The 115,343-nt window shown below is 72.0% G+C and carries 51 protein-coding genes, 2 tRNA genes and 2 pseudogenes (2 of these 55 only partly in view); 19 read left to right on the plus strand and 36 right to left on the minus strand.

Going from position 1 to position 115,343, the window contains the following annotated elements; all coding sequences use genetic code 11:
- The 5 genes from VA596_RS31695 to VA596_RS31715 form a co-directional block, all read right to left on the minus strand.
- Positions 1 to 45,526 carry the 5' portion of a type I polyketide synthase gene (locus tag VA596_RS31695; protein ID WP_323331875.1) on the minus strand. The gene continues 1,928 nt to the left of window position 1, outside the view, so the window shows 45,526 of its 47,454 coding nt (coding positions 1-45,526); it begins with the start codon at positions 45,524 to 45,526; its stop codon lies off the left edge, out of view.
- Positions 45,527 to 45,569: 43 nt separating this feature from the next.
- The gene (locus tag VA596_RS31700) at positions 45,570 to 54,452 is read right to left on the minus strand and encodes a type I polyketide synthase (RefSeq protein ID WP_458364024.1); all 8,883 of its coding nucleotides are present in this window, start codon (positions 54,450 to 54,452) and stop codon (positions 45,570 to 45,572) included.
- A gap of 76 nt (positions 54,453 to 54,528) precedes the next feature.
- Positions 54,529 to 62,628 carry a type I polyketide synthase gene (locus tag VA596_RS31705; RefSeq protein WP_323331877.1) on the minus strand — a complete coding sequence of 2,700 codons (8,100 nt, stop codon included), beginning with the start codon at positions 62,626 to 62,628 and terminating at the stop codon, positions 54,529 to 54,531.
- A 196-nt stretch (positions 62,629 to 62,824) separates the two neighbouring features.
- Entirely contained in the window at positions 62,825 to 63,481 is a 657-nt protein-coding gene (locus VA596_RS31710; protein ID WP_323331878.1) for a response regulator transcription factor, read from the minus strand.
- Positions 63,445 to 64,782, minus strand: coding sequence for a sensor histidine kinase (locus VA596_RS31715; protein WP_323331879.1), 1,338 nt, complete (start codon positions 64,780 to 64,782; stop codon positions 63,445 to 63,447). Before VA596_RS31715 ends, VA596_RS31710 begins: the two co-directional genes overlap by 37 nt.
- 184 nt (positions 64,783 to 64,966) lie before the next feature.
- Here VA596_RS31715 and VA596_RS31720 point away from each other — a divergent pair, with 184 nt between their 5' ends.
- Together VA596_RS31720 and VA596_RS31725 are read left to right on the plus strand one after the other, a co-directional pair.
- Positions 64,967 to 65,638, plus strand: a complete 672-nt coding sequence (locus tag VA596_RS31720; RefSeq protein ID WP_323331880.1) for a VC0807 family protein — start codon at positions 64,967 to 64,969, stop codon at positions 65,636 to 65,638.
- A gap of 57 nt (positions 65,639 to 65,695) precedes the next feature.
- The gene (locus tag VA596_RS31725) at positions 65,696 to 66,901 is read left to right on the plus strand and encodes a macrolide family glycosyltransferase (RefSeq protein ID WP_323331881.1); all 1,206 of its coding nucleotides are present in this window, start codon (positions 65,696 to 65,698) and stop codon (positions 66,899 to 66,901) included.
- An 86-nt stretch (positions 66,902 to 66,987) separates the two neighbouring features.
- Here VA596_RS31725 and VA596_RS31730 read toward each other — a convergent pair whose 3' ends face one another.
- Positions 66,988 to 69,717, minus strand: a complete 2,730-nt coding sequence (locus tag VA596_RS31730) for a helix-turn-helix transcriptional regulator (RefSeq protein WP_323331882.1) — start codon at positions 69,715 to 69,717, stop codon at positions 66,988 to 66,990.
- Entirely contained in the window at positions 69,714 to 70,013 is a 300-nt protein-coding gene (locus VA596_RS31735; protein ID WP_323331883.1) for a hypothetical protein, read from the minus strand. The genes VA596_RS31730 and VA596_RS31735 overlap by 4 nt, the downstream gene beginning before the upstream one ends.
- A 351-nt stretch (positions 70,014 to 70,364) precedes the next feature.
- Between VA596_RS31735 and VA596_RS31740 the strand changes: the two genes are divergently transcribed.
- Entirely contained in the window at positions 70,365 to 71,342 is a 978-nt protein-coding gene (locus VA596_RS31740; RefSeq protein WP_323331884.1) for a LuxR C-terminal-related transcriptional regulator, read from the plus strand.
- Positions 71,343 to 71,406: 64 nt separating this feature from the next.
- Here VA596_RS31740 and VA596_RS31745 read toward each other — a convergent pair whose 3' ends face one another.
- A complete protein-coding gene (locus VA596_RS31745; RefSeq protein ID WP_323331885.1) occupies positions 71,407 to 72,363 on the minus strand; it encodes an SDR family NAD(P)-dependent oxidoreductase in 957 nt (318 codons plus the stop codon).
- A 62-nt stretch (positions 72,364 to 72,425) separates the two neighbouring features.
- Here VA596_RS31745 and VA596_RS31750 point away from each other — a divergent pair, with 62 nt between their 5' ends.
- The 7 genes from VA596_RS31750 to VA596_RS31780 all read left to right on the plus strand — a co-directional run bounded on the left by VA596_RS31750 (position 72,426) and on the right by VA596_RS31780 (position 76,842).
- On the plus strand, positions 72,426 to 72,974 hold the full coding sequence (locus VA596_RS31750; RefSeq protein WP_323331886.1) for a TetR/AcrR family transcriptional regulator: 549 nt from the start codon (positions 72,426 to 72,428) through the stop codon (positions 72,972 to 72,974).
- Between the two features lie 189 nt (positions 72,975 to 73,163).
- A complete protein-coding gene (locus VA596_RS31755; protein ID WP_323331887.1) occupies positions 73,164 to 73,313 on the plus strand; it encodes a hypothetical protein in 150 nt (49 codons plus the stop codon).
- 300 nt (positions 73,314 to 73,613) lie between these two features.
- Entirely contained in the window at positions 73,614 to 73,823 is a 210-nt protein-coding gene (locus VA596_RS31760) for a hypothetical protein (RefSeq protein WP_323331888.1), read from the plus strand.
- A 347-nt stretch (positions 73,824 to 74,170) separates the two neighbouring features.
- Positions 74,171 to 74,344 (plus strand): hypothetical protein, encoded by a 174-nt coding sequence (locus VA596_RS31765; RefSeq protein ID WP_323331889.1) that lies wholly within the window; start codon positions 74,171 to 74,173, stop codon positions 74,342 to 74,344.
- 232 nt (positions 74,345 to 74,576) lie between these two features.
- Positions 74,577 to 75,212 carry a vWA domain-containing protein gene (locus tag VA596_RS31770; RefSeq protein WP_323331890.1) on the plus strand — a complete coding sequence of 212 codons (636 nt, stop codon included), beginning with the start codon at positions 74,577 to 74,579 and terminating at the stop codon, positions 75,210 to 75,212.
- Positions 75,209 to 76,189, plus strand: a complete 981-nt coding sequence (locus VA596_RS31775; protein WP_323331891.1) for a hypothetical protein — start codon at positions 75,209 to 75,211, stop codon at positions 76,187 to 76,189. Before VA596_RS31770 ends, VA596_RS31775 begins: the two co-directional genes overlap by 4 nt.
- On the plus strand, positions 76,186 to 76,842 hold the full coding sequence (locus tag VA596_RS31780) for a hypothetical protein (RefSeq protein ID WP_323331892.1): 657 nt from the start codon (positions 76,186 to 76,188) through the stop codon (positions 76,840 to 76,842). Before VA596_RS31775 ends, VA596_RS31780 begins: the two co-directional genes overlap by 4 nt.
- Before the next feature lie 12 nt (positions 76,843 to 76,854).
- On the opposite strand, the gene VA596_RS31785 is transcribed toward VA596_RS31780, so the two are convergent.
- Complete coding sequence (locus VA596_RS31785; RefSeq protein WP_410171944.1) at positions 76,855 to 77,556, minus strand: hypothetical protein; 702 nt, start codon at positions 77,554 to 77,556, stop codon at positions 76,855 to 76,857.
- Positions 77,557 to 77,699: 143 nt separating this feature from the next.
- Between VA596_RS31785 and VA596_RS31790 the strand changes: the two genes are divergently transcribed.
- Positions 77,700 to 78,407: a hypothetical protein gene (locus VA596_RS31790; protein ID WP_323331894.1), complete on the plus strand. Its 708-nt coding sequence runs from the start codon at positions 77,700 to 77,702 to the stop codon at positions 78,405 to 78,407.
- On the opposite strand, the gene VA596_RS31795 is transcribed toward VA596_RS31790, so the two are convergent.
- The 6 genes from VA596_RS31795 to VA596_RS31820 all read right to left on the minus strand — a co-directional run bounded on the left by VA596_RS31795 (position 78,352) and on the right by VA596_RS31820 (position 88,220).
- Positions 78,352 to 80,637 carry a hypothetical protein gene (locus VA596_RS31795; RefSeq protein WP_323331895.1) on the minus strand — a complete coding sequence of 762 codons (2,286 nt, stop codon included), beginning with the start codon at positions 80,635 to 80,637 and terminating at the stop codon, positions 78,352 to 78,354. The two genes, VA596_RS31790 and VA596_RS31795, sit on opposite strands and share 56 nt — an antisense overlap.
- Positions 80,634 to 81,698 (minus strand): PLL family lectin, encoded by a 1,065-nt coding sequence (locus VA596_RS31800; protein ID WP_323331896.1) that lies wholly within the window; start codon positions 81,696 to 81,698, stop codon positions 80,634 to 80,636. The genes VA596_RS31795 and VA596_RS31800 overlap by 4 nt, the downstream gene beginning before the upstream one ends.
- Positions 81,699 to 81,811: 113 nt before the next feature.
- Positions 81,812 to 82,981, minus strand: a complete 1,170-nt coding sequence (locus VA596_RS31805) for a hypothetical protein (RefSeq protein ID WP_323331897.1) — start codon at positions 82,979 to 82,981, stop codon at positions 81,812 to 81,814.
- 146 nt (positions 82,982 to 83,127) lie between these two features.
- A complete protein-coding gene (locus tag VA596_RS31810) occupies positions 83,128 to 84,627 on the minus strand; it encodes a hypothetical protein (RefSeq protein WP_323331898.1) in 1,500 nt (499 codons plus the stop codon).
- 2 nt (positions 84,628 to 84,629) lie between these two features.
- Complete coding sequence (locus VA596_RS31815; protein ID WP_323331899.1) at positions 84,630 to 87,389, minus strand: hypothetical protein; 2,760 nt, start codon at positions 87,387 to 87,389, stop codon at positions 84,630 to 84,632.
- 657 nt (positions 87,390 to 88,046) lie between these two features.
- Positions 88,047 to 88,220 carry a hypothetical protein gene (locus tag VA596_RS31820; protein WP_323331900.1) on the minus strand — a complete coding sequence of 58 codons (174 nt, stop codon included), beginning with the start codon at positions 88,218 to 88,220 and terminating at the stop codon, positions 88,047 to 88,049.
- Between the two features lie 561 nt (positions 88,221 to 88,781).
- Here VA596_RS31820 and VA596_RS31830 point away from each other — a divergent pair.
- Positions 88,782 to 89,246, plus strand: coding sequence for an SRPBCC family protein (locus VA596_RS31830; RefSeq protein ID WP_323331901.1), 465 nt, complete (start codon positions 88,782 to 88,784; stop codon positions 89,244 to 89,246).
- A gap of 33 nt (positions 89,247 to 89,279) precedes the next feature.
- Positions 89,280 to 90,104 carry a MerR family transcriptional regulator gene (locus VA596_RS31835; RefSeq protein WP_323331902.1) on the plus strand — a complete coding sequence of 275 codons (825 nt, stop codon included), beginning with the start codon at positions 89,280 to 89,282 and terminating at the stop codon, positions 90,102 to 90,104.
- Here the strand turns inward: VA596_RS31835 and VA596_RS31840 are convergent.
- From VA596_RS31840 to VA596_RS31870, 7 genes are read right to left on the minus strand one after another with little or no spacing between them, the layout of a single operon-like run.
- Complete coding sequence (locus tag VA596_RS31840; RefSeq protein WP_323331903.1) at positions 90,088 to 91,617, minus strand: FAD-dependent oxidoreductase; 1,530 nt, start codon at positions 91,615 to 91,617, stop codon at positions 90,088 to 90,090. The genes VA596_RS31835 and VA596_RS31840 overlap by 17 nt on opposite strands.
- A complete protein-coding gene (locus VA596_RS31845; protein ID WP_323331904.1) occupies positions 91,614 to 92,321 on the minus strand; it encodes a class I SAM-dependent methyltransferase in 708 nt (235 codons plus the stop codon). The genes VA596_RS31840 and VA596_RS31845 overlap by 4 nt, the downstream gene beginning before the upstream one ends.
- On the minus strand, positions 92,318 to 92,635 hold the full coding sequence (locus VA596_RS31850) for a lycopene cyclase domain-containing protein (protein ID WP_410171942.1): 318 nt from the start codon (positions 92,633 to 92,635) through the stop codon (positions 92,318 to 92,320). The genes VA596_RS31845 and VA596_RS31850 overlap by 4 nt, the downstream gene beginning before the upstream one ends.
- Positions 92,635 to 92,982, minus strand: coding sequence for a lycopene cyclase domain-containing protein (locus VA596_RS31855; protein ID WP_323331905.1), 348 nt, complete (start codon positions 92,980 to 92,982; stop codon positions 92,635 to 92,637). The genes VA596_RS31850 and VA596_RS31855 overlap by 1 nt, the downstream gene beginning before the upstream one ends.
- Position 92,983: 1 nt before the next feature.
- A complete protein-coding gene (locus tag VA596_RS31860) occupies positions 92,984 to 93,931 on the minus strand; it encodes a phytoene/squalene synthase family protein (RefSeq protein WP_323331906.1) in 948 nt (315 codons plus the stop codon).
- Positions 93,928 to 95,439, minus strand: a complete 1,512-nt coding sequence (gene crtI / locus VA596_RS31865; protein WP_323331907.1) for a phytoene desaturase family protein — start codon at positions 95,437 to 95,439, stop codon at positions 93,928 to 93,930. Before crtI ends, VA596_RS31860 begins: the two co-directional genes overlap by 4 nt.
- On the minus strand, positions 95,436 to 96,515 hold the full coding sequence (locus tag VA596_RS31870; RefSeq protein ID WP_323331908.1) for a polyprenyl synthetase family protein: 1,080 nt from the start codon (positions 96,513 to 96,515) through the stop codon (positions 95,436 to 95,438). The genes crtI and VA596_RS31870 overlap by 4 nt, the downstream gene beginning before the upstream one ends.
- Positions 96,516 to 96,654: 139 nt before the next feature.
- On the opposite strand from VA596_RS31870, the gene VA596_RS31875 reads away from it, so the two are divergent.
- A complete protein-coding gene (locus tag VA596_RS31875) occupies positions 96,655 to 97,695 on the plus strand; it encodes a DUF5914 domain-containing protein (RefSeq protein ID WP_323331909.1) in 1,041 nt (346 codons plus the stop codon).
- A 98-nt stretch (positions 97,696 to 97,793) separates the two neighbouring features.
- Here the strand turns inward: VA596_RS31875 and VA596_RS31880 are convergent, their stop codons facing one another.
- On the minus strand, positions 97,794 to 97,958 hold the full coding sequence (locus VA596_RS31880) for a hypothetical protein (RefSeq protein ID WP_323331910.1): 165 nt from the start codon (positions 97,956 to 97,958) through the stop codon (positions 97,794 to 97,796).
- 107 nt (positions 97,959 to 98,065) lie between these two features.
- Between VA596_RS31880 and VA596_RS50725 the strand changes: the two are divergent.
- Positions 98,066 to 98,248 (plus strand): annotated as a pseudogene (locus tag VA596_RS50725) (hypothetical protein); the annotation flags it as partial.
- A gap of 469 nt (positions 98,249 to 98,717) precedes the next feature.
- The gene (locus VA596_RS31890) at positions 98,718 to 99,167 is read left to right on the plus strand and encodes a HEAT repeat domain-containing protein (protein WP_323331912.1); all 450 of its coding nucleotides are present in this window, start codon (positions 98,718 to 98,720) and stop codon (positions 99,165 to 99,167) included.
- Between the two features lie 404 nt (positions 99,168 to 99,571).
- Here VA596_RS31890 and VA596_RS31895 read toward each other — a convergent pair whose 3' ends face one another.
- Complete coding sequence (locus tag VA596_RS31895) at positions 99,572 to 99,856, minus strand: hypothetical protein (protein ID WP_323331913.1); 285 nt, start codon at positions 99,854 to 99,856, stop codon at positions 99,572 to 99,574.
- A 75-nt stretch (positions 99,857 to 99,931) separates the two neighbouring features.
- Complete coding sequence (locus tag VA596_RS31900) at positions 99,932 to 100,564, minus strand: SIMPL domain-containing protein (RefSeq protein WP_323331914.1); 633 nt, start codon at positions 100,562 to 100,564, stop codon at positions 99,932 to 99,934.
- Positions 100,565 to 100,957: 393 nt separating this feature from the next.
- On the opposite strand from VA596_RS31900, the gene VA596_RS31905 reads away from it, so the two are divergent.
- Entirely contained in the window at positions 100,958 to 101,320 is a 363-nt protein-coding gene (locus VA596_RS31905; protein WP_323331915.1) for a VOC family protein, read from the plus strand.
- Positions 101,321 to 101,467: 147 nt separating this feature from the next.
- Here the strand turns inward: VA596_RS31905 and VA596_RS31910 are convergent, their stop codons facing one another.
- The 3 genes and pseudogenes from VA596_RS31910 to VA596_RS31920 form a co-directional block, all read right to left on the minus strand.
- Positions 101,468 to 101,917, minus strand: coding sequence for an SRPBCC family protein (locus tag VA596_RS31910; RefSeq protein WP_323331916.1), 450 nt, complete (start codon positions 101,915 to 101,917; stop codon positions 101,468 to 101,470).
- A 67-nt stretch (positions 101,918 to 101,984) separates the two neighbouring features.
- A pseudogene (locus VA596_RS31915) lies at positions 101,985 to 102,195 on the minus strand (DUF2945 domain-containing protein).
- Between the two features lie 113 nt (positions 102,196 to 102,308).
- Positions 102,309 to 103,442 (minus strand): DUF3140 domain-containing protein, encoded by a 1,134-nt coding sequence (locus tag VA596_RS31920; RefSeq protein ID WP_323331917.1) that lies wholly within the window; start codon positions 103,440 to 103,442, stop codon positions 102,309 to 102,311.
- A gap of 78 nt (positions 103,443 to 103,520) precedes the next feature.
- On the opposite strand from VA596_RS31920, the gene VA596_RS31925 reads away from it, so the two are divergent.
- The gene (locus tag VA596_RS31925) at positions 103,521 to 103,763 is read left to right on the plus strand and encodes a hypothetical protein (protein ID WP_323331918.1); all 243 of its coding nucleotides are present in this window, start codon (positions 103,521 to 103,523) and stop codon (positions 103,761 to 103,763) included.
- Between the two features lie 174 nt (positions 103,764 to 103,937).
- Here VA596_RS31925 and VA596_RS31930 read toward each other — a convergent pair.
- The 4 genes from VA596_RS31930 to gltX all read right to left on the minus strand — a co-directional run bounded on the left by VA596_RS31930 (position 103,938) and on the right by gltX (position 106,648).
- Positions 103,938 to 104,010, minus strand: a tRNA-Glu gene (locus VA596_RS31930).
- Between the two features lie 101 nt (positions 104,011 to 104,111).
- Positions 104,112 to 104,183 (minus strand) — tRNA-Gln (locus VA596_RS31935).
- Positions 104,184 to 104,232: 49 nt separating this feature from the next.
- Positions 104,233 to 104,967 (minus strand): HAD family hydrolase, encoded by a 735-nt coding sequence (locus VA596_RS31940; protein ID WP_323331981.1) that lies wholly within the window; start codon positions 104,965 to 104,967, stop codon positions 104,233 to 104,235.
- 202 nt (positions 104,968 to 105,169) lie between these two features.
- A complete protein-coding gene (gene gltX / locus VA596_RS31945; RefSeq protein WP_323331919.1) occupies positions 105,170 to 106,648 on the minus strand; it encodes a glutamate--tRNA ligase in 1,479 nt (492 codons plus the stop codon).
- Between the two features lie 96 nt (positions 106,649 to 106,744).
- Here gltX and VA596_RS31950 point away from each other — a divergent pair, with 96 nt between their 5' ends.
- Positions 106,745 to 107,995 (plus strand): FAD-dependent oxidoreductase, encoded by a 1,251-nt coding sequence (locus VA596_RS31950; RefSeq protein WP_323331920.1) that lies wholly within the window; start codon positions 106,745 to 106,747, stop codon positions 107,993 to 107,995.
- Here the strand turns inward: VA596_RS31950 and VA596_RS31955 are convergent.
- The 4 genes from VA596_RS31955 to VA596_RS31970 form a co-directional block, all read right to left on the minus strand.
- Complete coding sequence (locus tag VA596_RS31955; RefSeq protein WP_323331921.1) at positions 107,992 to 108,762, minus strand: fumarylacetoacetate hydrolase family protein; 771 nt, start codon at positions 108,760 to 108,762, stop codon at positions 107,992 to 107,994. The genes VA596_RS31950 and VA596_RS31955 overlap by 4 nt on opposite strands.
- A 31-nt stretch (positions 108,763 to 108,793) precedes the next feature.
- Positions 108,794 to 110,398 carry a citramalate synthase gene (gene cimA / locus VA596_RS31960; protein ID WP_323331922.1) on the minus strand — a complete coding sequence of 535 codons (1,605 nt, stop codon included), beginning with the start codon at positions 110,396 to 110,398 and terminating at the stop codon, positions 108,794 to 108,796.
- 1,148 nt (positions 110,399 to 111,546) lie between these two features.
- Positions 111,547 to 112,584: a 3-isopropylmalate dehydrogenase gene (locus VA596_RS31965; RefSeq protein WP_323331923.1), complete on the minus strand. Its 1,038-nt coding sequence runs from the start codon at positions 112,582 to 112,584 to the stop codon at positions 111,547 to 111,549.
- 228 nt (positions 112,585 to 112,812) lie between these two features.
- On the minus strand, positions 112,813 to 115,343 hold the 3' portion of the coding sequence (locus VA596_RS31970; protein WP_323331924.1) for a S8 family peptidase. The gene runs 847 nt beyond the window's last position; only the last 2,531 of its 3,378 coding nucleotides appear in the window; its start codon lies off the right edge, out of view — the gene reads right to left on this strand; the stop codon is at positions 112,813 to 112,815.

Raw genomic sequence — 115,343 nt, forward strand, 5'->3', positions numbered from 1 at the left:
AGCCGGACAGCACCGGCAGGAGCGTGCCGAGCGACTCACGGTCGACGCCCGCCGGGAGCGTCCCGGCCAGCTCGTCGACGTCCTCGCGCTCGACGGCCGCCCAGAACCGGTCCTCGGCGGCGTCCCGCGGCGCGGGGGCGGCCACCGGCTCCGGCCAGTAGCGCTCGCGCTGGAACGGGTACGTCGGCAGCGCGACCACCCGGCCCGGCGTGAACAGCGCCGCCCAGTCCACGGCGACCCCGTGCACGTGGGCCGCGGCCACCGCGGTGAGCAGGGCCTCCGGCTCGGGACGCCCGCGCCGCAGGGCCGGCACCACCACGGGTGTGCCGCCGTCGACCGCGGCGCAGTCCTGCGCCATCGCCGTCAGCACGCCGTCCGGGCCGAGTTCGACCACAGTGGACACCCCGGCGGCGAACACCGCGCGGATGCCGTCGGCGAACCGGACCGCCGCGCGGACGTGGCGCACCCAGTAGTCCGCCGTGCGGAACTCGTCCGCCGTGACCGGCGCACCGGTCAAAGTGGACACCAGCGGAACCGTCGGCTCGTGGTAGTCCAGCCGCTGCGCGATCGCGGCGAACTCGGCCAGCATCGGCTCCATCCGCGGCGAGTGGAACGCGTGGCTGACGGTCAGCCGCTTCGTCTTGCGCCCCAGCGCGGCGAGCCGCGCCGCGACCTCGGCCACCGGTTCCTCGTCGCCGGCGATGACCACCGCGGCCGGGCCGTTGACCGCCGCGATCCCGACGACGTCCTCGAAGCCCGCCAGCAGCGGCAGGACCTCTTCCTCGGACGCCTGGACCGCGACCATCGCACCGCCCGAGGGCAGCTCCTGCATCAGCCGGCCGCGCGCGGCGACCAGCTCGACGGCGTCGGCCAGGGTGAGCACCCCGGCGACGTGCGCCGCGGCCAGCTCGCCGATCGAGTGGCCGACCAGGACGTCCGGCCGGACGTCCCAGCTTTCCAGCAGCCGGAAGAGCGCCACCTCCAGGGCGAACAGCGCGGGCTGGGTGTACACCGTGCGGTCGAGCAGGTCGTTCTCGGTGAACATGACCGTCCGCAGTGGAGTGTCCAACCGGGAGTCGAACGCGGCGCAGATCTCGTCGAGCGCCGCCGCGAACACCGGATGGGTCTCGTACAGCTCGCGGCCCATGCCGGCCCGCTGGCTGCCCTGTCCGGAGAAAGCGAACGCCAGGCCACCGGCCCGGGCCGTCCCGCTCGTGACGCCCGCCGCCGGAGCACCGGACGCGACCGCGTCCAGCCCGGCGAGCAGCTCGTCGCGATCGCTCGCGAGCACCACGGCGCGGTGCTCGAAGACGGACCGGGTGGTGGCCAGCGCGTAGGCCAGCTCCGCCGGTTCGCCGTCGTGGTCCCGCAGCCGGGACGCCTGCGCGGCGAGCGCGGCGGCGTCGTGGCCGGAGAGCACGACCGGCACCACGGCCGGACCCTGCACCTCAGGCAGGGCAACGGATTCCGGAGCCTGCTCGATGACGACGTGCGCGTTGGTGCCGCTGACGCCGAACGAGGAGACGCCGGCCCGGCGCGCACGGCCGGTCTCCGGCCACGCGCGCGGCTCGGTCAGCAGCTCGATCGCCCCCGCCGTCCAGTCCACCTGGGACGATGGCGCGTCGACGTGCAGCGTCTTCGGGAGCTGCCCGTGCTGCATGGCCAGCACCATCTTCATCACGCCCGCCACGCCGGCCGCGGCCTGCGTGTGCCCGATGTTGGACTTCAGCGAGCCCAGCAGCAACGGCGTCTCCCGGTCCTGGCCGTAGGTCGCCAGCAGCGCCTGCGCCTCGATCGGGTCGCCGAGCTTCGTGCCGGTGCCGTGCGCCTCGACCGCGTCGACGTCCGAAGTGGACAGACCGGCGGCGGACAGGGCCTGGCGGATCACCCGCTGCTGCGAGGGACCGTTCGGCGCGGTCAGTCCGTTGGACGCGCCGTCCTGGTTGACCGCGCTGCCGCGGACCACCGCGAGCACCGGGTGGCCGTTGCTGCGGGCGTCGGAAAGCCGTTCCAGCAGGAGCATTCCGGCGCCTTCACCCCAGCCGGTGCCGTCGGCGGCCTCGGCGAAGGACTTGCAGCGGCCGTTCATCGCGAGCCCGCGCTGGCGCGAGAACTCGACGAACACCCCCGGCGTCGACGTGACGATCACGCCGCCCGCAAGTGCCAGCGAACACTCACCGGCCCGCAGCGCCTGCGCCGCGAGGTGCAGGGCCACCAGCGAAGACGAGCACGCCGTGTCGACCGTGACGGCCGGGCCTTCGAGCCCGAAGGTGTAGGACAGCCGGCCGGAGACGACGCTCGCCGCGGTGCCGGTGGCCAGGTAGCCCTCGGCCTCCTCGGTGCCGGCGAGCAGCGTGCCGTAGTCCTGGCCGCTGGTGCCGGCGAACACGCCGGTCCGGCTGCCGCGCACCGACTGCGGGTCGATCCCGGCCCGCTCGAACGCCTCCCAGGTGATCTCGAGGAGCAGGCGCTGCTGCGGGTCCATGGCCAGTGCTTCCCGCGGGCTGATCCCGAAGAACGCCGGGTCGAACTCGCCCGCACCGGCCAGGAAACCGCCTTCGCGGATGTAACACGTGCCGCTGTGGTCGGGGTCCGGGTTGTAGAGCGCGTCCAGGTCCCAGCCGCGGTCCGCCGGGAACGGCGTGATCGCGTCCGTGCCCTCCGACACCAGCCGCCACAGGTCTTCCGGCGTCGTGACGCCACCCGGGAAGCGGCAGCTCATCGCCACGATGGCGATCGGGTCGTCGTCGATCGCGGTCGGTGCGATGACGTCGTCCGCTTCGTCGCCGCGCAGGTGCGCGGCGAGCACGGCCGGGGTCGGGTAGTCGAACACCAGCGTCGAGGGCAAGTTCTGCCCGGTCGCCGCGCTGACCCGCTTGGCCAGCTCGACCGCGGTCAGCGAGTCGAAGCCCAGCTCGCGGAACGGCAGGTCCGGTTCGACCTCGGCGGCCGAACGGTAGCCGAGCACGGCCGCCACTTCGGCGCGCACGAGGTCGAGCAGGGCCCGGGTGTCGCGCCGCTTCTTCTTGTCTATTGTGGACACTTCGGCCCGGCGGCGCGGGACGGTGACCAGACCGCGCAGCATCGGCGGCACTTCACCGGTCAGACTTGCCCGCAGGGCAGGCAGATCCAGCTTGATCGGCACGAGCACGGCATCCCTTGTGGACACTGCCGTGTCGAACAGCGCCATGCCGTCCGCGACGGACAGGGCCCCGATCCCGGCTTCGGTCATCCGCCGCAGGTCCGCGGCGGTGAGCCGGGCCGCCATGCTGCCGGCGCCGGACCACATGCCCCACGCCAGCGAGGTCCCCGGCAGCCCCGCGCTCCGGCGGCGCTGCATCAGCGCGTCGAGGAACACGTTCGCCGCCGCGTAACTCGCCTGCCCGGCCCCGCCGAGCACCCCGGCAGCCGAGGAGAAGACGACGAACGCCGTCAGCTCCCGGTCGGCGGTCAGCTCGTGCAGGTGCCAAGCCGCGTCGACCTTGGGCCGCAGCACGGTGGCGACCCGCTCCGGCGTCAGTGACGCCAGCATTCCGTCGTCGAGCACGCCCGCGGTGTGCACCACGGCGGTGAGGTCGGCGATCCCGTCGAGCAGGGCCGCCGCGGCTTCGCGGTCGGCGACGTCGCAGGCCACGACGTCCACCTCGGCACCCGCGGCGACCAGCTCTTCGGCCAGCTCGGCCGCACCCGGCGCGTCGGGCCCGCGGCGGCTGGTCAGCACCAGCTTGCGCACGCCCTGGGTCGTGACCAGGTGTTTCGCCAGCTCGGCGCCCAGCGCGCCGGTGCCGCCGGTGACCAGGACCGTGCCCTCGCCGATCTTCTTCGCTTCGGCGGGGACGGCCGCCCGCACCAGCCGCGGCGCGAACAGCTTCCCGTCGCGGGCGACGACCTGCGGTTCCCCGGTGGCGACGGCCGCGGCCACCGCGTCGGTGTCGTCGGTGTCGACCAGGACGAACCGGCCGGGCTGCTCGGACTGCGCCGAACGCACCAGGCCCCAGACCGCGGCACCCGCCAGGTCTTCCCCGGCGTCCGGTCCCGCCGCACCCTGCGTCACTACGACCAGCTTTTCGCCGGTCTGCAGCTTCGCGAGCACGTCGGCGACGATCCGGTGGACGTCCTCCGGGGACTCCCCGGCGGGCACCCGGTAGACCTCCTTGGCCTCACCGATCGGGCCCGCTTGGACGGGCACCCAGTCGATCCGGAACAGCGAGTCGACGGTCTTGACGGACTCCGCCGGCCGCAGCGTCACCGCGTCGGCAGTTACCACGGCCACGCCGTCGGCGTCGACCGCGTGCAGCGCGACGGTGTCGTCACCCAGGTCCGTCAGGCGAACCCGCAGGTCACGGGCACCCGAGGCGTGCAGCGCGAACCCGGACAGCGCGACCGGCGAGAGCCCGCCGAAAGCCGCGTCGAGCAGCGCCGGGTGCAGGCCGAACCGTCCGGGCTCGACACCTTCCGGCAACGACACCTCGACGACGTCCTCGTCCGTCCACTCGGGAACCTTCGGCGGCACGACCGCGAGCACACCCTCGGCGTGCCGGACCCACGGGCCACCGTCTTCCGGTCGCGAGTGGACGGTCACGTCCCGGCGGCCGGAGCCGTCCGGCTCGCCGACCCACACCTGCAGCTGGAGCGCCCCGCGCTCGGGGAGCACGAGCGGCGCGTCGACGGACAGTCGTTCGACCAGCCCGCAGCCCGCCTCGTCCGCGGCCCGTGAGACCAGCTCGGCGAAGACCGAGCCCGGCGCCGCGCCGCCCAGGAGCTGCGCGGACAGGCGCCCGGTGAGCAGGAACCCGTCACCGTCGGCCCGGGCCACCGCCGCCCGCAGCAGCGGGTGCCGGGTGGCGCCGAGGCCGGCCGCCGTGACATCGCCGCCCGTGCCCGTCTGCAGCCAGAAGCGCTGACGCTGGAACGGGTAGGTCGGCAGGTCGACCCGGCGCCGGGCGGCGGTGCCGAACACCGCGGCCCAGTCCGGTTCGACGCCGTGGACGTGCGCGCCGAGCACCGCGGTCAGCAGCGCCTCGGGCTCGGCGCGGCCGGCCCGCAGCGCCGGGACGAACTCGCCGTCGGCGCTCGCCTGGGCCAGCGCCGACAGCACGCCGTCCGGGCCCAGCTCCACGAAGACCGAGACGCCGCTCGCGGCGAGCGTCCGGACGCCGTCGGCGAACCGCACCGCCTCACGTACGTGCCGCACCCAGTAGTCCGCGGTGAACCGCGTCACCGGCTCGCCGGTGACGTTCGAGACGATCGGGACCGTCGGCGCCGCATAGGACAGCGTCTCCGCCACCGCCCGGAACTCGGCCAGCATCGGGTCCATCAGCGGCGAGTGGAACGCGTGGCTCACCGTGAGCCGCTTGGTCTTGCGGTCCTTGAACTGCTCGGCGACCGCGAGGACGGCGTCCTCGTCACCGGAGATGACCGTCGAGTCCGGGCTGTTCAGCGCGGCGATGCTCACCGCGGCCGACAGGTGGGGCGTGATTTCGTCCTCGGTGGCCTGGATGGCCACCATCGCGCCACCCTCGGGCAGCGCCTGCATCAACCGGCCCCGCGCGGCGACCAGCGTCACCGCGTCGGCCAGGGAAAGCACCTCGGCGACGTGCGCCGCGGCCAGCTCGCCGATCGAGTGCCCGGCCAGGAAGTCCGGCTGGAAACCGAAGTGCTCGAAGAGCCGGAACAGCGCCACTTCCAAGGCGAACAGGGCCGCCTGGGTGTAGGCGGTGCGGTCCAGCGGCTCGCCGTCCTCGAACAGCACCGTCCGCAAGGGACGGTCGAGGTGCGCGTCGAACTCGGCGCAGACCGCGTCCAGCGCGTCGGCGAAGACCGGGAAGGCGTCGTACAGCTCACGGCCCATGCCGGTCCGCTGGCTGCCCTGGCCGGTGAAGAGGAAGGCCAGCTGCCCGCGGTCACGGGCGACCCCGCTCAGTACGCCGGGTGCCGTGCCGTCCTCGGCCAGCGCGGTCAGCGCCGTCCGCAGGCCGTCAGGATCGGTGGCCAGCAGGGCCGCGCGGTGGTCGAGCGCGGACCGGGTCGTGGCCAGGGCGTACCCGAAGGCGTCCAGGTCCGGTGCGTCCGAGGCGGCCAGCGAAGCCGCCTGGGCCCGCAGCGCGGCGGCCGTCCGTCCGGAAAGGACGATCGGCACCGGCAGCGGCGACTCGACCACGTCGGCCGGTTCCTCGGCGGGGACGGCCTCGATGATCGCGTGCGCGTTGGTGCCGGAGACCCCGAACGCGGACACACCGGCCCGGCGCGGCGCACCGGTCTCGGGCCACGGGCGGGCCGCGGTGAGCAGCTCGACCGCGCCGGCCGTCCAGTCGACCTGCGTCGACGGCTCGTCGACGTGCAGGCTGGCCGGCAGCACCCCGTGCCGCATGGCCTGGACCATCTTGATCACGCCCGCGACACCGGCCGCGGACTGCGTGTGCCCGATGTTCGACTTCAGCGAACCGAGCCACAACGGCTCGGACCGGTCACGACCGTAGGTCGCCAGCAGCGCCTGCGCCTCGATCGGGTCGCCGAGCCGGGTGCCCGTGCCGTGCGCCTCGACCACGTCGACGTCCGATGTGGACAGACCGGCGTTGGCCAGCGCCTGGCGGATCACCTTCTGCTGCGCGGGACCGTTGGGGGCGCTGAGGCCGTTGGACGCGCCGTCGGAGTTCACCGCGGAGCCCCGCACGATCGCGAGGACCTGGTGACCGTTGCGCTGAGCGTCGGACAGCCGCTCCAGCAGGAGCAGGCCGACCCCCTCCGACCAGCCGGTGCCGTCCGCCGCCTCGGCGAAGGGCTTGCACCGGCCGTCCGCGGCCAGGCCGCGCTGCCGGGCGAACTCGACGAACCCGCCCGGGTCGGCCATCACGGCCACACCACCGGTGAGCGCCATCGAGCACTCGCCGGACCGCAGGGCCTGCGCCGCCCAGTGGAGCGCGACCAGGGACGACGAGCACGCGGTGTCGAGTGTGACCGCCGAGCCCTCGAGCCCGTAGGAGTAGGCCAGCCGTCCGGAAAGGACACTGCCGACGTTGCCGGTCAGCATGTGGCCCTCGACGCCGTCGGGCAGCTCACCGGCGCCCGCGCCGTACCCGGAGGCCGCCGCGCCGAGGAAGACCCCGGTGCGGGTGCCGCGCAGGGTCGCCACGTCGATGCCGGCGCGCTCGAAGACCTCCCACGACGTCTCCAGCAGCAGGCGCTGCTGGGGGTCCATCGCCAGGGCTTCGCGCGGACTGATGCCGAACAGGCCCGGGTCGAACTCGCCGGCGTCGTGGACGAAACCGCCTTCCTTGGTGTAGGTCGTGCCCGCGTGCTCCGGGTCCGGGTGGTACAGCGAGTCGAGGTCCCAGCCGCGGTCGGCCGGGAACGGCCCGATCGCGTCGTCACCGGCCGCGACCAGCCGCCAGAGGTCCTCGGGCGAGCGGACGCCGCCGGGGAACCGGCAGCCCATCGCGACGATCGCGATCGGCTCGTCGGACCCGGTGGTGACGACCGCGGTGGTGGTCGTTTCCGGCTCGGCGCCGAGCAGCTCGCCCAGCAGGAACGTGGTCAGGTCCAGGGGGGTCGGGTAGTCGAACACCAGGGTCGCGGGCAGCTTGAGCCCGGTGGCCGTGACCAGCCGGGTGCGCACCTCGACCGCGGTCACCGAGTCGAAGCCCAGCTCGCGGAACGCCCGGGCGGGCGGGACGGCGTCGGTGCCGGTGTGGCCCAGCACCGCGGCCGCCTCTGCGCGTACCAGGTCGAGCAGGACGCGCTTGCGTTCGGCCGCGGGGAGTTCGGCGAGGCGTCCGGCCAGTCCACTGTGGACTACTGCTGTCTCTTGGACGTCCAAAGCGGACACTTCGGGCAGGTCGGCGATCAGCGGACGCGCTCGCAGCGCCGTGAACGCGGGCGCGAACTTCGCCCAGTCCACGTCGGCGACCGCGAGGAACGTCTCGTCCGCGTCGAGGGCCTGCTGCAGTACCGAGATCGCCAGCTCCGGCGCCATCGGCCGCAGCCCGCGCCGGCGCATCTGCTCGCCGGCCTCGCCTTCGGCCATACCGCCCTCGGCCCACGCGCCCCACGCCACCGAAGTGGCCTTGGCACCGCGGGCGCGGCGCTGTTCGGCGAAGGCGTCGAGGAAGGCGTTGGCCGCGGCGTACGCGCCCTGGCCACCGCCGCCCCAGACCCCGGCGTTGGAGGAGAAGAGCACGAACGCGTCCAGCTCGGTGTCCGCGAGCGCCCGGTCCAGGTTGACCGCACCCGCGACCTTCGCGGCCGCGTTGACCGCGAGGTCTCCGGCGCCGGTCTCGGCCAGCGGCGGCGAGACCCCGACCCCGGCGGCGTGCAGCACCGCGGTGAACCGGTGCTCGGCGGTGAGGCGTCGCACCGCCTCGAAGTCGGCGACGTCACACGGGTCGACGGTGACCCGGGCGCCAAGGTTGGTCAGCTCCTCGACCAGCTCTTGTGCACCAGGCGAGCCAAGACCGCGACGGCTGGTGAGCACCAGGTGCTCCGCGCCGTTGCGGGCCAGCCAACGCGCGATCTGCGCACCGACCGCCCCGGTGCCCCCGGTGACGAGCACCGTGCCCCGCGGAGTCCAACCGGTGACCACGGGCCGCTCGGCGAGCGGAGCCCGCACCAGCCGGCGGGCGAAGACCCCGGACGGGCGCACCGCCACCTGATCTTCGTCGTGGTTGGCCAGCACCGCGACAACTCGGGCCGAGGCCCGCGAGTCGAGGTCTTCCGGCAGGTCGAGCAGGCCACCCCAGCGTTCGGGGTGCTCCAGCCCGGCGACCCGGCCAAGACCCCAGACCTGCGCCTGGACGGCCGAGGTCAGCCGATCGGACCGGCCCGCGGAGACAGCACCACGAGTGGCGAGCCACAGCGGAGCCGCAACGCCGTCGAGGGCGCGGATGAGCGCGGCGGTCAGAGCAAGCCCAGCCGGGACGACCGGGTGCTCGGGATCGGGCCGCTCGTCGAGCGCCAGGAGGGAGAGAACACCACGGAACTGCAGCGGCACGCCCGACTCCGCCGGAAGCGAGCCGGATGCATCGGCCGCCGAGAGGAGCGAGCTGGCGTCGGCCAATCCGCCCGACTCCACCGCGAGCGAACGGCCATCAGCCACCGCGCCGGAAGCCGCCGGGAGCGAGTCGGATGCAGCCACGCTGCCCGACTCCACCGCGATCGGCCGAGCGCCGGATGCATCAGCCGCAGCACTGGCCGCCGAGAGGAGCGAACCGACGTCGGGCGCCGTACCCGGTCCCGCCGGGAGCGGGTTAGCGCCGGATGCGTTAGTCGAGCCCACCGGAAGCGAACCGGGCGCGTCGGCAGCACTGACCGCGAGCGGGCCTGCACCGTGGGCGGCCAACAGCGCCGCCAGTTCCTCAGCCGACGTGCCCGGTTCGACCGGGACCACGTGCGGCCGGGCTCCATGGGCGGTCAGCAGCGTGGTGACCGCCTCGATCTCGGCGTGTGCACCTGCCGGGACCGGCACCAGCCAGTCGCCTTCCAACCCAGCCGCTGAGATGTCCAGCGAAGTCCACGCGATCCGGTACCGCCACTTGTCCACCGTGGACTTGTCGCGGCGGTTGCGGCGCCAAGTCGACAGCACCGGCAATGCCGCTCGCAGCGTCTCCTCGTCGGTACCGTCGATCTCCAACGCGGCCGCGACGGCGGCAGGGTCGTCGCTGTCGACGGCGTCCCAGAAGGAGCTGTCGGCGAATCCGTCACCCGTGGTGACCGTGTCGGCGAGTTCCGGCCAGAAGCGGCTGCGCTGGAACGCATACGTCGGCAGATCGATCCGACGGCCACCCGCGAACACCGTGTCCCAGGCCACCGTGGCACCACCGGTGTGGGCCTGGGCGAGCGAGGTGAGCACCCGGGCGAAGCCGCCCTGATCCCGGCGCAGGGTGCCGGTGACCGTCGCCGGGACACCCGCTTCCTCGAGGATGTCCTGCAGGCCGGCGGCGACCACCGGGTGCGGGCTGACCTCGACGAACACGTCGTGGCCGTGGCCGGCCAGCGCCTCGATCGCGTCGGTGAAGCGCACCGTCTGGCGCAGGTTCCGGTACCAGTACCCGGCGTCGAGGCCGGAATCCATCAGTGAGCCGGTCACCGTCGAGTAGAACGGGATCTCCGACGGGCGCGGGCGCACCGGGGCGAGCACGTTCAGCAGTTCCGTCTCCAGGGACGCGACGTGCGCCGAGTGGGACGCGTAGTCCACCGGGATCCGCTTCGCCCGGATTTCCTGCTCCTCGCAGCGGGCGAGGAACTCGTCCAGGGCATCCGCGTCGCCCGAGACCACGGTCGCCCGCGGCCCGTTGACGACGGCGATCGAGATCCGGTCGTCCCACGGCTCGATGGCGGCGGTGACCTCCTCCGGCGGGAGCGGCACGGAGACCATGCCGCCGCGTCCGGCCAGCGCGAGGATCGCCTTGCTGCGCAACGCGACCACCAGCGCACCGTCCTCAAGGGACAGTGCACCCGCGACCACCGCCGCGGCGATCTCACCCTGCGAGTGGCCGACCACCGCGGCCGGCTCGACGCCGTGGTGGCGCCAGACCGCGGCCAGCGAGACCATCATCGCCCACAGCGCGGGCTGCACGACGTCCACGCGTTCCAGCGGTTCGGCCGCACGCAGGACGTCCAGCAGGGACCAGTCGACGAACGGCGCCAGCGCCTCGGCGCATTCGGCCATCCGCGCAGCGAAGACCGGCGAGGTCTCCAGCAGCTCGACGGCCATCCGCGGCCACTGCGAACCCTGGCCCGGGAAGACGAACGCGACCTTCCCGGTGCCCGCCAGGCCGTGCACGGCGTTGGCCGGCTCCCCCGCGGCCAGCGCGGCGAGACCCGTGCGGGCCTCGTCGGCGTCCCGCGCGACCAGGACGCTCCGGTGCTCCATCCGGTGGCGGCTCTCGATCAGCGAGCGTGCGACATCCACCAAAAGCGGAGCATCCACCTCGAACAGGTCCAGCAGACGACCGGCCTGGGCGCGGACGCCGTCGGCCGTCTTCGCCGAAAGCACCAGGGGAGCCAGGACGTCTTCCTCCGCCGAGACCTCCACGACCGACGGAGGTGCCTGCTCGATGATCGTGTGCGCGTTGGTGCCGCTGAACCCGAACGACGACACCGCCGCCCGGCGCGGGCGGCCTGTCTCCGGCCAGGCCCGGGCCTCGGTGAGCAGTTCCACGGCGCCCGCGGTCCAGTCGATGTGCCCCGACGGCTCGGAGACGTGCAGCGTCTTCGGCAGGGTGCCGTGCCGCATCGCCATGACCATCTTGATGATGCCGCCGACGCCGGCCGCGGCCTGGCTGTGGCCGAGGTTCGACTTCAGCGAGCCGAGCCACAGCGGGTCGCCGACACGCTCGGCACCGTAGGTGGCCAGCAGGGCCTGCGCCTCGATCGGGTCGCCGAGTGACGTCCCGGTGCCGTGCGCCTCGACCGCGTCGACGTCCGAAGTGGACAGACCGGCGTCGGCGAGGGCCTGGCGGATCACGCGTTGCTGCGACGGACCGTTAGGGGCGGTCAAGCCGTTGGACGCGCCGTCCTGGTTGATCGCGGTACCGCGCACGACGGCGAGCACGGGATGCCCGTTGCGCTGGGCGTCCGAGAGGCGCTCCAGCAGGATCATGCCGGCGCCTTCGGCCCAGCCAGTGCCGTCGGCGTCCGCGGAGAACGCCTTGCAGCGGCCGTCCGGCGAAAGCCCGCGCTGCTTGCTGAACTCGATGAACGCGGCGGGCGTCGACATCACCGTGACGCCGCCGGCCAGGGCCATCGTGCACTCGCCGTTGCGCAGGGCCTGCGCCGCGAGGTGCAGCGCGACCAGCGAAGACGAGCACGCGGTGTCCACCGTGACCGCCGGGCCCTCGAGTCCGAAGTGGTAGGACAGGCGGCCGGTGACGACGCTGCCCGAGTTACCGGTGCCGAGGTGCCCGGCCACGTCGTCCTTCGACCGCTCGAGAAGGCTGACGTAGTCGTGGTACATCAGGCCGGCGAACACGCCGGTCCGACTGCCGCGCACGGCGTCCGGGTCGATTCCGGCCCGTTCGAAGACCTCCCAGGACGTCTCCAGCAGCATCCGCTGCTGCGGGTCCATCGCGAGGGCCTCACGCGGGCTGATCCCGAAGAACTCGGGGTCGAACTCGGTGACGTCGCGCAGGAATCCGCCGTGGCGGGTGTAGCTCGTGCCCGGCCGCGTGGAGTCGGGGTCGTACAGCGCATCGAGGTCCCAGCCGCGGTCCGCGGGCATCGGGCCGATCGCGTCCTGTTCGGACTCGACCAGCGCCCACAGCTGCTCGGGACTGGTGATGCCGCCCGGGAAGCGGCAGCTCATCGCCACGATGGCGATCGGCTCGTCGTCCCTTGTGGACACCGCCACGACGGCCTGCTCTTCGGTGCCGAACAGGCGTCCGACGATCTCCTCGGCCAGCGCCGACGGCGTCGGGTGGTCGAAGATCAGCGTCGCGGGCAGCCGCAGCCCGGTGGCCGCGTTGAGCCGGTTGCGCAGCTCGATCGCGGTCAGCGAGTCGAAGCCCAGCTCGGTGAACGCCCGGGTCGCGCCGACGGCGGCGGCCGAGGCGAACCCGAGCACCGCGGCGACCTCGTCGCGGACCAGGTCGAGGACCCCGTCCTGGCTCAGCCGCGAACCGGTCACGGCGACCGCGGTCCGCCGCAGCGGGGCGGTCACCAGGCCGCGCAACAGCGGCGGCACCTGGCCGGACGCCCGCACGGCGGCGAGGTCCAGCCGGATCGGCACCAGTACGGCGTCCTCCGTGGACAGTCCGGCGCCGAACAGTGCGAGACCGTCCTCGGTGGACAGTGCGGCGACACCCGCACCGGCGAGCCGGTCCAGGTCCGTGTCGCCGAGGTGCCCGGCCATGCTCGTGCCGGTCGCCCACAGGCCCCAGGCCAGCGACGTCGCGGGCAGCCCGGCCGCCCGGCGCTGGGTGGCCAGAGCGTCGAGGAACGCGTTGGCCGCGGCGTAGTTGCCCTGCCCCGCGCCGCCGAACACGCCGGCCGCGGAGGAGAACAGCACGAACGCGTCGAGGTCCGAGGTCAGCTCGTGGAGGTTCCACGCGGCGTCGACCTTCGGCCGCAGCACCGCGTCGAGCCGCTCGGACGTCAGCGACGACAGCACGCCGTCGTCGAGGACACCGGCCGCGTGCACCACGGCCTTGAGGTCGGTGATCCCGGCCAGCAGCGCGGCCAGGGCGTCGCGGTCGGCCGCGTCGCAAGCCACGATGTCGACCTCGGCACCGGCGGTGACCAGCGCGTTCCGCAGTTCCGCGGCACCCGGGGCGTCCGGGCCACGGCGGCTGGTCAGCACCAGCCGCCGCACGCCGCACTCGGTGACCAGGTACTCCGCCACGGCGGCGCCGAGCGCGCCGGTGCCGCCGGTGAGCAGGACCGTGCCGTCGGTGGTGAACGCCGGTGCGGACAACACCGTCGCCCGGGCCAGCCGCGGCGCGTACAGCTTGCCGTCGCGGACCGTCACCTCGGGCTCACCCGAAGTCAGCGCGGCCCGCAGGTCTTCAGGCCCAGCGAGATCGCCCAGGCTGACCAGCGCAAACCGGTCCGGGTGCTCGGTACGGGCCGAGCGAACCAGGCCGTGGACGGCGGCCGCGGCGAGGCCGGCGCCCCGCGTGACGACCGCGAGCCGCGCGTCTTCCGGCTTGGTCAGCCAGTCCTGCAGGACGGCCAGGACGCGGTGGGTGGCCGCGCGGACGTCGTCCGGCGTGTCACCGGTGCCGGTCTGGTCGTACACCTCCCAGTCCGTTGTGGACTGTCCACTGGGGACCTCCACCTGGTTGATCCGGAACAGCGATTCGGGCCGCTTCGCGAGGTCCTCCACCGCCATCGGACGCAGCACCAGCGTCTCGGCCGACACCACGACCGCGCCGGACTCGTCGGCGGCGGTCAGCGACACCGCGTCCGGACCCGCCTTCGCCAGCCGGACCCGCAGCGTGCGGGCCCCTTCGGCGTGCAGGCCGACACCCGCCCACGAGAACGGCAGGCGCGCCCGGTCGTCGTCGAGCAGGTCGCCCAGGCCGACCGCGTGCAGGGCCGCGTCGAGCAGCGCCGGGTGCACGCCGAAGCCGGTGACCTCGACGTCCTCGGGCAGGCTGACCTCGGCGAACACCTCGCCGTCACGCTGCCAAGCCGCGGTCAGGCCCTGGAACGCCGGGCCGTACCCGAAGCCGGCGGCGGCCAGGTCGTCGTACCGCGTGCCGACGTCGACCGGATGCGCGGCAGGCGGCCACTCGGCGAGCGTCTCCGGGACGACCGGAAGGTCAACAGCGAGCAGACCGTCGGCGTTGCGGGTCCACGGCAGGTCGGCCGCGTCTTCGGCCCGCGAGTACAGCGTCAGCTCGCGGCGCCCGGCCGCGTCCGCCGTGCCGACCCAGAGCTGGACCTGCACCGCGCCGCGCTCGGGGAGCACCAGCGGGGCCTCGATGGTCAGCTCCTCGACCTGGCGGCAGCCGGCGAGGTCGGCCGCGCGCACCGCCAGCTCGACGAACGCCGTGCCCGGCACGAGGATCGCGCCGCCCACCGCGTGCTCGGCCAGCCACGGGTGGGTCTGCGTGGAGAGGCGGCCGGTGAGCAGGAAGCCGTCACCGTCGGCGCGGCTGACCGCCGCACCCAGCAGCGGGTGCTCCGCCGCACCCAGGCCGAGACCGGTGGCGTCGCCCGTGGTGGTGCCCGGCCGCGGCCAGTACCGCACCCGCTGGAACGGATAGGTCGGCAGGTCCACCTGCGCGGCCACCGGGTAGAGCGCCGTCCAGTCGACGGCCGTGCCGTGGACGTGGGCCTCGGCCAGCGCCGTGACCAGCGTGTCCGGCTCCGGACGGCCCTTGCGCAGTGCGGGCGCGAAGGTCGCGTCCGGCAGGAGCTCGCGGCCGAGCGCGGACAGCACGCCGTCCGGGCCCAGCTCGACGAACGTCGTGACCCCGGCGGCTTCCAGGGTCCGGATCGCGTCGGTGAACCGGACGGCGTTGCGGACCTGGCCGACCCAGTAGTCCGGAGTGGACGGTTCGGCCGTCCCGCCCGTGGTGACCAGCGGGATCCGCGGCTCGTGGTAGGTCACCGTCTCGGCGACGGCGCGGAAGTCGTCCAGCATCGCGTCCATGTGGGGCGAGTGGAACGCGTGGCTCACGGTGAGCCGCTTGGTCTTGCGGTCCTTGAACTGCGCCGCGATGGCCAGCACCGCGTCCTCGTCTCCGGAGACCACAGTGGACTCGTCGCCGTTGAGGGCCGCGATGCTCACACGGTCGGTCAGCAACGGCGTGATCTCGGCTTCGGTCGCCTGGATCGCGACCATCACGCCACCCGCCGGGAGCGCCTGCATGAGACGGCCGCGAGCAGAGACCAGGCGCACCGCGTCGGCCAGCGAGAACACTCCGGCCACGTGGGCGGCGGCCAGCTCGCCGATCGAGTGGCCGGCCAGCTGGCTCGGTGTGACGCCGAAGCTCTCGAAGAGCCGGAACAACGCCACTTCCAGCGCGAACAGGTTCGCCTGGGCGTACTGCGTCTCGTCGACGTCACCGCCGTCGAGGTCGAAGTCGAACTCGGCGCGCACCGCGTCGAACGCCGCCGCGAACACCGGGAACTTCTCGTACAGCTCGCGGCCCATGCCGGCCCGCTGGCTGCCCTGGCCGGTGAAGAGGAACGCCGTGCCGCCGTCGGTGACTTCACCGGTGACGGCACCGGCGAGCCCTTCCAGACCCGCCGGGTCAAGGACGACCGCGCGGTGCTCGAACAGCGAGCGCCGGGTGACGAGCGCCGAACCCAGCTCGACGGCGTCCACTGTGGTCAGCGCGGTGCGCAGCCGTCCGGCCTGCTCCCGCAGGGCTTCCGGCGTCCGCGCCGAGAAGACCAGCGGCGTGACGACCGGAGCCGGCACCTCGACCGCCTCCGAAGCCGGGGCCTGCTCGATGATCACGTGCGCGTTGGTGCCGCTGAACCCGAACGACGAGACGCCGGCCCGGCGGGTCCGGCCGGTGTCCGGCCACTCCCGCGTCTCGGTCAGCAGCTCGACCGCGCCGGATGCCCAGTCGACGTGCGGCGACGGCTCGGTGACGTGCAGCGTCTTGGGCAGGACGCCGTTGCGCAGCGCCTGCACCATCTTGATCACGCCGCCGACACCCGCGGCCGCCTGGCTGTGGCCGATGTTCGACTTCAGCGAGCCCAGCCACAGCGGGTCACCCGCACGCTCGGCGCCGTAGGTGGCCAGCAGGGCCTGCGCCTCGATCGGGTCGCCCAGCGACGTCCCCGTGCCGTGTGCTTCCACCGCATCGACGTCCGAAGTGGACAGACCGGCGTCGGCAAGCGCCTGGCGGATAACACGTTGCTGCGACGGGCCGTTCGGCGCGGTCAGACCGTTGGACGCGCCGTCCTGGTTGATCGCACTGCCGCGGACCACTGCGAGCACCGGGTGACCGTTGCGCTGAGCGTCGGAGAGGCGCTCCAGCAGGATCATGCCCGCACCCTCGGACCAGCCCGTGCCGTCCGCGTCGGCGGAGAACGCCTTGCAGCGGCCGTCGGCCGAGAGCCCGCGCTGGCGCGAGAACTCCAGGAACGCGCCCGGCGTCGCCATCACCGTGGCGCCACCGGCCAGAGCCATCGTGCACTCGCCGTGACGCAGCGCCTGGACCGCCCAGTGCAGGGCGACCAGCGACGACGAGCACGCCGTGTCGATGGTGACCGCCGGGCCCTCGAGCCCGAAGGTGTAGGACACGCGGCCGGAGGCGACGCTGCCCGCGTTGCCGGTACCGAGGTGGCCGACGTAGTCCTCCGGCGCGGCCTCGAGGAGGTTGGCGTAGTCGTGGTACATGATCCCGGCGAACACGCCGGTCCGGCTGCCGCGCAACGCTTCCGGCGCGATGCCGGCGCGTTCGACGGCCTCCCACGACGTCTCCAGCAGCAACCGGTGCTGCGGGTCCATCGTGATCGCTTCCCGCGGCGAGATGCCGAAGAACTCGGGGTCGAAGTTCGCCGCGTCACGCAGGAACCCGCCTTCGCGGGCGTAGCTCGTGCCGACGTGGTCGGGGTCCGGGTGGTACAGCCCTTCGACGTCCCAGCCGCGGTCGGCAGGGAACGGCGTCATGCCGTCCACGCCCCGGGCGACCAGATCCCACAGCTCTTCCGGAGTCGTGACGCCGCCGGGGAAGCGGCAGCTCATCGCGACGATGGCGATCGGTTCATCGACGGCCAGCACGGTGTTGACCTCGGCCGGACCGTCCACTCCGAACAGTTCGTTCCCGAGGTAGGCGGCCAGGGCGTCCGGGGTCGGGTAGTCGAAGATCAGCGTGGCGGGCAGTCGCAGGCCGGTTGCCGTGTGCAGCTTGTTGCGCAGTTCGATCGCGGTGAGCGAGTCGAAGCCCAGCTCGGTGAACGTCCGCGCGGCGCCGACCGCGTCCGCCGAAGCGAACGCGAGCACCTGCGCGACCTCGGTGCGGACCAGGTCGACGAGCGCCCGTTCACGCTCGGCCGAGGCCAGCGCGCCGAGCCGTTGCTCCAGCGACGCGGTGACGGTCGAGACCGCGGCCCGCCGCTTCGGCGCGGGCACGAGCCCCCGCAGCAACGACGGCACGGCACCCCGGGCCCGGATCGCGGCCAGGTCCAGCCGCACCGGCACCAGCGCGGCGTCCCCTGTGGACAGTGCGGCGTCGAACAACGTCATGCCGTCCTCGGTGGACAGTGCGCCGATGCCGGCGGCGGACATCCGTCGCAGGTCGGCCTCGGCCAGGTCGGCGGCCATGCTGTCGTCGCCGGCCCAGAGGCCCCACGCCAGCGAGGTCGCGGCCTGCCCAGCCGCGTGCCGGCGGTGCGCCAGCGCGTCCAGGTAGGCGTTCGCGGCCGAGTAGCTGCCCTGGCCCGCGCCGCCGAACACCCCGGAGGCCGAGGAGAACAGCACGAACAGGGACGCGTCGCCGGCCAGCTCGTGGAGGTTCCACGCGGCGTCGACCTTCGGCCGCAGCACGGCGTCGACACGCTCGGGGGTGAGCGACGCCAGCACGCCGTCGTCGAGGACGCCGGCCGCGTGCACCACGCCGGTCACCGGGTGCTCGGCCAGCAGCGCGGCCAGCGCGTCCCGGTCCGCGACGTCGCAGGCCGCGACGGTGACGTCCGCGCCGAACCCGGTCAGCTCGGCGGTCAGGTCGGCCAGGGAGTCCGCGGTGGCGGACCGGCTGACCAGCAGCAGGTGCCGAGCGCCGCCTTCGGCGAGCCGGCGGGCGAAGACCGCACCGAGCGCGCCCGTCGCGCCGGTGACCAGCACCGTTCCGTCGAACGCCGCGGGCTCGTGGTCGGCGACCGCGGCCCGCGCCAGCCGCGGCGCGAGCACTGCTCCGCCGCGAACGGCGAGTTGCGGTTCGCCCGAGGTGAGGACGCCTGGCAGCTCGGCCAGGTCGGCCGCCGCGTCGAGGTCGACCAGCGTGAACCGGCCGGGCTGCTCGGCCTGGGCCGCGCGGACCAGGCCCCAGACGGCGGCACCGGCGAGGTCCGGCTCGTCGCCGTCCAGCACCGCGGCCGCGCCGCGGGTGACGACGGCCAGCCGGCCGTCCAGGTCGGCCTGCCGCTGGAGCGCGTCGAGCACGAGGTGCACGGCCGCGCGGACCTCTTCTGGGGTTTCCCCGCGCGGCACCAGCAGCACCGGGGTGTCCGGGTCGGTGTCGGCGGGCACGGCGACGGCCGTCCAGTCCACTGTGTACAGCGACTGGCGGACGACGTCGTCGACCGGAACGCCCGAAACCGGGCGCAGGGAAAGGGTTTCGACCGACAGCACCGGCTCGCCGGCGGTGTCGGCGGCGTGCACGGACACCGCGTCGGCACCCGCGACCGCCAGCCGGACCCGCAGCGTGCGGGCGCCGGTGGCGTGCAGCGTGACGCCGGACCAGCTGAACGGCAGCCGCGCCGTGCCGGTGTCCTCGACGAACGCGCCGAGCCCGACCCCGTGCAGGGCCGCGTCGAACAGCGCCGGGTGCAGGCCGAACCCGGTGACGTCGGTGTCGTCCGGCAGCGTGACCTCGGCGAACACCTCGCCGTCCCGTCGCCAGGCCGTGGTCAGGCCCTGGAACACCGGGCCGTAACCGAGCCCGCCGGCCAGGAGACCTTCGTACAGCGCGGAAACGTCGACCGGTTCGGCGCCGGACGGCGGCCACTCGGCCACGAACGGCGTCGCGGCGATCGCGCCGGGAGCCAGCTCGCCGGTGGCGTGGCGCACCCAGGGCGCGTCGCCGACGCGGGAGTGCACGACGAGCGAACGGTGGCCCGCCTCGTCTTCGGCACCGAGCGAGACCTGCACGACCACGCCTTCGGCCGGGACGGCCAGCGGGGCCTCGAGGACCAGTTCCTCGAGGCGGTCACAGCCGGCCGGCTCGCCGGCGTGCAGCGCCAGGTCGGCGAAGGCCGTCCCGGGCAGCACGACGACGTCGCGCACGGTGTGCTCGGCCAGCCACGGGTGGGACTTGAGCGAGAGCCGCCCGGTGAGCAGGAACCCGCCGTCGTCGGCCCGGGCGACGGCCGCGCCCAGCAGCGGGTGGTCCGCCGCGCCGAGGCCGGCCGCGGTCAGGTCGCCGGTACGGGTGCCGGGCTTCGGCCAGTACAGCTCGCGCTGGAAGGCGTAGGTCGGCAGGTCGACGTGCCGGCCGGCGCCGCCGAGGACGGTGGCCCAGTCGACGTCGGCGCCGTGGGCGTGCGCCGTCCCGAGCGCGGTGACGGCGGTCAGCGCCTCCGGCCGGCCCTTGCGCAGGGCCGGGACGAAGGTCGCGTCGGGGACGATCTCCTGGCCGAGCGCGGACAGCACGCCGTCCGGGCCCAGCTCGACGAACGTCGTGACGCCCTGGGCCGCGGCCGTGCGGACGCCGTCGAGGAAGCGGACGGCCTCCCGGACGTGCTGCACCCAGTAGTCCGCGTCGAACTCGGTGACCAGCTCGCCGGTCACGTTCGAGACGATCGGGACGACCGGCTGACCGTAGGACAGCGACTCGGCTATCCCGCGGAACTCGTCGAGCATCGGGTCCATCAGCGGCGAGTGGAACGCGTGGCTCACCTTGAGCCGCTTGGTCTTGCGGCCCTTGAACTTCCGGGCGACCGCTCGCACGGCCTTCTCGACGCCGGAGATCACGGTGGAGTCCGGGCCGTTCAGCGCGGCGATGCTCACCGCGTCCGAGAGGTGTGGCGTGATCTCGTCCTCGGTGGCCTGGATGGCCAGCATCGCGCCGCCTTCCGGCAGCGCCTGCATGAGCCGGCCACGCGCCGACACCAGCGTCACGGCGTCGGACAGCGACAGCACGCCCGCGACGTGCGCGGCCGCCAGCTCGCCGATCGAGTGGCCGACCAGCACGTCCGGCCGCAGGCCCCACGACTCGTAGAGCCGGAACAGCGCGACTTCCAGGGCGAACAGGGTCGCCTGGGTGTACTGCGTCCGGTCGATGTCCCCGTCGAGATCCAGTTCGGCGGCGATCGCGTCGAACGCGGCCGCGAACACCGGGTAGGTCTCGTACAGCTCGCGGCCCATACCGAGCCGCTGGCTGCCCTGACCGGTGAACAGGAACGCCGTCCCACCCGATCCGGCCTCGACGGCCTCGGCCGTGGCCAAGCCGGTCAGCAGCTCGTCAGGACCGGTGCCGGTGATCACCGCACGGTGCTCGAAGCGCGTGCGGACGTGCAGCGAGGCCGCGACGTCCGCCGGCTCGAACCCGGCCGCCAGGTGCTCACGCAGCCGCGCGGCCTGCTCGGCCAGCGCCGCCGGCGACTTCGCCGACAGCACCAGCGGGACCACCGCCGGCGCCGGGACCTGCGGCTTCGGCGCGGGTTCCGGGGCCTGCTCGATGATCGCGTGGGCGTTGGTACCGCTGAAGCCGAACGACGACACCGCCGCGCGGCGCGCCCGGCCGGTCACCGGCCAGGCCCGCGCCTCGGTCAGCAACTCGACCGCGCCCGACGCCCAGTCGACGTGCGGCGACGGCTCGTCGGCGTGCAGGGTCTTGGGCAGTTCGCCGCTGCGCAGCGCCATGACCATCTTGATCACGCCGCCGACACCCGCGGCCGCCTGGCTGTGGCCGATGTTCGACTTCAGCGAGCCGAGCCACAGCGGGTCGCCGGTGCGCTCGGCACCGTAGGTCGCGAGAAGCGCCTGCGCCTCGATCGGGTCGCCCAGCGACGTCCCGGTGCCGTGTGCTTCGACGGCGTCCACATCGGACGGTGCGAGACCCGCGTTGGCCAGGGCCTGCCGGATCACCCGCTGCTGCGAGGGACCGTTTGGCGCGGTCAGGCCGTTCGAAGCGCCGTCCTGGTTGATCGCGCTACCGCGCACGACCGCCAGTACCGGGTGACCGTTGCGCTGGGCGTCGGAGAGACGCTCCAGCAGGATCATGCCCGCACCCTCGGACCAGCCCGTGCCGTCGGCGTCCGCGGAGAACGCCTTGCAGCGGCCGTCGGCGGCGAGGCCGCGCTGGCGCGAGAACTCGATGAACGCGTTCGGCGTCGCCATGACCGTCACACCACCGGCGAGCGCCATGGTGCATTCGCCGTTGCGCAGCGCCTGAAGGGCCCAGTGCAGAGCGACCAAAGAGGACGAACACGCGGTGTCCACCGTGACCGCCGGGCCTTCCAGCCCGAAGGTGTAGGCGACCCGGCCGGAGGCGATGCTGCCCGCGTTGCCGGTGCCCAAGTGGCCTTCGTAGTCCTCGTCCGCGCCGTCGAGCAGCGCGGAGTAGTCGTGGTACATCACACCGGCGAAGACGCCGGTCTTGCTGCCGCGCAACGCTTCCGGCGCGATGCCGGCGCGTTCGAAGGCCTCCCACGACGTCTCCAGCAGCAACCGGTGCTGCGGGTCCATCGTGACGGCCTCGCGCGGCGAGATCCCGAAGAACACCGGGTCGAAGCCGCCCGCGTCGTGCAGGAACCCGCCTTCACGCGAGTAGCTGGTGCCGGGGTGGTCGGCGTCCGGGTGGTACAGCGCGTCGAGGTCCCAGCCGCGGTTGTCCGGGAACGTCGTGATGGCGTCCCCGCCGGCCGCGACGAGGTTCCACAGCTGCTCGGGGGTCGTGACGCCGCCGGGGTACCGGCAGCTCATCGCGACGATCGCGATCGGGTCGTCCGAGCCGGTGGCCGCGACGAAGACGGCTGTGTCATTGCCGCCGAACAGTTCGGTGTGGACGTGCCCGGCGAGCGCGTCCGGGGTCGGGTAGTCGAACACCAGCGTCGCGGGCAGCCGCAGGCCGGTGGCCGCGTGCAGGCGGTTGCGCAGCTCGATCGCGGTGAGCGAGTCGAAACCGGCGTCGCGGAACGCCTTGGCCGGGTCGACCTCGTCGCCCGAGTCGTACCCGAGCACGCCCGCGACCTCGCCGCGGACCAGCGTCACCAGCCGGTCGAGCTGCTCGCCCGCGGCCAGCCCGGACAGGGTTTCGGCGAACGCCCCGGCCGCGCCGGTCGTCGCCGCGACCCGCCGCGCCGGAGCGCGGACCAGGCCGCGCAGCAGCGGCGGAATCTCACCGGTGGCGGCGCGAATGGCCGCCGGGTCGAGGTGCACCGGCAGCAGGACCGCGCGGTCCGTCGCCAGCGCCGCGTCGAACAGCGCCAAGCCGTCCTCAGTGGACAGTGGTGCGGTGCCCGCCCGAACGAGCCGGGCGACGTCGGCTTCGCTGAGGCTGCCTGCCATGCCGCCATCCCACAGGCCCCAGGCCAGGGACGTCGCCGGCAGCCCGGCCGCGCGCCGCTGCTCGGCGAGCGCGTCGAGATAGGCGTTCGCCGCGGCGTAGTTCGCCTGGCCCGCACCGCCGAACGTCCCGGCGACCGAGGAGAACAGGACGAACGCGTCGAGGTCGGAGGTCAGGTCGTGCAGGTTCTGCGCCGCGTCGGCCTTGGCGGCCAGCACGGCCGCGAGGCGTTCAGGCGTCAGGGATTCGACGAGGCCGTCGTCGAGGACACCGGCGCTGTGCACGACCGCGGTCACCCGGTGACCGGACAGCAGGGCCGCGAGAGCGTCACGGTCGGCGACGTCGCAGGCGGCGAGCGTCACCGTGGCGCCGAGGTTCTCCAGTCGTTCGACGAGTTCGGTCGCGCCGGGCGCGTCCGCGCCGCGACGGCTGGTGAGCAGCAGGTCCCGGACGCCGTGCCGGGTGACCAGGTGCTCGGCGAACAGCGCGCCGAGCGCCCCGGTACCGCCGGTGACCATGACGGTGCCGTCTCCGAAGTGGACGTCCGTTTCGGACAGTGCGGCCCGCGCGAGCCGGGGTGCGGTGAGCACGCCATCGCGGACCGCGATCTGCGGTTCGCCGGTGGCCACCGCGGCGTGCAGCTCCGCGGGTCCGGCGGTCGCGTCCAGGTCGACCAGGACGAACCGGCCCGGGTGCTCGGCCTGCGCCGAGCGGACCAGGCCGTGGGCCGCCGCGGCGGCCGGGTCGGCGTCGCGGGTCACGACGACGACCGTCTTCTCGGTGGGCAGCCACGTCTGGACCACGGCGAGCGCGGACGCGGCGTCGGTGACCGGCTCGATGACCAAGCCGTCGGACTCCGGGACGGTCGTCCCCGGTGTCGGGACAGTCGTCCAGTCGAGCTGGAACAGCGAGCTGCGTGCCACCCCTCCGGTGAGCTGACCAGCGGAAACCGGGCGCAGCACCAGGGAGTCGGCCGAGAACACCGGCGCCCCGGCCGGGTCGGCGACGTGCACCGACACCGCCTCGGCGCCGGTCGCGGCCAGGTGGACGCGCAGCGCCCGGGCACCGGACGCGTGCAGCGAGACACCGGACCAGACGAACGGCAGGCGCGCGCCGCCCTCGGCCGGGAGCGCGCCGAGGCCGATGCCGTGCAGGGCCGCGTCGAGCAGCGCCGGGTGCAAGCCGAACCCGGAGAGTTCGGCGTCCTCGGGCAGGCTGACCTCGGCGAACACCTCGGTGCCACGGCGCCAGGCCGCGGTCAAGCCCTGGAACAGCGGGCCGTAGGCCAGGCCGGCCGACAGCAGGCCGTCGTACAACTCGGTGACGTCGACGGCGTCGGCGCCGGCGGGCGGCCACTCGGCCGGGGTCGCCGGGATCGGGGCACCGGTCGCGGCGAGCACACCACCGGCGTGGCGAACCCACGGTTCGCCGTCCGGTCGCGAGTGGACGGACAGGGTCCGGCGCCCGGAACCGTCGGCCGCGCCGACGGTGATCTGGACGGCGACGCCGCCCTGGGCCGGGATGACCAGCGGCGCTTCGAGCGTCAGCTCTTCGAGGCGGTCGCAGCCGACCTCGTCACCCGCGCGGATCGCGAGCTCGACGAAGGCCGTCCCCGGCAGCACGGTCACGCCGTGCACCGCGTGCTCGGCCAGCCACGGGTGCGTCTGCGCGGAGAGCCGCCCGGTGAAGACCAGGCCGTCGCCCTCGGCCAGCTCGACCGACGCGCCCAGCAGCGGGTGGTCGGCCTTGCCGAGCCCGAGGCCGGAGGCGTCCGCGGCGGACGCCGCGCTGTGCAGCCAGTAGCGGCGACGGCGGAACGCGTAGGTCGGGAGGTCGATCGTGCGCGCCCCCGACCCGGCCCACAGCCGGGTCCAGTCGACGTCGGCGCCGCGGACGTCGGCCTCGGCCAGCGCCGTGAGCAGCGTGTCCGGCTCGGTCCGGCCCTTGCGCAGGGCCGGGATGAACGCGGCGGCCTCGGCGATCTCCTGGCCGAGCGCGGACAGCACGCCGTCCGGGCCCAGCTCGACGAACGTCGTGACACCGCGGCTTTCCAGCGTGCGCACCGCGTCGAGGAACCGGACGGCGCCGCGGACCTGGTCCACCCAGTAGCCCGGCGACGTCGGGTTGCCGTCCACAGTGGACACGATTGGGATGCGCGGTTCGGCGAACGTCAGCGTCTCCGCGACCGCGCGGAACTCCTCGAGCATCGGGTCCATCAGCGGCGAGTGGAACGCGTGGCTGACCGTGAGCCGCTTGGTCTTGCGGTCCGCGAACTGCGCCGCGACCGCCAGAACGGCGTCCTCGTCACCGGAGATGACCGTCGACATCGGACCGTTCAACGCGGCGATGCTCACCAGGTCCGAGAGGTGTGGCGTGATCTCGTCCTCGGTCGCCTGGATCGCGACCATCGCGCCGCCGGTCGGCAGCGCCTGCATGAGACGGCCGCGCGCGGACACCAGCTTGACCGCGTCGGCCAGCGAGAACACACCGGCGACGTGCGCCGCCGCCAGCTCGCCGATCGAGTGCCCGGCCACGAAGTCCGGCCGCACGCCGAAGTGCTCGAGGAGCCGGAACAGCGCCACTTCCAGGGCGAACAGCGCGGCCTGGGTGTGCTGGGTCTGGTGCAGCTCGTCGGTGTCGAACGCGATCTCGAAGTCGAACTCCGCGCGGATCTCGTCGAACGCCGTCGCGAAGACCGGGTAGGTCTCGTACAGCTCGCGGCCCATGCCGAGCCGCTGGCTGCCCTGCCCGGTGAAGAGGAACGCCAGCGAACCCGGCGACACCGCACCCGTCACGACACCACCGGACTCACCGGCGGCGAGCGCGGCCAGTCCGCGCAGCAGCTCGTCACGGTCCACACCGGACACCACCGCACGCAGCGGCATCCGGCTGCGCGTGGTGACCAGCGAGTGGGCGATGTCGAGCGCGTCCTGCTCGGTGGCAACGGCGTGCAGGCGCGACGCCTGCTCGCGCAGGGCGTCCGCCTCGCGTGCCGACAGCACGAACGGCGTCGCGATCGCGGGCGTCTCCCCCTCGACCGGCTCGGCGAAGTCCGGTGCCTGCTCGATGATCGTGTGCGCGTTGGTGCCGCTGATGCCGAAGGACGACACCGCGGCGCGGCGCGGCCGTCCGGTCTCCGGCCACGGCGTCCGCTCGGTGAGCAGCTCGACCGCACCCGCTTCCCAGTCGACGTGCCGCGAGGGCTCGTCGACGTGCAGGGTGGCCGGCAGCTCGCCGTGCCGCATGGCCATGACCATCTTGATGATCCCGGCGACACCCGCGGCGGCCTGGCTGTGCCCGATGTTGGACTTGATCGAGCCGAGGTACAGCGGGTCACCGGTGCGCTCGGCACCGTAGGTGGCCAGCAGGGCCTGGGCTTCGATCGGGTCACCCAGGGTGGTGCCGGTGCCGTGCGCCTCGACGGCGTCGACGTCCGAAGTGGACAGACCGGCCGAGGCGAGGGCCTGGCGGATCACGCGTTGCTGCGACGGGCCGTTGGGCGCGGTCAAGCCGTTGGACGCGCCGTCCTGGTTGATCGCGCTGCCGCGGACCACCGCGAGGACCTGGTGGCCGTTGCGGCGGGCGTCGGAAAGCCGTTCGAGCAACAGGAGGCCGGCGCCCTCGGACCAGCCGGTGCCGTCCGCCGCCTCGGCGAACGACTTGCACCGGCCGTCGGCGGCGAGGCCGCGCTGACGCGAGAAGTCGACGAACGTCGTCGGCGTCGACATCACCGTGACACCGCCGGCCAGCGCCATTTCGCACTCGCCGTTGCGCAGGGCCTGCGCCGCGAGGTGCAGCGCCACCAGCGAAGACGAGCACGCGGTGTCCACCGTGACGGCCGGGCCTTCCAGCCCGAAGGTGTAGGCCAGCCGTCCGGAAAGGACACTGCCCGCGTTGCCGGTGCCGAGGTAACCCTCGACCTCCTCCGGGATCTCCGGCAGGCGCGCGGCGTAGTCGTGGTACATCAGGCCGGCGAAGACGCCGGTTCGGCTGCCCCGCAACGCTTCCGGCGCGATGCCGGCGCGTTCGAAGACCTCCCACGACGTCTCGAGCAGGAGCCGCTGCTGCGGGTCCATGGCCAGGGCCTCACGCGGGGAGATGCCGAAGAACTCGGCGTCGAACTCGTCCGCCTCGTGCAGGAACCCGCCCTCGCGGGCGTAGCTCGTGCCGCTGTGGCCGGGCTCGGGGTGGAACAGCTTCTCCAGGTCCCAGCCACGGTTGACCGGGAACGGCGAGATCGCGTCGGCCCCGGTCGACACCAGCCGCCACAGGTCCTCCGGCCCGCGGATGCCGCCGGGGTACCGGCAGCTCATCGCCACGATGGCGATCGGCTCGTCGACGTTCACCGCGCGGACCGGCGCCACCGCGACCGGCTCGGCCGAGCCGAGCAGCTCGGTGCGCAGGTACGCGGCGAGCGCCGTCGCGTTCGGGTAGTCGAAGACCAGGGTCGCGGGCAGCCGCAGACCGGTGGCCGTGTTCAGGCGGTTGCGCAGGTCGACCGAGGTCAGCGAGTCGAAACCGAGCTCTTTGAAAGCCTTTCCGGCGTCCACGGCGTCGGCCGAGTCGTAACCGAGCGCGGCCGCGACGGTCTGGCGGACGACGCCGAGCAAGGTGCGCTCGCGTTCCGCTTCGTCCATCGTGGACAGCCGGTCGGCCAGCGCCGAACCGCTTGCGACGACGTCCGCCGTCACCACCCGGCGGGTGGTGGTCCGGACCAGGCCGCGCAGCACGGCCGGCACCGCGGTGCCCGGGTCGCGCAGGGCGGCGGCGTCCATCCGCATCGGGACCAGGGCGGCCTCGCCGGACGCGAGCGCGGCGTCGAACAGCGCGACACCCTCGTCCGCGGTCAGCGCGGCAACGCCGGCGCGGTTCATCCGCCGCCGGTCCGCCTCGCCGAGCCCGCCGGCCATGCTGCCGCCGTCGGCCCACAGGCCCCAGCCCAGCGACGTCGCCGGCTGCCCGGCGGCACGCCGTCGCGCGGCCAGCGAGTCGAGGAACACGTTGGCGGCCGCGTAGTTCGCCTGGCCGGCGGCGCCGAACACGCCGGAGGCCGAGGAGAACAGCACGAACGCGGTCAGGTCGGTGGTGAGTTCGTGCAGGTTGAGCGCCGCGTCGACCTTGGGCCGCAGCACGGTGTCGATCCGCTCGGGGGTGAGCGTGCCGACGACGCCGTCGTCCAGCACACCGGCGGTGTGCACGACGGCGGTCAGCGGGTGCTCGGCCGGGATCGCCGCGAGGACCGCGGCGAGGGCGTCGCGGTCCGCGGCGTCACAGGCCGCGAACCGGACTTCGGCGCCCAGCTCGGCGAGTTCCGCCGCCAGGGCGTCCGCGCCCTCGGCGGCGGCACCGCGACGGCTGAGCAGCAGCAGGTACCGCGCGCCGTGGCGGGTGACGAGGTGGCGGGTGAACAGCGAGCCGAGCGCACCGGTACCACCGGTGACCAGCACGGTGCCGTTGGTGTCCAGAGTGGACTCTTCGGTGACCGGGAGCGCGGCGCGCGCCAGGCGCGGGACGTACGTCTCCCCCGCGCGCAGGGCGAGCTGCGGTTCGCCGGTCGCCAGGGCGGCGGCGACGGCCTGCTCGTCGTCGGAGTCGGTGTCCAGCAGGATCAGGCGGTCCGGGTTCTCGGACTGCGCCGAGCGGACCAGTCCCCACACGGTGGCGGCGGCCAGGCCGGGGACGTCGTCCTCCGGCCGAACGGCGACGGCACCGTGGGTGACCAGGACGAGCTTCGCCTCGTCGGTCCCGTCGATCCACTCCTGGACCAGCGCCAACGCCCGGTGCGCGGCTTCGTGGGCCTCGGCCGCCGAGTCCTCGGCGTCCACCGTGGCCAGCACGAACTCGGGCCGGGTGTCGCCGAGCCGGTCAAGATAGCCGATCTCGGCCGTTCCCGAAGGCTGGACCGAGGTCCACTCCAGACGGAACATCGACTCGGTCCGGGCGGTGTCGAGCGCGTCGGCCGAGACCGGGCGCAGTACGAGGGAACCGACCGTCGCGACCGGCTGCCCGGCGGCGTCGAACAGCTCGAGCGAGACGCCGTTGCCGGCCGGGGACAGCTTGGCCCGCAGCGCGGACGCGCCCGAAGCGTGCAGCGTGACACCGGTCCAGGCGAACGGGATGCCCGTGCCCTCGCCGGTGAGCCGTCCGCTCAGGCCGATCGCGTGCAGCACCGAGTCGAACAACCCGGGGTGCAGGCCGAACGAGTCGTCCACTTCGGACTCAAGCGCGACTTCGGCGTAGACGTCGTCACCGAGCTGCCACGCGGCACGCAGGCCGCGGAACGCCGGGCCGTAGCCGAAACCGGCTCCGGCGAGGTCGTCGTAAAGCCGCGACGTCTCCAGCGCCGTGGCGCCGGACGGCGGCCACTCGGCCAGCTCGGCGGGCGGTGCGGTGACGGCGGTGCCGAGCAGACCGGTGGCGTGCGTCGTCCACGGGTGGCCGAACGTGGTGCCCTCCGGTCGCGAGTGGACGGTCACCTCGCGGCGGCCGTCCGCGTCCGGCTCGCCCACGGTGACCTGCAGCTGCACGCCGCCGTCGGCGGGCAGCACGAGCGGCGCCTGCAGGGTCAGCTCTTCGAGGTGGTCACAGCCCACCTGGTCGCCGGCGCGGACGGCCAGCTCGACCAGGCCGGTGCCGGGCACGAGCACGGTGCCGTGCACGGCGTGGTCGGCCAGCCACGGGTGGGTCAGCGTCGACAGCCTGCTGGTGAACAGCACGCCGTCACCGCCGGCCAGCGAGACGGCCGCGCCGAGCATCGGGTGCCCGGCCGCGTCCAGGCCCAGCCCGGCGGCGGCGCCCCGGCTCGACGCGGTCGGCGTCGGCCAGAAGCGGGTCCGCTGGAAGGCGTAGGTGGGCAGGGAGATCCGGCGCGCGCCGGTGGTCAGCGCGGCCCAGTCGACGTCCGCGCCGTGGGTGTACGCCGTGGCGAGCGCGGTGAGCAGGGTCCGGCGTTCCGGCCGGTCGCCGCGCAGGACGGCGGTGAACACGGCGGGCTCGTCCAGGCAGTCCTGGCCGAGCGCCGACAGCACGCCGTCCGGGCCCAGCTCGACGAACCTGGTCACGCCCTCGGCGGCCAGGGTCCGCATGCCGTCGACGAACCGGACGGCCTCGCGCACGTGGCGCACCCAGTACTCGGCGTCGAACTCGCTGATCAGCGCACCGGTGACGTTCGAGACGATCGGGATAACCGTCTTACCGTAGGACAGCGACTCCGCAACGCTGCGGAACTCGTCCAGCATCGGGTCCATCAGCGGCGAGTGGAACGCGTGGCTGACGGTCAGCCGCTTGGTCTTGCGGTCCGCGAACTGCGCCGCCACGGCCAGCACTTCAGCTTCGTCGCCGGAGATGACGGTCGAGGTCGGGCCGTTCAGCGCGGCGATGGCCACCCGGTCCGAGAGGTGGGGCGTGATCTCGTCCTCGGTGGCCTGGATCGCCACCATCGCGCCACCGGTCGGCAGCGCCTGCATCAGCCGACCCCGAGCGGCGACCAGCGTGACGGCGTCGGACAGCGACAGCACGCCCGAGACGTGCGCCGCGGCCAGCTCGCCGATCGAGTGGCCGACCAGGAAGTCCGGCCGGAGGCCCAGGCTCTCCACCAGCCGGAACAGGGCGACCTCGACCGCGAACAGCGCAGCCTGGGTGTAAGCCGTCTGGTCGAGCAGACCGGAGTCCTCGAAGACGACCATCCGGAGTGGACGGTCCAGGTGGGTGTCGAACTCGGCACACACCGCGTCCAAGGCGTCCGCGAACACCGGGAACGCCGTGTACAGCTCGCGGCCCATCCCGGCTCGCTGGCTGCCCTGGCCGGTGAACAGCAGGGCGGTCGCGCCGTCGGCGACGACGTCGCTGACCAGCTGTGCGGCGGGTTCGCCGCGGCCCAGCGCGCCGAGGGCGGCGAGCAGCTCGGCCCGGTCGCCGGTCAGCACCGCGCGGTGCTCCTGCCGGGCGCGGGACGTGGCGAGCGAGAAGGCGACGTCGCCGACCTCCCAGTCCGCGCCGTCGAGCCGCGTCTGAAGACGAATTGCCTGGTCACGCAGGGCGTCGGCGTCACGGGCGGAGAGCACCCACGGTGCCGGTTCGCCGGCGGGCACGCGCTCCGCCTCGACGACCTCGGGCGCCTGCTCGAGGACGACGTGCGCGTTGGTGCCGCTCATGCCGAACGACGACACCGCGGAACGCCGTGGGCGGTCCACCGCCGGCCACTCGCGCGCATCGGTCAGCAGCTCGACCGCACCCGCGGCCCAGTCCACCTTGGACGACGGCTCGTCGACGTGCAGCGTCTTCGGCAGCACACCGTGCTGCATCGCCTGGACCATCTTGATGATCCCGCCGACACCGGCCGCGGCCTGCGTGTGGCCGATGTTGGACTTGAGCGAGCCCAGCAACAACGGCTCGATCCTGTCCTGACCGTACGTGGCCAGGAGGGCCTGCGCCTCGATGGGGTCGCCCAGCGTCGTGCCGGTGCCATGGCCTTCGACCGCGTCGACGTCCGAGGTGGACAGACCGGCGCTGGTCAGCGCCTGCCGGATCACGCGCTGCTGCGCGGGTCCGTTGGGCGCGGTCAAGCCGTTGGATGCGCCGTCCTGGTTGATCGCGCTGCCGCGCACGATCGCCAGGACGGGGTGGCCGTTGCGCTGGGCGTCGGACAGCCGCTCCAGCAGGAGCATGCCGACGCCTTCACCCCAGCCGGTGCCGTCGGCGGCCTCGGCGAACGGCTTGCACCGGCCGTCCTCGGCCAGCCCGCGTTGGCGGCTGAACTCGATGAAGGCGTTCGGTGTCGACATGACGACAACGCCGCCCGCCAGGGCCAGCGAGCACTCGCCCGCCCGCAGGGCCTGCGCCGCGAGGTGCAGCGCGACCAGCGAAGACGAGCACGCCGTGTCCACCGTGACCGCCGGGCCTTCGAGCCCGAAGGTGTAGGACAGCCGGCCGGAGACGACCGCGGCCGCGTTGCCGGTGGCGAGGTGCCCTTCGAGGCCAGGCTGGCCGGTCAGCAGCGTGCCGTAGTCCTGCAGGTTCGTCCCGGCGAAGACGCCGGTCCGGCTGCCGCGCACCGCGTGCGGGTCGATCCCGGCGCGTTCGAACGCCTCCCAAGTGGTCTCGAGCAGCAGCCGCTGCTGCGGGTCCATGGCGAGGGCCTCACGCGGGCTGATCCCGAAGAACCCCGCGTCGAAGCCGTCGACACCGTCGAGGAACCCGCCGGTGCGGGCGTAGCTGGTGCCGGTGTTGTCGGGGTCCGGGTCGAACAGCGCGCCCAGGTCCCAGCCGCGGTCGGCCGGGAAGTCGCCGATCGCGTCGACGCCGTCGGCGACGAGGCGCCACAGCTCCTCCGGCGACCGGACGCCACCGGGATACCGGCAGCTCATGGCCACGATCGCGATCGGGTCGTCGGCCACTACGGACACGACGTCGGTGCCGGAGGTTTCCTGACCACCGGTGAGTTCGGTGCGCAGGTGGCCGGCGAGGACGGTCGCGTTCGGATAGTCGAAGATCAGCGTCGCGGGCAGGCGGATGCCGGTCGCCGCGGTGAGCCGGTTGCGCAGCTCGACGGCGGTCAGCGAGTCGAACCCGAGTTCCTTGAACGCACGGCCGGGGACGACCGCGTCGGTGCCGGTGTGGCCGAGCACCGCGGCGGCCTCGGTCCGGACCAGGTCGACGAGCAGGCGGTCCTGCTCGGCCTCCCCCAGCCCGGCCAAACGACCCGCCAGCTCGGAGACGTTGGCGGACGTGGTGTCCACAGTGGATTCGGTGAGGACCCGGCGAACCTCGGGAACGCCGTCGAGCAGCGGACGCGGCCGGGCCGCGGTGAACGCCGGGGCGAACTTGGCCCAGTCGACGTCGGCGACCACGACGGCGGTCTCGTCCGCCCCGACCGCGCGGCCGAGGGCGGAGATCGCCGAAGCGGGCGCCAAGGGTTCGAGGCCGCGGCGGCGCAGCTGGTCGATCGCGTCACCGCGGGCGGCCATGCCACCCCCGGCCCACGGGCCCCAGGCCACGGCGGTGGCGGCGAGCCCGCGGGCCCGCCGGGCCTGGGCGAGGGCGTCGAGGTAGGCGTTCGCCGCCGCGTAGGCGGCCTGCCCACCCGAGCCCCAGATGCCCGAGATCGACGAGAAGAGCACAAAAGCGTCCAGCTCGGACTCGCCGAGCACGGCGTCCAGGTTGGCGGCGCCGGTCACCTTGGCGGACAGCACCTCGGCGAACCCGGCGACGTCCACAGTGTCCAGTGGCGTCGCCCATTCGACGCCGGCCGCGTGGACGACGGCGTCAACGGGGTACTCGGCGACGAGCGCGGCCAGCGCGTCACGATCGGTGACGTCCAGCGCGGCGATCACGACGTCCACATCGGACTCGGCGAGTTCGTCGCGCAGTGCTTCGGCGCCCGGTGCGGCGAGGCCGGCGCGGCTGGTCAGCACCAGCCGTTCCGCACCTCCGGCGGCCGCCCAGCGAGCGACCTCCGCACCCAGCGCGCCGGTGCCCCCGGTGATCAGCACGGTGCCGCGCGGGGTCCACGACGTGATCCCGGCCGGCAGCGGCGCGGGTACGAGCCGGCGCACGTAGACGCCGGAGCCGCGGACCGCGACCTGGTCTTCGGTGCCGGCCAGCGCGCCGGCGACCCGGGCGAGCGCCCGGTCGTCCAGCTCCGCGGGCAGGTCGAGCAGGCCGCCCCAGCGGTGCGGCAGCTCCAGGCCGGCGACCTGGCCGATGCCCCAGACCAGCGCCTGGGACGCCGAGCCGAGGACGTCGGCGCGGCCGGTCGAGACCGCACCGCGTGTCACCATCCACAAGGGAGCGTCGATCCCGGCTTCGCCGAGCGCACGCACCAGCGTGAGGTTCGCGGCGGCGCCGAGTGTGACACCCGGGTGCTCGGGGTGTGGCCGGTCATCGATGCCTAGCAGGGAAACCACGCCGTCGAACGCGGTGTCCGCGGGGATCTCGCCGCCGGTGACGACGACGTCGGCCCCGGCGCGGGTGAGTGCGCCGCACAGCGGGTGCTCGGTATCGCCGACGACCAGCCAGGTCCCACGCAGCACGGGGGCCGCGAGGTCGGTCACCGGCTGCCAGGCGACGCGGTAGCGCCAGCCGTCCACAACGGACTCGACGCGCTGCTGCCGGTGCCAGGCGGACAGGGCAGGCAGCACGGCGCTGAGCGGCTGGTCGCCGTCCAGGGCCAGGGTTCCGGTGACGGCGTCGAAGTCGGCGTTCTCGACCGCGGCCCAGAACTCGGTCTCGGCCGGGCTCGCCGACCCCGTCGTGACGACGGCGGTCGGCTGCTCCGGCCAGTAGCGCTTCCGTTGGAAGGCGTAGGTCGGCAGTTCTACGCGCCGGGACGGCACGCCCGCGAACACCGACGTCCAGTCGACGTCGGCGCCATGCACGTGGGCCTCGGTCAGCGCGGTCAGCACCGACACGGTCTCGGCGCGGCCGCCGCGCAGGGCGGCGGTGAAGTCGCCGGTGACGCAGTCCTGGCCCGCTGCGGTGAGCACACCCTCGGGACCGAGTTCCAGGAACGTGGTCACGCCCCGGGTGGCGAGCGTGCGCATCGCGTCGAGGAACCGGACCGTGCCGCGGACCTGGTCCACCCAGTAACCCGGGTCGGTCAGGCCGGTCGCCAACTCACCGGACACAGTGGACACGACCGGGATGCGCGGTGCGTGGAAGGTCAGGGTCTCGGCCACCGCGCGGAAGTCGTCGAGCATGGCGTCCATGCGCGGCGAGTGGAACGCATGGCTGACCGTGAGCCGCTTGGTCTTGCGGCCGTCGAACCGCGCCACGAGAGCCAGGACGGCTTCCTCGTCACCGGATACGACTGTCGACTCGGGACCGTTGAGGGCCGCGATGCTGACCGCGTCCGACAGCTGTGGCGTGACCTCGTCCTCGGTCGCCTGGATCGCGACCATCGCGCCACCGGTCGGCAGCGCCTGCATCAGGCGTCCGCGGGCCGAGACCAGCTTGACCGCATCGGCCAGCGAGAACACCCCGGCGACGTGCGCCGCGGCCAGCTCGCCGATCGAGTGGCCGGCCAGGAAGTCCGGCCGCACGCCCCAGGACTCGAAGAGCCGGAACAGGGCCACTTCCAGCGCGAACAGGTTCGCCTGGGCGTACTGCGTCTGGTCGAGGTCCCCGCCGTCGAGGTCGAAGTCGAACGCGGCGCGGATCTCGTCGAACGCGGCCGCGAACACCGGGTACGTCTCGTACAGCTCGCGGCCCATGCCGAGCCGCTGGCTGCCCTGACCGGTGAACAGGAACGCGAGGCCACCGCCGGTCGCGGTGCCGTGGACGCCCTCACCCCGGGCCACGGCGGCGAGCCCGGCGAGCAGGTCCTCACGGCTCGTCGCCAGGAACGCGGCGCGGTGCTCCAGCGCGGAGCGGGTGACCGCAAGCGCGGCTGCGGCTTCGGCCGTCTCGAATTCGTCGAAGGACGCGGCCAAACGGCGCGCCTGGGCGCGAAGTCCGTCTTCGTCCGCACCGGACACCACGACCGGCACGAGTGCGGGCAGCGTCTCCGCGGCCGGTTCCGGCGTGGTTTCGGGGGCCTGCTCGATGATCGTGTGCGCGTTGGTGCCGCTGAACCCGAACGACGAGACACCGGCCCGGCGCGGGCGGCCGGTCTCCGGCCAGGCCGTCTCTTCGGTGAGCAGCCGGACGGTGCCGGCCGACCAGTCGACGTGCGGCGTCGGCTCGTCCACGTGCAGGGTCCGCGGCAGGACGCCGTGGCGCATCGCGAGGACCATCTTGATGATCCCGCCGACACCCGCGGCGGCCTGCGTGTGCCCGATGTTCGACTTGACCGAGCCGAGCCAGAGCGGCGTCTCCCGGTCGGTGCCGTAGGTGGCGATCAGCGCCTGAGCTTCGATCGGGTCGCCCAGGGTGGTGCCGGTGCCGTGGGCCTCGACGGCGTCGACGTCCGAAGTGGACAGACCGGCGTTGGCGAGAGCCTGGCGGATCACACGTTGCTGGGCCGGACCGCTGGGCGCGGTCAGGCCGTTGGACGCACCGTCCTGGTTGATCGCGCTGCCGCGGACTACGGCCAGCACTTGGTGGCCGTTGCGCTGGGCGTCGGAAAGCCGTTCCAGCAGGAGCATGCCGGCGCCTTCGCCCCAGCCGGTGCCGTCGGCCGACGCGGCGAACGCCTTGACGCGGCCGTCCTCGGCGAGGCCGCGCTGGCGCGAGAACTCGACGAACGTGGCGGGCGTCGCCATCACGGCGACACCACCGGCGAGCGCCAGCGAGCACTCGCCCGAACGCAGCGACTGCGCGGCGAGGTGCAGCGCCACCAGCGAAGACGAGCACGCGGTGTCGACGGTGACCGCCGGGCCGGTGAAGCCGAAGGTGTAGGACAGCCGGCCGGACACCACACTGCCCGCGTTGCCGGTCGCCAGGTAGCCCTCGACGTCCTCGCCGGAGCTCTGCAGCAGCGTGGCGTAGTCCTGGCTGTTGGTCCCGGCGAACACGCCGATTTCTTGACCGCGCAACGACTTCGGGTCGATGCCCGCGCGTTCGAAGGCCTCCCAGGACGTCTCCAGCAGCAGCCGCTGCTGCGGGTCCATGCCCAGCGCCTCGCGCGGTGAGATGCCGAAGAACCCGGCGTCGAAGTCGGCGACGTCGTAGAGGAACGCGCCGTGCCGTGCGGCGGAGGCACCCAGGCCGTCGCCGAACAGCGCGTCGAAGTCCCAGCCACGGTCGCCGGGCAGCTCGGAGACGGCGTCGCGGCCGTCCACGATCATCCGCCAGAGGTCCTCGGGCGAGTGAATGCCGCCGGGGTACCGGCAGCTCATCGCGACGATGGCGATCGGGTCGTCGTCCTCGGCCGCGTGCGCCCGGACGATCGCACCGGCGGTCTCGCCGGCCAGCTCCGCACACAGGTGCTCGGCCAGCGCGGCGGGCGTCGGGTGGTCGTAGACGAGGGTCGAGGGCAGGGTCAGGCCGGTGGCCGCGGTGAGGCGGTTGCGCAGCTCGACCGCGGTGAGCGAGTCGAAACCCAGCTCGGTGAACGCCTTGTTCTCCGGCACGTCGGCGATCCCGGCGTGGCCGAGCACCGCCGCGACACCGCCGCGGACGAAGTCGACGACCAGCAGCCGACGCTCGGCTTCCGGCAGCCCGGCGATCCGCTCGGCGAGCGACTCGGGTTGCGCGTCGTCCACTGTGGACTTCAGCGCGCGAACCTCCGGGAGGTCGCCGATGAGCGGGCTCGGCCGTGCCGCGGTGAAGCCGGGCGCGAACTTAGCCCAGTCGACGTCGACGACGCAGACCGTCGCCGCGTCCGACGCGACCACACGGTCCAAAGCGGACAGAGCCAGCTCCGGGTCCATCTGCGGGACACCGGTGCGGCGCAGGCGTTCGCTGACGCCGTCGTCGGTGGCCATGCCGCTGCCCGCCCAGGCGCCCCAGGCGATGGACGTCGCGGGCAGGCCGTCGGCGCGGCGGCGTTCGGCGAGGGCGTCGAGCCCGGCGTTGGCCGCGGCGTAGTTGCCCTGGCCGGCCGCGCCGAACACCCCGGCGGTCGAGGAGAACAGCACGAACGCGGTGACCGGCAGGTCGCGGGTGAGCGCGTCGAGGTGCCCGGCGGCGGCGACCTTGGCGCGCGCGACGGTGGCGAACCGGTCGGCGTCGAGCGAGTCGACGACGCCGTCGTCGAGCACGCCGGCGGTGTGGACCACCGTGGTCAGCGGGTGCTCGGCCGGGATGGCGGCGACGACCTCGGCGAGGGCGTCGCGGTCGGCCGCGTCGCAGGCGGCGATGGTGACGGAGACGCCGAGCGCGGTCAGTTCGTCGCGCAGGTCGGCCGCGCCGGGCGCGTCGAGGCCACGACGGCTGGTCAGCACCAGGTGCTCGACACCACGTCCGGTCAGGTGGCGGGCCACCCGGGTGCCGAGTGCGCCGGTGCCGCCGGTGATCAGCGCGGTGCCCGTCGGCTGCCAGTCAGCAACCGGAGCATCGGTCGAGCGGACGATCCGGTGCCCGAAGACGCCGTGGTCGCGGACCGCGACCTGGTCTTCGTCGTGGCCGCCGGCCAGCACCGCGGCCAGCCGGGTGCCGGTCCGCGGGTCGAGCCGTTCGGGCAGGTCGAGCAGGCCGGCCCAGCGCTGCGGCTGCTCCAGCGCGGCGACCCGGCCGAGACCCCAGACCTGGGCCTGGCCGGCGTCACGCAGGGCTTCGCCGCAGGTGACGGCCCCGGACGTGACGGTCCACAGCCGCAGGTCGGAGCCCGCCTCGGCGAGTGCCCGCAGGGCCACGACCGTGTCCGGCAGACCGGCGTCGCCCAGGGGCAGCAGGGAAAGCGCTCCGGCGGCCGGTGTTTCGGCGAGCGCGACGCGGACCTGCGTGGCCAGCGTCTCACGGTCGGTCACGACGATCCGGCGCACGGTCGCGCCGTTCGCGGTCAGCGCGGAATCGACGTCGTCAACCAGTTCGTGCCCGGTCTCCGGGGTGAGCAGCAGCCAGTCACCGGTGAGACGGCCGTCGAGGGTCAGCGGAGCCCAGTCCGTGCCGTACCGCCAGTTGTCCACTGTGGACGCGGCAAGGCGGCGACGGCGCCAGTCCGCCAGCGACGGGACGAGGTCGGCCAGGGCGTCGGCGGGCAGGTCGAGAGTGTCCGAGACGGTGTCGAGGTCACCGGACTCGATCGCGGCCCAGAACCCGGCCTCGATCGGGTCGACAACCGCGTCGACCACGCGCTCACGCGGCCAGAAACGCCGGTGCTGGAACGGGTAGGTGGGTAGTTCGACGCGGGTACCGGCGCCGCCGAGGACGGCGTCCCAGCTCACCGGCACGCCGCGGACGTACGCCTGGGCCAGCGCCGCGACGGCGGCCTGCGGCTCGGGGCGTCCCCGGCGGGTGGCCGCGGCGAAGGTACCGCCGGACACGCAGTCCTGGGCCATCGCGGACAGGACGCCGTCCGGGCCCAGCTCGACGTAGGTCGTGACCCCGGCGGCTTCGAGGGTCCGCATCCCGTCGAGGAAACGCACCGCGTCGCGGACGTGCCGGACCCAGTACTCGGCGTCGAACTCGGTCACCAGCTCGCCGGTGACGTTCGAGACGATCGGGACAACCGGCACACCGTAAGTCAGCGACCCGGCGACACCGCGGAACTCGTCCAGCATCGGGTCCATCAATGGCGAGTGGAACGCGTGGCTCACGACCAGCCGCTTGGTCTTGCGGTCGGCGAAGTGCGCGGCCACGGCCAGCACCTCGGACTCGTCACCCGAGATGACCGTCGACATCGGACCGTTGAGGGCGGCGATGGCCACCCGGTCCGACAGGTGGGGCGTGATCTCGTCCTCGGTGGCCTGGATGGCGATCATCGCGCCACCGGTCGGCAGCGCCTGCATCAACCGGCCACGCGCGGCGACCAGCTTGACGGCGTCGGCGAGCGACAGCACGCCCGAGACGTGCGCGGCCGCCAGCTCGCCGATCGAGTGGCCGACCAGGTAGTCCGGCGTCACACCCCAGTGCTCGAAGAGCCGGTAGAGCGCGACTTCCAGTGCGAACAGCGCGGCCTGGGTGTAGCTCGTCTGGTCCAGCAGAGCCGCGTCCGGCGAACCGGCGTCGGCGAACATGACCATCCGCAGTGGACGGTCCACATGCGCCTCGAACCCGGCGCAGACCTCGTCCAGGGCGTCGGCGAACACGCCGAACGCGTCGTACAGCTCACGCCCCATCCCGGCGCGCTGGCTGCCCTGTCCGCTGAACAGGAACGCCGATCCGCCGGTCGCGGCGGTGCCGGAGACACCGGACCCGGCGGCCAGCGCGGCTAGGCCGTCCAGGAGTTCGTCCCGGTCGGCGCCGGCGACGACCCCGCGGTGCTCGAACCGCGCCCGCGTGGTCAGCGACGCGGCGACGTCCGCCGGCGCGACGTCCGGGTGGTCGGCCAGGTGGGTGTGCAGGCGCCCGGCCAGCGCGTACAACGCGTCCTCGGTCTTGGCCGAGAGGGTGAGCGGCACGATCGACGGCGCCGCGATGTCCTCTGCGGTCTCCGGTTCGTCGGGCTGTTCGAGGATGACGTGCGCGTTCGTCCCGCTGATACCGAAGGACGAGACGCCCGCGCGGCGCGGCCGTCCGGTCTCCGGCCACGGCGTGGCCTCGGTGAGCAGCGCGACCGTGCCGTCGCTCCAGTCGATGTGCGGCGACGGCTCGTCGGCGTGCAGCGTCTGCGGGAGCAGGCCGTGGCGCATGGCCAGGACCATCTTGATCACGCCGGCGACACCCGCGGCGGCCTGCGTGTGCCCGATGTTGGACTTGATCGAGCCGAGCCACAGCGGGTCGCCCGCGCGCTCGGCGCCGTAGGTGGCGATCAGGGCCTGCGCCTCGATCGGGTCACCCAGTGAGGTTCCGGTGCCGTGGGCCTCGACGGCGTCCACATCGGACGGTGTGAGCCCGGCGCCGGACAGCGCCTGGCGGATGACCCGCTGCTGCGAGGGGCCGTTGGGGGCGGTGAGGCCGTTGGACGCGCCGTCCTGGTTGACCGCGCTGCCGCGGACCACGGCGAGCACCGGGTGGCCGTGGCGGCGGGCGTCCGACAGGCGCTCCAGCACGAGCATGCCGACACCCTCGCCGGAACCGAACCCGTCGGCGGCCGCGCCGAACGCCTTGCACCGGCCGTCGGCGGCCAGGCCGCGCTGCCGGCTGAACTCGACCAGCATCTCCGGCGTCGACATCACGACGACGCCACCGGTGAGCGCCATCTCGCACTCGCCGTTGCGCAGCGCCTGAGCGGCGAGGTGCAGAGCGACCAAAGAGGACGAACAGGCCGTGTCCACCGTGACCGCGGGACCTTCGAGCCCCAGCGTGTAGGAGATCCGTCCTGACGCGACACTCGCGGTGTTGCCGGTGCCGAAGTAGCCCTCGACGTCCTCGTCGGACGCGTGCAGCCGGGTGCCGTAGTCGTGGTAGGTCAGGCCGACGAACACGCCCGACCGGCTGCCCCGCAGCGTCGCGGGGTCGATGCCGGCGCGCTCGACCGCCTCCCAGGACGTCTCCAGCAGCAGCCGCTGCTGCGGGTCCATCGCCATCGCCTCGCGCGGGCTGATCCCGAAGAACGCGGGGTCGAAGTCGGCGGCGCCGTCGAGGAAACCGCCCTCGCGGACGTAGCTGGTACCGGCCGCGTCGGGGTCGGCGTTGTACAGGGCGGCCAGATCCCAGCCGCGGTCGGCCGGGAACGGCCCGATGGCGTCGCCGCCGCCGGAGACCAGGTTCCACAGGTCGTCGGGGTTGCGGACACCCCCGGGGAACCGGCAGCTCATCGCCACGATGGCGATCGGCTCGTCGGTCGCGGCGGCCACGGCCACCGCGGCCGCCTGCGCGGGCGCGGCACCAGCCAGCTCGCCGCGGATGTGGCGGGCCAGGACGTCGGCCGTCGGGTAGTCGAACACCAGCGTGGCGGGCAGCTTCAGCCCGGTGGCCGCGGTCATCCGGTTGCGGAAGTCGACCGCGGTCAGCGAGTCGAACCCGAGGTCGCGGAAGGCCAGCCCGGCGTCGATCGTGTCGGCGGACGCGTGCCCGAGCACCCCGGCCGCCTGGCCGAGCACGACCTCGAGCACGGCCGCCTGCTGGTCCTTTTCGGACAGTCCGGCGATGCGCGCGGCCAGCCCGGTCGGGGCCTCGGCCGCGGCGGCCGGCTTCGCGGCCAGGATCGCGGCCGCCTCCGGGATTTCGCTGATCAGCGGCCGGGCGCGGCCGGCGCTGAACGCGGGCACGAACTTGTCCCAGTCGATGTTCGCGATCGCCAGGAACGTGTCGTCGTGGTCGAGTGCCTGCTGGACGGCGCCGATCGCGACGTCTGGTGCCATGTCGGCGCTGCCGCGGCGGCGCAGGACCTCTTCGACGACGCCCTCGGCCATGCCGCCGCCGGACCAGTGGCCCCAGGCGAGCGACGTCGCGGGCAGGCCGAGCGCGCGCCGCTGTTCGGCGAGCGCGTCGAGGAAAGCGTTTCCCGGTGCGTAGTTGCCCTGCCCGGCCAGGCCGAACGTGCCGGCGAACGACGAGAACAGGACGAACGCGGACAGGTCGAGCTCGCGGGTCAGCTCGTCGAGGTTGACCGCGGCGGTGACCTTGACGCGCAGGGTGCGCTCGTACTGCTCGACGGTCAGCTCGTCCAGGATGTTGTCGTCGAGCACGGCCGCGGTGTGCACCACCGCACTGAGATCGGGCACGGACCCGATCAGGGCGGCCAGCGCGTCGCGGTCGGCGACGTCGCAGGCCGCGGTGGTGACGCGAGCGCCGAGCGCGACGAGTTCGGCTTCCAGCTCCGGCGCGCCCGGGGCGTCGAGGCCCCGGCGGCTGGTCAGCAGGATGTGCTCGGCACCGGCCCCGGCGAGCCAGCGGGCGACGTGCCCGCCGAGCGCGCCGGTCCCGCCGGTGACCAGCACCGTTCCCTCGGGACGCCACTGCCGGGTGGCCGGCGGCCGGGCGTGGCTCGGGTCGCGGACGAGCCGGCGTGCGAACACCCCGGACGCGCGCAGCGCGACCTGGTCTTCACCGTCACTCGCGGCGAGCACTCCGGCCAGGCCGCGCAGGTCGGTGGCCCCGGCCAGGTCGGCGAGGCCGCCCCAGCGCTGGGGGTGCTCCTGGGCGACGACCCGGCCGAGGCCCCACAGCAGGGCCTGGTGCGGATTCGTCAGGGCGTCCGCCGGGTCGACCGAGACCGCGCTGCTCGTGGTGATCCACAGTGGAGCGTCGATCCCGGCGTCGCCGAGGGCCTGGACGAGGGTCAGCGTGCCGGCCACGAACGCGGGCACGGCGGGGTACTCGGGGTGCGGCCGGTCGTCGGCCGCGAGGAACGAGACGACACCGGACGGCACGGCGTCCGGGCAGGCGTCGCGCAGCAGGTCGGCCAGCGTGGCGCGGTCGATCGTGGCGGCGTCGACGACCACCGGCACCACCGTCACGCCTTCGAGCGCCGGGGTTTCACCGGCGGTCGGAACGACGGCGATCCAGATCCCGTTCGGCGTCGTTCTGCTCTCCGGCAACGGTTTCCAGGTGACGCGGTAGCGCCACGAGTCCAGTTCGGACCGTTCCTGCTCCTGGCGCCGCCAGGACGACAGTGCGGGCAGAAGCGCCCCGACGGCGCCGTCGTCCACGGCGAGGGTCCGCGCGAGCGCGTCGACGTCGCCGGAGTCCACCGCGGACCAGAACCGGGCCTCGGGTTCGGAGACGGTGACCGGCGCGACGGCGTCCGGGTCCTCCTCCAGCCAGAACCGCTCACGCTGGAACGGGTAGGTCGGCAGGTCGTGCTCCGGCACCGGCACCACGCCGAACGTGTGCGCCCAGTCGGGGGTCGCGCCGTGCACGTGTGCCTGCGCCAGGGCGCCGAGGAACTGGTCGGCGCCGCCTTCGTTGCGGCGCAACGTGCCGACGGCCGCCGCGTCCGCGCCGAGGTCGTCCACGGTGTCCTGGACGCCGACGGTGAGCACCGGGTGCGGGCTGCACTCGACGAACACCGAGTGGCCACGGGCGATGAGCTCCCGGGTGACCGGCTCGAAGCGGACGGTGTTGCGGAGGTTCTCGTACCAGTACCGCGCGTCCAGGCCGGTGGTGTCGATCGGCTCGCCGGTCACCGTCGAGTAGAACGGCACGTCGGCCTGGCGCGGCCGGATCGGTGCGAGCAGGTCGAGCAGCTCGGCTTCGAGGGATTCGACGTGCGCGGAGTGTGAGGCGTAGTCGACCGGGATCTTCTTGGCCCGGACGTCCCGCTCGGTGCAGTGCGCGACCAGTTCGTCCACCGCGTCGGCGTCGCCGGAGACGACCGTGGAGCGCGGGCCGTTGACCGCGGCGACCGACAGGCGCCCGTCCCAGGCCGCGACCAGCTCGACGACGGCGTCGTGCCCGAGCGGCACCGACACCATCCCGCCGCGCCCGGCCAGGGCGAGGATCGCCTTGCTGCGCAACGCGACGACCAGCGCACCGTCCTCAAGCGACAGTCCGCCCGAGACGACCGCGGCCGCGATCTCCCCCTGCGAGTGACCGACGACGGCCGACGGCTCGACACCATGCGCACGCCACAGCGCGGCCAACGAAACCATGACCGCCCAGAGCACCGGCTGGACGACGTCCACCCGGTCGAATCCCGGCGCGCCCTCGACACCCCGGAGGACGTCGAGCAGCGACCAGTCCACATGGGACGACAGGGCCGCCGCGCACTCCTCGATCCGCGCGGCGAACACCGGCGACGCGTCGATCAGCTCGACGGCCATGCCGACCCACTGCGAGCCCTGGCCGGGGAAGACGAAGACGGACTTGACGTCACCGCGCGCGGTGCCGGTGCCCAGCTCGCCGCGGGCGAGCGCGTCGAGGGCGGTAAGCGCTTCCTGGTGGTCGGCCGCCAGGAACGCGGACCGGTGTTCCAGCGCGGCCCGCGACACGGCGAGCGCTCGGCCCACCGACGTCAGATCGGCATCCGGGTAGCGGGTCAGGTAGGTGCGCAGCTGTGCGGCCTGCTCGGCCAGCGCGGCGGGGGTGCGGCCGGACAGCACCAGCGGCACAGCGCCGCCGACCAGGCCCGGCTCGGCGGACACCGGCTCGGTCTCCGGCGCCTGCTCCAGGATGATGTGGGCGTTCGTGCCGCTGACGCCGAACGCGGAGACCGCGCCGCGGCGGGCTCGCCCGGTCTCCGGCCAGGGAGTCCGCTCGGTGAGCAGCGACACCGCGCCCGAGGTCCAGTCCACGTGGGACGACGGCTGGTCGACGTGCAGCGTCTGCGGGAGCACGCCGTGTTCGAGGGCCTTGACCATCTTGATCACGCCGGCCACGCCGGCGGCGGCCTGGGTGTGCCCGATGTTCGACTTCACCGAGCCGAGCCACAGCGGGTCGCCCGGCCGGTCCTGGCCGTAGGTGGCCAGCAGGGCCTGCGCCTCGATCGGGTCACCGAGCACGGTGCCGGTGCCGTGCGCCTCGACGGTGTCCACATCGGACGGACGCAGCTTCGCGTTGCCCAGCGCCTGGCGGATCACGCGCTGCTGCGACGGGCCGTTCGGCGCAGTCAGGCCGTTGGACGCACCGTCCTGGTTGATCGCGCTGCCGCGGATGACGGCGAGCACGGGGTGGCCGAGCCGCTGGGCGTCCGAGAGCCGCTCGACGAGCAGCATGCCGACACCCTCGCCCCAGCCCGTGCCGTCGGCGCCCTCGGCGAACGCCTTGCAGCGGCCGTCCGGGGAAAGCCCGCGCTGGCGCGAGAATTCGACGAACGCCCGCGGCGTCGACATCACCGTGACACCACCGGCCAGCGCCAGCGAGCACTCACCGGTGCGCAGCGCCTGGACCGCGAGGTGCAGCGCCACCAGCGACGCCGAGCACGCGGTGTCGATCGTCATCGCCGGGCCCTCGAGCCCGAAGCTGTAGGCGAGCCGGCCGGAGACGACCGCGGCCGAGTTGCCGGTGGCGAGATAACCCTCGATCTCGTCGGCGACGCTGTCGACGACGCCCTGGTAGTCCTGGCCGTTGGTGCCCACGAAGACCCCGGCCCGGCTGCCGCGCACGCTGTCCGGATCCACCCCGGCGCGCTCGAACGCCTCCCACGAAAGCTCGAGCAGCAGCCGTTGCTGCGGGTCCATCGCCACGGCTTCCCGCGGCGACACCCCGAAGAACCCGGCGTCGAAGCGGTCCGCGCCGGAGATGAACCCGCCCTCGCGGACGTAGCAGGTGCCCGCGTGGTCGGGGTCCGGGTGGTACAGCCCGGGCAGGTCCCAGCCGCGGTCGGCCGGGAAGCCGCCGATCGCGTCACCGCCGGTGTCCAGCAGCTCCCACAGGTCCTCGGGGCTGCGGACGCCGCCCGGGAACCGGCAGCTCATCCCGACGATCGCGATCGGTTCCCTGGCCTTCTCGTCGGCCAGCCGCAAGCGGTCCTGCGCCTCTTGCAGGTCACGGGTGACCCGCTTGAGGTATTCGCGCAGCTTCTGCTCGTTCGCCATGTTCAGTCCTGTCGCAGTTCGTGGGTACGCCGGGCCGCCTCGGTCACGAGGTGCCGAACTTCTTGTCGATCAGCGCGAAGATCTCGTCGTCGGTCGCGTCGTCCAGCTCGTCGCCGAGGGCGGCGGGGACGTCCGCGGCCTGGTGCCAGGCCGTGCCCAGGTCCTTCAGCCGGGTGCCGATCCGGGTGCGGGTCTCGTCGTCGGGGGCCAGGTCCGCCAGCTCGTCCGGGCCGAGGGCGGCGAGCGCCGCCTCGAGCCGGTCCAGTTCGTCCAAAAGGGACACCGGGCCGGGGCCCTGCGCGGGCATCAGCTCGGCCCGCAGGTGCGCGGCCAGGGCCCGCGGGGTCGGGTGGTCGAACACGAGCGTCGCGGGCAGGGACAGCCCGGTCGCCGCGTCCAGCCGGTTGCGCAGCTCCACGGCGGACAGTGAGGTGAAGCCGAGTTCCTTGAAGGGCCGGGCGGGTTCGATCGCGCCGGTGTGCCCGAGCACGAGGCCGGCGGTCTCGCGGACGAGGTCCTCCAGCAGCCGGGTGCGTTCGGCGTCCGGCACGGCGGCGAGCCGTTCGGCGAACCCGCGTTCGTCCACCGTGGACACTTCCGGTTGTGGCGCGAGGTCGGCCAGCAGCGGGCTGGGCCGCGACGCGGTGAACCCGGGCGCGAACACCGGCCAGTCGATGTCCGCGACGGCGACGAGCGCGGACGGTTCGGCGACACCGAGCGCGGTGACGGCGACCCGCGGGTCCATGGCGGTGAACCCGGCGCGGCCGAGCCGGTCGCCGACCGCACCGGCGGCCATGCCCTCGCCGCCCCAAGCGCCCCAAGCGATCGAGGTGGCGGGCAGGCCGTCCGCGCGGCGCTGTTCGGCGAGCGCGTCGAGGTAGGCGTTCGCCGCGGCGTAGGACGCCTGACCGGCGTTGCCGACCGTCCCGGCGAACGCGCTGAACAGCACGAACGCGCTCAGGTCGCCGGTCAGCTCGTGCAGGTTCGCGGCCGCGGTCGCCTTCGCCGCCACGACGTCGGTGAAGCGGTCGGCGGTCAGCGCGTCGAGCACCCCGTCGTCGAGCACGCCGGCGGTGTGGACCACCGCGCCGACGGGGTGGTCGGCGAGGAACGCGGCCAGCTGGGCGCGGTTCCCGGCGTCGCACGCAGCGATGGTGACGTCGGCGCCGAGGCCGGTCAGCTCGGTTTCGAGGGCGGCCGCGCCAGGAGCGGCGGGGCCGCGGCGGCTGATCAGCAGGAGGCGTTCGACCCCCTGCCCGGCGAGGTACCGGGCGACGGCCGAGCCGAGCGCGCCGGTGCCGCCGGTGACCAGCACCGGACCGGCGCCGGCCCAGTCGACGTCGCCGCGTCCCGGGCGGGCCGGGGTGAGGCGGCGGGCGAACAGGCCGTTCGCGCGGAGGGCGAGCTGGTCTTCGCCGGTGCTCCCGGTCAACACCGCCGCGAGCCGCTGCGCGTCGACGTGCTCCGGCAGGTCGATCAGGCCGCCCCAGCGGCGCGGGTGCTCAAGGGCGGCGGTGCGGCCGAGGCCCCACAGCATGGCCTGGTCGAGCCGCGACGGCCGGTCGGCGGGGTGGGTGGCGACGGCGCCGCGAGTGGCGACCCACAGCGGTGCGTCGATGCCCGCGTCGCCGAGGGACTGCAGCAGCGTGGTGGTCACCTGCGGGCCGAGGCCGCCGAGGGCGAGCACGCCGTCGACGTCGTCGAGGGAGGCCAAGCGGATGGTCAGGGTCTCGCGGTCGGTGTCGTCGGTTTCGAGGACGGTGACCGAGCCGGCCTTGGCGAGCGCGTCGATCGCCGGATCGTCCGTCTCCCCCGGCGGGACGACCACCAGCCACGCGCCGAGGTCGCCGGGTACCGGCTCTTGCACTGGCTGCCAGGTGACGCCGTAGCGCCAGGTGTCCACTGTGGACGTCTTGGCGGCGCGGGGTGCGGTGGTTTCGAGCCAGAACCGTTCCCCCTGGAATGGGTACGTGGGCAGGTCGAGCAGCGGGCGTTTGCCGCCGAAGACGGCGGCCCAGTCCGGCTCTGTTCCAGCGATGAACAGCGTCGCCAGGGCGGTCCGGAGCGCGACGGGTTCTTCGCGGTCACGGCGTTGCGCGGCGACGAACACCGCGGGCGTCGTGACGCAGTCCTGGGCCATGCCGGTGAGCACGCCTTCCGGGCCCAGCTCGACGAACGTGTCGATGCCGGAGGCTTCCAGGGTGCGGACGCCGTCGAGGAACCGGACGGCTTCCCTGACGTGCCGGACCCAGTAGTCCGCGTTGAACTCGGCGATCGGTTCGCCGGTGACGTTGGAGACGATCGGTATGACCGTCTGACCGTATGTCAGAGACTCAGCTATGCCGCGGAACTCCGCCAGCATCGGGTCCATGAGGGGCGAGTGGAAGGCGTGGCTCACCGTGAGTCGCTTGGTCTTGCGGTCCGCGAAGTGCTCTGCCACGGCTTTTACGACTGCCTCGTCGCCGGAGATGACGGTCGAGTTCGGACCGTTGAGCGCGGCGATGGTCACACGGTCAGACAGGTGTGGCGTGACTTCGGCTTCGGTGGCCTGGATCGCGACCATCGCACCGCCTTCCGGCAGCGCCTGCATGAGACGTCCGCGCGCGGCGACCAGAGCCGCGGCGTCGGCGAGCGACAGGACGCCCGCGACGTGCGCCGCGGCCAGCTCGCCGATCGAGTGGCCGAGCAGCTGCTGCGGGGTGATGCCCCAGTGTTCGAGCAGGCGGAACTGGGCCACTTCCAGGGCGAACAGAGCCGCTTGGGTGTAAGCGGTTTCGTCGAGCAGGGTGCCGGCCTCGGCGAACATGACCTCCTTCAGTGGGCGGTCCAGGTGGGCGTCGAGGTGGGCGCAAACCTTGTCGAGCGCGTCGGCGAACACAGGGAACTCGCGGTACAGCTCACGGCCCATGCCTGGACGCTGGCTGCCCTGGCCGGTGAACAGGAACGCGATGCGGCGGCTCTCCGAAGCTTCGCCGGTGGGCACCGAAGCCGCGCCCTCGGCTAGGGCGGTCAGGCCGGCCAGCAGTTCGGTTCGGTCGGCCGGGACCAGTGCGGCGCGGTGCCGGTGTGCGGCGCGGGTGGTGCTCAGCGCGTACCCCAGCTGAGCCGGTGAAAGGTCCGGCGATGCGGTGACCTGCGCGGCGACGCGAGCCGCCAGCGCCCGTAAGGCCGGTGCCGATCGGGCGGACAGCACGACCGGGCCGTCCGAAAGGGACTCGCCGGGTACGTCGAGGGTCGGGGGCGCTTCCAGGACGACGTGGGCGTTGGTGCCGCCGATGCCGAACGACGACACACCCGCGCGGCGCGGGCGTCCGGTGTCGGGCCATGGCGTTGCCTCGGTGAGGAGCGCGACCGTGCCGTCGCTCCAGTCGACCTCGGGGGTCGGCTCGTCGACGTGCAGGGTCTTCGGCAGTACGCCGTGGTGCATCGCCAGAATCATCTTGATGACGCCGGCGACTCCGGCCGCGGACTGCGTGTGGCCGAGGTTGGACTTCACCGAGCCGAGCCAGAGCGGCGCGTCCGCGCGGTCTCGGCCGTACGTCGCGATCAGCGCCTGCGCTTCGATCGGGTCGCCCAGCGAGGTGCCGGTGCCGTGCGCCTCGACGGCGTCCACATCGGACGGTGTCAGGCCGGCGTCGGCCAGTGCTTGGCGGATCACACGCTGCTGGGACGGGCCGTTCGGGGCGGTCAGGCCGTTCGACGCGCCGTCGGAGTTCACCGCGCTGCCACGCAAGAGCGCGAGGACGCGGTGGCCGTTGCGCTGCGCGTCCGACAGCCGTTCCAGCAGGATCAGGCCGACACCCTCACCCCAGCCGGTGCCGTCGGCACCCGCGGCGAACGCCTTGCAGCGGCCGTCGGCGGACAGGCCGCGCTGGCGGGAGAACTCGACGAACGCGCCCGGCTTGGACATCACCGTCGCGCCGCCGGCCAGGGCCAGCGAGCACTCGCCGTTGCGCAGGGCCCGGGTCGCGAGGTGCAGCGCGACCAGCGACGCCGAGCAGGCGGTGTCCACCGTGACCGCGGGGCCCTCCAACCCGAAGGTGTAGGCGACGCGGCCGCAGACGACCGAGGCCGCGTTGCCGGTCAGCAGGTACCCCTCGACGCCCTCCGGCGATTCGTGCAGGCCGGGTGCGTAGTCCTGGCCGTTGGTCCCGACGAACACGCCGGTTTCGCTGCCCCGCAACGAATCCGGGTCGATCCCGGCGCGTTCGAACAGCTCCCACGACGTCTCCAGCAGCAGCCGCTGCTGCGGGTCCATCGCCAGCGCTTCACGCGGCGAGATGCCGAAGAAACCGGCGTCGAACTTGTCAGCGTCGTAAAGGAATCCGCCTTCGCGGGCGTAGCAGGTGCCCTTGTGGTCGGGGTCCGGGTCGTAGAGCGCGTCCAGGTCCCAGCCGCGGTTGGCCGGGAACGGCGCCATCGCGTCCCGCCCCGCGGCCAGCAGTTCCCACAGGTCCTCGGGACTGCCGACCCCGCCGGGATAACGACAGGTCATCGCGACGACGGCGATCGGGTCGTCGGCCACGGCCTTGACCACCGGCGCGACGGTGCTCTCCCCCGCCTCGCCGCCCAGCATCGCGGCCAGTTCGGCCGGAGTCGGGTGGTCGAACGCCACCGTCGCGGGCAGCTTCAGCCCGGTCGCGGCGCTGAGCCGGTTGCGCAGCTCGACCGACGTCAGCGAGTCGAAACCCAGCTCGCGGAACGCGCGGCGCGGTTCGATCGCATTCGGCGAACCGTGCCCGAGCACGCCCGCGACGTGCCCCCGCACCAGGTCGAGCAGGAAGCGCTCGCGGTCGGCGCCGGTCAGCGCGGCCAGCTGCCCGGCGAACCCAGCGGGCGCCGGGGCATCTGTGTTGGATGGTGTGAAGCCGCCGAGCAGAGGGCTCGGCCGGGACGCGGTGAACGCCGGGACGAACCGCTCCCAGTCCACGTCCGCGACCACCGAGACGGTGTCACCCTGCTCGATCGCCCGCGTGATGCCGGTGACGGCGAGCGCGGGGTCCATCGCAACGAGGCCGTCGCGGCGGAGGCGGTCGCCGCGCAGGGTGTCGTCGGCCAGGCCGCCGCCCGCCCAGTGGCCCCAGCCGATCGCGGTGGCCGGGAGCCCGTCGGCCGCGCGCTGCTCGGCCAGGGCCTCCAGGAACGCGTTCGCAGCGGCGTAGTTGGCTTGGCCCGCGTTGCCGACCGTGCCGGCGAAGGAGGAGAACAGGACAAACGCGTCGAGGTCGCCGGTCAGCTCGTGCAGCGCGAGGGCCGCGTCGAGCTTGGGGCGCAGGACGTCGTCGAAACGGCCGTCGGTCAGGGACGCGATGACGCCGTCGTCCAGGACGCCGGCGGTGTGCACCACCGCGGTGAGGTCCAGGCCGTCGAGCAGCGCGGCGAGGGCGTCGCGGTCGGCGACGTCGCACGCGGCGATCGTCACCTCGACGCCGAGCGCGGTCAGCCTCTCGCGCAGTTCTTCGGCGCCCGGGGCGGACGCGCCGCTGCGGCTGGTGAGCACGAGGTGCTCGGCACCGTTCGCGGCCAGCCACTCGGCGACCTGGCCGCCGAGCGCGCCGGTACCGCCGGTGACCAGCACCGTTCCCCGCGGCTGCCAGCCCTCGGCGGCCGGACGCGCCTTGGCCCGCACGAGCCGGCGAGCGAACACGCCGGAGTCGCGCACGGCGAGCTGGTCCTCGCCGGTTCCGGCCAGCGCCGCGGCGAGCCGGGCCGCGGCCCGCTCGTCGAGGGTCTCCGGCAGGTCGAGCAGACCACCCCAGCGGTCCGGCTGCTCCAGCGCCGCAACCCGGCCGAAGCCCCAGGCCAGGGCCTGGTCGGGGTGCCGGACGCGGTCGCCGCGGCCCGCGGTGACCGCGCCGGACGTGATCGTCCACACGGGAGCTTCAAGATCAGCCTGCAGCAGCTTCGTCGTGGCGGTGAGCGCTTCCCGGCCGTCACCGACCAGGGAGACGATCCCGGCCAGCGGTTCGTCGGTCGGCTCGCGGCGGACGTCGGCGCCGTGCGCGGTCAACGCGTCGGCGACGCCGAGGTCGTCCTCCCCCAGCACCAGCCAGACGCCGGACAGCTTCGTGCGCTCGACGTCGACCGGTTCCCAGGTGACGCGGCAGCGCCAGCCATCCACAGTGGACGAGTCCAGGTGACGGCGGCGCCACGCGGCGAGCGCGGGCAGCACGTCGCGGAGGGTGTCCTCCGGCAGGCCGAGGTCGAGGTCCGCGCGGTCGACGGCGTCCCAGAACCCACCGTCCGAGCCACCCGCGGTCGGCGCGGGGGCGTCCAGCCAGTACCGGTCACGCTTGAAGGCGTAGGTCGGCAGGTCGACCACCTGGCCGCCGCCGAACACCTTCGCCCACTCCGGCGAGATGCCGCGGACGTGGGCGTCGGCCAGCGCGGTCAGGAATCGGCGGAGGCCACCTTCGTCCCGGCGGAGGGTGCCCAGCGCGACGCCGAGATCGTCCACAGTGTCCTGGAGACCGATCGTCAGCACCGGGTGCGGGCTGCATTCGACGAACACCGAGTGGCCGCGGGCGAGCAGCGCGCGGGTGGCGTCCTCGAACCGGACCGTGTTGCGGAGGTTGTCGTACCAGTAGCGGGCGCCGACGATCGTGGTGTCGATCGGCTCGCCAGTCACCGTGGAGTAGAAGGGGATTTCGGACGTGCGCGGCTGGATCGGGCCGAGCACGTCGAGGAGTTCGGCTTCCAGGGACTCGACGTGCGCCGAGTGCGACGCGTAGTCCACCGGGACGCGCTTGGCGCGGATCTCGCGTTCCGCGCAGCAGTCCATCAGCTCGTCGAGGGCGTCCGCGTCCCCGGAGACGACGGTCGAGCGCGGCCCGTTGACCGCCGCGACCGAGATCCGGTCGTTGATCAGCTCGGTGACCTCGGCGTGCGGCAGCGGGATCGAGACCATGCCACCACGTCCGGCGAGCGCCAGGATCGCCTTGCTGCGGAGGGCGACCACGCGGGCACCGTCCTCGAGGGACAGCGCACCGGCGACGACCGCGGCCGCAATCTCACCCTGCGAGTGGCCGACCACGGCCGACGGCTCCACGCCGTACGACCGCCACAGCGTCGCCAGGGAGACCATCACCGCCCACAGCACCGGCTGCACGACGTCGACCCGGTCGAACCCGGGCGCACCCTCGACACCCCGCAGGACGTCCGTCAGCGACCAGTCCACAAAGGACGACAGAGCGGCTTCACACGACGCCATCCGGGCCGCGAACACCGGCGACTCATCGAGCAGCCCGACGGCCATGCCGGCCCACTGGGAGCCCTGGCCCGGGAAGACGAACACGGACTTCGCTCCGCCACGGGCCGAACCGCGCACCGCGGCCGGGACAACGTCGCCGCGTCCCAGCCCGGCCAGGACGTCGACGGCCTCTTCACGAGAGGCAGCCGCGAACGCGACCCGCTCCGGCAGCGCCGCGCGGGTCGTCGCCAGCGACCAGGCAAAATCGGGCAGTTCGACGTCCGGGTCGGCCAGCCGCTCGGCGAGCCGGGCGGCCTGCTCGGTAAGCGCTTCCGCCGACCGGGCCGACAACACGACCGGAACGACACCGGAAGCACCAGAAGCGAGAGTCTCGACGGAAGGCGCCTGCTCCAGCACCGCGTGCGCGTTCGTGCCACTGACCCCGAACGACGACACCGCCGCGCGGCGCGGCCGGTCGGCCTCGGGCCACGGCCGGGCTTCGGTGAGCAGCTCGACGGCCCCGGTGGACCAGTCGACGTGCGGTGTCGGCGCGTCGACGTGCAGGGTCCGCGGCAGCGCGCCGTGGCGCATCGCCATGACCATCTTGATGACACCGCCGACACCGGCGGCAGCCTGGCTGTGCCCGATGTTGGACTTCAGGGACCCGAGCCACAGCGGCGTCTCGCGCTCACGGCCGTAGGTGGCGATCAGGGCCTGCGCCTCGATCGGGTCGCCCAGGGTCGTCCCGGTGCCGTGCGCTTCAACGGCGTCCACTTCGGACGGCGTGAGCCGCGCGTTGGCCAGCGCCTGCCGGATCACCCGCTGCTGCGCGGGGCCGCTCGGTGCGGTCAGGCCGTTGGACGCGCCGTCGGAGTTGACCGCGCTGCCGCGGACGACGGCGAGGACCCGGTGCCCGTTGCGCTGCGCGTCGGAAAGCCTTTCCAGCACGAGCATGCCGGCACCCTCGGCCCAGCCGGTGCCGTCCGCGGCGGCGGCGAACGGCTTGCAACGGCCGTCGGCGGACAGCCCGCGCTGGCGGGAGAATTCGATGAACGTCGCGGTCGTCGACATCACGGCGACCCCGCCGGCGAGGGCGAGCGTGCACTCGCCGGACCGCAGAGCCTGGCCGGCCAGGTGCAGCGCGACCAGCGAAGACGAGCACGCCGTGTCGACGCTGACCGCGGGCCCTTCGAGGCCGAGGGTGAAGGCGACCCGGCCGGACGCGACGCTGCCCGCGCTGCCGTTGCCGAGGTAGGCCTCGACGTCGGCGGGCGCGTGCGGCAGCCGGGAGCCGTAGTCGTGGTACATCACGCCGGCGAACACCCCGGCGCGGGTGCCGCGCACCGACTCCGGCGGAATGCCCGCGCGTTCCAGCGCCTCCCACGAGACCTCGAGCAGCAGGCGCTGCTGCGGGTCCATCGCCAGCGCCTCGCGGGGCGAGATGCCGAAGAACTCGGCGTCGAACTCGTCGGCGTCGTGCAGGAAACCGCCTTCGCGGGCGTAGAACGTGCCCGCGTGGTCGGGGTCCGGGTGGTAGAGCTCGCCCAGGTCCCAGCCGCGACGCTCGGGGAATCCGCCCACCGCGTCCCGGCCCTCGTCGACCAGCTCCCACAGGTCCTCGGGCGAGCGAACGCCGCCGGGGTAGCGGCAGCTCATCCCGACGATGGCGATCGGTTCGGCGTCGCGCTCCCGCTCCTCGCGCAGCTCCCGCCGGACCTGCCGGAGATCGGTGGTCACCCGCTTGAGATAGTCCCGCAGCTTGTCCTCAGTGGACATTCAGCTCACCCCAGCCCGTCGGCATGTCGCCCATCCCTCACACAGTCCCGAGTTCGCTGTCGATCAGCGCGAACATCGCATCGTCGTCGGCGGTGTCGATCTCGACGTCGTCCGCCGGGTGCTCGTCTTCGGTCCATTCGGCCAGCAGGGCCCGCAGCCGCGCGGTGATCCGCGCGCGGTCGGGGTCACCGGAGTCCACCGTGGACAGTGCGCCGCGCAGGTGGTCCAGCTGCGCCAGCACCGGCAGGTCCGACACCGACGGCGCGGCCGGCGCCAGCTCGGTCAGCACGTAGCCGGCCAGGGCGCGCGGGGTCGGGTGGTCGAAGATCAGCGTCACCGGCAGGCGCAGGCCGAGCGCCGCGGTGAGCCGGTTGCGCAGTTCGACCGCGGTCAGCGAGTCGAAGCCGATCTCCTTGAACGCCTGGTCGCCGTCGATCGTCGCGGCCGACGCGAAGCCGAGCACGGTCGCGGTCTCGGCCAGCACGGCGTCCAGCGCCAGCTGCGGCCGGTCCGCGTCCGGGGCCGCCGCCAGCCGGCCGGCCAGCGACGCGGTGTCCACCTGGTCGTCGGCCCGGCGGGACGGGGTCCGGATCAGCTCCCGCAGCAGCGGCGGGACGTCCCCGCCGGCCCGCGCCCGGAGCGTGGCGAGGTCCAGCCGGGCCGGGACGAGCGTGGCGTCGGCCTGGCGCAGCGCGACGTCGAACAGCGCGAGTCCTTCGGCGCTGGGCAGCGCGCCCACCCCGGACCGGGTCATCCGGCTCAGGTCGGCGTCGGCGAGGTGGCCGGTCATCCCGCTGCGCTCGGCCCAGAAACCCCAGGCCAGCGCGGTGCCGGCCAGGCCGCGGGCCCGGCGCCGCGCGGCCAGCGCGTCGAGGAAGGCGTTGGCGGCGGCGTAGTTGCCCTGCCCGGCGGTGCCGAGTGTCGCGGCGACCGAGGAGAACAGCACGAACGCCGTGAGCGGCCGGTCCGCGGTCAGCTCGTCCAGGTGGACGGCCGCGTCGACCTTCGGCCGCAGCACGGCGGCCAAGCGCTCGGGGGTCAGCGAGGCGAGGACGCCGTCGTCGAGCACCCCGGCCGCGTGCACCACGCCGGTGAGGTCGGGCAACCCGTCGAGCAGTCCGGTCAGGGCGGTGCGGTCGGCGGCGTCGCAGGCGGCGATCGTGACGTCGGCGCCGAGCCCGCGCAGCCGCTCGGCCAGCTCCGGCGCGCCCGGTGCGTCCAGGCCGTTTCGGCTGGTCAGGACCAGTTTGCGGACGCCGTGCCCGGTGATCAGGTGCTCGGCCAGGAGTGCGCCGAGGGTGCCGGTGCCGCCGGTGACGAGGACCGTGCCGTCGAACACCGGCAAGTCACCTTCGACGGGCTTGACCCGGCGCAACCGCGGCACGTACGTCGTACCGTCCTGCACGGCGAGCTGCGGCTCCCCCGAGGCGAGCGCCCGCGGCAGGAGGTCTTCCTCGTCCGGGGTGACGTCGGCGAGCACGAACCGGCCGGGGTGCTCGGACTGCGCCGCGCGGATCAGGCCCCAGACCGCCGCGGCCGCCGGGTCGTCCGCCCGGGCACCCGAGGTCAGCAGCACCAGCTGAGCCGCTGCGAAGCGCTCGTCGGACGTCCACCGCCGGGCCAGGTCCAGCGCGCGGGCGGCGGCCGCGTGGGTCCGTTCCGCCAGGTCAGCCGCCTCCGGGGCGATCCGGACGACGACAAACCCTTCCGGTGCTTCTTCGAGGTCGTCACACCAAAGGACGGTGGAGTCCACTTCGGACGGTGCGAGTTCGGTCCAGTCCACGCGGAACAACGAGTCGGGCGCGGCGCCGGTGAGGGTCCGGGTCAGCGGGCGCAGCAGCAGGGAGTCCACTGTGGCCACGGGGGCGCCGGTCTCGTCGGCTACGGCGAGCGCGAGTTCCCCGTCGCCCACGGTCAGCCGGACGCGCAACGCGGTCGCGCCGGTGCGGTGCAGCGTGATGCCGCGCCAGGAGAACGGGATGCTGCTCGTGCCGTCGGCGCCGATCAGGACGTCGTGGCCGGCGGCGTGCAGCGCGGCGTCGAGCAGGGCCGGGTGCAGCCCGAACCGGGCGGCGTCGTCGGTCGGCAGGACCACCTCGGCGTAGACGTCCCGGCCGGAGCGCCAGGCCGCGCGCAGGCCCTGGAAGACCGGGCCGTAACCGAACCCGGCGTCCGCGAGGTCCTGGTAGAGCGCGTCGACGTCGATCGGCTCGGCCGCGGGCGGCCAAGCGGCCAAAGACACCGCGGTGGCGGCCGACGTGCCGAGGACGCCGGTCGCGTGCCGGGTCCAGTCGCCCTGGTCGTCCTGGCGGGAGTGGAAGGTGATCGCGCGGCGGCCGTCGTCGCCGGCCGGGGCGACCGCGACCTGCACGGTGACCGCGCCGCGCTCCGGCAGGAGCAGCGGGCCCTCCAGGGTCAGCTCTTCGAGCGCGTCGCAGCCGGTGTCCTCGGCCGCACGTAACGCCAGCTCGACGAACGCGGTCCCGGGCAGCAGAACGGTGTCGAACACGGCGTGGTCGGTCAGCCACGGGTGGGTCCGCTGGGCCAGCCGCCCGGTGTAGAGCAGGCCGCCGGTGCCGGCGAGCCGGACGGCGGCGCCGAGCAGCGGGTGCCCGGCCTCGCCCAGCCCGGCCGAGGACAGTTCGCCCGCGCCCGCACCGGCTTCGAGCCAGAACCGCTCCCGCTGGAACGGATACGTCGGCAGGTCTTCGACGATCCGGCCGCCGGGCAGCACCGTGCTCCAGTCCGGGGTGGCGCCGCAGACGTGGGCCTGCGCCAGCGCGGTCAGGAACCGGGTGGGCCCGCCGTCGTCGCGCCGCAGGGTGCCGACGGCGACCGCGTCCGCGCCGAGTTCGTCCACAGTGTCCTGGACGCCGATGGTGAGGACGGGGTGCGGGCTGCACTCGACGAACACCGAGTGGCCGCGCTCGGCCAGCTGGCGCACGACCGCTTCGAACCGGACCGTGTTGCGCAGGTTCTCGTACCAGTACCGGGCGCCCATCACGGTCGTGTCGAGCGGGTCACCGGTGACCGTCGAGTAGAACGGCACCTCCGCAGCGCGCGGCCGGATCGGCGCCAGGACGTCCAGCAGTTCGGCTTCCAGGGACTCGACGTGCGCCGAGTGCGACGCGTAGTCCACCGGGATCCGCTTCGCCCGGATTTCCCCGGTCTCGCAACGGTCCATCAGCTCGTCGAGCGCGTCGGCGTCCCCGGAGACGACGGTGGACCGCGGGCCGTTGACCGCCGCCACGGAGATCCGGTCGTCGATCAGCGCGGTCACTTCGTCGTACGGCAACGGGATCGAGACCATCCCACCTCGTCCGGCGAGCGCCAGGATCGCCTTGCTGCGCAACGCGACGACCAGCGCACCGTCCTCAAGGGACAGCGCTCCTGCGACGACAGCGGCCGCGATCTCACCCTGCGAGTGCCCGACCACAGCGGACGGCTCGACGCCGTGCGCACGCCAGAGCGCGGCCAGAGAAACCATCACCGCCCACAGCACCGGCTGGACGACGTCCACCCGGTCGAATCCTGGCGCGCCTTCGACGCCCCGCAGGACGTCGAGTAGCGACCAGTCCACATGGGACGCGAGTGCGTCCGCGCACTCCTCGAGCCGAGCCGCGAACGCGGGCGACGACTCGGCCAGCTCGACGGCCATCCCGGCCCATTGCGAACCCTGGCCCGGGAAGACGAAGACCGTCCGGCCGGAACCGCGCACCGAACCCGTCACGACGTCAGGCGAGCTGCCGCCGGCCGCCAGTGCGGCGAGCTGCTCCCGGAGGTCGGTACCGAGCAGCACGGCGCGCTGGGGGAACCGCGCCCGTGTCGACGTCAGGGTGTGCGCGATGTCCACATCGGACACCGTCGTGTCGTTGAGATAACCCAGGAGGTTCTTCGCCTGGTCCCGCAGTTCACCGTCGGTGCGTGCGGACAGGACAACCGGGAACGAACCGTCGATGGCCTGCGGCGCAACCGAATCGGGCGCCTGTTCGAGCACGGCGTGGGCGTTCGTGCCGCTGACGCCGAAGGACGACACCGCGGCCCGGCGCGGTCGGCCGGTCTCCGGCCAAGGACGCTCCTCGGTGAGCAGGGCGACGCTCCCGGCGGACCAGTCGACGTGCGGGGTCGGCTCGTCCACGTGCAGCGTGCGCGGGAGGACGCCGTGGCGCAGGGCCTGGACCATCTTGATCACGCCGCCGATGCCCGCGGCCGCCTGCGTGTGCCCGATGTTGGACTTCAGCGACCCCAGCCAGAGTGGCTCGGAACGGTCCCTGCCGTAGGTCGCGATGAGTGCGTCGGCCTCGATCGGGTCACCCAGGGTCGTCCCGGTGCCGTGGGCCTCGACGGCATCGACGTCCGATGTGGACAGTCCGGACGCGGCGAGCGCGCGGCGGATGACGCGTTGCTGCGAAGGACCGTTGGGGGCGGTGAGCCCGTTGGACGCGCCGTCCGAGTTGACCGCCGAACCGCGCAGCACGGCCAGGACTTGGTGGCCGTGACGCTGGGCGTCGGAAAGCCGTTCCAGCACCAGGACTCCGGCGCCCTCGGCCCAGCCGGTGCCGTCCGCGGCGGCGGAGAACGCCTTGCAGCGGCCGTCGGCGGACAGGCCGCGCTGGCGGGAGAACTCGATGAACATGCCGGGCCGGGACATCACCGCAGCCCCGGCGGCCAGGGCCAGCGAGCATTCACCGGCGCGCAGGGCCTGGGCCGCCCAGTGCAGCGCGACCAGCGAGGACGAGCACGCCGTGTCGACGGTGACGGCTGGTCCTTCGAGGCCGAACGTGTAGGCCAGCCGGCCCGAGACGACGCTGCCGGTGGTGCCGGTGAGCAGGTAGCCGTCGGCGCCGCCGGCCGCTTCGTGCAGCCGCGGGCCGTAGTCGGTCGCCATCGCGCCGACGAAGACCCCGGTGGCCGTGCCGCGCAGCCCGGCCGGGTCGAGACCGGCGCGTTCAAACGCCTCCCAGGTCAGCTCCAGCAGGACCCGCTGCTGGGGGTCCATCGCGACGGCCTCCCGCGGCGAAATGCCGAAGAACGCGGGATCGAAGTCCGCGACGCCGTCGAGGAACCCGCCACCACGGGCGTAGGTCGTGCCGGCGTGTTCCGGGTCGGGGTCGTAGAGCGCGTCGAGGTCCCAACCGCGGTCGGCCGGGAAGTCACCGATCGCATCGACACCCTCGGTGACCAGCCGCCACAGGTCTTCAGGGGTCCGGACGCCGCCGGGATAGCGGCAGCTCATGGCCACGATGGCGATCGGCTCGTCGCTCGCGGCGACGGCCTCCGCGGCGGCCTCCGGAGCGCCGGTCAGCTCGGTTTCGAGGTGCCGGGCGAGCGCGGCCGGCGTCGGGTGGTCGAACAGCACGCCGCTGCCGAGCCGCAGGCCGGTCACCTGGCCGAGGTGGTCCCGCAGCTCGACCGCGGTGAGCGAGTCGATGCCCAGTTCCTTGAACGTCCGGTCCGCGTCGACGTCGTTCGCCCCGGCGTAGTCGAGCACCAGCGCGACACCCGCGCGGACGACGTCACCGAGCCGGCGGTCGCGCTCGGCGGCGGGCAGATCCGCGACGCTCTGCGCCCACGACCGTTCGGCGGCGGGGACCGCGGTGCGCGCAGGGCCGTCGAACCAGTGCCGAGCGCGCTGGAACGGGTAGGTCGGCAGGTCGACGCGGTTACCTCGGTCGCCGTAGACCGCAGCCCAGTCGACGTCAGCGCCGTGGACGTGCAGCTGTGCCAAGACATTGTGGAAGGTGAACGTCTCGTCGCGGTCCCGGCGCAGAGTAGCGGCGAAGGTGCCGGAGACGCTCTCGCGGGCCATCGCGCACAGCACGCCGTCCGGTCCCAGCTCGACGAACACGGCGTCGCCGACAGCGCTTACAGCGTCGGCGAAACGGACGGCCTCGCGCACGTGGCGCGTCCAGTAACCCGCGTCGGCGAGTTCCTCTGCGGTGGCGAGACGGCCGGTGAGGGTGGAGACGATCGGAATCCGCGGCTCTCGGTAGGTCATCCTTTCGGCGACGGCACGGAAGTCGTCGAGCATGGCGTCCATGTGCGGTGAGTGGAACGCGTGGCTGACGCTCAGTCGCTTGGTCTTGCGGCCTTCGAACCGCGCGGCGAGGGTCAGAACCGCTTCCTCGTCACCGGAAACTACGACCGACTCGGGACCGTTCACCGCCGCGATGCTCACCGCGCCGGACAGCCACGGGGTGATTTCGGCTTCGGTCGCTTGGATCGCGAGCATCGCGCCGCCACCCGGCAACGCCTGCATCAGCCGGCCGCGCGCCGCTACCAGCTCGGCCGCGTCGTCGAGCGAAAGCACCCCGGAGACGTGGGCGGCGGCCAGCTCACCGATCGAATGTCCCAAAAGGACAGAAGGTCGGACGCCGAAGCTCTCCAGCAACCGGAACAGCGCGACTTCGAGGGCGAACAACGCCGGCTGGGTGTACTGGGTCTGGTCGAGCAGTCCCGTAGGCTCGAACAGTACGTCGAGCAACGGCACGTCGAAGCGCGCACAGACGTCGTCCAGTGCGGCGGCGAAGACCGGCTCGGTCGCGTAAAGCCCCTGTCCCGCACCGGTTCGCTGACTGCCCTGACCGGAGAACAGGAACGCGACCGGACGTGCGTCCCGCGTGGTCCCGCGGACCACCGAGCGCGACGCACCCCCGGCGGCGAGGACGTCGAGCGCCCCCGCGAGATCACCGTCCGGCACGACCACCGCGCGGTGGTCTAGGGACGCGCGCGTCGTCGCCAGGGAGTACCCGACGTCGACCGGGTCGTGCGCGGCCAGTCGCTCCCACAACGACTTCGCCTGCGCGGCCAGGGCTTCCGGTGACCGGGCAGACAGCACCAGCGGCAGCGGGTCGCCGCCGCCCGTGCGGCGCGCCGGCTCCGGGGCCGCGGCGAGCACGACATGGCAGTTGGTGCCGCCCATGCCGAACGAGCTGACCCCGGCCAGCCGGTGCGGCCCGGTCCACGGCGTCGGCTCGGTTGTCACACGCAGGTTCAACGCGTCGAGAGGAATGTCCGGGTTGGGCGTGGCGAAGTTGAGGCTCGGCGTGATCTCGCCGTGCCACAGGCACAGCACCGCCTTCAGCAGCCCGGTGATGCCCGCGGCGCCTTCCAGGTGGCCGACGTTCGTCTTGGCCGAACCGACGAGCAGCGGCGTGCCGCCCGCGCGGGCCGTGCCGATGACCGCGCCGAGCGCGGCGGCCTCGATCGGGTCGCCGACGCGCGTGCCGGTGCCGTGCAGCTCGACGTACTCGACGTCACCCGGCTCGGTGCCGGCCCGCTCGTGCGCCAGCCGCAGCACCTCGCGCTGCGCGGATTCACTCGGTGTGGTCAGGGTTTCCGCGGTGCCGCCGTTGTTCACGGCCGTGCCGCGGATGACGCCGTAGACGCGGTCGCCGTCGGCGAGGGCGTCGGCGAGCGGGCGCAGCACGACCAGGCCGCCGCCTTCGCCGCGCACGTACCCGTTGGCTCGGGCGTCGAAGGTGAAGCAGCGGCCGTCCGGCGACAGCCCGCCGAAGCGGGACGCGCCGACCGCGCTGCCGGCGATGAGGTTCAGGTTGACCCCGCCCGCGAGCGCCACCGCGGATTCGCCGCGGCGCAGGCTTTCGCAGGCCAGGTGCACCGCGACCAGCGACGACGACTGTCCACTGTCGACAACGAGGCTCGGCCCGCGCAGGCCGAGGGTGTAGGAGACGCGGTTGGCGATCACGCCGCGGTGCGAGCCGGTCAGCGAGTGCTGGGTGCTCACGCCGTGCTCGGCGAGCAGGTGGGCGTAGTCGTCCCAGATGGCGCCGAAGAAGACGCCCGCGTTCTCGCCGTCGAGGCGGGACGGCGGCAGGCCGGCGTCCTCCAGGGCCTCCCAGCTCAGCTCCAGCATCAGCCGCTGCTGCGGGTCCATCACCGCGGCTTCGCGCGGGGAAATCCCGAAGAAGGCGGCGTCGAAGCCGTCCACGTCGTCGAGGAAGGCACCGAAGCCGGTGCCGGGCGCGTCGTCCGGCCCGGTCCAGCGCCCGGGCGGAGTCTCGGTGACCGCATGCCGGCCGTGGCGCAGCAGGTCCCAGTACGCCCCCGGTCCCGGCGCGGCGGGCAGGCGGCAGGCCATTCCGACGATCGCGATGCCGAACTCAAGCTTGGACAAGGCGAGTCCTCCACAGATCGCGGACGGGCGGGAGCTGCCGCGACGAGCCCGTCACACGGCGTGCGAACGCCCGACGTTCGTCGTGAACAGGCAAAACGCTACTGAGCCCCGACCAGGCCAGAAACCCCTAGCGGGGCCCCTAGGCACCCTGCACGTCACCCTGCGGGACAAGGGAAAACGCCCGCTCGCCCCTGGGTCAGACGGCCTTGCCGCGGTTGAGGTAGGTGAGCACCGCGAGCACCCGCCGGTTGTCGTCGTTGGACGGTGGCAGGTTCAGCTTCGTGAAGATGTTCGAGATGTGCTTGCCGACCGTGCCGTCGCTGAAGTTGAGGCTCTGCGCGATGCCGGCGTTGGACCGGCCCTCGGCCATCATCTCCAGCACCTCGCGCTCGCGCGGGCTGAGCGTCTCGAAGGGCTCGTTACGCGCCTGGCGCGCCAGCAGCTTCGCGATCACCGTCGCGTCCATCGCGGTGCCGCCGGCCGCGACCCGCCGCACCGCCTCGACGAACTCCTCGGCGTCGCCGACGCGGTCCTTGAGCAGGTAGCCGACGCCGCCGGCGCCGTCCTGCAGGAGTTCGTTGGCGTACAACTGTTCCACGTGCTGGGACAACACCAGCACCGGCAGCCCGGGCACCTGCTTGCGCGCGGCCAGCGCGGCCTGCAGGCCTTCGTCGGTGAAGCTCGGCGGCAGCCGGACGTCGACCACGGCCACGTCCGGGCGGTGTTCCAGCAACGCCTTCAGCAATTCGGGCCCGGTTTCCACCGCGGCGACGATGTCGAAACCGTGCGACTGCAGCAGCAGTGTCAAGCCGTCCCTCAGGAGAGCGAGGTCTTCGGCGAGCACAACGCGCACGGGATCTCCAAACTCACGCGGGTCGGTCCGCCGGGCCGGCTGACGACGCTCAGACTACCGTCGAAGGCTTCGAGCCTTTGGGTGATCCCGCGCAGCCCGGACCCGGCGGCAAGATCGGCCCCGCCGCGGCCCTCGTCCACCACCGCGCCACTCAGCAGCCCGTCGGCGAACCGCAGCCGCACGGTGACGTCCCGGGTTTCGGCGTGCTTGACGACGTTGGCCAGCGCCTCGCACACGCTGAAGTACACGGCCGCCTCCACCGCCGGTTCGAACCGGCCGGGCAGCTCGATGTCCATGGTCGCGTCCAGCGGCAGGTCCAGCACGAACGCCCGCAGCGCGTCGCGCAGCCCGCGCTCGGCGAGCACCGGCGGGTGGATGCCGTGCACCAGGTCCCGCAGCTCCTGCAGCGCCTTGCTCGACGAGTCCCGCAGCTCGGTCACCAGCTCCTTGGCCCGGCTCGGGTCGCGGTCGATGAACTGGGACAGCGCGGCCAGCTTCATCCGCATCGCGACCAGCCGCGCCTGGGCGCCGTCGTGCAGGTCGCGCTCGATCCGGCGCAGCTCGGCGGCCTGCGTGGCCAGCGCGTCCGCGCGGGTGCGGGTCAGCTGCTGGACGCGGTCGTTGAGCTTCCCGCGGGGTCCCGGCTTGAGCAGCAGGGACGTCCACTCGCCGCGCAGCCGCAGCAGCGGTCCGGCGAAGGCGACCCCGGCGGCGACGCACGCGAGTCCGACGGCGATCTGCAGTGGCACCTCCGTGCCGCCCAGCCACGCAAGCTCGCCGACGACCCCGGCCGCCTGGCCTGCGGCCAGCACCACCGCGGCCAGCCCGGCCAGCACCAGCAGCACCGGGAACAGCGCGAGCGCGCCGCCGACCACCGGGTCGGCCAGCAGCCAGGCCAGGTCGCGCCAGGTCGCCGGGTCGCCCCAGATCCAGCGGACCCGCAGCGACACCGCCGCGAACCAGCGGCGCTTGTGGTAGTCCTTCCCGCTCCAGTACCAGCCGTGCTCGGTGCGCTCGAGGCTCGGCCGCGGCCGGTAGGGCACCGCCACGGGCACCCCGGACCAGCGCCCGGACAGCTCGCGCGCGGTGTTCGCGATCCGCCGGATCAGCACCGTGACCAGCAGGAACAGCGGGAACATGCCGAGCCCGAACCACAGCACCAGCGAGACCAGGGTGGCGATCGCGAGCGCCGCTTCGCCGAAGTTGAGCAGGCCGAGCGCGGCGCCGCGCGCGAGGTCCCGCGGCGCCTGCCGCAGCCGGGTGGCCACGGGCGCGCCCACGGCGACCGCCGTGTCACTCATGTCGGTACCTCCTCCGGGCGTGCCACCCGGTCAGTCTGACTCACGGAGTGTGTCCGGGCGGAGACGGATACCACCCCTGTCCGCATAAAGAAAACTCCACCTCGGTCGGGGTAGAAGAGGGGTTCTGACGAGATCCACGGGCTTCTAGGTTGGAAACACACCACCGACGACCTGGGAGAACCCGATGACCACCACCGCCCCGAAGTCCAGCGCAGCCGGCGCCATCGTGACCAACCTGGTCGTCGACCTGGTCGCCCCGATCGCCCTCTACTACGGCCTGCGCGCCGCCGGCGTCGACCAGCTGCTCGCCCTGCTCGCCGGCGGCGCCGCACCCCTGGTCCACGTGATCTGGCAGGTCGTGCGGACCCGCAAGGTCGGCGGCCTGGCGCTGTTCACCCTGACCATCCTGGTGCTGAGCGTCGCCGCGTCGTTCCTCACCGGCAGCGAGCGGTTCCTGCTGGCCAAGGACGGCTGGCTGACCGCCGTCGCCGGCCTCTGGCTGCTCGGCACGCTCCGCACGAACCGCCCGTTCATCTACGAGGCCGCGCGGCCGATCGCCGACGCCAAGGCGAAGACGCCCGAAGACACCTGGACCCACCGCTTCGCCACTTCGGAGAGCTTCCGCCACGGCATGCGCGTCGTCACCGCCGCCTGGGGCATCGCGCTCGTGCTCGACGCCGTGGTCCGCGGGGTCATGGCCTACACCCTGCCGGTCGACCTGGTCCCGGGCCTGGGTGGCGCGCAGTACGCCGTGCTCTTCATCGGCCTGCAGATCTTCGGCCAGGTCTACGGCCAGCGCACCGGCCTGATCGGCGACAAGAAGAAGAGCGCCGCGGCCGGCACCGTCACCGCCTGACCCGCCTCGCCCCGCCCGCCGGTGATCCGGACGAAACCTCCGAAAAGGAAGCAGACCATGTCCCGCCATTTCGCGTTCGTCACCATCCCCGCCCACGGGCACGTCAACCCCACCATCGCGGTCGTGGCCGAGCTCGTCGGCCGCGGCCACCGGGTCACCTACGCCGCCACCGCCGAGTTCGCGCCCGCCCTGCGGGCCGCCGGCGCGGACGTCCTCGTCGTCGACACCACCCTCACCTCGACCCATCCCGGCAAGAAGGTCACCGCCGACGACGTCGCGTGGCTGCCGCTGATCCTGCTGCGCGAGAGCGCGCAGCTGGCCCCGGCGCTGCTCGAGCACTTCGACGGTGACCTGCCGGACGTCATCGCCTACGACGTCACGATGTACCCGCTCGCCCGGATGCTCGGCCGCCGCTGGGACCGGCCGACGCTGGAGCTGTTCCCGACCTTCGCCGCCAACACCGAGTACTCCGTGGCCGAGGAGGCCGAGCGCATCGCCGGCGTGGCCGCCGAGCACCCGGCCACCGCCGCGTTCCGCGCCGAGTTCGCCGACTTCCTGTCCCACAACGGTTTCGAGGACGTCACCCCCGAGGACATCACGCGCGGCGAGCCGGACGAGCCGCGGCTGGTCTTCCTGACCCGCGAGTTCCAGTACGCCGGCGACACCTTCGACGAGCGCTTCGGCTTCGTCGGGCCGTGCCTGTCCGAGCGCGAGTTCCAGGGCGACTGGACGCCGCCGGAGACCGAGCTGCCGATCGTCTACGTCTCGCTCGGCACGGCGCACAACCTGCGCCCCGGCTTCTTCCGCGCCTGCGTGGCCGCCTTCGCCGGCCGCCCGGTGCACGTCGTGATGGCGATCGGCGACCGCGTCCCGGTGTCCGAGCTCGGCGAGCTGCCGCCGAACGTCGAGGTGCACGCCCGGGTCCCGCAGCTTTCCGTGCTGCGCCACGCGTCCGCGTTCGTCTGCCACGCCGGGATGGGCAGCACGATGGAGTCGCTGTACTTCGGCACGCCGCTGGTCGCGGTGCCGCAGATGCCCGAGCAGGACGTCGTCGCCCGGCGGATCGCCGAGCTGGGCCTCGGCCGGGCCCTGGACCGCGACGAGGTCACCCCGGAGAGCCTGCGCGAGGCCGTCGAAGCCGTGCTGGCCGACGACGCGCTGCACGCCCGGCTGCATGCGGAAAGCCACCGCGTCCGCGAAGCCGGGGGAACCCGGACCGCCGCGGACAAGCTGGAGACGTACGCCGAAACTGCGTCCCGCTGACGTCCGCGCCAAACGCCCGAAGGCCCGGCCACGCTGGAGAGGCGTGGCCGGGCTTCGGGGTGCCCGTGGCCGGGAGGGGGCCACGGTCAAGCCGTGCCGGCGACGGACGGCTCGAGCCCCGCGGGCAGGTCGGCGCGGTTGCCGACCTTCAGCTTCCGGTAGGTGCGGGTCAGGTGCTGCTCCACAGTGGACACCGTGATGAACAGCTTCCGCGCGATCTCGCGGTTGGTGTAGCCGTGCCGCGCCAGTGCGGCGGTGCGGTACTCGGCCGAGGTCAGCAACGCGAGCCGGTCCGTGTCGCCGGTTTCGGACGCCGGCTTGAGGTCCTCGGCGGACATGTGCGGCTGCAGCTCCCGGCACACGGCGTCGGCCCGGCAGTCCTGGGCGACGTGCCAGGCGCGGCGGACCACCATCCGGGCGCGGCTGGTCTCGTTCAGCTCGTGGTGCGTGCGGCCCAGGTCCGCCAGCACCTTCGCCAGCTCCAGCCGGTCGCCGCCGGCCTGGATCTCGTCGACGGCCTTCTTGAGCATCGGCGGCCGGTCGGCCAGCTCGTGGGTGTTCGCCAGCACCCGCAGCGTCGCCCCGAGCGCGGCGGCGTTGCTGTCGCTGACCAGGTTGAGCTGGGCGTCCACCAGTTCGGCGGCCTTCGCCCGGTCGCCGATCCGCTGGTACGCCTCGGCGCAGCCGGCCCGCCACGGGACCAGCGAAGGCAGGTCGATGCCCCACGCCGTCATCAGCTCACCCGCCGCCATGAAGTCCCGCAGCGCCGCGTACACCTGGTCCGTCGCCAGGTGGTGCCGGCCGCGGGCGTAGAGGTACGGCAGCGCGTGCACCGTCCGCATCATCGCGGCCGGCACGGGCTGGGCGAGCAGGGCCTCGGCTTCGTCGTGCGCCCCCATCTCGGTGCGCGCCAGGATCAGGCTCGCCAGCGGCGACCCGATCGCCACGCCCCAGCTCGGCGCCGAGATCAGCGCGAGGGCCTTCGTCCCGTGCTCCAGCGCGGCCGGGAGACCGCCCTGCCGCACGGCGATCTCCGCCCGCAGCGCGCTGAACACCGCCTGCCACGCCGGGGCGCGCCGCTTGGCCGCCTCCTCCAGCAGCCGTTCGCACCACGGCAGGGCGCGGTCGGTGCTGCCCGCGTACATCAGGGCCCGCAGCGCGAAGGTCAGCGGCTGGACGGTGGCGTCCGCCAGCCGCGTGCTCTGCAGGATCTGCTCGACCGCGACGACGACGTTGTCCCCGTAGCGGCCCCGCAGGACCGCCCTCAGGATGCGGGCCGAGCGCCACTGCGTGTCGACGACCGTGCCGCTGGGCACCGGGCGGGTGCCGGCGGGCCGGGCCGGGACCGGCAGCTGCTTCGCCAGCGCCGGATGGGTGCACGCGACCGAGAGGCACAGCGCCTCGGCGTCGAGCGACATCCCGGTGTTCTCGATCTGCTTGCCGAACCCCTCGACCGCTTCCTCGGCTTCGCCGTGCCACAGCAGGTGACGCACCGGCCCGGGGGCACTCGCGGCGACCCCGAGATCGGCGGCCAGGGCGCGGATCCGGCGTTCGGCCGCGACCGGCGAGACCCGCCATTCGGCGTCGGCGAGCAAGGTCGTGACGGCGACCCGCTGGGCGTCGTCGCCCAGGCGGCTCACCGGTTCGAGGTAGCGGACGACCTTTTCGACGTCGTCCTCGGCCAGCGCCTGCTCCGCGGCGGTGCGGAGCACGGTGGCGACCCACGGCTCGTCGAGGTCCTCGGAGGCGACCAGCATTTCCGCGACACTGCGGCTGTCGGCGCCTTCTTCGTAGAGCAGCCGGGCGGCCCGGCGGCGCAGCCGGCCCCGCCGTCCCGGTTCGATGGCCTCCAGCACCGCGGCCGCGCCGGCCGGGTGCCGGAACCGGCCGCCGCTCAGGATGCCGGCGGATTCGAGGTCGCCGAGGACGCGGACGGCTTCGTCCGCGCCGGCCCCGGCCAGGTCGGCGGCCCGGCCCGCGTCACCCAGCACGGCGACCGCCGCGGCCAGGTCCAGCGCGAGCGGGTCACTGCTGCGCAGGCAGCTCAGGACCGCGTTGCGGAAGGCGAAGCCCGGTGACGGCTCGGCCGGGCCGCCCGCGGTGCGGTGGTCCTCCAGCAGGGCGTGCACCAGCAGCAGGTTGCCGCCGGTGAGCTCGTGGTAGCCGGGCGCCAGCAGCCGGGCGGCGTCGATGCCCAGCTCCCCGGTGACCAGCTCGACCACGCCGTCCGCGGGCAGGGTGGTCAGCCGGATGCGGCGGCAGTGCGGCAGCCGCACCAGCTCGGCGTGGAACGCCGGGCCGACCGACCGGTCGCTGGTGCGCTCCCCCAGCGCGACCAGGATCCGGGCTGTCCGGATGCGCAGCATCAGGAAGAGCAGGCAGTGCAGCGAATCCTCGTCGGCGTGGTGCAGGTCGTCGACGACCAGCACCACCGGCGCCGTGCGGGACAGCTTGAGCAGCGCGGTGGCCACCGCCCGTGACGTGTGCTGCCGCGCCGCGTTCGGATCACCCGCGAGGGTGGTTGCGCCGTCCTCGATCAGGGCGGCGAACTCGTCGGCCATCCCGGCCGGGACCGCCGGGCTCTGCACCAGCTGCCCGAGCACCCCGAACGGGAGGTCCCGCTCCGAGTCGGACGCGATGGCTTGCAGGACGACGGCGCCGGAGTCCAGGGCGTGGTCGGCCAGCCTGCCGAGCAGGCTGGTCTTCCCGCTGGCCACCGGGCCGCCGATGAGCGCGACCCGGCCCCTGCCCTGGGCGACACCGTCGTACATTTCTCCTAAAATGGACATTTCGGCTCGATGGTGGACGAACTTCATTGCAGACCAGGCCCCTCATTCCCGGCGAGCGGCACGACGAACCAGCCGCGCAATTGCGGGGCGGATGACGCGGCGGTTTCGCAGAGATGAATTCCGGTGACCGCGACCGAATGTGCGTCCGGTGCGGTGGAGAAGAAAACGACTTCTATGCGACCCGGACTGGTGGCGACACGCATGTGTTCGATTCCCAGCCCTGGTTCGGCGAGCGCCCAGAGCAGGTCCACCAGCAGGTGCGGGTCCAACTCACGGTGTGTGGCCTCGCCCGACGCGGCAAGTGTGACGCTTGCCATGTACACGGGCAGTCTCCATGACTAGGGGCAGCCGAAGGCCAGCCCGCTGATGATGTTCTTGATGGTGTCCCAGTCGAAACCGTCGGGAGTCTCGGCCGGCTGTGCGATTTCTTGAACGTTCATGATGCATCCCCAGTGTGTTGTTCGGCTTTCGCTGACCACAGCTTGGCTCGGGTCGCCGGTGTCCCGGAAGGGGTCCGGGGTGGCACCAAATGACCTCGCACCTTGGTGCCAGAGCGGCCCTGAACAGCCTCCGACCACCGGGTACGTCACTGGTCGGGGTGTTAACCACCGTGTACGATCCGACCCGGAGGGGGTTACAGAGCAGGGAGCAGAGACTGGGGGTCGCAGCTTTCCATGCTGAAGCCACTGGGGGTGGACGCAACCGGCGAATTGGTCTACCGGACCATGGTCGCGCACCGTGATTGGGGCGTCGCCGATCTGGTCGCATCGCTGGGTCTGTCCGAAGAGCAAGTACGCACGACACTTGACCGTTTGGCCGATCTCGCACTGGTCCGGCCGTCCCGGGAGAACCCCGACGCCCTGCGGGCCGTCGATCCCGAGTTCGGACTGCTTTCCCTGGTGCAAATGCGCCAGGCACAACTGCAACGCAGCCAGCTGGAACTGGCCGAAAGTCACGCGGCGGTCTCGGACCTGATCGCCGGACTCCAGGAGACCGCGCCGTCTCTCGGACCGGACGAATTGGTCGGAATCGACGAGATCCAGCGCCGTATCGAGGTATTGGCGAGCCGGGCCAGCAAGGAATGCCTTTCCTTCATGCCCGGCGGCGCGCAGTCCGAGGCGAGCATCAATGCCGGAATGCCACTCAACCAAGCCGCGCTCTCACGCGGCGTGGCCATCCGGACCGTTTATCTGGACAGCGCGCGCAACGACGCGCGCACGCAGAAGTACGTCGACTGGCTCGTGGAGCACGGCGGTGAGGTCCGCACCCAGCCGACCCTGCCCGCCCGGCTCCTGCTGGTCGACCGGGAAACCGCCCTGGTCCCGCTGGACGCGGACAACACCCGCCAGGGCGCGATCCAGATCACCACGCCGGGCATCGTCGCGCTGATGAGGGCCTACTTCGAGCAGCTCTGGTACAGCGCGTCGCCGTTCGGCGCCGGCCGCACCCGGGACGACGAAGGCCTGACGGGCCAGGAGCGAGCCCTGCTGTCGCTGCTGTCCCACGGCATGACCGACGAGGTGGCGGCCCGCCGCCTGGGCCTCTCACTGAGAACGGTCCGCCGCATGATGGCCGACCTGATGGACCGCCTGGCGGCGAAAAGCCGCTTCGAAGCGGGAATGCGCGCGGCCCAGCGCGGCTGGCTGACCTGACGGGGAGGGAACGGCGGTTCTCTCCGCCGTTCCCTTTCCCCTCCGCGTGTCCACAGTAGACGGATCAGCTGTTGATCAGCTCTGCGGAGACGGCCCAAAGGCGCTCCGCGGTGGCGGGATCGAGGGCCCATTCCTTCACGCCGTGCGGATGGTCGGCGAGGACGGCGTCGTCGGGCACCGTGTACGCCTCCTGCGCGTCGTCGAGGTAGTGGCCGCCCGTCCGGGCGAACTGCGGCGCGACCGCGGCGACGACGGTGGTCGCGGCGCCCTGCCCGAGGGTCTTGTAGGTGAAGACGCCGGCGGCTTCGGCCGCGGCGAGGGACTCCTTCTGCGCCGGGGTGAAGTTCCGCTGCAGCCCCGTCGCGATCCCGCCGGGGTTCACGGCGTTCGCGAAGATGCCGTCGGCCGCCCAGCGACGGGTCGCTTCGACGGCGAACAGGGCGTTCGCGGTCTTCGACTGGGCGTACGCGAGTTGCGGGTCGTAGGCCCGGCGGACGAAGTGCAGGTCGTCGAAATCGACGCCCGAGCGCATGTGCGCGGTCGAGCTGACCGAGACGACGCGCGCTTCGCCGCGGTCCGCCGCCCCGCGCGCGAGCGCGTCGTGCAGGCCGGTGGCCAGCGCGAAGTGGCCGAGGTGGTTCGTCGCGAACTGCAGCTCCCACCCTTCCGGCGTCCGCTCCAAGCCGCCGGTGACGACGCCGGCGTTGGCGACGAGCAGGTGCAGCGGCCCGTCCCAGTCGTCGGCGAACCGCCGGACGGACGCCTGATCGGCCAGGTCGAGCGGCAAAACGCGAGTCGTGCCGGCGATGGCGTCGGCGACGGCTCGGCCGGCCGCCGTGCTCCGGACGGCGAGGGTCACGTCGGCGCCGGCGGCCGCGAGCGCACGGGCCGTTTCGGCACCGATCCCCGAGGACGCTCCGGTCACGATCGCGCGGACCCCGGAGAGGTCGACGCCCTCGAGCACCTCGTCCGCGGTGCTCGAGGCGGAGAACGGCGTGGTGATGAGTTCGCGAGCAGTCATGCCACGACTATACGCACTAGACGATTCTTGTATAGCTGGTCTACGAGCCGTAGGATCGGCGCATGGCCGCCCCCGAGAAGCCGACCACCCGTCGTGACGCGGTGCTCGAATCGGCGTTGCTCACCTTCGCCCGCCACGGCTACCGCAAGACCTCCATGGAGGAGGTGGCGCGCACGGCCCGGATTTCCCGGCCGGGCCTGTACTTCTTGTTCGAGTCGAAGGAAACGCTGTTCCGGGCCACGTTCACCCGGGCGCTCGAACAGGACCTCGCCGCGGCCGAGTCACTCCTCGCCGCCACGGACCGCCCACTGCCCGAGCGCCTGGCCGGCGCGTTCGACCACTGGGCCGGCCGCTACATCGGACCGCTGGGCCGGGACATCACGAGCGTCATCGAGCAGAACCCGGACCTACTGGGCGAGATCGTCGAGACCGCCCCGATCCGCTTCGCCGACCTCGTCACCAACGCGATCGCCGAGACGTCGAACCGGGCATCCGCGACCCAGGTCGCACAAACGCTGATCAGCGTGTCGATCGGCCTGAAGCACCAGGTCGAGACGCGGGAGGCGTACCTCGAACGCCTCACCACCGCAATCGGCCTCCTCGTCGAGTGACGCGGCCGACGGGATGACATCCACAGAAACCAAAAAACGCAGCTGACCGGAGTCAACTGCGTTCGGGTGGAACTGCTGGTACCCCCGACGAGGTTCGAACAGCATCCACCCGGCTGGACAGCCCTCTGAGCTGCAGATATCCGCGACCCTGACCCTTGTCGAGTTCGGCCGCGGCCGCCGGGAGCGATCATGACGCCGACTCCCCGGCACGACCTGGCACTCGGCATTCAGTGCTTCTTCACCGGCCTCGTGGCCCTCGGCGCAGCCTTCGCCTCTTACCGGCACGGCCTCCACTTCGCCATGCGCTTCGGCGCCGACGAGACAACGGCCTGGATCTGACCCTGATCATCGACGGCTTGCTCACCATTGCGACCGTCGAACTCTGGAAGGCCGGACCGGGGGCAAGGGCAGGCATGGCTTGCGTTCACGTTCGGTGTTTCGCTGTCACTCTGCGCCAACATCGCCTCGGCCGCCGAGCTGAGCGCCTTCGGCATCATGGTCGCGGCTTGCCCGCCCCTTGCCCTCCTACTCTCTGTCGAGCTGCTGAATCGCGCACTGAAACGCCGACGCTCGTCACAACCTGCCGAGACACGCCCGGAGCAAGCTCCGGACACGTTGTCCACAGGGTCGGAGCAGCCTGTGGACAAAACCGCCGAACAGCGGATGTGGGAGTTCTACGAGGCCGAGTGCCGACAAGGACGCACCCCCACCGGCGCAGATCTCGACCGGATCGCCGGCACCCACAACTACGGCCGCAGCATCCTGCGCAAATGGCGCGCCGCAGACCTGTCGCCTCAAGCGCGCGAGCCGGACGACCAGCGAAGCCCAGATGCTTCGCGGAGTTCCTGAAGAGAGGAATGGGGCGGTCAGCACAGCACCCTCCGGTGGTCAGACGGCCAAGGACCTCGACGGAGGTAGGTCAGCCGGCTCAGACACTTCAGCCAGCAGTCACGCAGCCCGCTTCGCGCCCAAGCCGAGGCCCCTGACCAGGCGACCAGCGGGAGCCCGACCAGGTGACAACCGTGGCAACAGAGCACCTATCGGCGGGACCAGGTCGCCCATGAGCGCGATCGCGCCGCGGGAAGCAGGAGTCCAGCGAGTTCACGCCACTGGCGGCGTCTGCTGGATGTGCGGGCGCCCGGCCGTGTCCGGGGAACCGGGCTCTGACTAACAAGGCAGCTTTCCGGCGACTGGTCATGCTCGTGCTGGTCACAGCGCGCGGGCAAGGACATCGCGTTGTGGTCGGCGATAGCCGCGAGCAGTGTTCCCGCAGTGCGGGCGATCCGCCGAAAGCCAAGCCGTACACGACGCGGGTGGTGATCGTGGTGGTGGAGAAGCCGGGCCAAGCGTTCACCGACCGCGCGGCCTGACGGTCTCCGCGCTGCTCGACCAGGAAGCAACGGTGTTCACCAGACCACGGCAGCTTTCCTCGGCGACGAGTTCGGCTGCAAGGGCGAGTTGAAGGCCCTTCCCAGGTGGCTGCTTGAGATGCTCGACGGTCGTTGACCGGCCGCGAACGGTTGGCACTGTCGTCGGTGAAACGTGTCCGGGGTGTCGCGCGACTGTTATCCGGGGTGGAGGCGGAAAAGCGAGGAGCGCGGAATGCACCGGATCATGCCGATGTACTTGGTGGTGAACACCTCGCGATCGATGGCGGGACGTCTGACCGAGGTCACGCACGTCCTGGACGCGCTCGCCGACGAGCTGGGGGAATCACCGATTCTGGCCGACAAGATCCGGGTGTGCCTGGTGAGCTTCGCCGAACACGCGCGCTGCCTTCTCCCACTCTCAGACCTGACCGAGCAGCCCGTGATCCCCCCTCTCCCGGTCGGACGGGAGACTAGGTTCGAACCGTTGTTCCGCCTTCTCGCCAGGCTCACCAGCGGCGACGCGGCTGCCCACCTAGCAGCGGGGTTCGCCTTCTACCGGCCGCTGGTCGTCCTGGTCACCGACGGGGTGCCTGCCGACCGGGGATGGCAAGCCGCTTTCGACCAGTTCTACCGACAGGCGCATCCCCGCATCATCCTTATCACCGTCGGTGTCGAGAGAGCACAGCTGCGAGACATCGTCGGACCGATGCGGGTCGCCGAGGTACGGGTGCTCGACGACTCCCCGGACCAGCCGCTGGCCAGGCAGATCATGACCGACCTAATGTTGTACGCCGAGCTACTCGTGACCTCCCGTGCGGTGGACCGTGAGGAGATCGACTGGACTGCATCACCCGAGGACTTCGCGTGAGCACCGAAGCGTGGCCGCCGGTACCTGCCCGGATCACCGAAGCCGAGGTCGGGATCGGCGAGCAGCTGGCCCGCGGTGGCGCGTCGACGGTGTTCTCGGTCCTCGGGCAGCGAAAGACGTTGTTGTACAAGAGGTACAACAAGCCCAGAAACGCTGTCGACCTCGACCAGCTCGTCGGCGCACTCGGCGGCTGGGGCGAGAACGCGATCGACCACGTCCGGGGCACTCTCGCCTGGCCGGTCGCGACAGTCGTCGACGGCGACCAAGCCAGCGGCGCGCTGGTGGTGCGTGCTGCGGCCGAATTCCACCTCACCCTGCCCTCGGGCCGGGTCAAGGTTCGCGACTTCAACTTCCTGCTGTACGAGAAGCGAGCTGAGAAACTCGGCGTGCCGCGGGCCACCGACCGGGAGAAGGTCGACCTGCTCCGCGGTCTGCTCGACGTGCTGCTGTGGCTCGACGAGCACGGCTTCGTGCACGAGGACCTCGCCTCGCACAACCTGCTGTGGAAGCTCGATCCTCCTGAGGTGTTCGTCCTGGACTGCGACTCGCTGCGCCCGCTCGCCGGCGACAGCCGGTCACCGCTCTACACCACAGTGGACTGGACCGACCCCCGCGTGCTCACCGCGGAGGTCGAGCGCCCGGACCGCGCATCGACGTCGTACGTGCTCGGGCTGCTGGCACCCCGCACCCTGGTCTCGCCCTACTGGTATCCCGGCGATCCGCTGCCGGCAGAGCGGTTCCCCGCTGCGCTTACCGAGCTGGTCGGCCGCAGTTGCGGTCCGGCTGCGTCCCGGCCGTCGTTGACCGAGTGGGGGCGGGGACTGGACGCGGCGTCGGCCCAGACCACCGGCACCGTGGTCGAACCGGCGCCGGTTCGCGACCCGGCTGTCGTGCGGCTGGCGGACCGCTGGGTGTTCGCGGGCGGACTGCTGTTCGGTGCGCTCGTGGCGGTGTTCGTGCTGGTGAGTTTCGTATGAGCGCGTCGAGGCTGGCGGGGGTCTCGGAGTGGGCGGCGCAGGTCGCGCAGGTCACCACCGGCGTGGCCGGCTTGTCCTACGCGTTCGGCTGGCTCTTGATGGCCCGCTTCTACGGCGCGCTAGGGGTTGAGCCGGAGGACGCCGGGGTCACGTTCACATGGCTGGTCGTGCGGGCGTTCCTGGTCGGGATGCTGGCGCTGGCCGCGTTGCTGGCGGTGCGGTGGCTGCAGAACCGGGCGACGTCGGTGCAGACGACACGGCTCACGCTGTCCATCGGCACTGACGTGGGCGCACTAACGGAAGTGCGGTTCTCCCTGCCCGGCCGCTACCTGCTCCGCGGCGTGGCCGGTGTGCTGACCGGGTTCGTGGTGGTGTTCCTGTTGGTCGCACCCTTCCGGCTGGGTGACCGGTTCGCAGACGACGTCGTGGCCGGGCGTCCGGTTGACTTCGGTGTGCTCGGCACGTCGGTGATCAGTGTGCCGGAAGTCCGGTTGTCGTCAGCCGACCCGACCAAGCCGTCGCCTGCGGCCGGGTGCGTGCTGCGGCTGGGCGGGAACGCGGGGACCTCCCTCTTCGTTGTCGGCGGACGCGTGATCCGCGTGTCCGACCAAAACGTGACGGTCTCGTCGTCCTGCACCCCGCCGAGCGGCTGAGCCGGGCCAGCTTCAGCCGAACGTGAACGAGTACGCCTGCAACCCCGGGCTCAGCTTGAGCGCCACCGTGCCCTGCTGAGGCGCCGACGTCTGCACGACGGCATGAATGTCCGGGCTGCCGGACACCGGGATCGTCTTCGTGACGCCGCCCACGGTCGCGGTGACGGTGCCCGTACCGCCGACGTCGAGGTAGACCGTCGAGGCGTTGTAGGTGAGCGTGTGGGAGGCGTTGTCGTCGGCGGTGAGAAATTCCGGCGCCGTCGTCCACGCACCCTGGAGATCGACCGGACGCCGCGCTCGGAGCCGAGGTAGGTTTCCGGGCTCTGCAAGGGATTCGTGGGGGTGTCGTCCGCGACGTCGGTGCGCGGGGGCAGCGTCCGGGCCGGGTCGGCGGTCGTGAGCAGCTCGCGGATGAGCGACTCGGTGCCGTCGTAGTCGCCTTCGCCGAGGGAGACGTGGCGGACCTGCCCGGTGGCGTCGGCGAGGTACTCGGCGGGCCAGGACTGGTTGCCGAACGCGTTCCAGGTCGCGTAGTCGTTGCCGATCGCCACGGGGTAGGTGATGTGCTGGCGGGTGGTGCCGTCCGCGACGTTGACCGGGACGTGCTCGAACGCGTACTCCGGCGTGTGGACACCGACGACCTCCAGGCCCGCGCCGCGGTAGCGCTGGTCCCACGCCTCGACGTGCGGGATGGCGCGCTGGCAGTTGATGCACGAATAGGCCCAGAAGTGCCGACAAAGAAGCACCCCACCGGCGCAGACCTCGACGGATCGCCAGCGCAAAGCCGAAACGCTTCGGTCGTGCCCGGCGACTCCGGTCATGTCCATCATGCTCACCGGAAGGGGCATCCCACGCTCATGGCGAAATACGTCTACCTCATGGGCAGCGGGTTCCTGTGCCTGATCTCCTTCGCCATGGTCGCCCGGCGCCGGGATCTCGTTCCGTGGACCCTGCTGTACGGCAGCATTGGTGGTCTCGTCCAGGTGGCGACGTCGTTCCTGTACGTCCGGGACTACTGGAGGCCACCGACCGTGTTCGGGACCGCTGTCTCCATCGAGGATTTCCTCTTCGGCTTCGGAGTGACGGCCTTCCCGTTCCTGGCGTACCCGGTCTTCGCGAAGAAGAAGTTCACTCCGTCGGATCATCCGGCACGTCTGGGCGTCTACCTCGGATTCGCCCTGGTCGCGGCCCTCGTACTCTTCGGCGGGACGTTGGCTCTGGGCTGGAACTCCCTGGTCGTGTCGCTGGTGCTCCTCGCGGCCTTCACACTCTGCGTGTGCGCGATACGACCGGACCTCGTCAAGGGTGCTCTCTTCGCCGTCGGAATCGTGACCGCCTGCCTGGTGCCGGTCTACGTCCTCATGTTCGACGTCATCGCGCCCGGCTGGTGGGATCGATACTGGCTGCTCGCGGGATCCGGCATGGACCAGCGGTTCTTCGGCGACGTGCCGGTTCTGGAGCTGCTGTGTTACATCACCTGGTCGGGCTTCGCCGCCACCGGGCACCCGTTCATCGTCGGCCACGCTTTCGCGGCACGGGATCTCGAGCCCCGGGCGCAGCCGTGAGGTAGTCCTGCAGTTCGGCGTGACGGAACTGGAACAACGTCCCGGCCTGCCGGAGCAACTGCCTTTCGTACATGTCCGCGAGCACCGCCATCGGTTTGCGCGGGATCCGCCCGAGTGCGGCAAGCGGGGCTGTGACGATCCGGAACGCTGCGACCTGCGACGCGGTGACCGCCCCGGCGACACCCGCGCTCACTGCCGTCGCGATGCCGATGAGCAGGCCGCGCTCGGCGCCGAGAGCCGCAGCGGCGCCGACGCCGATGCCCAAGCCGCTGAATAGGCCGGCGATAACGCCGAACAGAGCACCGCCGCCGCGGTCGCCCTTGTAGGAAGCCACGACGTTGACCTCGTCGGCGGGATGCGGCACCGGGCGGGTCCATGACACGGTGAGCATGATCCCGGCGCCGCCGACAACCGCCACGATCAGTTGCGCGGTGGTGTCGAAGAACGGCGACGTGGCCAGCCCGGTCATTCCGCCGGTCATCGTGCCCACGGCCATCTCGGGCCACTTCGGCCACCGCATCCTGCTGACGAGCGGGCCGTCGTGGAGGCCGACCAGGCCAATGAGGAGACCGCTCGTCGCCCCGAACAGCGCTCCGAATCCTGCACCGTAGGGCGCGCCCAGAGTTGTCCCGTTTCCCAGGCCGGACGCGAGGACCCGGACGAGCGCAACGCCTCCGCCGAACATCAGGCCCAGGCCCGCCGCGACCCCCAATCGCGGCACCGTGCCACGCAGGGACACGCTGCGGCGGGCGCCCCGCACGACGATCAGCCCGCTGACCGCGCTGCCACACAGGAACCACATCGCGCCGAACACCACCCCGAACAGCGAATTGCCGGTGACCGCACCGATGAGCACACCGAGCAGACCGAACATGGCCGACGCGGCCGCGGGCGGCAGCCAGGGCGAGGTCCAGTACTTGATGCGCCACCACGCGATGTCCCTGAGGTGCCGTTCGGCCATCCGCTGGGCGATCCACACCAGGAATCGCCGCGCTTCGTCGCCCCGGGCTTCGTCCGGATAGGCGATGGTGAACACCGCACTGACCAGGTGGTGTCCCACGTCGTCCGGCGTGGTGAACTCGGCCGGTCCGAACAGCTCGTTGGGGTTGCGCTCGCCGACGTAGTTCCTGCGAGTCAGCGAGAGTGCCAATGGGGTGCTGAGCGCGACCGCGACGTTGCCCGCCGGCTCGGCGGCGAGCCGGTCGACGAACTCCTGCCAGACCGGTTTCCGGTCGGCCCGGATCCCGGCGAGGAGGTACTCGGCGGCGGACTTCCGGTCGACGGGGAGCAGCTCAACGGTGGCGGCGTGTGCGAACTCCGTCACCGTGACCGCGGATTGGTACTCGGCCGCGCGGCTGGTCAGCACGATGCGCAGTCCGGTTTCGGTGTTGAGGGAGGCAAGGGCAGCTGCTCTGAGGCTCTCCGGGATCTCGTCGAAACCGTCGAGGAAGAGGCTGAGACGGCCGTCGCGGAGGAGGCTGGGGACGGCACCGCGTCCGTATGCCGAAGCCTTGAGGTATGGGTGATCGCGCAGGATGGACGCCTCCGCCCATTCCAGAATGCTCGAGGAGCGGGGATCCCACCCCGCCATGGGAATGAGCACGGGAACCGGAACGGACGACCGCTCGCCGGCGTCCACCTTGGCGCGGTAGTCCATGACGCCGAGCAGCAGGAGGATGAGGGTCCCGGTCTTTCCGGCGCCGCTCCCGCCGACGAGAACCAGGCGGCCCCAGCCGAGCCTGCGGTACAGGTCGAGGAGCTGGGCGAGCCGTCCGCTTCGAAGCAGCCGGGGCTTGCTTCCGATGTCGGGGATCGGCTGCGGCCCGGTGCCGGGAGGTGGCGGTGCCGAAATGTCGTCGGCGGCGGGAGCGCCCTGGATGGAGGTCGCCCACCGCCACGAGACCCGCAACGCGACCCCGGTGGTGATCCCCTGGCGGAACGCCTCGTTGCGCCACGCACTCTGCGAGTGCCGGACGAGTTCGGTCACTGCCGCGTCCAGTTGGGCGTCCATGGCTCGCTCTCCTCGGTTCCGGAGCCCGGCCCAGAGCACGCCGATGCTGCCGGCGAGAATCGCCAGGGGGGACAGCAGCCCGCTTGCGATGTTGGCCGCGTCGACCTGCTTCGGATTGCTCAAGATGTAGATCGCCACGACGACGACCAACAGGGCCAGTGCCGCGATCGCCACGATGCGGATGATCTGTTTCCGGCGCTCGGATCCCGGCGTGGTCATGGGGCGATCTGGCTCTGAGACCTACGGCGAGCGGCATGAACCCGTTCGGCCACAGGCTTCCATTCCGACCAGGCCTGCCACGGGTCGGCGAACGTCGTCTGCCACAGCTCCCCTTGCGTGTCGAGTGCGAGGCATTGCAGGGTGTCGGCGCTCGTCGTGCCGGCGGCCACGTCGACCAGGTCCCCGGGTGTTGGGCTCACAGCCCAGTCCGACCACGTCTGGCCACCGGCGTGCCAGCGGTGGAAGAGGTCGCCGGCCTTGCCGACGAGGAACATCTCCTGGAGATCGGTCGCCTTGCGGAACGAGGTGAGGGCCCGGCCCGCAGATCCGGGGTGGCCCCAGTTCTCCCACTCGTGCCACTGGTCCCACCAGAACCACCGATGCCGGACGTCGCCGTCGCGATCGACGACGAAACACTCGATGAGGTCGTCTTTCGGTGAGCAGGCGGCCACGTCGACGCATTGCTTGAGTCCGGTGTTGTTCCAGCTCGACCAGTCCTCGTTGTCCCAGCGCCACACGTGCACCAAGTGCCCCTTGTCGGTGACCGCGAAGATCTCCCGATGGCCGGCCTTCACACTCGCTGAAGCGATACGCATCGGCCGGCCGTCGACGGCCCCGCGGGGCTTGACCACCCGCCATCGGGACCACTGGCCGCGGTCGCGCCGCAGTATGTGCAGCGTGCCGCGCTCGTCGACGACGAAACACTCCAGGGACCCCAGCGTCGGGACGACGGCAGTCACGTCCCACGCGGCGGTAGGTGCGTCCAGATCGAGCCACTCCGACCATGCGCCGTGCTCGTGGTAGCTCGCCCACAGAACCCGGCCGGATCGTGTCACCGCAACGACGTCCATCGCGCCTTCGCCCGTATCGGCAGCGGCGACCGCGCGGAAAACCGGACGCCACTCGCGTCGCCGGTGCCGCGACACGACCGGGGCCAGGAATCCCACCAGCACCAGCGCGGTCAGCCACCAACGCGACTGATGAACCCATTCCTTCTCGGCGAGTGACGTCAGCAGGTTGACCCCGGCCGAGGCCACGGCCCCCAGCCCGACGATGCTCACATCGCCGGCGAACCGGCGTACAGGTCCACCTGGCGACTCGTTCCGCATGAAGCAGTCGTCGCGCCGGACACGGCTGCCGTTACCGCCAGGACGCCGAGGTGTCGTGGCAGTTCTCAATGATCAAGGTGGAACGTCACGTCACCCCTCGGCGAGATGTCGATGACCGCGACCGCCCGGGAGCCCGACTCCAAGGTGTATTCGTACTTCACGCTGACCACGAACGGGTATCGGCCGGCCAGGGATCCCTTGACCGGCCGGTATTTCACGTACTGGCTGACCTTCACCGGGGTCCCGGCCTTCACGTTCAACCGCCCGGTCTGCTTCGCACCGACGCGCGCGAATCCTTCGGTGCTGCCGCTCGCCAGCAGGTTCGCTGCCTCGTGCGGTCCGTAGGCGAGCCCCGCGAGGGTCTCGTCGCCGAAAATCGGGCCGTACACGTGCATGCGCGCCATGCCCTGCAAGTTGGGGTCGTCCGTCAGAGTTCCGATGCTCGGCAGGACCTTGTCCATCTCGGACTCGGGCATCCGGGCGGTCTCGGGGCCGGTGACCCCTTCGGCGACGATGCATTCGTCCCACACTCCGCCGGGCACCGTCGGATAGACCTTGGTAATGGTCGCGATCCGTCCCCCGGCTCGGCGAGTCCCCGGCGCCGCGGCCAGTTTGATCGGCGCCCCCTGTTTGTCGGCCGCCTCGATGGCCGCTTTGCGTGCTCGGGCGACCTCTCCGAGAACAGCGTCCGGTGCCTTCTCGAGGGCCTCCGTGTCCAGGCCGCTGGGAACCGTCACCGGTTTGGCAGGCAGTGGAGGCGGCTCCGTCACGAACTTGCCGCTCGTCGTTCGCCACGTCGGGCTGCCCGTGAGGCCGGCCTTCTTCGGATCCGGTCGTTTCACCGGAACCGGCGTCCCGGGCTTCGCGGGGAAGAAGGACTCGCCCCAGATCACCGGTGAGGTCGGAGAGCCGTCGTGGAAGAACACCCAGGTCCCTCCCTTCGCCGGGGCCGTCGAGACGATGACGGACGAGCCGTGCTCGGCGGAGAACTCCGCCTGCGCGTCGGCGAGCAGCTCCCGTCGCCGTTGCGCCGTACCGGGAGACATCTTGACGAGCTCTTCGCGCAGGGCGTCGAGAAGCTGCTGGCGTTCGACGGCGCCGAGCGCTTCGACCGCGCGTCCGGCGAGTTTCTCCTCGGCGATGGCGACCAGCCGTGCCGAGTCGCCGGCCGGAACCGCCGCACCGATGTCCTCGAGCGCCCGCTCGAGAGCGGCGTGGTCGACGACAGTCCGCACCGCGACCGGGACGGCCCCTTCAGAAGGAGCGTGGGGCAGCTCACCGCCGGCGTGCCCCGGTGGTTCGGGCCCGACCTTGGCCGGCGCCACGTGCGGGTGGGTCGCCACTTCCTCCGCCGCCTTCTCGAGCTTGCTCACGAAGTCGGTCATTTCCGCCCGGTTTCCACCGTGAGCAGCTGCAGGCGGCGCAGCTCCCGTTCGACCAGGGCCGCATTCGCGGACACCACGAGGCCGGCCACGTTTGTGGCGTGCTGTCCGGCGGTCAGCACGGTCTTCACGCGCGTGGCCGCGATGACCCGCGTGGTCGGGCGGAGCACGGTCTTGCCGAGCAGCTTGCCGACCACCGGTAGCGCGATGTCCGCGGTCAGTGAGAGGACGTTGCAGAGTAGACCGATCGCGTCCGGCTCGGGGACGTCGTAGCGGGCCGCTTGCTGCCCGAGCGCCTGGCGGGCGATCGTTTCGGACGCGTACTTCTGGGCCTCTTCCAGCGTCTGGACGGCGGTGATCGCGACCATGGCGGCCAGGGCGAACTCGCCGATCACCGGGATCAGGGTGAGCACGCCGAACCCGATCGACGCCCAGCCGAGCATCCGGTCGATGTCGGCCGCTTCCGCCCGGCTCCGTTCCTGGGCGGCCATCGCCGCGTAGAGGGAGTCGATGCCGACGGCGTAGCCGTGGTCACCAGGCCGGTAACCCTGTTGTTCCAGCGCGGACTGGACCAGGAACCGGTGTTTCCACAACGGGTGCAGCTGTCCCAGGACTTCGGCGGGTGAGTCGTCCCAGTACCGGGTGACGGCCGACCTGGCCGCGGCCAGCGCCCGGTCGGCGCCGGAGACGATCTTGTCCCGGTACTTCGGCTGGCTCTCCCGCAGGTCCTTGAACGCCTGGAGCAGAGTGGTCCGGATGACTTCGTCGAGCCGGGTCTCGTTGCCCGGATCGGCCTCCCAGCGCTCGATGTCGGTCGAAGACTCTCCGGCCAGTTTCTTCAACAGCTTCGGAGCATTCGGGGCCAGCGCCGGGTACAGCTCCGCGGCGGCTTTCAGCCCCTCGGTGTACGGCCCGAGTGCGTACTCTTCGAACTGGCGTCGTGCGGTGGAAGCGTCCGGCGGAATGATGAAGTTCCACAGCTTGACGTTGCGGCGCAGTACGTCCAGCTCGGCGACCACCGACCGGAGCCGGCGGTAGTTGTCGTGGTCCGGGCCCTCGGCCGCGACGGAGGTGTTGCCGTCCTGGTCGACGTCGAAGCCGAACTTCTCCGGCCGCGACTCGACCGCGGCGACGGTCAGGTCGTACTCGAACAGCTGCCGGGCGGCCACGTCGAGCGCCTCCAGGTAGGTGATCGACTCGGCCCGCAGCGAGGTGGTGTGCCGCTCGAGGATCCCGAGCGCCTCCGTTGCCCGGACTGCCTCGGCGTAGGGCGCGTCCCGCGTTCTGTCCCCCAGTGCGTGGCTGAACTCCCTGACGAGGGCCTCCCCGCCGACGCGGTGGAGCGTGTCCGCTACTTCGCCGACCCCGGCTTCGGTGACGTCGATCTGGACGGCGCGAGTGTCGGCGAACGCGACCGCCAGGTTGATCGTCAGCGGCTTGACCGCCTGCTGGGTCGCCTCACCGGGCACTTGCACGACGAGGTCGGCTGTCTCGGCCATCGCTACGCCTCGTCGTCACCGAGGAGCGGGTCAGGTGGTTCGTGAGGCGGCTTTCCCAGACGGGCCATCGGGTTGAGCGGCAGACCGGTGGCCTTGTCGTCCAGCCACTGCAACGTCGTCGGCAGCGCGACCTCCCAGCTGTCGCCGGGTTCTCCGTCCGGCGGCGGCATCATCTGGTCGCGGATCTCCCGGGCCACCGACAGGTACATCGGCTCGCCGGGTACCGGCGCGCACGCACCGCCGAGCCACGGCTGACGGAAGGTGAGCCAGTGCAGGACCGCCGCGCCGAACCCGATCCGGGCCGGGACGACGACCCGGATCGAGCCCGCGCGCAAGAAGGTCCCCAGGTCCGGATCGACGGTCTCCAGGTCCATCAGATCCGGCCAGCGGTCCCGGCCCGCCCAGTAGTAGGGGTAGGCGACCCACGCGAGATTGGCCCACTCCAGCGCCTGCTCGAGGAACTGGATCGTGTCGGCCGAGCCCAGCGCGGCGGGGATGTTGACGTCCGGGGTGTTGTCGCGTGCGGGAGGTACCGCCTTCGCGGGGACGGCGTTCCGGCCGTCGAACGGTGACTCCCCCAGCAGCCACGTGACGACGTGCCGGCGTACTTCGTGCTGCATCATCTCCGCGTTGCGCGACGGAGAGCGTTCGTCCAGCGTCGCAGGACTTCCCGCCAGAGCCTGCTCGGCACGCCACTCGCGGAGCCACGTGTCGTAGGCGGCGCGCACGACGTCGTAGACACCCTGCACCCACGCGTCCTTCGCCTGCTGGGTCAGCTCGCACTTCAGGTCGACGCCGACGTTGCCGGCCCAGGCACCGACCAGGCACACCGAGATCGGCAGCTTCACGACGACCGGGTGGGCGAGCGCCTGCTCGGCACCGGCGTGGTGCAGGTGCCCGTCCAGGAACTGCACGAGGTGGTCCTGGGCACCCGAGGACATGATGCTGTTCGTGCCGCCACCCGGCCCCGCTTGACTGTCGAAGATCATCTGGTCACCGGCGGCGACGGTCGCGGTGATCGTGTGCAGTGCCTCCTGACGGTCGTAGCCGCCGTGCGCCGACGTCTCCCGCTCCCAGATCGCGTGGAACGGCGTCACCTCGACATTGGCCGTGATCGCGGTCACCGCGTAGCCGGGCGGTACCGCCACTTCCACGGCCTGCGCGAGCACCGGCGCGTTCCAGAGGTCCCCGTTCGGTGCCAGCCCGGCGTCCTTGGCCATCAAGGCCAGCGCGGCGGAGGTCCCCACCGTCGGCTGCGGCGGCTCCGGCATCCCGGTCGCCCCGTAGGTCGCCGCCAGTCCCAGGTAGTTCTCCGGCGTGATCCCGCCGTCGGGAAGCACGAAATCCGGCGGCCTGCCGACCGAACCCGAGCGCGCCGGCGGGGCGCCCAGCTGCTCCAGCAGATACCGCCCGGGTTCCGGGATCTCGAACTCCAGCTGCAGGCGGTCCGGGTAGCGCCAGACCTGGAACCGGTCGACCCGCGCCACCCAGCGGTAGACGCCGCGGACGTGGTCCGAGGAGGGATTGTCGAGCTTGTGCTGCTCGCGCAGCTCGGTTCGGGTGAGCGTCCGCCGCGTCCGTTCCTGCCGGGTCTGGGTCTCGATCTTCGACGCCGCCCGCGCGACGGCCTTCTTCGCGATCTCCGTGGTCCGGTCGGTCGAGTCCTTCAGCGAGAAGTCGGCGGAGAACCCGGCGGACACGTCGAGCTTCACCGAGCTGTACTGCGCCGAGACGTCGACCTGCCCCTTGGCGTTGATCGCCAGGTCCAGCTCCCGCTTGCTCTGCTCGGTGAACGTCGACTCGTCCGACGTCTCCGAGGACGTCTCACTGCTCGAATCAGTCGACGAGCTGGTCGTTTCGACGACTTCGGCCTCGTCGATCCGGGTGAACCGCATGTCGTGGTGCTCACCCGCCAGCACGTTCCGGATGTCGGCGATCTCGTCCGCCACGTACCCTCGCCACTCCTTGCGGACGACGAACAGGTCACTTGTCGTCGCTCGCCGGACCAGCTTGACCTGGTCAGCCGGCAGCACCTCGGGAAACGGCGGGTCGGGCAGCACCGGCGTGCGGCACGCCAGCAGTTCCGAAATCTCCCGCGTGGTCAACGGCCGTCGGTAGGACGAGCGGCGCTCGACCAGCCCGGCGACCAGCAGCAGCCGGTTGAGGCGCTGCGCCAGCTCACCCTGCCGCGGCAACAGCAGTGCCGCGGCCAGCGAATCCACCAACCGCGACCAGGACGCCCCGAGCAGTCCGTGCAACCTGCCACGGGACTCAAGGTCGTCCCGCTGCTCACCGTCGCCGCCGTCGAGCGGACCATCCGCGGCCTGCTGCGGCGCGGCACCACGAAGCCGCTGGTCGAGCTCGGCCGGTTCGGGCTCGTTGTCCTGGGTGACCAGCCACCGGTCGATCCGGTCGATCATCGCCAGGCCGGGCTGCCCGGGGATGGGCACGGGTTCCCCGCCATCCTCGCCCGGCATCGTGGCGGCCGGGTCGATGCCGCCTCGGAGAGCGAGCACCGTGACCGCAGTGGGCCTCAGCAGGAACGACTCGGCCAGAGCCGGGGCTTGCCCGGCCGGGTTCTCCGTGTTCGCCACGAGATCGCGCAGCTCGGGCACGAACTCCGTGCCGCCCCAACGCAGGTGCTGAACGTGGGTGTGGACGTCCGGATCCACCTCGGACCATTCGGTGACCAGGGTCGAGTCACCGGCCACCACGGTCCGGCGCGGCGCACGCACGGCTCGCAGTGCGTAGATGTCCGTCATGCCAACCTCCCGAACAGGTCCGGCCGAATACGATCAGCCGGCCGGCAGGACCAGGCGAATTTGCCGTAAGGTGTTTCAAGTGAAATCGCACCGCAAAGCAGAATGCCCGGCATCGGCCATGAACACCAGAGGCAATCAGATTTGTGATCGTTTACCGGCGGCGCGATAAAGTCGGATACTTTCCAGGTTTATCTGATCCATTCGGGACAGAGCGGCTCGAGGGAACGAGGCACGACATGAATCCGATCACGGTGAAATGGATCGTCGTGGCCGCGGCACCGGACGCACCCGCGAGCTCTGACCGGGGCACAAACCCTCCAGGCGACCAGCATCCTCGCCGGCGTGGTCGCGGTGTCCGGAGCGACCATCATCTGGGCTCGCTTGCGCAGCACGCTCGTCGGAGCCCTTGGCCGCCGGCACCGGCGGTTGTCGCCAATTACTTCGCTTCCAAAACTTCGGACCAGGCTCAGCAGGCCATCCCGAACAGCCACCATGAGCAAGGCGTCGTTCCGCCTCGAGATCGACCCGGCTGCGAAACCCGCGGCCAACACCGCAACGGTCGCTTTCCAACATCCACCGTGACGGTCGGGTTCTCGCCTTCCGCACCGAAATGACGAGAACGACACCGCAGGGCCGCACAACGTCCGGTCTTGCCGTTCAGACGATGTCGAGCCTCGGCGCGGCGGACGCTGATTCGGCCGCGTCGACGAGGGCGTGTGCGTCCGCCGCGTTGGCCACCCGGACGGCCATCGCCGGGACCGCGCGTTTCGTCGGCCGGGTCGTGTAGACGGCGAGGGTCTTGGTGATCCGGTAGACGTGCGGTGCGCTCATGGTCGGCTGGGGCGCCCTTCGGAAGCGTAGGTGATCGGTTCGAGCACGCTAGCCGAGCCACCGCGTCGACAACGACCCGATAAACCTCCAACGTCCTCTCATGCCGCTGACCGGACGTTCACCAACACGGCTGGCCAGGAGACTGCAAGAAGACCTCGCCGATCACGTCGACACCGCGGAAGCTGCTGCCCGAGCGCGGCGCCATCACCACCTCCGAGCTGGCCCAGGTCGAGGACGGGACGCGGGTGTGGGTCGGCAGAGCGGTCACCCATCGGCAACGGCCCGCCACGGCGGGCGGGATCATGTTCCTCAACCTCGAAGACGAGACCGGCATGGCCAACGTCCTCGTCCCGCCCGGGTTGTTTCACCGGTTCAGGCAGACATTGCGGTACCCAGCTGTCTTGGTGCACAGCCTGGCTGATGGCGCGGGTTGGCGCCACTGACGTGCCGCAGTGTTTCTCCTGCGGGAGTGTCGCGCCTCTCGCAGAAATCCCAGTCTGCCGACTCCAAGCCGGGATCAGGCGGAATTGTCCTCTTGGATCAGAAAGGAAACGGATCGCGATGAGTACCGTCACCGAGTCCGTCGATGTCGAGACCGACGTCACGACCGCCTACAACCAGTGGACCCAGTTCGAGTCCTTCCCCCACTTCATGGAGGCGGTCGACGAGATCCGGCAGCTCGACGACAAGCACACGCACTGGAAGGTCAGCGTCGGCGGGGCCACCCGCGAATTCGACGCCACGATCACCGAGCAACACCCGGACGAGCGCGTCGCGTGGCGCTCGGATTCCGGGCCGCAACACGCCGGTGTCGTGACGTTCCACCGGCTCGGCGACCAGCGCACCCGGGTCACCGCCCAGATGGACATCGATCCGGAGGGCTTCTTCGAGAACGTCGCCGACAAGCTCGGCATCCTCGACCGTCGCGTCAAGGGAGATCTCGGCCGGTTCAAGACCTTCATCGAAGAGCAGGGCGGCCGCGAGACCGGTGCCTGGCGCGGTGAGGTCGACCGCCCGGGCAGCTGAGCACCCGGCCGTCGGTTCAGCCACACTGTTCCGATGGAGTCGCCCGGCACCGCCCCCGCCGTCCAGGTCGTGACCTGGCCTGCGGGGGCGGTCGCGCGCATGCTGGACTTGCCGCCGTCCACGCTGCGCGCGTGGCATCGCCGGTACGACCTTCCCCTCTCCGCGCCGCAGACCGGCGCGCACCGCCGGTACGGCAGCGCCGACGTCCGCGCGCTGGTGCGGATGAAGCACCTGATCGAGCAGGGCTTCAGCGCCGGCTCCGCCGCCTCCCGCGCCTTCGACCCCGGCCGCGGCGCCGACGTCGAACTGCTGCTGGACGCGGTGACCCGGCTGGACACCGAGACGTCGATCGCCCTGCTCGAAGCGCAGCTGAACGCCGATGGCGTCGTCGCCACCTGGGACGGCCTCTGCCGCCCGGCGCTCGAAGCCCTCGGCGGCCCGGCCACGGCCGATCCCGACCACTGCATCGATCTCGTGCACGTCCTGACCTGGGCGATCACCGTCGCCCTGCACCGCGTTCCGGCCCCGGTCGGCACCGGGGCCATGGTGCTGCTCGCCTGCGCCGACGGCGACCGGCACACCCTGCCGCTCGAGGCCCTGCGCGCGGCCCTCGCCGAGCACGGCCGGGCCGCACTGCTGCTGGGCGCCTCGATCCCCGAAGGCGCCCTCCGCGACGCGATCCAGCGCACCCACCCCGCGGCCGTCGTCGTGTGGAGCAGCCAGCCGGCGCAACCCCCGCGGCTGCGTGACAAGGCCCGGCTGGTGCTGGCCGGGCCAGGATGGCCGGCCCGCGGGCCGAGGGCCAGGCGCCCGGAGTCGCTCGGCGACGCGGTCACCCTGCTCACCGCGCGGGAGTGAGCCGCCCGCTGCGAGCGGCGAGCCGGTCGAGCAGGGCTATCCGGCCGTGGTTGGGCACCGAGCGCAGCGGGTGGCCGGTCAGCCCCCACCTCCGCAGCAAGGTGTTCGCGGCGGTCCAGCCGGTCGTGGCCGCGCGTTCCATCAGCGCGACCGGCAGGTCGATCCGGATCGCGTCCCCGGCGAGCACCAGGCCGGGCTGCGGAGTCACGACCGCGGGCCGGCGGGCGAAACCGCCGACCGGGAACAGCGGGCAGTCCTGCCGCACGAGCGTGATCGCCCCGGCCACGCCGGCGTTGGCGGTCTCCGGGTAGAGCCGGTGCAACATCCCGTCCAGCTCCTTGGCGACGCGGTCGGTGTCCGTTTCGGACGCGTAAGCGTGCAGCTCGACGACCGAGCCGTGGTGGCGGCGGGCCCACCGGCGCGCCTCGCCTTCGTAGCGGTCCAGGACGCTGATGTTGTCCAGCGGCGGAAGTCCGCCCGTCCCCAGGAACGCCGGGCGCGCGGGATCGACGGGACGGTCCAGCCACAGCCGGCGGACGACGAACGGCGGTGCCGTGCGCAGGTCCGCCACGATCTGCCGCCAGTCCGGGGTGCCCAGCCCGGCGGAGGCGGCCACGACGCGCTGCACGCCCGGCACGTCACCGGCCAGCACGACGGCGTCGAAGAACTCGCCGTCGACCCGGAACCCGTCGGCTTCGGGCTCGACCACCCCGACCGAGACGCCGGTGCGGACGTCGGCGCGCCGCGCGGCCAGGTACTCCCTCAGCGGGTTCCACAGGGCCTGCGGGAACGGCTCGGCCGGGACGTCGAACAGCAGTCCTTCGGCGGAGCCGAGGAAGTACAGGTGGAACATCGTCGCCAGCTCGGCCGCCGACAGCTCGCCGGGGTCGGCGAAGAAGCTGCGGGAGAACACGTCGAAGGCGAGGTGCCGGGCCGCGGCGGGGAAGTTGATCGCGGCGAGGAACGTCGCGGCGTCGACGCCGTCGAGCTGCTCGTAGATCCGCGGCACGGCGACCCCGGCCAGCGGCAGCGCACGCCGCCCGTCGAGCCGGAGCAGGTCGCGCGCCCGGAACGTGGGGCTGCGCAAGGCGAACGCGAGCGCGTTCACCGGCGGGGTCAGGGGCAGCCCGGCGAAGGTGTCCGTGCGGCCGTGGGCGTCGACCAGCGGGTAGTCCGCGACCGCGGTGAGCCGGTCGAGGCCGGGATCGGTGCGGGCGAGCAGCGCGCGGAGGTTGTAGTACTGGCGGAAGAACGCGTGGAAGCCGCGGCTCATGGTGACCTCGGTGCCGTCCGGCAGCCGCTCGCCCCAGCCGCCGGCGCGCCCGCCGAGGTGCCGCTCGCGCTCGAAGACCGTGACCTCGACGCCGCGCTCGGCCAGGCCGGTCGCGGCGGTCAGCCCGGCGATCCCGCCGCCGACGACGGCGGCGCGCGGACGGCGCCCGAGCCGCCCGGCGTCGGTCAGCCCGCCGGGCGCCGGGTGGGTTTCGATGCGCCGGTCGCGTCCCGGCTTCACGGGCGGGTCCCCAGGACGGTGTGGACGATCCCGCGCTGCCAGCCGGGCATGGTGCCGGTGCGGACGTCGGTGAACCCGGCGCCGGTCAGGCGGGCGCAGAGGTCGGCGACGCCGTCGAAGGCGAGCACGCTGCGGCGCAGGTGCCGGTACAGCGTCGCGTCGCCGGTGGTGAGCCGGCCCGCCGGGATCACGATCGCGCCGCAGACCGCGTTCCACACCCGCTGGGCGCGCCGCGAGTCCCGCACCGAGTACTCGTGCACGGCGATGCGGCCGCCCGGCCGCAGCAAGCCGTGCAGCTTCTTGAGCTGGGTATCGGGATCGGCCAGGTTGCGCACCAGGTAGGCGGCGAAGATCGCGTCGAACGGGTCTTCGTCCGCCAGGTCCTCGACGGGCGTGTGCACGAAGTCCACCGTCGCCGGCCACCTCTTCGCGCGCGCCCGGGCCAGCATCTCGGCGGAAGCGTCGATCGCGGTGATGCGGGCGTGCGGGACCGCCGAGAGCAGCGCCGCCGTCGAGGCGCCCGTGCCGCATCCGGCATCGAGGATCCGCGAGCCGTCGGCGGCCCCGAGGCGCCGCGCGGAGATGCGCAGGTGCCGGTGGTAGCCCGGGTTGACGCCGACGAGCCGGTCGTAGGCCGCGGCACCGCCGTCGAACGCGGCCGGCACCTCGTCCCGGGGCAACCCGTTGCCGGACAACAAGCTCATGCACTGTCCTTTCGCGACTTCCCGCGTTCCCACAGCAGCAGGACCGCGGTGACGAGGGCGTACCCGAAGAGGAAGTCCTCGACGGGGATGTCCCACGGGAACCGCCAGCCGGTGATGCCCCCGGGCGCGTACCGCACGATGGGGGCGGACAGCTTCGTCAGCCACCCGTCCACCGGCACCTGGAAGGCGGTCACGATGGCCATCGTGACCCAGTAGGCGGGCCGCCGCAGCAGCCCGGTGCGCAGCACGAGCAGTTCGGCCGCGATCACCACGACGACGGCGGCCACGGCGGGCACGGTGTAGCCCCACGGCATCAGCGCGGCACCCGCTGCCGGCGCCGCAGGACCCGCCCCACCAGCCGGCCGGTGAGCTGCACGCCCTCGTAGGTCAGCAGCCCGCAGATCGGGACGACGACGAAGAACAGCACCTCCTCCAGCGGGATCCCCAGCGGCGCGCGCAGCCCGGTGACGAACGCCGGGTCGAAGTCCCAGACCCCGGCGGCGACGGCGACGGCGTCCCAGACCAGGAACACCGCCGCGACCGGCAGCACCGCCCGGGCTAGCCGGCGCGGCCGCCGGTACACCCGGGCCCCGGCCAGCTCCAGCGGCAGCGTCACGACCACGCACGCGGCGAGGACGATCAGGTACTCGAACCGGCCCACCTCAGGCCACCGCCACCGGGTGGCGGCGCCGCGCCCACTGCGCGCGGACGAGAGCGTCCCCGGCCGCGAGCAGCCGGCGGTGCCGCGGCACCGCGGCGCGGCCGGCGAAGACGTTGTGGTCCGCGGCTTCGATGCGGTCGAGGATGCCGCCGTAGAGCGTGAAGGCGGTCCACACGCACGGCCGGGACGCCGGGTGCAGCATCGGGATGCCCGGGCGGGCCTCGGCGTAAATCCGCCGGGTCCGCGCGACCTGGTCGGCCAGCGCCCGCCGCACCGCCGGGTCGACCTGGCGGGTCCGCGCGCACCAGGCGAGCCGGTCGCGGTCGACGCCCTCGGCGGCCAGTTCGTCGGCCGGCAGGTAGACCCGGCCGCGGTCGAGGTCTTCGGCGACGTCGCGCAGGAAGTTGGTCAGCTGGAACGCTTTCCCGAGCGCGGCGGCGCGCGGGGCAGCCTCCGCCCGCGGCACGACGGTGCCCAGCACCGGCAGCACCTGGAGCCCGATGACCTCGGCCGAGCCGTGCACGTAGGTGTCGAGCGCGGCCCGGGTCGGGTAGGCGGTGACGGTGAGGTCCATCCGCATGGACGTGAAGAAGGCCGTGAAGTGCGGCTCGGGAATCTCGAGGCGGGCGGCGGTGTCGATCACGGCGGTGCGCAGCGGGTCGTCGCTGCGCCCGGCCGCGAGTTCGGTGCGGAAGTTGCGTTCGACCTCGTGCAGCGTGGCGGCGAGACCTTCCGGGGTGGTGCCGGGTTCCGGCTCGTCGACGAGGTCGTCGAGGCGGCGGGCGAACGCGTAGAGCGCGTGCACGGCCGGGCGCTGAGCGGGCGAAAGCATGCGCGTGGCCAGGAAGTAGGTCCGGCCGTGCCGGGCGTTGACCTCCCGGCACCGCCGGTAGGCCTCGCGCAGCCCGGGTTCGGTGATGCCGGCGGCGTCGAGTTCGCGGCTCGTCATCGGTGTCCTTCCGCGGCGAGGTCGAGGGTGGTGGTCCCGGTGCGGTGGCTGCCGGTGACCCGGTCCGCGGCGAGCCGGCCCGAGAGCAGGACCGTCGGGACGCCGACGCCGGGGACCGTCCCGCCGCCGGCCAGGACGACGTTCTCCGTGCCGGGCGGCAGGTTCCGCGGCCGGAACGGTCCGGTTTGGACGAACGAGTGCGCGTAGCTGAACGGCGTGCCGGCCACCAGGCCGCGGCGCTGCCAGTCGGCCGGGCTCAGCACGTAGGACAGTTCGGGGGTGAAGCCGGGCAACAGCCGGGTGCGAACGTGCTCGAGGATCTCCTCGGCGTACGGCGCAGCGTCGGCGTCCCAGTCGCGGGGTCCGCGGTCGAGGTTCGGCACCGGCGCCAGGATCGAGTACAGGTCGCGGCCCGGCGGGGCCAGGGACGGGTCGGTCGCCGTCGGGCGGGTGATCAGCAGCGACGGGTCGCTCATCCGCCGTCCGTCGGTGATCAGCTCGCGGAACGTCGACGCCCAGCCGTCCCCGAACGAGATCGTGTGGTGCCCGAGCGCCGGATCGGCGCGACCGCCCGCGTGCAGGACCAGCGCCGACGGCGCTGCGCGCAGCTTCACCGGGCGGCGCGGCGCGCGGCCGAGCAGCCGGTAGCTCTCGTGAGGTTCCGTGGTCAGGACGACCGCGTCCGCTCCGATCCGCTCGCCGCCCGCGTGCACGGCGGTCACCCGGGTCCCCCGGCGTTCGAGTGCGGTCACCGGCGCGCCGAAGCGGAACTCGACCCCGGCGTCGGCGGCCACGCGCGCCATGGCCCGCGGCACGGCGGCCATCCCACCTTCGGGGAAGTACACGCCGCCGACGGTGTCCATGTAGGAGATGACCGCGTAGAGGGCGAGCGCCCGCATCGGCGACTCCCCCGCGTACAGCGCTTGGAAGGTGAAGACGCGCTTGAGCCGCTCGTCGGTCAGGAAGGCGCCGATCCGGGCGTCCAGGCGCCGGAACCCGCCGAGCGCCACGAGCCGGGCCAGGTCCGGGGTGAGCAGCCCGAGCGGCGAGTCGAAGTTGGCCGCGACGAACCGGTCGAACTCGGCGCGGTACAGGCGGGTCAGCCAGTCGCGCAGGCGCCGGTACCCGGCCGCCTCCGCCGGTCCGGCGAAGTCCCGGACGGCGTCGGTCATCCGGACCGGGTCGGCGTGCACCGGCAGGACGGATCCGTCGGCGAACCGCGCGGTGTAGGCGGGTTCGAGCCGGGTCAGCCGCAGGTGCGCGGCCAGGTCGGCGCCCACGGCGGCGAAGGCGTCGCCGAGGATGGCGGGCATGGTCAGGACGGTCGGTCCGGTGTCGAGATGGTAGCCGTCGAGGTCCACACGCCCGGCTCGGCCGCCGGGGCCGGGATCCCGTTCGACGACCACGACCGAGCGGCCCCGCCCGGCCAGGTGCAGGGCGGCAGCGAGGCCGGCCAGCCCGGCGCCGACGACGACCACGCGGTCGGTGCGCCCGGTGACCGTCTTCATCGGACCCGCTCGGTGCACCGCAGCGCCAGCGTGGTGAGGGCGTCGGCGGGTTGGTGCGGGAGGTCGGCCAGGTCGGTCACCTCGAGGGCGTGGTGGACTCGTTCGTCGATGAGCTTCTCCAGCTGGTCGCGGGCGCCGGTGGCGGTGATCAGCCGCTGCCAGCGCTCCACCGCGGCGGTGTCGACGACGTCGAGGTCGAGCAGGCCGGCCAGCTCGGCGCGCTGCCCGCGGTCGGCCAGCTCGGCGGCGAGCACGACCACCGTGGTGGCCTTCCGCTCGCGCAGGTCGTCCCCGACCGGCTTGCCGGTGACGGCGGGGTCGCCGAACGCCCCGAGCAGGTCGTCGCGGAACTGGAACGCCTCGCCGACCAGGCCGCCGTACGTGCCGAGGGCGTGCACGACCTGCTCGTCGCAGCCGGCGAGAGCGGCGCCGAACTCGAGGGGACGCCGCACGGTGTAGTTGCCCGACTTGCGCCGGACCACGTCGAGGACGTCGCCCCAGGCGGGCAGCGCCCGGGCCTCGTTGACGAGGTCACCGAGCTGCCCGACGGCCAGTTCCGAGCGCAGGTGGTCGTAGATCGGCCAGCCACGGGCGAGGATCCCTGCAGGCAGGCCGCTGCTGCGCAGCAGCTGCTCGGACCAGACGAGGAACAGGTCGCCCGCGAGGATCGCGGCCGACTCGCCGAACCGCTCGGCGGATCCGCCGAGGCTCTCGGCTTCGTGCCAGCGCGCGAACCTGACGTGCAGGGCCGGACGGCCGCGCCGGCGCTCAGAGCCGTCCATGACGTCGTCTTGGGCCAGGGCGAAGCAGTGCAGCAGTTCGAGCGCGGCCGCGGACCGCAGGGCAGCCTCGTCGTCCGGCTTGCCGCAGCACCAGCCGGTGTAGGCGAACAAAGGCCGGAGGAACTTGCCGCCGGCCACGAACTCCGGCAGCGCGGTGCTCGCCGGGGTGCCGGCGGCGCGTCCGGTGAAGTGCTCCCGCACCCGTTCGGTGACGAAGCCGTGGACGTGCTCGGCGCACCGGCGACGCAGCTCGTCGAGCCAGGCCGCCGGACCGGCGTCGGGGATGACTGCCATCCGGGCTCCTCCGTCGTCGCCACATTCGATGTCCAAACGATGCACCGTGTGCCTTTACCCTGCACCACGAGCGGCAAACCCGCGACCGATGCGGATCAGCCGCCGTGCGCGTTCGCCGCCGGTCCCCGACGATGGGTCCATGACCGCCAGCCAGCGCGTCGCCGGGCTGTGGCCGCGGCGATGGCCCATCCAGCCGTTTCGCGAGCCGCGGTGGGCGAACCAGGAACCGACCTATCGGGACTGTCCGCCCGCGCTCATCGAGGCCGCGGGCAAGCGGGCTTCGGCGCGGCCGTCGGGCAACTGGTTCGTCATCGGCGCCAGCCGGTCGGTGCGGAGCGACCGTCCCTTCGGTACGACCGTGGGCGGGACGGAACTCGTCGCCTGGCGCGGCGAGGACGGCGAGGTCCGGATCGGCCCCGGCGCCTGCCCGCACCTGGGCGCGCCACTCGCCGACGCCCGGATCGACCGGGGCGACCTGCTCTGCCGGTGGCACGGACTGCGGCTCGACGGCGAACGCCGCGGCACCTGGTCACCGGTCCCGGCCCACGACGACGGCGTGCTCGTGTGGGCCCGCCTCGACCTGCTCGGCCGCGAGCAGCCGACGGACCGGCCGGTGGTGCCCGAGCGGCCTGACGCGGAGGTGCGCATCGACGCGGTCGCGACGCTCACCGGGATCTGCGAACCCGAGGACGTCGTGGCCAACCGGCTCGACCCGTGGCACGGCGCCTGGTTCCACCCGTACTCCTTCGCCCGCCTCCGCGTACTCGAAGCACCCCAGGGCCTGGACGTCCCCGACGACGAGGACCGCTTCCTGGTGGAGGTGACGTTCCGGCTGGCCGGCCGGTGGGGTGTGCCCGTCCTGGCCGAGTTCGTCTGCCCCGAGCCCCGCACGGTCGTCATGCGGATCGTCGAAGGCGAAGGCGTCGGCAGCGTAGTGGAAACCCACGCGACGCCCCTGGGCCCCGGCCTCGACGGCCGTCCGCGCACCGCGGTCGTCGAAGCGACGATCGCAGCTTCCGAACGTCCTGGTTTCGCGGTGGCCACCAAGCTCGCACCGGCGATCCGGCCGCTCATGCGCCACACGGCGACCAGGCTCTGGCGCGACGACCTCGCCTACGCCGAGCGCCGCTACGCGTTGCGATCAGACCATCGCGCCGGTGCGGAGCCGCGATCCGAGTAGGGCGGTCAGCAGGTTCCGGGCCGAGGCCGCCACGGCCACCCCTGCCGGCTCGACCTCCAGCAGCGGGCACCGGAACCAGAACCCCTCGGCGATCCAGTTCACCGCCCTGACCTCTTCGAGATCTTTCCGCCCCACCGGATGCGGCCCCGGAGCGACAACCGGCGGACGAGGCGCAACTGTCGTTCGCTCAGCTGCCCCAGGATGTTTTCGAGGTCGTCGCGGACGTCGTCGGTGTCGAGCCACTCCCTCGTTCCCGCTGCCATCGGCACGCCCTCCCTGTCTTCGAGACGACATCGACCCCTTAAGCGACACCGTGATACTCCGCTTGCGGCCGTCTCATACATTCGACTCCACTCGAGTCGACAGTGGAATGAAGCGGATCAGGCGGGGTACCCGAGGCTTCCCTTCACTTCGGTTCTGGCCCTCGGCGCCCCAGACGGTCTCACTACTGCGTTCCATCGCGAAAGACGACGCGGAATGGGTCGTCCGCCTGGCTGCGGTCCAGGCACTGGCCAGTGCAGGTCCCCTCGACACGGGCACCGCGTCCGTGCTGTTCGATCGCGCCGAACAGGACCCGGAACCCGACATTCGCCAGGTCGCCATCCAGGTGCTCTTGGTGCACCACGGCTCCGACGACAACTCCGACCACGACCCCGCAGTGCTCTCGACGGTGCCGCAAGCCCTGGTGGCTCACTGGCCCGACCGGCCAGCTGTACGGGATGTCGTCACGGCCGCCTACGCCCAAGGCGACGTCTCGATTCAGCGCTTGGCTCTCCGGCTGCTCGTCGAGCACTGGCTCGACGAGCAGCCGACCCGTTCCCTTCTGATGGACGTGGTGACGAACGCGCACGACCAAGAATGCCTGCGCATCGCCGCCCGCGGTTTCGCCGCGGCCAAATCCGGTGGTGAAATCGGGCAAACCCAGCTCCACCATCGCGTAGTCGACGACGAGGAACCGAGGGTTCGACTCGCCGCGCTCGAAGTGATCACGACTACCTGGCCCGCGGCCGAGTCCACCCGCGTTGCTGCACTTGCTTACCCGGCCCGAGGAGCGGAAGACGAAGCCTGGCGACGGGAAACGCGAAGAGATCGTCAGCGGCGACTTGCGTCGGGTGGCGGTGCAGGCGCTGGTGGAGTGCTGGCCGTCGACCCCCGAAACCCACGACGTGCTGCGCACCCTGGCCGTGAGGGATCGCGAACCGACGCTGCGCCTGGCCGCCGTGATGGCTCTCGGCTCGTACACCGCCGTTGAGGACGACGTCATCACCCTCATAGTTCGCCTGACCGGCGCACACCACTCGGACGATATCCGCGTGGCAGCGATCGCGGCTCTGGGCAGCATCCGACCGGTGACCGATAGCGCGTTGTCGAGGCTGAAAGAGCTGACGAACGGGGAGGACAAGGCGAGCATCAGGCGAGCGGCGACCTCAGCACTCGCCACCGCAGAATCGACCGAAATAGTCGAAGCATAGGTCACCGGGGTGTCCACCCCGGGAGGCACCCGAACTGACTTCGATAGCTTCGCGTCGTCGTATGCCGCAGCCCGGAATCGCCGTCCGCCGAGCGCGGGTGGACATTGTCGTCGTGGCCGGATCCGCGGACGATTTCGTGCACCTGCACCGCTTGGACAACAAACTTCCTACGCTCGCGGACGTACGGGAGTTCTGCGTCCCGGGACGCGGGAGGCCGGCGAGGTGTGTTCGCTGGTTTCGTCGGTTCCCCCGTACGGATTTGCCGAACTCGAGGAAGCGACGAACATTGCTGGTGGGATTCGCGCCGTCGAAGCTCGGCGCAGCTGTATGCCGAGCGTGCGCGATTGACCTGAAGCCGCCAGCTTTCAGCCGTTACGGAACCGGCCGACGGCAACTTCGGACGTTCACTCTTCGGCATGAGCGCGCGTCGCGGGCATCGCCGCGGCGACTTCGGCCGCGGCGGCGTCGGGGATCTTCCGCACGAGCGCCTCGCATTGTCGACCGGGAAGAACCGATCGTGACGGCTGTGCACCCGAGCGTTCGGTCTTGCCTATCCCGGCCATTCCGCTCGCTGCGGCGACAGTCGCGGCGTCCGGAGCGAGAAATTCGAGCAGCCGCGTCAGATCTTCGCCGCGGCAGGCGAACGACGGCTCTCCGGTAGCAGACCTGACACCTATCTCGTCCGTCATACCCCCGTTGCCGTCGAAAGACGCGTGAGCGTTGCGGGGCGGTTCCAACCACCTTGGACGCTCACAAGTCGTTCCTTACGCGGGCACGATGCCGAACCCGAGCACCACGGCCGCTGACACCACCACGTGGCCAGGGGCAAGGTCTTCCGCCGTGGCGGCGCTCTCGGCCCCATGACCGCGGTACTGCGGCCTCTCGTCCGGGTTAACGTCATCGATGTGCACCACCGCGCCCAGCCGGACACCAGCCGCCTCGGCGTAGAGTTCGGCCTTCGCCCTGGCCGCCGCGACCGCCTCGCGCCGGGCCCGGGCACGGAGAGCCGGTTTGTCCAGGACGTCGAAGTCGACGCCCTCGATCTCGTTTGCACCGGCGGAGACCAGGTCTGTCAGCAGCGATGGCAGATCGTCCAGCGTCGCCGACTCCACGACGAACGACGCCGAACTCTCATAGCCCAGGAACTTCCGCTGCTGGCCGTACTCCCACTTGCCGCCGAGTTCGATCCGCGAGCTCTCGACGCCGGCGTCCGGGACGTTGTGCCGCCGCAGCGTCGAGCGGATCTCGTGCACGGCCAGCCCCGCGGACTCGAAGGCGTCCGACGGTTTCTGCTCCAGGCACACGACCTTGAATCGCGCCCGCACCAGGTCCGGGGCCGCCTTGACGCTCGCGGCACCGTGCACCGTCACGCCCCACGGACGTTCGATCATCTGCATGGGCCGAGTCAACCACGAATCAGCGCGGGCTGAACGCGCCAGCGAGGAAGTGCAGAGACCGCCGTCTACGTACTCGGCCACCGCATCAAGGCGATGCGGGCATGCCGGCCATCTACTCGGCGTTCCCCAGCGACCTGTCGCCCAGCGCCTCCGCCTTGGCCAGCGAGTAGGCGCGGCCGTGCCCACCTCGACTGTTCAGGCGCCGTCGTCGGGCTGGGAGCCATGCCGTCAAGCTGCAGCTTTGCTTCGGCGGCAGCTCGAAGGACGTTTGACGAACGCGACTAGCGCTTGGCCCATGTCGTTGCGGGCTGGGGCCAGTGCGGCGAGATCGTCCTACGACTGATCACCGGCGGACGCTGTGTCGCTCTCCCACTCCCGGGGTATCCCATCGACATGAACGCCCGGATCATCGCCGTCACGGTCGACTGCCACGACGCCGAGCAACTGGCCGATTTCTGGCGGCAGACGCTCGGCTATCCCCAGATCCAACGCTGGCAAGACGGCCACGGAATGACGTACGTCGAACTCAGTCGCGACGGCGAAGTGCCGCTCTTGTTCCAACCCGTCGGCGAGAACAAGCAGGTGAAGAACCGCGTGCACATCGACATTGCGCCCACCGAACTCGCCCAGGATGCCGAGATCGAGCGGTTGGTCGCGCTCGGAGCCCGGGTGCTCACCGAAGACCCGGCGGAACGCTTCATAGTGCTCGCCGACCCGGAAGGCAACGAGTTCTGTGTCCTCCCGCAGCGCGGGTAAACAGGCGGAGCATCCCGCCGTCGACGACTGCCTGAACGGCTGCGGCAATGGCAGCAGCGCATCAGATTGTCAGTGGCCGTGTCGAAACACCGTTGCTCACTCGCATGCAGGTTGCTTCCACTTGATCGTCGCGCGCGGCAACGTGGATCAGTCGTTATCGTCGTAGGAGGTCCAGCCGCCCTGGCCTTGAGCTGCCTCGACGTCGGCGTCGGCACTGGCCGCGTGGGTGATCGCCGCCACCGTCTGCTCGAGCCCCTGCTGGACCTCGTCAGCATCCGCCTCGCGGACGCTGTTCAGCGTCACGGTGATCTGCGCGGCCGCCGGTCCGGCTTCGTCGATGCGCAGCTCACCACGGTAGTCGTCCGGGCCTTCCGCGCCCCATTTGAGCGAACGAGTGGCGGGGTCAGTGCGTAACCAGGCTTCCCCTTCGACACGCTCACCGTGCACGTCCGCCTCGACGTGCACGCTCTCGCCACCACGTGACTCGGCGACCTTCATCTGCGGAAAGTACCGCGGCAGGTTCTCCGGATGGCTCAGGAACGCGTACAACTCGTCGGCGGAGATGTCGGCGGTCGCGGTGTGCTGGTATTCGGCCATCGTCTGCTCCTTGGTATGACGGTAGCGACCCGGTTACCCAGCTGCGGCGCCACCACACCCAGCGCGCTCAGACCGGGTGAATCTTGTCGGGGTGGTGCACTGCCGTCTTACCGGTCTTCTCGCTACGCACCGGATACTGCGGCTCTTCCTTCGATGCCTTGACATGCCGGCCACCGGCTTCGGCCTCGCTCGTGATCACGTCTTCAACCGTGCCGACGGAGCTTTCGTTGCCGGCGTCCCCACCGGACGCGATCACCTTGAGCGAATTTTCGAGTCACGCTGACCGAGTAACCACCGAAGGAGCCGGGTAATCACGCAATGTCGGCTGTCCGCCCGAAAGGGGAGGAACGTGAATGGGTGTCGTGATGGTCGGCGGTGGGTTCGCCGGGTATCACGACGTACGGATCGGGTACGACCGGCTGGTACTCGCCGCCAGCACCGTCAGCAAGCTGCTGCCGACCTCGAGTAGCTCACCCATCTGCAGGCGCGCTACCGATCGCCGCGACGCTGGCCAGGCGCATGATGTCGTGCGTGACAACGACACCCTGGACGACACCGCAGCTGACTGTCCTTCCTCAAGGACCAACGTTTCGCTATCGATCAGCTGGCCGCTCCGATGGGGACGGAGGTGCTGATCGATCCGCAGGCAAGAGCGGTTACCGGTGCTCGTCCAGCTGCGAGTGCGGGGTTTCAGGTCAGCAGAGTGCAGGATGTTCCCGACCGCCCCAGCACCTGCGTCACCCACTGTATCGGCCCACGACCGTCCCGCGTGGCGATCCACGCGTGGGCATCTCGTCGGCAATCGCGGACTCGGTCCAGCTCGGTCAGGATGTTTCGGCGAATCGTGGCACCAGTTCATCAGCGAGTACCGCCACGCCAGGTGGCGATGGATGCAGCCCACAACGGGGCGCATGTGCTCGCAGTCCAGCTCGTTCAGATCGGCCTTCTTGGTGCCGAGGGTGGCGACGATGCGGCGCCCGGACTGGTGTCCGATCGATTCAGCCTGCGTGCATTGCCCGAAGCGTTTCGATTCGTCGGTCTGCAGCCGTTCACGCAGCTCGGCTACCAGGTCTTCAACCGCCGTGCCACGACGTCCAAGCGCGGCCGGGTCAACGAGCCCTACAAGTGGATCTGGTCTCCGCAGCCGGTCCACGAGCCGCTGGTCGAGAAGTGGATGTTCGACGAGATCAACAAGAACCGCAGCGAGAAGCGCGGGTCGCGCGACGACGACACGCTCAGCAATCATCCGCAGACCAAACGCAAGTACGTCCTTCGCGGACGAGTGGTTCACAGCTGCGGCCGGCGCATGACCGGCGACATGAAGGCCAGCGGTGTGGCGTACTACCTCTGCTGGCCCCGCAAGAACAACCGGGCCACACCCCACCTGCATCCCGGCTTGCCGTCGTCTGTCCGCCTGCGGGAGGACGAGCTTCTGGAAGCCATCTGCCGCTTCTACGCCGACCGGCTCTTCGGACCTGAACGGCGAGCGATCCTCGAGGCGGAGCAAGGAGGCGTCGACGACCATGCCGTCCGGGCACGAGAGGCCGAGCGGACCCGCCGGCAGAAGCTTCTGGCCACGATCACCCGCCAACAGGACTCGATCATGAGACAGGCCCGCGAAGGCGACCCGGATGACCCCTTCACCCAGGGGCTCCGCCAGAGCTACAACGACCTGGAACGCGAGAAGAAGGCATCGCTATCCGCCATCGCCGAGTTGGATGAAGCCGACGAGAAGACTGCTCCGGTTGCAGCCGACCTCAGTCGGCTCGACGCGCTTCCTTATCTCGCCGTCCACCTCGCGAGGGCGCCGCGTGACCTTCTGTACGAGCTGTTCGAGGTCACCTAGCTCAGCGTTCATGTTCACGGACTCGGTGACGAGGTCACGATCAAGGTTAAACTGCCTGGTGATCAGCTGCCCAAGACGGCGGAAGCCGCGGAAAGGATCTCCGACGCGATGACATCCATGGAACCAAAAAACCCAGCTGACCTGGGTCAACTGGGTTCGGGTGGATGCTGTTTGTACCCCCGATGGGATTCGAACCCACGCTACCGGCGTGAGAGGCCGGCGTCCTAGGCCGCTAGACGACGGGGGCTTAGGAACTTCCCTGGTTTCCCAGGGGCTTTTCTGTTTTTCTTGCTGGAGAGAACTTACCAGAGGCGATTGCTCGCTCTGCAGGGGGGTCACTCTCCGCAGCTGGGGTACCAGGACTCGAACCTAGACTAACTGGACCAGAACCAGTCGTGCTGCCAATTACACCATACCCCAGTGAGGTACCGAGCCAGCTGGCTGGTTCAGCACCGCACGAGGAGAAATACTAGAGCACGCCGTTCCGGACGGTGAACGCGGGGGTGTCGGTTCGGCGCTGGGCCGGGACGCCGATCGTGGCGTACTCCGAAACCAGCAGCTCAGGCAGCTCGGCCAACCCGGCGATCGTGTGGACGCCTTCCGGGGCGCGTTCGGCGATGCCGTCGCGGTCGAGCCAGACCGCGCCGAGGCCGGCGTCGCGGGCGCCGATCGCGTCCGTGTCGAGTTTGTCCCCGACGTGAACGGCCTGGGCAGGTGCGCAGCCCAGGCCGAGGCAGACCGTGTGGAACATCACCGGATCGGGTTTCGCCACCCCCAGCTCGCCGGCGATGGCGACGTGGTCGAAGAACGGCGCCAGGCCGAGATCGGCGATTTTCTTACGCTGGTGGACACCCGACGCGTTCGTCACCGCGGCCAGCACGAGACCGGCGGCGCGCAACCACTCCAGGCACTCGAGGACGTCGTCGAACAGCTGCCACGAAGTGTCGAGCAGTTCCCGGCGGCGCCGTTCGAAGGACAGCACCTGCTCTGTGTCGGCGAGGATGCCGAGCTCGGCGAGGAAACAGCCGGTGCGGCGCTCGTGCATGGTCGGGTAGTCGATCTCCCCGGCGACGACGAGCGCGACGTGCTCTTCGGTGATCAGGTCCCACAGCGGCCACAGGTCGCCGCGGCCGGTGAGGATGTGGAGGACGCGGCGGATCGCGGCGGTGCAGTCGATCAGGGTGTCGTCGATGTCCAGGCACACCAGCCGGAGCGCCGGCGGCGCCCAGGGCTCGGGCGCCGCCTCGGCGGGGGCGGTTCGCGACGGGGTCCGGGGTGCCAAAGCGAAATCCACCCAGTGAGGCTAGGGCAACCACAGCGTTCGCGACGCTGCCAAAGAGGTGATTGCGACTCGCCTGTTCCGGCCCTCCGGCTCTACTCCCAGTTGGCGAACCGTCTTCTTTCGGTTATCCGACCACTGCCCGGCGCAGCCGTCCCAATGAGACGTCGCGGCCGAGCAGCTCCATCGACTCGTACAGCGGCGGGGAAACGGTCCGTCCGGTGATGGCGACGCGCACCGGCGCGAAAGCCTTGCGCGGCTTGAGACCCAGACCGTCCACAAGGGCGTCTTTCAGGGCCTGCTCGATGGCCGCGGTCTCCCACGACGGCAGCGCCTCGAGCGCCGACAGCGCGGCCGTGATCACGGGCTGCGCGGGCTCGCCGAGGTTCTTCGCCGCCGCGTCTTCTTCCGGCGCGAACGTCTCTTCGTCGGCGAACAGGAAGCGCACCATGGGAGGCGCATCCGAAAGGACCGTTACACGTTCCTGCACCAGCGGCGCGATCGCACTCAACCGGGCCAGCTGCTCGTCGCTGGGCGAGTCCGGAAGAACCCCCGCGGTGACGAGGTAAGGCGTGACGCGGCTCACGAACTCGGCCGCCGGCAACGCCCGCACGTGCTGGCCGTTGATGGCTTCGGCCTTCTTGACGTCGAAGCGCGCCGGGTTGGCGCTGACCTTCGTGACGTCGAAGGCTTCGACCAGCTCTTCGACCGAGAACACGTCGCGGTCGTCGGCGATGGACCAGCCCAGCAGGGCCAGGTAGTTCAGCAGGCCCTCGCGGATGAAGCCGCGGTCGCGGTAGTTGAAGAGATTCGACGAAGGGTCGCGTTTGGACAGTTTCTTGTTGCCCTCGCCCATCACGTACGGCAAATGGCCGAACTGCGGCGTGAACTCCGCCACGCCGACGCGCTCCAGCGCCGCGTACAGCGCGATCTGCCGCGGCGTCGAAGGCAGCAGGTCCTCGCCGCGCAGCACGTGCGTGATCTTCATCAGCGCGTCGTCGACCGGGTTGGTCAGCGTGTACAGCGGTTCGCCGTTGGCCCGCACCAGCACCGGGTCCGGGATGGTGCCGGCCGGGAAGCTGATGTCGCCGCGCACCAGGTCGGTCCAGGCGAGGTCGATGTCCGGCATGCGCAGCCGCAGCACGGGCGCGCGGCCCTCGGCGCGATAGGCGGCACGCTGCTCGTCGGTGAGGTCGCGGTCGAAGTTGTCGTAGCCCAGCTTCGGGTCCAGGCCGGCCGCCTTGCGCCGGGCCTCCACCTCTTCGTTGGTCGAGAACGCCTCGTACAGCTCCCCCGCTTCGAGCAGCTTCGCGGCGACGTCGGCGTAGATCGCGCGGCGCTCGCTCTGGCGGTACGGCCCGTACTCGCCGCCGGCCTCGGGACCCTCGTCCCAGTCGATGCCGAGCCAGCGCAGCCCGTCGAGCAGCTGCTCGTACGACTCCTGCGAGTCGCGCGCGGCGTCGGTGTCCTCGATCCGGAACACCAGCTGACCCTGGTTGTGCCGGGCGAAGGCCCAGTTGAACAACGCCGTGCGGATCAACCCGACGTGCGGGGTGCCGGTCGGCGAAGGACAGAAGCGCGCGCGAACCACCGATGTCTCACTCATAGCCCGATCAGCGTATCCGTCGCCACATCGCTTGACGCACGGACCGGGCCGGGTGCATCCTCGTCTTATTCAACAGGCGATGAAATAGATGGGGAGATGGTGGAGATGACCGAGCGCACGGGCTGCGTCGTCATCGGTGGCGGGCCGGCCGGGATGGTCACGGGGCTGCTGCTGGCCCGCGCGGGCGTCGAGGTGACGGTGCTGGAGAAGCACGCCGACTTCCTGCGGGACTTCCGCGGCGACACCGTCCACCCGTCGACGCTCACCCTGCTCGACGAGCTGGGCCTGGGCGAGCGGTTCCACGCGCTGCCGCACAGCGAGCTGACCGCGGCCGGGTTCCCCCAGGAGAACGGCGAGCTGATGAAGCTGGCCGACTTCACCCGGCTGAAGGTCCCCCACCCGTACATCGCGATGGTGCCGCAGTGGGACTTCCTCGACCTGCTCGCCGAGAGCGCCCGCAAGGAGCCGACGTTCGTCCAGCGCATGGAGACCGAGTGCACCGGCCTGGTCCGGGAGCACGGGCGGGTCGCGGGCATCACCTACCGCACCAGCGCCGGGGAGACCGGGGAAATCCGCGCCGACCTGGTGATCGCCGCCGACGGCCGGTGGTCCCTCGCCCGTCGCGAAGCGGGTCTGGTCCCGCACGAGTACGACTGCCCGTTCGACGTGTGGTGGTTCCGGCTCTCGCGCGGCGAAGGCGAGGAAGGCGGCATGCTGCTGCCGAAGATGCGGGACCGCCGCTTCGCGGTGCCGCTCCCCCGGCCGGACTTCTACCAGGTCGCCTACCTCGCGCCCAAAGGTGAGGACCTGCGTGCCCACGGCATCGAGGCGTTCCGCGAGAACGTGACGCGGATCTGTCCCGAGTTCCACGACCGCGTGGACGAGCTGAAGACGATGGACGACGTCAAGTTCCTCGACGTGCGGCTCAACCTGCTGCGCAAGTGGCACGTCGACGGGCTGCTGTGCCTCGGCGACGCCGCGCACGCGATGTCACCGATCGGCGGGGTCGGCATCAACCTGGCGGTGCAGGACGCGGTCGCGGCGGCGACGTTGCTGGCCGAACCGCTGCGGCGGGGTCGCCCTTCGGAGGCCGACCTGGCGAAGGTGCGCTCGCGGCGGCTGGCGCCGACGCTGCTGGTTCAGGGGCTGCAGCGCCTCATGCACCGGACCGTGGTGCGCGGTGTGATGAGCGGCAAGCGCAACGGCCCGCCGGCGCCGATGATCAAGGCGTTCGCGCGGTTCCCGCGGCTGTCGTACTTCCCGGCGCGGCTCCTCGGCCTCGGGCTGCGGCCGGAGCACGCTCCGGCGTTCGCCCGGCGGCCGATGGAGCCGGTCGCCCGCGGTTAGACGCTCTCGACCGGGTTGGTCAGGGTGCCGATGCCGTCGATGGTGATAGAGACGCTCTGGCCGCCCTCGATCGGGCCGACGCCCTCCGGGGTGCCGGTGAGGATGACGTCGCCAGGCAGCAGCGTCATCACGCCGGAGACGAACTCGACCAGCTCGGGGATCTTGTGCACCAGGTCGGACGTGCGGCCGTCCTGCTTGAGCTCGCCGTCGACCTCGGAGCGCAGCGCCAGGTCGGACGCGTCGAGCGACGTCTCGATCCACGGCCCGAGCGGGCAGAAGGTGTCGAAGCCCTTGGCGCGGCCCCACTGGCCGTCGGACTTCTGCAGGTCGCGGGCGCTGACGTCGTTGGCAACGGTGTAGCCGAGGATGACGCTCGCGGCGCGCGCGGCCGGCACGTTCTTCACCGGCTGGCCGATCACGATGGCCAGCTCGCCCTCGAAGTCGACGCGGCCGACGCCGGACGGGCGGCGGATGGCCGCGTTCGGGCCGATGACCGTGGTCGACGGCTTGAGGAACAGCATCGGGGCGCTGGGCACCTCGTTGCCGAACTCGGCCGCGTGCTTGGCGTAGTTGCGGCCGACGGCGATCACCTTGGACGGCAGGATCGGCGCGAGCAGCCGGACGTCGGCCAGCGGCCACCGCTTGCCGGTGAAGTTGGGCTGGCCGAACGGGTGCTCGGCGATCTCCAGGACCTGGGCGTCGTCACCGTCCCCTTCGACCGAAGCGAACGCGACTCCACCGGGATGAGCAATACGGGCTAGGCGCACGCGGCCAGTCTACGTGCGCCCAGCGCGTGACTCAGGCCACGGTGGTGCTCTTGTGCACGAGCGCGTCGCAGAGGGCCAGCCAGCTGGCCTCGACGATGTTGCCGTGCACCCCGACGGTCGTCCATTCGCGTTCGCCGTCGGTGCTCTCGACCAGCACGCGCGTCACCGCGTCGGTGCCGGGGTGGCCCTGCAGGATCCGGACCTTGTAGTCGGCCAGGTCCACACTGTCCAACCAGGACAGGTGCGGGCTCAGCGCCTTGCGCAGCGCGGCGTCGAGGGCGTGGACCGGGCCGATGCCCTCGGCGGTGGCGATGACGCGCTGGCCGCCGACGTGCACCTTGACCGTCGCTTCGGAGACGACCTCGGCGTCGGCGCGGTGGTCGAGCACCACGCGGTAGGACTCGAGCTCGAACGGCGCCTCGGCCGGGACGTCGGCCTCCTGGCGCAGCAGGAGTTCGAGGGAGGCGTCGGCCGCTTCGAAGGACCAGCCCTCGGCTTCGAGGCGCTTGACCTTCCGCATCGCGCTCGTCAGCGCTTCGGGCCGGCCGGCAAGGTCGACCCCGAGCTCACGTCCCTTGAGCTCGAGGCTGGCCCTGCCGGCCATCTCGGTGACCAGTACCCGCATGTCGTTGCCGACGGAAGACGGATCGATGTGGTTGTACAACAACGGATCCACCTTGATCGCGCTCGCGTGCAGTCCCGCCTTGTGAGCGAAAGCCGACGCCCCTACGTAAGCCTGGTGGGTGTAGGGGGCGAGGTTGGCGATTTCGGCAAGGGCATGGGAGACCCGGGTGAGTTCGGCGGCGCCTCCGGTCGGGAGGACGTCCATGCCGAGCTTGGTCACCAGGTTTCCCGTCACGGCGAAGAGGTCGGCGTTGCCGGCCCGCTCCCCGTAACCGTTGGCGGTGCACTGGACGTGCGTCACGCCGGCCTGCACCGCGGCGACGGAGTTCGCCACGGCGCAGGAAGTGTCGTCCTGACAATGGATCCCGAGCCGGAATCCGGTCTTGTCCTTGATGGTCCTGACGGTCTCGGCGAGCCCCAGCGGCAGCTGCCCGCCGTTGGTGTCGCAGAGCACGAGCACGTCGGCACCGGCGTGCGCGGCGGCGTCGAGGACCTTGAGCGAGGTTTCGGGTGAATACGCGTAGCCGTCGAAGAAGTGCTCGGCGTCGAGGAAGACCCTTCGGCCTTCCTTGACGAGGAATTCGACGGTGTCGCGGACCATCGCGCAGGCTTCGCCGACGTCGACCCGCAGAGCGCGTTCGATGTGGCGCAGGTCGGACTTCGCGACGAGGGTGATGACGGGCGCCTCGCTGTCGAGAAGGGCCCGCACCTGCGGATCGACGTCGGCGGTGGTGCCGGCCTTGCGAGTGGCACCGAACGCGACGAGCGCCGCGTGCTTGAGCTTCAGCTCGCCTTTCGCGGCGCGGGCGAAGAACTCGGTGTCCTTGGGGAGCGCACCCGGCCAGCCACCCTCGACGAACCCGACACCCAGCTCGTCCAGCAGCCGCGCGACGGCCAGCTTGTCCTGGACGGAGTAGGAGATGCCCTCGCGCTGCGCACCGTCGCGCAGGGTCGTGTCGTAGAGGTGGAAGGCGTCGCCGAGGGGGGTATCGGCGGGCTCCTTGCGGGTCACGGTGTTCTCCTCGGGCCGGGTCAAGTCGTTTCTGGTCGTTTCTGGGCAACAAAAAAACCTCCCGCAGGGGTGCGAGAGGTTGCGCGCCGGGAGCTCTTCTGGAGCTATCGTCCGGCGCGCTCGGCGATAATGATCGCGAAGCTGGTCACGACCGCATCATGCCACAGGGTTTCGGCGGAAGTCCACAACCTGGGTCAAGCTCCCACCATCCGGGACGGCCGGCAAACATCCCCCGCCACTCCCTGGGGGCCGGCCCCGCACCCAGTTTACCGGCGCCCGCGGACACAACCGCCCGGAAGACCGTTCCGCGACTGGGTTGTCCACATCACGGCGGTGCTGTGGATAACCCGCGACCGGCCGGTGCAGTACCGGCGTGAGCGACGCGAACGGACCGTTCGCGACCAAGCTCGCGCGAGTGGGCCAGTCGTGCGGCCGAGAGCACCGATGGACCGCTCGCACCCCGACGAGCACGAACGGCCCGTTCGCTCCGCAAACAGCACCGACGGACCGTTCGCGATGCCCAGCACCGCACGAACGGGCCACTCGCACCAAACCCGCACCCAGAGGGCCACTCGCGGGACCGAGGACCAAGGGCCGCGCCCCAACCCGCGACGGCGGCCTTTTCGCACCACGAAACAGCACCAACGAGACCGTTCGCAACCGAACCCCTCGAAAGGGCCACTCGCGCGACCAAGAACAACCAACGGACCGCTCGCAACCTGCCCCGCACTAGCGGCCCGTTCGCACCACAAACTGCACCAACGGACCGTTCGCGACGCCCAGCACCGCACGAACGGGCCACTCGCGCCAAACCCGCCCCCAGAAGGCCACTCGCGCGTCCGAGAGAGCACCAAGGGGCCGCTCGCACCCCAACCGCACCAGTGGCCCTTCGCACCACAAACAGCACCAACGGACCGTTCGCAGCGCCCAACACCGCACGAACGGACCACTCGCAACCAAACCCTCACCCAGAGGGCCACCCGCGCGACCGAGAGAGCACCAAAGGGCCACTCGCAACGCCCAGCACCGCACGAAAGGACCGTTCGCGCGGCCAAGAAGCACCAACGGACCGTTCGCGCCCCCAGGACACGAAAGAGCCCCGCACCTGAACAGCAGTGCGGGGCTCCCCGTCAAACAGAAGGCCGTTCTCAGCCGGTACGCACGTTCGAAGACACCAGCGCCGCCAACCGGTCACCGATCGCCGTCGTAGCACCCGGCGACGCCTGGTCCCGGGTCGCCAGATCGAACGCCACCGAAGCCTCGATCCGCCGCGCCGCTTCCTTCTGGCCCAGGTGGTCCAGCAGCAGCGAGACCGACAGCACCGCGGCCGTCGGGTCGGCCAGGCCCTGGCCCGCGATGTCCGGCGCCGAACCGTGGACCGGCTCGAACATGCTCGGGTTGCGGCGGGTCATGTCCAGGTTGCCGCTCGCCGCGAGGCCGATTCCGCCCGTCACCGCCGCCGCGAGGTCGGTGATGATGTCGCCGAACAGGTTGTCCGTCACGATGACGTCGAACCGGGACGGGTCGGTCACCAGGTGGATCGTCGCCGCGTCCACATGGGAGTAAGCGACCGTCACCTCCGGGTGCTCCAGCGAAACCTCTTCGACGATCCGCGACCACAGCGACCCGGCGAACGAGAGCACGTTGGTCTTGTGCACGAGCGTCAGGTGCTTGCGCGGCCGGGCCTCGGCCCGGTTGAACGCGTCCGCGACGACGCGGCGGACGCCGAACGCCGTGTTGACGCTGACCTCCGTCGCGATCTCGTGCTCGGTGTCCTTGCGGATCAGGCCGCCGGTCCCCGCGTACGGGCCTTCGGTGCCTTCGCGCACGACGACCATGTCGACGTCGCCTGCGTCGGCCAGTGGTCCCCGGACACCCGGGTACAGCCGCGCCGGGCGCAGGTTGACGTGGTGGTCCATTTCGAACCGCAGGCGCAGCAGCAGGCCGCGCTCCAAGATGCCGCTCGGCACCGTCGGGTCGCCGACCGCGCCCAGCAGGATCGCGTCGTGCTGCCGCAGTTCGCCGAGCACCGACTCCGGGAGCAGCTCGCCCGTCGAGTGCCATCGGGCGGCGCCGAGGTCGTAGTTCGTGATCTCCGCAGTCGGCGCCACTTCACCGAGCACCTTCAACGCCTCGGAGACCACCTCGGGCCCGATCCCGTCTCCTGGGATCACAGCGAGCCGCATCCACACACCTCCGTCGACCAGGCCACCGGCCGCACCGATGGCCCACCGCAACAAAACGCCAGCAGCCGGAAGGTTACCGGCCGTAGACAAACGGCCGTAGCCGCACCACCCTTATGCCGCATCCTCCCGCAGGGTGAGACACCCGATTGGGTGAACAGCAGCGGGGCGCCCCCAGCGGATACCCGCCGGAGACGCCCCTGAACCTGCACAGATCGATCTTGCGGCCCGCTACGAGCGGCCCGCCCCGATCGGCTGACGCTCGTTCCCCGGCCGGGCACCCTGGGCCGCGTCCACCTTGACCACGTTCGCCCGGTTCCCCGCGGCGTTGTGGTGTTGGATGGCGAGCAGCCCGAGGGCGTTGTCGGCCGCGGCCGAGGCCGCGTTCCGGGTGACGACCAGCGCCGTGCCCGGCTTCGCGACGTAGCCCAGGGCGGCGTCGCCGCCGCCCTGCACCGCGTAGCCCGGCGCGAGCGCGTCGAACGAAAGCGGCGTGCCGACGTAGTCGATCAGCCCGTTCGTCGTGCCCGGAGCGACGTAGAAGCCGCTGACGCCCACCGTGTACGAGATGCGGTGGGTGTCGGCGTTCGCGTCGATGCCCAGCGCGGCCAGCGAAACCGGCAGCGTGATCACGTTGGTGTCGAACACGTTCGTGTCCACGTCGCCGAGCTGCCCGTTGACGGCCTGGACGTCCACCTGCGGGAAGCCCGGGGTCAGCGCGACCGTGACCGCGATCAGGACATCGGTCGCCGTCGCCTTGGTCACGTAGGTCTCGAAGTCCGGCGTACCGTCCCCGGTGGTGTCGATGTCGACGAACGGCGAGGTGTTGCTGCCGATGTTCGCCCAGTCGCCCCAGGTGGACAGGCCGAACGCGAGGATCGCGTTCTCCGGCTCACCCTGCGCCTTCGCCAGCGGCGCGGTGGAAGACGCGCCGACGTAGCGGAGGTCGCCGCCCTTGGCGGTCTTGTTCACCGTGCAGTCGGTGACCACGTCCGCGTCGCACTCGGGCAGCTGCGGGGACTCCGCCTGCAGCTCGAGCACGCTGATCAGCGAGCGGTAGCGCTGCGCGCCCGTCCCCTGGTCCACACCGCGACCACTCAGGTTCAGCACGGCCTGGGTGGCGTCCGGGGCGAACTTGACCGACGACGGCGTCGAAATCGCCGACACCGGCTTCGGCGCCGCGTAGACCGAAACCCGCAGCGGCACCTTGGCCCCGCTCTTCGGGGTGAAGGCGACGCGGCCGGAGGCGTCCGCGACGAACTGGCGGGCGAGCCCGGCCTGGACGGCCTGCATGGTCGGGTCCATGACCTTGCGCAGGGCCTTCGGGTCGGTGATCTTCAGCGTCACCTTGACCTTGGCGGTGCCGCGCGGCGAGAGCTTCACCGACGGCGTGTCCACTGTGTACTCGACGCCCGGCAGCGCGTTGACCGCCTGGTAGGCCACCGAGTACTCGACCGGCGTGACACCCTTGTTGACCAGCTTGATCGTCTTCGACAGCGTGACCGGGCCACCGGCCTCGACCGTGCCGAAGCTGACGCTGACCGCACCCGGGTCGTCCTGGACGTAGGCGAGCACCTGGTTGTCCAGCGCCGCCTTGGCGTCGATCCGGCCGCTGCCGACGCGCTGCGGCGCGAAGGTGTGGCCCGCGCCGTCGGTCACGTCGTGGCCGGCGGTGTCGATGACCGAGGCCTTGACCTCCTCGACCGACCAGTCCGGGTGGGACTGTCGGACCAGCGCCGTGATGCCCGTGGTGTGCGGGGCCGCCATCGACGTGCCGGACAGCACGGTCCTGCCGTTGCCGCTGCCGCGGAACGCCGAGGTGATCGTGTCACCGGGCGCGGCCACGTCCGGCTTGAGCGCCGGGCCGCGGGTGCCGCGCGAGGTGAACGAGCTCGGGGTGTCGACGATCTTCTTGTCGTACGTCTGGATCGACGCGCGACCGGTGCCGTACAGGCGCACCTGCAGCGTGCCCGCGGTCAGCGACGCGCGCAGCGGCGCGGTCGCGGAGCCGGTGAACTGGAACATCGGGATCGCCGCGTTGCCCGCGATGCCCGCGCTGAAGTGCTCCAAAGTGGACGACAGGAGCGCGCCCTTGGCCCCGGCGGCCTGGGCGTTGTTCGCCCGGACGGCCGAGCCGCACGCGCGGGTCGAGTCGTTGTCGTCCCACTCCAGCCAGACGAACTTGCCGGCCGCCTTCGCCTTGTCCGCCGCGGAGTACGCCGCGCAGCCCGCGTTGTTCGCCGCGGACAGCGCGACGACCGGAGCCGTCAGGTTCAGTGTGTCGTAGCCGGCGTAGTTCTGGCTGTACTGGCCGGTCTTCGGGCCCTTGGCCGCGGTCGGCGCGGTGACCTCGGCGGCGTCGCGCAGGACACCCGCGTCCCGCGTGCTGGCCACGGTGAGCGCTTCGGGCGTGTTGCCGGGCGAGCCGGCGATGTCGTTGATGTCGCCGCCGTTGCCCGCGGAGATCACCGGGAGCACGTTGTTCGCGGCGAGCTTGCGCACGAACAGCGAGTCCGGGTCGTCCGGCGCGCCGAAGTCGGAGCCCAGCGACAGGTTGACGATGTCGAGGTGGTCGGTGAAGTCGCCGTCGCCGTCCGGGTCGAGTGCCCAGTCCAGCGCCTGCGAGGTGACGTTCGTCGAGCCCGCGCAGCCGAACACCTTGATGGCGTAGAGGAGCGACTTCGGCGCCGTGCCCGGGCCGATCTGCATCGCGTCGACCTTCTTGGCGTCCAGCTTCTTGTAGTCGCCCTTGAAGGTCTTGC

The organism is Amycolatopsis heterodermiae, from assembly GCF_034929455.1.
GTDB lineage: Bacteria > Actinomycetota > Actinomycetes > Mycobacteriales > Pseudonocardiaceae > Amycolatopsis > Amycolatopsis heterodermiae.

Bases quoted from the DNA above. Each gene is read 5' to 3' on its own strand.
- VA596_RS31720 (WP_323331880.1), top strand. From the start codon at position 64,967: ATGACCACCACCGCCCCGAAGTCCAGCGCAGCCGGCGCCATCGTGACC.
- VA596_RS31830 (WP_323331901.1), top strand. From the start codon at position 88,782: ATGAGTACCGTCACCGAGTCCGTCGATGTCGAGACCGACGTCACGACC.
- VA596_RS31795 (WP_323331895.1), bottom strand. From the start codon at position 80,637: ATGACCACGCCGGGATCCGAGCGCCGGAAACAGATCATCCGCATCGTG.
- VA596_RS31850 (WP_410171942.1), bottom strand. From the start codon at position 92,635: ATGCCGTGGGGCTACACCGTGCCCGCCGTGGCCGCCGTCGTCGTGGTG.
- VA596_RS31790 (WP_323331894.1), top strand. From the start codon at position 77,700: ATGGCGAAATACGTCTACCTCATGGGCAGCGGGTTCCTGTGCCTGATC.
- VA596_RS31750 (WP_323331886.1), top strand. From the start codon at position 72,426: ATGGCCGCCCCCGAGAAGCCGACCACCCGTCGTGACGCGGTGCTCGAA.
- VA596_RS31920 (WP_323331917.1), bottom strand. From the start codon at position 103,442: ATGGTCGTCGACGCCTCCTTGCTCCGCCTCGAGGATCGCTCGCCGTTC.
- VA596_RS31745 (WP_323331885.1), bottom strand. From the start codon at position 72,363: ATGACTGCTCGCGAACTCATCACCACGCCGTTCTCCGCCTCGAGCACC.
- VA596_RS31780 (WP_323331892.1), top strand. From the start codon at position 76,186: ATGAGCGCGTCGAGGCTGGCGGGGGTCTCGGAGTGGGCGGCGCAGGTC.
- VA596_RS31820 (WP_323331900.1), bottom strand. From the start codon at position 88,220: ATGAGCGCACCGCACGTCTACCGGATCACCAAGACCCTCGCCGTCTAC.
- VA596_RS31910 (WP_323331916.1), bottom strand. From the start codon at position 101,917: ATGGCCGAATACCAGCACACCGCGACCGCCGACATCTCCGCCGACGAG.
- VA596_RS31845 (WP_323331904.1), bottom strand. From the start codon at position 92,321: ATGAGCTTGTTGTCCGGCAACGGGTTGCCCCGGGACGAGGTGCCGGCC.
- VA596_RS31725 (WP_323331881.1), top strand. From the start codon at position 65,696: ATGTCCCGCCATTTCGCGTTCGTCACCATCCCCGCCCACGGGCACGTC.
- VA596_RS31950 (WP_323331920.1), top strand. From the start codon at position 106,745: ATGGTGGAGATGACCGAGCGCACGGGCTGCGTCGTCATCGGTGGCGGG.
- gltX (WP_323331919.1), bottom strand. From the start codon at position 106,648: ATGAGTGAGACATCGGTGGTTCGCGCGCGCTTCTGTCCTTCGCCGACC.
- VA596_RS31895 (WP_323331913.1), bottom strand. From the start codon at position 99,856: ATGACGGACGAGATAGGTGTCAGGTCTGCTACCGGAGAGCCGTCGTTC.
- VA596_RS31755 (WP_323331887.1), top strand. From the start codon at position 73,164: ATGACGCCGACTCCCCGGCACGACCTGGCACTCGGCATTCAGTGCTTC.
- VA596_RS31860 (WP_323331906.1), bottom strand. From the start codon at position 93,931: ATGACGAGCCGCGAACTCGACGCCGCCGGCATCACCGAACCCGGGCTG.
- VA596_RS31875 (WP_323331909.1), top strand. From the start codon at position 96,655: ATGACCGCCAGCCAGCGCGTCGCCGGGCTGTGGCCGCGGCGATGGCCC.
- VA596_RS31900 (WP_323331914.1), bottom strand. From the start codon at position 100,564: ATGCAGATGATCGAACGTCCGTGGGGCGTGACGGTGCACGGTGCCGCG.
- VA596_RS31870 (WP_323331908.1), bottom strand. From the start codon at position 96,515: ATGGCAGTCATCCCCGACGCCGGTCCGGCGGCCTGGCTCGACGAGCTG.
- crtI (WP_323331907.1), bottom strand. From the start codon at position 95,439: ATGAAGACGGTCACCGGGCGCACCGACCGCGTGGTCGTCGTCGGCGCC.
- VA596_RS31765 (WP_323331889.1), top strand. From the start codon at position 74,171: ATGCTCGTGCTGGTCACAGCGCGCGGGCAAGGACATCGCGTTGTGGTC.
- VA596_RS31740 (WP_323331884.1), top strand. From the start codon at position 70,365: ATGCTGAAGCCACTGGGGGTGGACGCAACCGGCGAATTGGTCTACCGG.
- VA596_RS31810 (WP_323331898.1), bottom strand. From the start codon at position 84,627: ATGGCCGAGACAGCCGACCTCGTCGTGCAAGTGCCCGGTGAGGCGACC.
- VA596_RS31715 (WP_323331879.1), bottom strand. From the start codon at position 64,782: ATGAGTGACACGGCGGTCGCCGTGGGCGCGCCCGTGGCCACCCGGCTG.
- VA596_RS31835 (WP_323331902.1), top strand. From the start codon at position 89,280: ATGGAGTCGCCCGGCACCGCCCCCGCCGTCCAGGTCGTGACCTGGCCT.
- VA596_RS31815 (WP_323331899.1), bottom strand. From the start codon at position 87,389: ATGACGGACATCTACGCACTGCGAGCCGTGCGTGCGCCGCGCCGGACC.
- VA596_RS31965 (WP_323331923.1), bottom strand. From the start codon at position 112,584: ATGCGGCTCGCTGTGATCCCAGGAGACGGGATCGGGCCCGAGGTGGTC.
- VA596_RS31730 (WP_323331882.1), bottom strand. From the start codon at position 69,717: ATGAAGTTCGTCCACCATCGAGCCGAAATGTCCATTTTAGGAGAAATG.
- VA596_RS31880 (WP_323331910.1), bottom strand. From the start codon at position 97,958: ATGGCAGCGGGAACGAGGGAGTGGCTCGACACCGACGACGTCCGCGAC.
- VA596_RS31905 (WP_323331915.1), top strand. From the start codon at position 100,958: ATGAACGCCCGGATCATCGCCGTCACGGTCGACTGCCACGACGCCGAG.
- VA596_RS31770 (WP_323331890.1), top strand. From the start codon at position 74,577: ATGCACCGGATCATGCCGATGTACTTGGTGGTGAACACCTCGCGATCG.
- VA596_RS31925 (WP_323331918.1), top strand. From the start codon at position 103,521: ATGAGACAGGCCCGCGAAGGCGACCCGGATGACCCCTTCACCCAGGGG.